Consider the following 115343-nt stretch of genomic DNA (forward strand, 5'->3'; position numbering starts at 1 on the left):
GACCTGTTGCTGATCAGCCAGCGCGTGCTGCCGCAGCGTGCGCTCGATGCCGGCTTCCACTTCCAGTACGCCCAGCTGGACGCTGCGCTGCGCGCCATTCTTCAGCGCTGAGCGGCGGCTAGACGTGGGAATCGAAGAAGCTCCATCTTGTGCACGAGTAACGCAGCGACGCACGAGAGAGGTTTTCAAACAGAGCTCATAGAACTCCGCCGAAACGGCCGAGCAGGCCGCGACGAACGAGTGCAGACGAACGATTGCATAAGACTGCGACAGGAAGGCCGAAAAAATCAGCCACAAAAAAGCCGACGCTGTTGCACAACGCCGGCTTTTCAACAGTACACGTGGTGCATGCGCTGCACGCAGCCTACGCCTCAGCGTAAGGACCTTAGCGCGTCACGCGCTTTACGGCCTTTTTTCCCACTGCTTTGCGGGCAGCAGTGGTCTTTGCCACCGCACGTGTTGACGGGGTCTTGGTGACCTTGGCAGCCTTCTTCAACGCGGTTTTGGTCACGGCCTTCTTGAGCGGAGCTTTCTTCACTGCGGCCTGTTTGGTTGCGGTCTGCTTGGCGGCCGGCGCCTTCTTGGCCGCGGGCTTGGCCAGCGTCTTGGTAGCCGACTTCTTCGCTGCCGCCGACTTGGCCGCTGCCTTCTTCGCTGCCGAGCGAGCGTTCACCGTTGCAACAGCGGTCTTGCGTGCTGCGCTCTTGGCGGCGGTCTTGGCGCTGAGTGCAGCTGCTTCGGCCTTGGCATTGGCCTTGGCGGTTTCGAGCTTGCGCTTGGTGTTGGCCTTGGTGTCGGTGATCTTCTTCTTGGCCGCAGCACTGGTGCTGCTCAGTTTCTGCTTGGCGGCATCGGTGGTCGAGGTCAGCTTTTGCTTGGCAGCGTCCTTGGTCGACACCAGCTTCTGCTTGGCAGCGTCTTTGGTGGCGACCAGCTTGTCCTTGGCAGCGTCCTTGGTCGCTACCAGCGAGCGCTTGGTCTTGGCCACGCTACGCTTCACTGCGGTGGCCGCTTTGCCAGCTTTCTTGGCCACATTCTTTTCGACCTTGACCACCGCCTTGCGCGCTTTGACCACACGCGTCTTGACCTCTTCCACCGCCGTGCCTGCAGCTTCCTGCACGCTGGCGACCGCCTCGCTGGTGGTGCTGGCGATGGTCTCGGTCAACTCGGTGGCGGTGCTTTTTACGCTATCGACGGCGTCGGACAGGGTTGCCGTTACACCATTGCCGTTGCTCATAGACCCTCCTTAAGGGCATCAGTGCGGGAAATCGGGCGATGCACGACCGCACGCAACATGCTGAACAGGCATCGGATGAAGCGGACGCTACGCCGGGCCTGACGGGCTGTCAACGCAATCGGGGCAACGGATGCGCGGTACTTTCACCGGCAGTTAAATTGCACGCAGGCACTCTCGTTCAGCTTGATTTACGCAGTCAGACGCCCTATTCCTCTTCCACCGCGTAACCCGGAATCCGTTCCATGCGACCGCTGCCCACACTGCTGACTCTTTCGCTGGCCGCTGCCTTCGGCGGATTTGCCGCCACCGGCATCAACGCCTGGCTCGACAACCGCGCCGAAGCCACGCCGCCGAGCAATGCCGCCTTTACCCTGCCCACTGCCGCCGCGTTGCCGGCCGCAGTCGCCGGCCAGCCGGTGCCGTCACTGGCGCCGATGCTGCAGCAGGCGATGCCGGCAGTGGTGAGCGTCAACACCAAACAAGTGGTGCGCGTGCGCAACCCGTTCTTCAACGACCCGATCCTGCGCCGGCTGTTTCCGCAGGTGCCACAGGACCGCATCAACGAATCGCTGGGGTCGGGCGTGATCATCGATGCGCAAAAGGGCTACGTGCTGACCAATCACCACGTCATCGAAAATGCCGACGACGTGCAGGTGACTCTCGGCGACGGGCGCACGGTCAAGGCCGACTTCATCGGCTCCGACGCCGATACCGATATCGCCTTGATCCGCATCAAGGCAGACAACCTCACCGACATTAAACTGGCCGACAGCAACGCGCTGCGCGTGGGCGACTTTGTGGTGGCGATCGGCAACCCGTTCGGCTTCACCCAGACCGTCACCTCCGGCATCGTTTCAGCGGTGGGGCGCAGCGGCATTCGTGGGTTGGGCTATCAGAACTTCATCCAGACCGATGCCTCGATCAACCCCGGCAACTCGGGCGGTGCGCTGGTCAATCTGCAAGGCCAGCTGGTGGGCATCAACACCGCTAGCTTCAATCCGCAGGGCAGTATGGCCGGCAATATCGGCCTGGGTCTGGCGATTCCGTCCAACCTGGCGCGCAACGTGGTCGAGCAACTGGTGACCAAGGGCGTGGTCGTGCGCGGCACGCTTGGCCTGGAAACGCAGAACCTTACCCAACAGATGCTGCAGGGGCTGGGCGTGGATTCGTTGCGCGGCGCCTTGGTGACGCGCGTGTTGCCAGGTTCCGCAGCGGCCGCCGCAGGCGTGCAACCCGGTGATGTGGTGGTAGCGGCCAACGACCAGCGCGTGGACAGTGCCGAGGCGCTGCACAACTATGAAGGCCTGCAAGCCGTAGGCAGCGCGGTGACCTTGGACATCCGTCGCGACGGCAAGCCGCTCAAGCTCAAGGCCACGCTAAAAGAGCAGGACCGCGCGGTGACCGGCGACATGCTCGATCCACGTCTGACCGGCGCCACCTTCGTAGACCTGCCCGAATCGCTGCGTCAGTCCGGCATCACCGGGGTGATGGTGAGCGAGGTCAAACGTGGTGGTCGCGCCGCAGCCAATGGGTTGGTGACCGGCGATGTGATCGTGGCCAGCAGCGTGGGCGAGTTTGCCGACCTTGCCAGCTGGCGCGCCAATTTCCAGCGCAAACCGCAGCAGCTGGTGGTGCGCATCTTGCGTGGCAACGCGCAGTACGACGCGCTGATGCGTTGACACCCTGTGTACCCGCAATTGCTTCCACTAACGCCTCCTACACCCCCCCGATGCTATTGCTACTGCTCGACCGCACGTGAGTGGCGGCTGCCATCAATGACCGAAGGAGATATCGCATGAGCCCCACCAATACCGATCAGCTGAAGGAAAACCTGAGCGAAGCCGGCACCCACCTGAAGTCGGCAGCCAGCGCCGCCGGCGAAGCCGTCAAGGGCGCCACCAGCGCTGCTGGCGATGAGCTCAAGCTCGGTCGCGCCAACGTCAAGGCCGAACTGTCGGACACCGCGCTGGCCGGCATGGCCGCAGCTGAGTTCGGCGGTGCCGCTGCCAAGGAACAGATGGACGTGCTGGTCGCCAAGGGCAACGATCTGCTGGAAAGCGCCACCGACCTGATCCGCGAGCGTCCACTGGCTGCCTTCGGCGTGGCCTTCGCCGCCGGCTGGGTCATTGCCAAGCTGGCACGTAGCAACGACAACTAAGTCGTGAGCGATCAGGCCTCTACAGCTGCCGGAACCGACGCGCCCAATGCGCGTGCGGAAACGCCAGGACTGGACGAAAGCGTACGTGCGGTCGGCGCTGCCGGGCGTGCAACGCTGGGCTCGGCCAAGGACACCAGCCGCGCATTGCGCCGGCTGGTGTCGGCCGATCTGCAACTGGCACGCAGCGCGTTCGGGCGCGGTTTGGCGTGGGCCTGCGTGGCCGTGGTGTTTGGTGCCTCGTCGTGGTTGTTGCTGGCCGGTGCGATCATCGCCCTGCTGCAACGTGTCGGGCTGTCGTGGTTCCAGGCGATGTTCTTTACTGCGCTGGCAAGTTTGTTGGTGACCGGCATCGCCGCGTGGCGGGTGTTCTTCTACTTCGACCACACCGGCCTCAACGCAACGCGCCGTCAGCTCATCAAGTTGGGCATTTTCGATGACCCCAGCGAAGATGAAGATGCCGCGACGCCTGCCAGTGGAGCACGCACATGAAGTTTGGAACCTTGCGTCAGCGCGTCGAGCGCGCCGAGTTTCTGGTGGAAGGACGTGCGCAAGAGACGCGTCTGCATTGGAGTGAATTACGCCAGACCTGGCGTGCCGGCTGGTCCCCGCTGCGGATCGTGACAGTGGGCTTCGGGCTGGGGTTTGTCACCGGTCGCAACGAGCCGCAGGCCGCACTGGGCAGCATCGCCGGCAAGCTGGGCGGTATTCCGAAGATTCTGCAGATGATCAGCACGATCTCTGCAATGTTCACTGCGCACCGCGCGCAGGAAGCGTCCGACCAGGCCGAACGTGCGGCGGACAATGCCGAAGAAGTTGCATCTGATCCACCGGTTGCAGTGGTGCAGGTTCCGGTCGATCGCGCGGCCTGACTCAGGCCAGCTGATCGCGGCGGCCGACGGTCTGGTGGGCTGCCGCATTGAGTGGCAGCAGGTTTGAAGTCGCATCAACCAGCCGCTGAACCAGCGCAGCCGAAAAAGCACGCAATGGAAAGATGGGCGTGTTTAATTCTTGAGATGCCCGCAGCACTCGTGCAGTTGGTTCTGTGCTAGTTGGAGAGAATTAGTGCTAGACCACACCGGCTGATGATGTTTGCGCCATCGATATCCGTCAGACGACTGCTGGCTGTGTTTTGCTAACCCCCTCTGAGCTTCAAAATGGATCGAGCGCCATCACCGGCAGCTCGATTTCGCAGCACTCGTGCGCCTGACCGCCACTCGCACGCAGTAGGCTGCTGGCACAGTCGAAGCTGTGTTTGCGCTGCGATCCCAGGGCTGCTGACAACGCCACCTTGACCACCGACCCGGCCTCTGGAAACGGCATCAGTGCGCACGCGGCCGAGTTCGCCAGGCGACCACCCGCTCACTGACACCGCGCCCACAGATTCTGTGCGCACCGTTGACGCATTGGCCCGATAATGGCGCACCGCTGGCAGCACGCCAGTCTGCTGCCAGGGCGCGCATGTCTCTTTCCGTCGACTCATCGGATGCCGCCGTAGCGGCAGATTCTCTTCCGCCCGCACCGGCGCCCCGCCCACGCGCACCTGCTTCGATGGTGGTGCTGGCCACGCTTGCCGTTGGCTACACGCTGTGGGCGGCGCAGACCATCATCCTGCCGGTCATGCTGGCCGCGTTTTTTGCATTGATCGGCAACCCAATCCTGCGTGGCCTGCGCAAGCTGTATATCCCGCGGTTTCTCGGCGCCTTACTCATCCTGTGCCTCGGCCTGGCCGGCACCGTAACCCTGGCCGTGCAATTGGCCGGCCCTGCCGCCGAGTGGGCGCAGCAAGCACCGCAGCAGATGCGCCAGATTGCGCGCGATGTACGCGATCTCACCAAGCCGGTGATGCAGGCCAATCAGGCGGCGGAAAATTTTGCACGCGCAGCCGGTGGCGAAGGCCAGCGCGGCGTGCAGATCGTGCGCACGCAGATGGACGACCCCTACAAGGCACTGGTGCGCACGCCCAAGCTGGCCGCCTCGGTGCTGGCAGTGGTGCTGCTGACGTTCTTTTTCATGGTGTACGGCGAAAGCCTGCAGCGGCATGCGATCGCCTTGCTGCCGAATCGACAGCAGCAACGCTTCACCACTGAAATCATGCTGGACATCGAACGCGAGGTTTCGCGCTACGTGCTCACCATCAGCGTGATCAATACGCTGGTCGGGCTGGTGTTTGCCGGCATTTTGTATGCGCTGAAGATTCCGCTGCCCGAAGCGATCTTGTGGGGCACGGTGGTAGCGCTGCTGAATTTTGCGCCGTATGTAGGTCCCTTGATCGGCGTGATGCTGATGCTACTGATGGGGTTTGTGGAATTCCGCGGCACCTTGTCTTCGCTGTTGCCGGCAATCCTGTACCTGGCGCTGCACACCATCGAAGGCCAGGTGGTCACCCCCATCGTGCTGGGCCGGCGCATGGCGATCTCACCGCTGATGCTGATCTTGGCGCTCATGCTGTTTGGCTGGGCGTGGGGCATGGTGGGCCTGCTGCTGGCGGTGCCGCTGCTGGTCTGCATCAAGATGGTACTGAGCCGAGTGGAAGGCATGCAGCGCTGGGCGCGGTTGCTTGAGTAACCGGGAATCCGGATTGGGGATTGGGGATTCGCAAAGGCTCCTACGCAGCAGCCCTGCAGCCGCGCTGCTTTACCCATTCTCCATTCCCGACTCCCTATTCCCGGCATTACAATCGAGCGATGAGCTTCCACATCCGCGCCATCACTCTCGACCTCGACGATACGTTGTGGCCCTTTGCGCCGATCGGGGCGCGGATCGATCAGGTGCTGTACGACTGGATGCGCGAGCACAGTCCGGTCACCGCCGAGCGCTTTCCGGTAGAGGCAATGCGCGAGCTGCGTGAGCGTAGCTTTGCCGACAACCCGCACCTGCATCACGACCTCAGCGCGCTGCGTCGGTTGACGCTGGAAATGGCGTTGCGCGACAGCGGTGGCGATCTGGCGTTGCTGGAGCCGGCCTATGAAGTCTTCTATGCCGCGCGCAACCAGGTGGAATGCTATCCGGACGCGCTCGATGCACTGGCGCGCATCGCCGCGCATGTGCCGGTGGCCGCACTCAGTAACGGCAATGCCGATCTGCAGCGCATCGGGCTGATGCACCACTTCGCGTTTCAGCTGGGCTCGCGCGAACACGGCAGCGCAAAACCCGACCCGAGCATCTTCCTGGCCGCCTGCGCCAGGCTTGAGGTGCCGCCTTCGGAAGTGCTGCATGTAGGCGACCATGTGCGTATGGACGTGCTAGGTGCGCTGGATGCCGGCCTGCGCGCTTGCTGGATCAACCGCGAAGGGGCGGTGTGGTCGCACCCCACCCAGCAACCGGATCTGGAATTCGACAGCATGACCGGGCTGGCCGATTGGCTGGACGCGCAGCAGCCGCACCCCGGCCCCGCGCACGCCGGCATCACCCTTCCCGCCTGAGCCCATTGCTCGGCGCACGGCGCCGCATTCGAGGATTCCTATGTCGCACCTCACCGGTTTCATCGATTCCAACGCCGCGGCCTTGCCGCTGTATGTGCTCGACCGCGAGAGCTTTACGCGCTGGTGCGCGGAGCAGCCCACCCGTGTGCTTTCGTGGGCGCAGGCGCAGCGTTTCGATGCCGCGCCGGGCAGCGCGCTGTTGTTGCCAGGCGACAACGGGCTGGCCGGGGCGATCCTCGGTATCGGCGACCGTGCAGATGCCTACGCTTACGCGCACGCGCCGATGGCATTGCCGCCGGCCAGCCGCTGGACGCTGGCCAACTCGCTGAGCGATGCCGAGCAGGCGTTGCTGCATCTGGGCTGGGGATTGGGCGCTTATCGCTTCGCGCGTTATCGCAAGGTGCCGCGTGCGCCGGCCGAACTGGCAGCCACGCCGTCGGCACAGACGCGCGCCTTGATCGAGGCCTGCCTGCAGGTGCGCGACTGGGTTAATACGCCTACCGAAGACATGGGCCCGCAGCATCTGGAAGACGCCACGCGCGCAGTGGGCCAAGCGCATGGCGCGCAGGTCAATGCGATCGTCGGCGAGGCATTGCTGGCGCAGAACTTCCCTACCATCCATGCCGTGGGGCGTGCGTCGCATCGCGCGCCGCGCTTGATCCAGTTGCAGTGGGGCGACACGGCACATCCGCATCTGGTGCTGGTCGGCAAGGGCGTGTGCTTCGATACCGGCGGGCTGGATCTGAAGCCGGCCGATGGCATGCGCAACATGAAAAAAGACATGGGCGGCGCAGCGCATGCGTTGGCGCTGGCCGGGCTGGTGATGGCGCAGCAGCTGCCGGTGCGGCTGACGCTGTTGATTGCGGCAGTGGAAAATGCGGTGGGCCCGGATGCGTTCCGCCCCGGCGAGGTGATCACCACCCGCGCCGGCGTGACGGTGGAAGTGGACAACACCGATGCCGAAGGCCGCTTGGTCTTATGCGATGCGCTGAGCTATGCCACCGAGCAGCGCCCGGACCTGATCCTGGATTTCGCCACGCTCACCGGTGCGGCACGCATCGCACTGGGCCCGGACTTGCCCGCGTTGTTCGCCAACGACGATGCGCTGGCCCAGGCCTGGATCAGCGCCGGCGAACAGACCCGCGACCCGGTATGGCGCATGCCGCTGTGGCGCCCATACCTGCGCTATCTCAACAGCCATGTTGCCGATATGGCCAACGCCGGCTCGCGCATGGCAGGCGCCGTCACCGCCGCGCTGTATCTGGAACGCTTCGTGGCCCCGGGCCAACACTGGGCGCATCTGGACGTCTACGCCTGGAACGACAGTGACCGCCCCGGCCGCCCAGCCGGCGGCGAAGCGCTGGCCCTGCGCTCGGCGTTCGCGATGCTGCAGCAGCGCTACGGCGGCTGAGCGCGGCAGCGGAAAGCAATCACTCCACGCCTTCCGCTGTGCTGATCATCCCTGGCTACGCAATAACGGCGCAATCATGCGCATGCGTGTTTGCGTCGCCGGGCCGACCAGTGCGAACGCGGTATCGCCTTCGGCCCAGTACTGCGCCAACAGACGGCCATCGCGACGTTCGCCGCTCGGCATCGGACCGCTGCGTGGGCGCAGATTCAGGCCAATGCGCGCGCCGTCGGCATCGCTGTAGACCAGCATCGCGGCTGCGCCCTCCGGTGTAGACAGTAACTGCCCACCGCGCAGCGTATAGCCTTGCGCACGCAGATCCGGCACGACGCCTTCGTTGCCGAAATGCGTGCGCAACCACGGTTCCAACTCCGCGCGGTGCTGCACGTCCAACGCAACGCCCTGATGCGTGGCGGCGTCGGCGAACAGGCGGTACGCAGCGACTGCATCGGCCATCGGTAAGCGTTGGCTGGCGACCCGGCTCGCATGCAGCTGCCAGCCCAGCCCGGTACCCAGGCCTCGTGCCAGCACGCAACTGGCGGCCACAGCAAATACGGCACGCCGGCGTTGTTGCAGGCCACGGCGAATGGCCGCAGGTGTGAATGCAACCGCGCTCAGCTCCGGCGCCAGGCCTGCATGCGCGGCACGTAGCGCTTCGGCATCGCGCTTCCAGCCAGCCACGCGCGCGGCCTGCGCGCGATGCGCCTGCAACCAGGCTGCCACTGTTGCTCCGCCGCCAGGCGGCCATCGACGTAGGCGTGCAGCGCGTATTCGTCGGGCGATGTGGTGGTCATTTCAGGATCCTCAATGCAGGTGCGTGGTTCACGTGACCGTCGTTCACTGCGCGCAAGCGTTCGCGCGCACGCGACAGGCGCGACATCACCGTGCCGATCGGGATGCCGAGGGTGTCGGCCACCTCGCGATAACTGAAACCCTCCACGCTGACCAAGAGCAGCAGGGCGCGCTGCTCTGGTGGCAACAACGCCAGACTGGCCAGCATGGCGCGCCCGTCATGCACCTGTTCGGCAGACGCCGACTGACTGGGCTGTTGTGGCGCGAACAGGCCCACCACCCGCTGCCAGCGCGCGGCACGGCGCTGCCCATCCAGGAACTGCCGGTACAGAATGGCGAACAGCCATGGCTGCAGGGCCTCGGCGGTATGCCGGGTACGCCAACGCCGCAGCGCGCGCTCCAGCGTGGCTTGCACCAGGTCGTCGGCGCTGGCGGGCTCAGCGAGCGCGCGAAGCGGCGCAGGGCCGGCAGCACGGCGCGCAGTTGGTCATCGTCCAGAGCATCCATTGGCAGGTTTGGTAATGAGATCACACAGTAGACGCACTGGAGCGTGGACTATTCCACCATCGTGCGCGTGCGGCAATTTTGCTGGTGATCAACTCGGCGCGCACGTCGTCTCACGGCATTGACCACTCACCGCATCGACCACCGGAGCCAGCCATGACGTTGCCACCTCCCTCGCCCCCGCGCCCGCGCAGCCCCGTGCTGCCGTTGCTGGGGATTGCTGCCATTGCCGGCGGCGTTGCGCTTGCGTTTGCCTGGACTGCCGGCTGGATTGGCAGCGACCGGCTCACTGCCGCGCGCATGACCGACACCATCGAATCCAGCGGGCCGCCGCATCCAGGCTTCCGCCGCGCACATACCAAGGGCGTGTGCGTGAGCGGGCAATTTCAGTCCAGCGGCAAGGCCACCTGGCTGTCGTCGGCGCGCATCTTCAGCCAGCCCAGCACGCCGGTGCTGGGGCGCATGTCGATCGGCGGCGGTGACCCGCATGGGCCCGACGGGCAGGCGCGCGTGCGCAGCATGGCGCTGCTGTTGCGCAGTGACGATGGGCAGGAATGGCGTACGGCGATGAACAGCTTTCCGTTCTTCGTGGTTGCCACGCCGGCCGGCTTTCAGGCGCTCAACGTGGCCTCCAAACCGGACCCGGCCACTGGCAAACCGGACCCGGAAAAACTGGCAGCGTTCGGCAAGCAGTATCCGGAAGCAGCGAAATTCCAGCAGTGGGCCAAGACTGCGCCGTGGTCGGATAGCTGGGCCAATACGCAGTACAACGGTGTCAACGCGTTCCGCGCAATTGCCGCCGACGGGCGCGAGCGCTACATCCGCTGGTCGATGCGCCCGCATACGCCGTTCAAGGAATTGAGCGCCGAGCAACGCAAGCAGGCCGATGGCGATTTTCTCGCCACCGATCTGGATGCGCGGCTCGCACAGGGGCCGTTGCGTTGGGACATGGTGCTGACCGTCGCCGAGCCCGGCGATGCGGTAGACGACCCATCGCAGCCGTGGCCGGACAGCCGCAAGCAGATCGTGGCCGGCACGCTCTCGATCGAGCGCGCGCAGCCACAAGCCACCGGCCCGTGTCGCGATCTCAATTACGACCCGTTGATTTTACCCAAGGGCATTGCCGCATCGAATGATCCGATTCTGGCGGCACGCTCGTCGGTGTACTCGCAATCGTTCAATCGCCGAGAGCGCGAGATCGCCAACGGCACGGGCAGCGCCGCCACCGGCCAGGGAGCACGCCAATGAGCCGCCGTACCCATTTCAATCTGCCAGCGCGCGTGCTGCATTGGCTGATGGCCGCGATGATCCTGACCATGCTGTTTGTCGGTGTGGGCATGGTGGCGTCGGTGACGCAACGGCCGTGGTTGATCGATCTGCATCGCCCGCTGGGCATCGCGATTTTGATCCTGGCGGTGCTACGCTTGATCAACCGCTTGCGCCATCGTCCGCCGCCGCTGCCGGCCGATCTGCCGGTGTGGCAAAAGGCCGCAGCGATCGCCTCGCACTGGTTGCTGTATGCGTTGATGCTGGGCATGCCGCTGATCGGCTGGGCGATGTTGTCGGCCGGCGGCTACCCGATCGTGTTGTGGCCGGGCGCAAACCTGCCGGCGATCGCACCACACGATCCGGCGCTGTATGCGTGGCTGCGTAGCGCGCACGGCTGGCTGGCGTATCTGTTGTTCGCCACCGTGCTGGGGCATCTCAGTGCAGCGCTGTTTCATGCCTGGGTGCGCCGCGATGGCGTGTTTTCCAGCATGGCGCGTGGGGAGCGGTCTACGCGTTGATCGGGGTTGAGGTTGATGGTGAGTTGCTAGAGCTCGGCAGATGACGCCTGCACTCGGCAGTACCGCCAAGCTCACTTCTCCCTCCGGCACGTTCTCCCCCTTTCATGAGGGAGAACGTGCCCCTTAGGGCGGATGAGGGTGCGCCTCAGGCATCTGACAGTGCCTGGAGTGACAAACGCGTCGCTGCGCGCTTGGGAAGTGACGCGACAACTGGCTTCGCCCCTTACCACACCCCAACCCCCGCTCTGCGCCCCCGCCCACGCTTGCGGCGCGGGCGCTCCAAGACACGCGCGCCAGTGGCGCGCAAGCCGTGCCTTTTTTGCCCCGCCGGGCGAGGGGCTCTCACGTTGCGCACGTCGGCTGGCAGAGAGCTACACAGCCCTGCTTTGCGCGTTGAATCAACGCAGCCTAATTCGGCTGCGTCGCTAGACGTGTGCGCTCTGGCAGCGGCTCAGCGGGCGTGTTTACCTTTGTCGCAGATTCCAGCGCTTCGATGCCCTTGCCAGTCGCTGCCCAATAGATCCCACCGTACACGTGCTCAAGGTAGCGCGGGTCGTTGTAGGCCTCGGCCAGATGACCAAGAGCCGTGGCAAATACGCGGCCGCCTTCGAAGTGGTGATACCACGCCACCGGGTGCTGTTTACCCATGCCCTTGGCGACCTGGCCTGGCCAGATCAGGGTGGCGTCGTAACTGCTTTCGTCGACGGTGAGCAGCGTCACCAGGTCATCGCTGTACGGCGGATCGTATTCGTACCATTCGTCGCTCCATACCCAGCGCTTGGGCAGGCCTGCAGTTGCCGGGAAATTGGCGTCCACCACATCCACCATCGCGGTCTGCATGTAGGGATGCGTGCGGAACGAACGGCCGATCAGGTGGTCGTACCATTCCCAGTCGCCGCGCTTGATCGCAAAGGCCTTGTGCACGAGGACCACGCCGCCGCCGTTACGCACATATTTTTGGAAGTTGGCCCGCTGCGCCGGGTCCAGATCGGTGGCCGGCGTATTGAGCAACACGATAGCCGCGTATTGCGATAGATCGCCGTCGAACACCTTGGCATTCCATGCCCACACCATCTCGACATAATGCTTGCGTGCCATCGCTTCGAATTGCGGCTTGGCCACGGGGATATAGTCGTGGTGATACTGATTGGGAATGGCTGCCACCAAGATCTTGAATTGTTCGGCAGATGCGTTGAAAGCACACATCAATAGCAGGCCCGACAGCCACAGAGATTTCATGTATCGCTCGCCGTATTTTCCAATGCTGCGCAGTGTACCTGCGTGCAAATCGCATGCCTTCGCACGCGTTTGGAATAGCTACGAATGGGGGATGATGATGTGTCGCAGCAACCGAGCGCCGCTCACCGGCATGCAATCCCGCACACCGAAAACTTCAACTGCCCGCGCATGCAATCACTCGACTGACTGCGCTACAACCAGCCCTTCTGCCGCGCCAGCCGATACGCTTCGATGCGATTGGCCACACCCAATTTGCCGATGCATTCGGACAAGTAATTGCGCACCGTGCCGTGCGAGAGCTGCAACTGCTGGGCAATCTCGCTGGTGGAGCGGCCTTCGCCGGCCAGCCGCAAAATGGTCCGTTCGCGTTCGCTCAGGGGGTCCGCTTCCACCCATGCGTCGATGGCCAGTTGCGGGTCGATCACCCGCCCGCCGCGTTGCACCTGACGTAAGGCATCGACCAGTTGTTCGGCCGGCGCATCCTTGAGCAGATACCCGGCCACGCCGGCATCCAGTGCACGGCGCAAAAATCCCGGGCGCGCGAACGTGGTGACGATCATGACGCGCACCGGTAGCGCCTGGCGCTGGATGCGCTGCGCCAGTTCCAGCCCGGTCAGGCCGGGCATCTCGATATCGGTGACCAGCACGTCCGGCTGCAGGCGCTGCAGTTCGCGCCATGCGCTTTCGCCATCGCCGGCGCTGCCGACCACTTCGATGTCGTCCTCCAGCCCAAGCAAGGCGACCAGTGCGCCGCGCAACAAGGCTTGGTCTTCCGCCAACAACACCCGGATCATCGGTCGCGCTCGCATGCATGCAACGGTTGCGCACCATAACAGCGCCGGTGCACCTCGTGCACAAGCAGCAACGCGTCTTAGTGCGACTGCGGCATCACTGGCGACAGTGGAGGGGCCGGAACAGCTGCCGGACGCGGCAACGGCAAGCTGGCGCGCAACCGCATGCCACGCGGCAACGCTTCGACATCCAGTGCACCGCCTAGACCCTGCAAGCGTGCGCGCATGCCATCCAGACCGTTCCCGGGCACGATCACGCCGCCGCGTCCGTCGTCGGTGATCTCCAGCACCGCCTGCTCGCCGTGCGCACGCAGCTGCACGCGCACCCGCTTTGCCTGAGCATGGCGCTGCACATTGGTGGCCGCCTCACGCACCACCAGCGCAAGCGCGGTTTCGTGTTCGGGCGGCAAGGCCAGCGTTTCCAATTGCTGTTCCAGCGCAATGCCATCCAGGTCCAGCAGCACACGCGCCGATGCCAATTCGGCTGCCAAGCCGGCCGCGCGAATGCCGGTCACTGCGCGTCGCACCTGCGCCAATGCATCGCGCGAGATCTGTGCCACCGCATCGATCTCGTTGCGTGCCGCCCGCGGGTCGCGCTCGATCAGGCGCGCGGCAAGATCGGATTTGAGCGCTACCAGCGACAAGGTGTGGCCAAGCAGGTCGTGCAGATCGCGACCGATGCGCTCGCGTTCGGCGGTGGCTGCCAGCCGACGGACTTCGTCCTGCGACAAGCGCAGCAACGTGTCCTTGCGTTCGTTGATGCTGTACACCGCACCCACGGCTGCCATGCCCAGCACCGTCACCGGCATCCACACCAGCGCCTGCAAGCTCAACCCAAGCCAGCGCGCCCAGCTCAGGTACAACGCGTTCATCAGCAACAACATCGCGAAGTGCCGCCACAACGCGTGCCGCGTGGAGGGGCGCAAGGTCAGGCAAGCGAATACGAAGTAGCTGAGCCCCGCCGAATACACCGGCAGCAAGGCAGCACTCAGCACGCCCATCGCCCAGGCGTAGCGATACAAGGTGCCGCGGGGCGCCAGCAACATGCGTGCGTACAACAGCAGAAACACCGGATAAGACGCCAGCGTGCACAACAGCCAGGTCTTATCGTAGCCACGCGTCGTAAACGCCGGCACCACGAACACCCAGGCCGACCAGAACAGGTGGACGCTATCCATCCACGGCGATTGGCCCTGCGCCATCCGCGCGGCAGCCTGCGAACTGGCAGCGGGGCGAAGCCATGCGGGAAACCGAAGGCGCATCAGCAAAGGTCCGTGTGGGTGAGCGGATTCTGCCACTGCCGGGCCCGCCTGCGCGCGGGCGCGTGCAAGACGGTGTGGGCAAGCGGCCTCATGCATCTATGCCGCCGGTAATTACCGGGCTGCGATTGCGTGCCGACGCGGCTACTCGCCCGCGCAGGCATAAGCGATACAGGTGCAGGTGCAAAGAACGCATGCCGGTATCGCCTTGCCGAGGAGCCGCCAGCATTGCCGCCCGCGCCGATGACGCACAGTCGCCAGTGTCATGGTCTGCAGGTGACAGCTGTCACTGGTGGACGTGGTGTGCTGGCCGCATGCTCCGCAGCATCTGGCCATGGCGTCCGCGCAGTAACCGTTCGTCGCCACACCGCGGTTGGTGACTTCCGGCAGCTTGCCGCGCTGCCCGCAGACCGTCACATTTCGCACAGCCTTCCGTCCCGGCCATCAATGAACACTTCCGCCGATCTGCTCAAGCAACTCCGTATCGACCGGCAGCGCCCTGCCACGCCGCCGCCCGCACGCCGTGGCGGCTGGATCGCCGCCGCGGTGATCATCGTCATCGTGCTGGCTGCCGCCGCGTGGTGGTTTACGCGCCGCCCGGTGCTAAAGGTGCAGACAGCGCCGGTGGTGGCGATCAGCGCCGGCAGCAGCAGCGCATCGGTGCTGGACGCCTCCGGCTATGTGGTGGCGCGACGGATGGCCACGGTGTCGGCACAGGTCACCGGCAAGGTGCGTGAGGTGATGATCGAAGAAGGCATGCGCGTCGAACAAGGCCAGGTGATGGCCACGCTCGACCCGCTGGATGCCGATGCACAGCGCACCCTATCGGCCTCGCAGTTGTCGGCCGCGCGTAGCCAGGTCGACAACATGCAGGCGCAACTGGCCGTGGCCAATGCCGACGCTACGCGCCTGCAATCGTTGGTCGGTGCGCAGCTGGTCTCACGCTCGCAGTACGAACAAGCCACTGCGCAGCGCGATGCCTTGCGCGCGCAGCTGCAGAATGCGCAGCGCAACGTGCAGGTCGCGTCGGACCAATTGGCCATCGCCGGCATCCGCTCGGACTTCAATGTGGTGCGCGCGCCGTTTGCCGGCGTGGTGACGGCCAAGGCCGCGCAGCCGGGCGAAATCGTCTCGCCACTGTCGGCCGGCGGCGGTTTCACCCGCACCGGGATCGGCACCATCGTGGACATGGAATCGCTGGAAATCGAAGTGGAAGTGGGCGAGTCCTACATCGGCCGCGTGCAACCCAAGATGCCGGTGGAAGCAGTGCTCAATGCGTATCCGGAATGGAAGATTCCGTGCGAAGTGATCGCCATCATTCCGACCGCCGACCGTGGCAAGGCAACCGTAAAAGTGCGCGTGGCGCTCAAGGTGAAGGACGCGCGCATCGTGCCGGAAATGGGCGTGCGGGTGAGTTTCCTTGAGCAGGCCAAACCGCAGGAAACGGCCAAGCCGCAAGGGGTGCGTGTACCGACGGCTGCACTGGTGGAACGCGACACGCGCACAGTCGCGTTCGTGGTCGGCGAGCACAACACCGTCAGCGCGCATGCCGTCACCACCGGCATGGTGACGGGCGAGGACAAGCAGGTGCTGTCGGGCCTGACCGCGGGCGACAGCGTGGTGCTGAATCCGCCGCAAGAGTTGAAGGATGGCGACAAGGTAACCGAAGCCGAATAACGAAGAACCACAGACAGCGCAGGCAGCCCTGCTGCTCGGGGAGCACGGCAAGCGCGGCGATGGGAAAACACTGATGCGCTGGCGCCTGCGCCGCGCTGCGGCAAACGCTTTGAAATTTCCGTAAAGCGGTACCGACTGTGTCAACCCATGCGCAGTTGCGCTGCGCTTCAACATCCTCAAGCGTTCTGGCAGTCACGCATTTTTAGACATCGGCAGCGTGTGCGGTAACGCGCGTTGCTGCTGTAGCAGTCGATGAGGTGTCGCCACACGCAGGCTTCTCCACTGCACATCAGCTCGTCGTGTCACCGCAGCGCCGCATCAGACAGTCGCAGTCGCTTTGCTCTCACCTCTTCCTATTGCACCGCAAGGAGTCGCCATGTCCGCTCTCGTCAGTTTGCGCAACATCACCAAGACCTACCAACGCGGCCCCGAGCAGGTGCAGGTGCTGCACGGCATCGATCTGGAGATCGCCAGCGGCGACTTCGTGGCGTTGATGGGGCCCTCCGGGTCGGGCAAGACCACCTTGCTCAACCTGATCGGCGGGCTGGACAGCCCCAGTGGTGGCGAGATCGAGATTGAAGGCGAGCGCATCGACCGCATGAGCGGCGGCCAGCTGGCGACCTGGCGCAGCCACCACGTCGGCTTCGTGTTTCAGTTCTACAACCTGATGCCGATGCTCACCGCCCAAAAGAACGTGGAGTTGCCGCTGTTGCTGACCTCGCTCAACGCCGCGCAACGCAAGCGCAATGCAGAGATCGCATTGACTCTGGTCGGCCTGCAGGAGCGTCGCAACCACAAGCCCAGCGAATTGTCCGGCGGCCAGCAACAACGCGTGGCGATTGCGCGCGCGATTGTCTCCGACCCCACCTTCCTGATCTGCGACGAGCCCACCGGCGATCTGGACCGCCACAACGCCGAAGAAATCCTGCGCCTGCTGCAGGAGCTCAATCGCGAACATGGCAAGACCATCGTGATGGTCACCCACGACCCCAAGGCCGCCGAATACGCCACCCACACCATCCATCTGGACAAGGGCGAGCTGGCCGATGCGCCGCTTGCACTGTAAGGGAGCGCTGCCATGAAGTATCTCTCGTTGGTGTGGGCCCAGCTGTTCCGCAGCAAGACCCGCACCTTGCTGACCTTGCTTTCGGTGGTGGCGGCGTTCTTATTGTTCGGCATGCTCGATTCGGTGCGCGTAGCCTTCACCTCCGGCGGCAGCGTCAGCGGCGTGGACCGGCTGGTGGTGGCCTCGCGTTTGTCGATCACACAATCGTTGCCGATCAATCTGGAAAACCAGATCCGCAGCGTGCCGGGCGTGCGCGATGTGACCTCGGCGATGTGGTTCGGCGGCATCTATCGCGACCCGAAGAACTTCTTCCCCAACTTCTCGGTGGCGCCGAATTTCTTCGACGTCTACAGCGAATACGAATTGCCCAAGGATCAGCTCAAGGCATTTCAGACCACCCGCACCGGCGCGATCGTTGGCGAAAGCCTGGCCAAGCAAAATGGCTGGAAGATCGGCGACACCATCCCGCTGCAGGCCACCATCTTTCCGCGCGGCGGCAGCAACGACTGGCCGCTGAAACTGGTCGGCATCTTCCGCATGAAGGACCGCACGGTGGCCGCGAATCAGGAACGCCAGTTGATGATGAACTGGAAATACTTCGACGAGTCCAACGACTACATCAAGAGCCGGGTAAGCTGGTACACGGTGACGCTGCGCAATGCCGACCAGGCATCGCGCGTGGCGCAGGCGATCGATGCGTTGTCGGCCAACTCCGACCATGAAACCAAATCGCAGACAGAATCGGCGTTTCAGCAGGCCTTCGTCAAGCAGTTCGCCGATATCGGCTTGATCGTTACCTCGATCATGGCCGCGGTGTTTTTTACCTTGTTGCTGCTGACCGGCAACACCATGGCGCAGGCCGTGCGCGAGCGCATTCCAGAACTGGCAACGCTGAAAACGCTGGGCTTTCAGGACCGCACCGTGCTGAGTCTGGTGATGGTGGAATCGATGTTGCTGATCGGCCTGGGTGGTTTGATCGGCATGGGGCTGGCGGCGCTGGTGATCCCGGCAGTCGCCGCGCGCAGCGGCGGCCTGATGCCAACCCAGACCGTGCCGCTGCAGACCTGGCTGGTCGCATTCGGGTTGATGGCCGGTATCGGCATTGTGGTGGGTGTGCTGCCGGCGTTACGCGCGCAGCGCTTGAAGATCGTCGATGCACTCGCCGGCCGCTGACAGGAGCATGCACATGCAACGCAAATGGAAAGATCGTGGGGTCAACCTGATGTCGACCGTGCTGCTGGCGCTCGGCTTGGCTGCCTGGATCGCACTGCCGTGGATGGTGTTGCTGCCGATCGGCGGATTGCTGGCGGTGTGGCTGCTGGTCACACGCAGCGGGCGGCTTTCGTTGGCTGCCGCGCGCATCGGCATCGCTACGTTGCCGCAACGCTGGGGCTCCAGCTCGGTGATCGTGGTCGGCATTGCCGGCGTGGTCGGCGTGCTGGTGGCGATGCTGGCGATGGGCCAGGGCTTTCAGGCCACCCTCAACAGCACTGGCGACGACACCACCGCGATTGTCTTGCGCGGCGGTTCGCAGGCGGAGACCAACTCGGTGATCACCCGCGACCTGGTGCCGCTGATCAGCAGCCTGCCCGGCATCGCCGCCGACGCCAACGGCCACTCGCTGCTGTCGCCGGAACTCTCGCAAGTGGTGAACATCGCGTCCCGCTCAGACGGCACGGACGTCAACGCGCAACTGCGTGGCGTGGGCGAACAGGCCTGGGCCGTACATGACAAGATCAAGATTGTGCAAGGCCGCCGCTTCAACACCGGCCTGCGCGAAATGGTGGTGGGCAAAGGCGCGTTGAACCAGTTTCGCGGATTGGAGTTGGGCAAGACACTCACGCTCGGCAGCCAGCAATGGACCGTGGTGGGCGTGTTCGCCTCCGGCGATGCGCACGATTCGGAGATGTGGACCGACGCGCAGACCCTGGCCACCACGTACAACCGCAGCGCCTATCAATCGATCAGCGTGCGCACCACCGGCAAGCAGGGTTTTAGCGCGTTCAAGACCGCCATGGCCGCCGACCCGCGGCTCAAACTGGATGTGGAAACCACCCGCGCCTATTACGGCAAACAAGGCGGCGGCTTGAACAAATTGATCAGCATCTTGGGCACGGTGATCGGCACAATCATGGCGGTGGGCGCGGTGTTCGGCGCACTCAACACCATGTATGCGGCGGTGGCCACACGTGCGCGCGAGATCGCCACCATGCGTGCGATTGGTTTTCGCGGCACGCCGGTGATCATGGCGCTGATGCTCGAAACCATGTTGCTGGCCCTGTTGGGCGGGCTGTTGGGCGGGGTGATCGCGTGGGCGGTGTTCAACGGCTACACCGTCTCCACGCTGGGCAACAACTTCAGCCAGGTGGTGTTCCAGTTCAAGGTCTCGCCGGAGTTGTTGTGGAGCGGGCTGAAATGGGCGCTGGGTATTGGCTTGGTGGGCGGTCTGTTTCCGGCGCTGCGTGCGGCGCGTTTGCCGATCACCACCGCCTTGCGCGAGGTGTAGGCGGGCGTTCGCCCGCCCGGGATCGGGGAGTTGGGATGGGGATTGGTGACAGCCAAAGCAGCGCATCCGGCTGCCGCGGCTGAACACAGTCCGGACTGTCATCGTTTTGTCACTGCAGTGCGGTAGATGCGCCAGCCGGGCAGCCCGTAGCCTGCTTGGCCGTTGCATCCATCGATCTTTTCCATGACGCGCCTGATTCTGCTGGCCTGCGCCTGCCTGTGGCTGGCCGGCTGCTCCTCTTCTTCGACCTCGCTCAGCGAGCGCCTGGTTGCGCCCGGTGGCACCTCGCCATTGCTGGACGAAGAACGCATCGCCGCCACCATCGCCACGGTGCCCAACCGCAGCGGGCATGTGGTGACGCGCGATGGCGTGCCGATCTTCTGGCGCGCGATCGATCCCGGTCAGTACGCCATGCAGTACCGCTACAGGGGTCAGCGCAACGACCCGGCGCATGCGCTGGATGTGGATTTCAGTTTCAAGGTCCCGACCGCTGCGCCGCCGACACCGCGTGGCACCGTGGTACTGCTGCACGGCTGGATGATGGATGGCGATTCGCTGCTGCCCTGGTCGCTGGAATTGGCACAGGCCGGCTACCGCGTGGTCACCATCGACCTGCGTAACCATGGTCATTCCGGCGGTGGGCCGTCCGGCTACGGCACGCGCGAATCCGACGATGTCATCGACGTGCTCGATGCGCTGCAACCGCGCGGCGAAATCCGCGGGCCGCTGTATCTGTTCGGTATTTCCTACGGCGCGGCCACCGCGCTGTTTACTGCCGACAAACTCGGTCCACGCGTCACCGGCGTGGTGGCGATGGAATCCTTCGCCAATGCCGGGCGCGGTATTCGCGACATGGTGCCGCACCTGCTTTCCAGCCAGCCGCACGGGTGGCGCGGGCGGGCGGTGGCCGCGTATGCGCGCTGGCGCTATGCCGACCAGAATATCGACGCGGTGATTGCAGCGGCCGACACCCAGCTCAAGCTGGACCTGGACCGTGTCGAAGTCGCACACGCCCTGGCCGACACGCGCAGCTGCGTGCTGCTGTTGCATGGCGATGCCGATCAGCACATTCCAGTGGCGCATGGCCGCGCACTCGCCTTGGCCAGCGCGCGTGCACATTACGTCGAGCTACCGGGCGAAAATCATTTGAGTCTGCCGCTACGGCTGGATTTGCTCGGCGGGCCGATCGATCAATGGCTGGCGCAGGTGCAACAAGACCCCAGCCATTGTCCCGCGCCGCAGACGCTGCCCGCTTCCACGCTGGCGGTGGCCAGCCCCCTGGTGGTGCCGCAGAGTTGAGCGCGACAATCGCGGCGCGCTGACGCGCACCATTCGCGCCGATGAAAGCCACACGTATTGCGTGCAGCGCTGCGCTGACTCAGCGCGTCACGACCCACTGCCGCGAACGCATCACGCTGTCGCCGACGAACAACAGCAAGCCCACCCAGATCGCGGCGAAGCCAATCGCGCGCCCCTGGTCGAACGGCTCGTGGAAGAACCACACGCCCAGCAGCAACTGCAGGCTTGGCGCGATGTATTGCAGGATGCCCACCAACGACAGCGGAATGCGCCGCACGCCGTAAGCGAAGCCGATCAACGGCAGCGCCGTCACCACGCCACCGAAGATCAGCATCGCATCGGTGCACAGGTTCCAGCCGCTCAGGAATGCGCCACCATGGCCCTGCTCGCCCCAGGCTGCCAGCAGCGACGCTGGCACGAACAGATACACGCTTTCCACGCCCAGCCCGGCCACCGGATCCACCGCCACCACTTTGCGCAGCAGCCCATAAATACCGAACGACACCGCCAACCCCAACGCGATCCACGGCGGCGCACCGGCATCGATGGTCAGCCACAGCACACCTGCTGCCGCGCACACTACCGCCACCCACTGGGTGCGCCGCAGGCGCTCTTTCAACACCAGCACGCCCAGCAAGACGCTCAGCAGTGGATTGATGAAGTACCCCAGGCTGGCCTCGATGACATGCCCGGCGTTGATCGACCAGATGTACAAGCCCCAGTTGAACGCGATCGCCACGCTGCTGCCGGCCAGCATCCACAGTGCGCGCGGCTGCGCGGCGATGCTGCGCCACCAGCGCAGGCCCGATGTTGCCAGCAGCCATGCCACCACCAGCACCGTGCTCCACACGATGCGATGGGCAATGATCTGCAGCGACGGCACCGCCTTGAGCAGATGCCAATACACCGGCACCAGCCCCCACAGCACGAACGTGGACGCGGTGATCAACAGCCCGCGCCGCGCCTCCTGCGGCGAGACCGTACTCATCGCCGCGCCTTGGCGAAGGTGACCACCAACACGCCCGCCAGGATCACCGCCATCGCACCGATGTCCTGCGCGCTGAAGCGCTCATGGCCCAGCCAGGCGCCCAGGCTCACCGCGATCACCGGGTTGACGTAGGCGTAGCTGCCGGCCAGCGCCGGGCGCACGTGATGCAGCAACCACACGTAGGCGGTAAACGCCACGATCGAGCCGAACACGCAGAGGTACGCCACCGCCAACACTCCTTGCGCGCTCGGCCATGCCTGCGGGCGCTCGCCAATCAGCAAGCCGGTGCTGACCAGCAGCACGCCGCCGCACAGCATCTGTCCGGCGGCGGTCATGAACGGCGAAGGCAGATCGCGGCCACGCGACCACACCGAGCCGAATGCCCAACCAATGGGCGCGATCAGCAGCAACACCAACCCACCCGGCGTCGCGGTCAAACTGCTACCGGCGTTGAGCCACACCACACCCAGAAAGCCGATCACGATGCCCAACCATTCGCCGCGGCTGGCATGCTGCCCGCGCAATGCACCGAACAAGGCCATCCATAACGGCACCGAAGCCACCGCAGTGGCAGCAAGACCGGAGGACACGCTGCGCTCGGCCAACACCACCATGCCGTTGCCCAACAGCACCAACGCCGCGCCCATCAGCGCCACGTTCTTCCATTGCGCGCGCGTGGGCGCAGCCACACCGCGCCAGCGCAACACGCTGTAGAGCACGCTACCGGCGACGATGAAACGCGTGCCGGACACCATCGTCAGCGGCTGCGCGCCACCTTCCAGCGCAAAGCGGATCGCCAGATAGGTCGAGCCCCACACCACGTAGACCAGCAACAAGGCGAGAACAACTAACCCGCTGCGCGCAGGCGCGGCAGCATCGTGAGAGGAAGACATCGGAACAGTGCCAGGCAGTGCAGCGGAAACTTCAATTCTAAAGCACATGCGAAAGCCCACGCCGCACGCCGGTCGCGGTATCGTGCAATTCACACCGCATCCGAGCGTGCATATGCAGCACCGTCTTCTTTGCCTAGCTCTGGCCACATTGAGCGCAGTGGCCAACACAGCAATGGCACGCGCGCCCGAGCCGTGGGAACTCAGCGGACGCAAGCTGATCGAAGCCGGACTGGACGGATCACTCGCGCCAGAAATCACCGCGCCGGAGCGAGCCGAACTCAAGGTCATGCTGTCGGCCAACCGCGCTGGCGCTTATCTGCTTGGCGTCGCCAGCGCCAGCTATCGCACCCAGTGGTGCATGCCGGCGGGGAAAACTGCCGCACCGGATCTGCAGGCGATCATCGCCGATATCGGCGCGCTGCCCGACGCACGCCAGGACGAAGCCGCACCCGGCTTGATCGTCCAGGCGCTGGCAAAGCGCTATCCGTGCAGCGGGGGCGACAAGGGCAAGCGTGCCGGCCTCGGCAAGTAACGCAACATCGGCACGTCGTAGAGCACTCCTATACCTAGGCGTTCAATGCGATAGCGTTGACGACAACGCCAGCATTCGCACCGGAAGCGACGACCAAAGCGTCGCGAGCGGCCGTCCGATGCGCGTGGACAGAACGCAGGATCGCAGCGTACGAGTGGCACGTGCCGCATAGAACAGCTGCGCCCATTTAGCGATCAGCGCAGCCGTTTCGTTAGCTGCTCTTAGACCCTTGATCGAGGGCACGATGCCCTCTCACTCTTGCGCGCTCACTTGCGCGCTGCGTCGCTCTTGGCGCGGATTGCCTTGAACTCCGAGCCGTCCTGCCAGCTCGGCCACTGCCGGCCATTGGCCAGCGCTACGCCCACGTCATAAACCAGCGTTGTATCGTCGGCATGGCCGCTGGCATCCCATTGCGGGGTCCAACGGTCACACGGCTGGTGGTAGCAATCGGCGAAATATTTATCGCGCAATGCCTTGCCGGCAGGGACGCCGCCGTTGAGCATGTCCAAGCCGGGGCCTGCAGTGATTGCCGGCACGCCCATGCGCGCGAACGCAAAATGATCGGCGCGGTAGAAGAAGCCCGCTTCCAGATTCGGGTCCGTCAAATAGCTGCGGCCACGCGCCTTGGCAGCGGTTTCCAGATCGCCTTCCAGCGACACGCGGCCACGTCCCCATGAAGCAATGTCGCGGGTCGGGCCATCGGGGCTGAACATTTCCATGTTGAGCACGGCCACGGTCTTGTCCAACGGCGCCAGCGGATGCGCCGCGTAGTAATTGGCGCCAAGCAGACCCTTTTCTTCGGCCGTCAACGCGATGAAGTACAGCGTGCGCTGCGGCTTGGGACCAGCCGCAAACACGCGCGCCAGCTCCAGCACGCTGGCCACGCCGGTGGCGTTGTCCACTGCACCTCGCCGAATCGTGTCGCCGCTGGCATCGGCCTTGCCGATACCGAACGCATCCCAGTGCGCGGAAAAGATCACCGTCTCATCCGGATGCTGGCTGCCGGTAACTTTAGCCACCACGTTGTGCGTGACCACACGCTCGCGCTTGAGCTTGAAATCCACTGACAACGTCGCATCACCCAGTGCCACCGGCGCGAAATCGCGCTGCTGCGCACGTACTTTGGCTTGTTCGAAATCCAGGCCCGCCTGCTGGAACAACGACACCGCCAGCGCACGCTGCATCCAGCCACGCACCGGCACATGCTGCGCCCTGGCATCGGCATCGCTGCGTTCGATGTCGAACAGTGGCGACATGCCCGAGCTCTGCACCGTGGCCCAGCCATATGCCGCTGGCGCAGTCTCGTGCACGATCAACACACCGGCCGCGCCGCGCCGCGCCGCCTCTTCGTACTTGTAGGTCCAACGCCCGTAATAGGTCACGGCCTTGCCGTCGAATGCGCCCGGCTGCGGCGATTCGAAATCGGCATCGTTGATCAGCACCACGGCGATCTTGCCGCGCAGGTCTACGCCCTTGTAATCGTCCCACTGCCGCTCGGGCGCGCTGATGCCGTACCCGACGAACACCACAGGCGCATTCTTCAGCGCGACCGCCTTCTGCGGGCGTAGGCTCTGCAAGGTCACATCGCTGCCATTGACCAGCGTCTGCGTCTTACCACCGACATGCAGGCTCGCGCGCACCGGCCCATCCACCTGCGCGCGCACCAGCGGCACTGCCTGCGTCCAGCCGCCCTGCTCGCCACCTGGCTCCAGCCCGGCCGCCTTGAACTGTTCCACCAGGTAATCGACCGTGCGTTGCTCACCAGCACTGGCCGGCACGCGCCCCTCGAATTCGTCCGAGGCCAGCAGACGCACATGCCGCGACAACGCCTCGCCATCGATGCCGCCGCCCGGCAGATCGTTGGCGGCCTGCGCCACACCTCCCACAAACAGGCAGGCGGACAACAGCAGGATGCGCATCGGATTCACGGTGAGGCCTTGCAACAAGTAGATGACACATAGTTTACAAGCGCGCAGCCAACGCAGGAGCGCTATGACGCGAGAATGCGTCGATCGCAGGGACGGCGTGCATGGTTGAGGGGCCACAGGGGGGCGGAGAGCGACCTTCGAAACGCACGACGTGCATGTTTGCAATCGTGTCACCACGGACATTGTTGTTGCAGCTGCGTGCCCCATGCGCCTTCCAATTCAAGCCAGGCAACCGCACAGCTTTGAAGAAGATCATCGACGCACTGCCTGGTGCGGTGTCCTCACCGCTTGCGGGACCGTTGGCGGCATGAATGCCGCCATCGAGCCTACAAGGACGTACTTGCGGCGTGTCCCGCAAGCGGCGATGGCACCGCGCACTCGACTGACCGGCTTTGAACAACGTGACAATTCGCTACAGCGTTCAAGAAGAGCTATCAGCCGATCCACGAGCGCTAACGCGTACGCACCGCACGATCCAACCAACAGCCCAGCCCTTGCGCATTGAGCTCGATATCCGTTGCCAGCAACCGCTCCACAGCGGCATCGTCCAACCGGCATCCATGTTGGCGTGCGCGTTCCAAATACAATTCGGTCAACGCCGCCACCATGCAGCGATGCCGGTCCGGACGTTGCGCGCAGCCCAGCGCAATCTCGGTCATCGCATGAATCTGTTCGCCCATCGCCTGCGCCAACGGTGCCGGCGATGCGACACGGCCGTAATGGGTGAGATACATCGCCTCCGGTGCGGCGTCCATCAGGCGCGTAATCGACTGCAGCATCGCCTCGGGCTCGAATTGCACCGGCGAAGAGGTCGGCAGGATGAAGGCACCTCGCGCACTGTCCAGTTGCCGATACGACAGACCGAAAGTATCCCCGGTAAACCAGCTGCGGCTGCGCGCATCCCACACGCACAGATGATGGCGTGCATGCCCTGGGGTATCAATGGTGCGCAGCGCGCGCTCACCCAACATCACGGTGTGACCATCGGCCGCCTCGACCACACGCTCGGCCGGCACCGGCTCGATGACGCCGTAACTGCGCGCCATTTCCGCCTCGCCCTACACTGCGGCGGCACCGGCAATCAGCCGCGTGGGGTCAATCAGATGCGGCGCACCGCGCGGATGCGCGAGCACCTGCGCATTGGGCAGGTGCTGCAACAAGGCTCCTGCACCGCCGGCATGATCCAGATGCACATGGGTCAGGATCAACCACTCTATCTGTGCAGGCACCAGCCCCGCCGCCTGCACTGCGGCCAACATCTGCGGCACCGACAGCGAAGTGCCGCAGTCGATCAAGGCACCCCGTCGCGCTTCGACAATCAAATACGCTGCATCAAATTGCACGCCACCAAAGCCGGTGTCGATGGTGTGGATGTTAAACTCGGCTGTCGCTGTCATTGGCACCCCGCGGCGGCTGTATAGACTGCAGTGTAGGCCCAAGCTTGGCGCCGCTGTCGTGCACCTCGCCACAGGCACAACAGAACGCAGCTGGCCATGGCGACGGCTACGCATGCAGCGTCGTGTTGATCATGCGTCGCGCAATGCGTGCATCGCGGCAAGAATCACGTCCGCATCCACGTGCGCATGCACGCCCGGCAGTTGCACATCGCTCGCCTGCGCGGCCTGTTTCAACCGCGCGATCAATTGCCCAGCATCGCGTGGCGAGGCGAAGCCATCGCTCTGCAACAGCAGTGCACCCGCGCCATCGTTCAACTTGAAGTAGAACTGGCCATCGCTTTCACGATATTGCTTGAACACCGGCAGCGCGATCTTTTCGCCGACCTCGCTCACTGCTGCACCGGCCTGACTGGACAGATCGCGCAGGCCCACTGCATCGCGCAGCTCGGCCAGCAGCGGGGTGGCATAGCGCGCGCGCAGACGTGCACCGCCGGCGCGCAGAATCGCTTCGATCTTGGCCGGCTCTGCCATCAACGCTTGGTAACGTGTGCGCAGCGGTGCAATGTCCTGATCGATCCGTTCGAACAACTGCTGCTTGGCATCGCCCCAGCTAATACCGTCGGCAAATGCCTGCGCAAATGCCGCAGACTCCTGCGGCGAGGCGAACGCCTGATACAGCTGAAACAACGCCGATCCCTGCGTGTCTTTCGCCTCGCCCGGCGCACGTGAATCGGTGAGGATGGAAAACACCAGCTTGCGCAACTCCTCGCGCGGTGCAAACAGCGGAATCGTATTGCTGTAGCTCTTGCTCATCTTGCGGCCGTCCAGGCCCGGCAAGGTGGAGACCTGCTCATCGATCACGCCTTCGGGCAAGGTAAAAAACTCGCGCCCGTACACATGATTGAAGCGCTGCGCAAAATCGCGGGCCATTTCGATGTGCTGAATTTGGTCGCGTCCCACCGGCACCTTCTGCGCATTGAAGATCAAGATGTCGGCCGCCATCAGCACCGGGTACATGAACAAGCCTGCGGTCACACCGGCATCCTCGTCCTCACCGTCGGCGCGGTTCTTGTCCACCGCGGCCTTGTAGGCGTGTGCGCGATTGAGGATGCCCTTGCCGGCCACGCAGGTCAGCAGCCACATCAACTCGGTCGTCTCGGGCACGTCGGATTGCCGGTAAAACCACACCTTGTCCGGGTCCAGGCCGCAGGCCAGCCAGGTGGCGGCGATTTCCAGCGTCGAACGCTGCGTGCGCGCCGGGTCCTGTGCCTTGATCAGACTGTGCAGATCGGCCAGGAAATAGAAGCTCTCGGTATCGGCGTCCGCGCTGGCCTGGATAGCCGGGCGGATCGCACCGACGTAATTGCCCAGATGCGGGGTGCCGGAGGTGGTGATGCCGGTAAGGACACGAGTGGTCATCTGCGTAATGCCAGGGAATCAGCCCTCAAGTTTAGCGGTTCCGCACGCCCGCCATCGCCGCCGCCCCCTGGTCGAAGGCCAGCTTGCGACGCATAAACGCAAAACGGGCCGCACTGGGCGGCCCGTCGTCTGCAATCTGCTCGCCTCTATCGGCAGCAGGATGGCGCATTATCAGGTCTGGTCGCGCAACGACTTTTCGAACGCGCGCACTTCGGTCTGGGCGCGATCGCGATCCCAGCCATACCGCTCCTGCAGCTTGCCTTGCAGATATTCGGCATTGCCTTCGGCAACCTTGAAATCGTCGTCGGTGAGGTCGCCCCACTTTGCCTGGGCCTTGCCCTTCAACTGGGTCCACTTGCCGGAAATGATGTCAGTGTTCATGCGATGACTCCGCTGATGCGGCCTCAATTGACCGTGGCTCCAGATTGACAACGGCGATGTTTGCGACTGATCAACAGGTGTCAAACGATCGATCACGGTACTGAATCGTTGCCGCCTAACATCGGTCAGCATTGCATCACGCGCGGTATTCGGTGGCCACTTTTAATGTGCGATCGCGCACAAAAAAAACGGGCCCTGCGGCCCGTTTTTTTGTTTACATGCGGCGTCAGATTACTTACGCGCTGCGTCTTCCACCTTCTCGCCGGCGCCCTTCACGTCCTTGCCGGCACCTGCGACGGTGTTGCAGCCCGACAGCATACCGACCGACAACATCGACAGCACCAGCAGCACAATTGCACGCTTCATAACAAACTCCTCATAGATAAAGCGGCGCGTCGCCGCAGATCGAACAATTCAACAGGCCACGCAGTGGTGACAGATCAGCACTTACCGTCGCTGCATTTTTCGGCCGTTTTCTCGACCTTCCCACCTGCACCCTGCATGTCCTTACCAGCGCCAGCCACGGTGTTGCAGCCCGTCATCACGCCGGCCGAAAACAGGCCCAGCACCATCAGTGTCAGCAGTCGCTTCATCGCTCGTCCTCGTTGTGTATCGGTGCCAGCGCACCTCGCTTGGCGTCAAATCTGACTGCGCGGCCGTGGATTTGATGTGAACGCGGCGCGCCGCGTTCAGCACTGGATCAATCCCGCATCAGCGTCGACTTGCCGAACAGGCTTTCGACCAGATCCACCGCCAATTCGGCGGTCGCGTTGCGGTTGTCCAGCACCGGGTTGAGTTCGACGATATCCAGTGACCCCATGCGCCCGGTGTCGGCGATCATCTCCATCACCAGCTGCGCCTCGCGGTAGTTGGGGCCACCGGGCACGGTGGTGCCCACGCCCGGCGCGATGCTGGGGTCGAGGAAGTCCACATCGAAGCTCACGTGCAGGTGCGTGTCGGCGCTCATGTCCTGCAGCGCGGCCTCCATGCTGCGCTTCATGCCGGCTTCGTCGATGTAGCGCATGTCGTACACATCGATGCGGTGCTGCTTGATCAGCCGCTTCTCCTCCGGATCCACCGAGCGGATGCCGATCTGCCGCACCTGCTCGGGCAACAACGCCGGCGCACTGCCGCCCAGATGGGTCAGCGCCTCCGGGCCCAGCCCGCACAGGCAGGCCACCGGCATGCCATGCACATTGCCTGACGGCGTCACCTCGCTAGTGTTGAAATCCGAGTGCGCATCCAGCCATAGCACCCGCAACGGCCGACCCTGCTCGCGGCAGTACTTGGCCACCGCCGTGATCGAGCCGATGCCCAGGCAATGGTCGCCACCGAGCATGATCGGCATGCGTCCGGCACGCAGTTCGGCGTAGCTGGCATCCATCAGCGCCTGGTTCCAGGCCACCACTTCGTCCAGATGCCGGTAGCCGGCTTGCGGTGCCTGCCAGGGATTGCGCGGGCCATCCAGATTGCCCAGGTCGCGCACCTCCACGCCGCGGCCGACCAGCGCCTCCTGCAGGCCGGCGATGCGTAGCGCCTCCGGTCCCATACGCGCGCCACGGTGGCCCGCTCCGATGTCGGTGGGAACGCCGATCAAGGAAACCGGCACGTACTGCGTTGCCATGCATTGCTCCAGCGTCGATAAAGCCGCTCAGTCTAGTGGCCCGTCAGCACCGTGACGCGCGGCAGCGCAGCACGGTATGGGCCATGTCCTGAACAGTGCGACCAAGCGCGAGGTTTAGATCTGTCTCTTCGCGCCGCTACCGTGACGTGCCACGACAGTTTGTGGCGCGCCGGACTTTGCCGATCCTGCCTGTGTGACCGCCCAGCTAAGCAACACGGGCGGGCAGCACAGCCTGCTCGGATCCGGGTGGTATGGTGCGCGCCGGCTAGCGCAGCACGCCACGCATGCACGCGTTCAGGCCATCAAGCAATAGGGGGATTTCATGCCGAATAACGCTGTCAACCAGGTCGTCAAGGCTGCCGTGGGCGATGTCCCGCGGGCGTTGCGTTTTTACGATCTGCAGCGTATCGGGCACGAGTTCGCGCAGACCATTGAGCGTGAGCCGGGCATCCGTCTGTTGATGCTTTCCACCGCCGACGGGCGCGCCATTACCGAGCAATCCAGCCTGGATGTGGACGGTCGCCGGCTTGCCGCGATGGCCAATTCGTTCCTGACCCTGGGCGAGACCCTGGCGCGCGAATCCAGTCTGAAAGAGGCCGATTACGCCACCATCAGCACGCGTGCGGGGCAGCTGGTGTTGATCCGCATCCGCGCCGACAAACCGCTCACCCTCACCGCCGTGGGCGGTAGCGACATCAATGCCGCTGCGCTGCTATTCAACGCGCGCGATTGCGCCGGCCGCCTCGCCACCGTGTTGACGCCGCCGCAAGGCTGAGCGCTTGGCATCGTTTGTGCATGCCGCAAGGCACTCATTACTCACCGTTTGTAAGGACAACTCGTGTCAAAACTCAATCTGGAACACCTGCATTCGCTGGCCGGCTTCGTCGGTGCGGCGCTGGTCGATAGCGACAGCGGTATGGCACTGGGCATGACCGGCGGTGCCGAGCTCAACCTGGAATTGGCAGCGGCCGGCAATACCGAAGTGCTGCGTGCAAAGCGCCGCATCGCCGAACAACTCGGGTTGAACGACACCATCGAAGACATCCTGATCACGCTGGCGCGCCAGTACCACCTGCTGCGCCCGCTGGAAAGCAACGGCGCGCTGTTCCTGTACGTGGTGCTGGACCGTGCCAAGGCCAATCTTGCCATGGCCCGTCACGAGCTCAAGGCATTCGAAAAGACCCTCGATTTCGGTTGATGCCAACAATGCGGTGCACGTGCATCGCCTGCTCCAGCCTGCCGGTGCATACCGGCAGGCGTCTTGCTCTTCCAATGCGCCGCCAAGGCGCCGGCTCATGACCACACCCATCAATGCCATGCGGGTCGCTACGGCCGGCCTGGACCTGCTGCACACCACACGCCTGAAACTGGCGTGCTCGCTGCTGCTCGTCGAACGCATCGACGTGCAGTTGGGCGAATGGCCGCAGTACGCAGCCGATGTCGTGGTGCTGGGCCTGGACAGCGCCGATGGCTTGGCCGCCTGGCAGGCACTGCAGGGGCAACCGGTGCGTGTGCTGGTGGTGTCGCGCATGCCGGTTGCAGGTGCGTGGATCAAGCACGGCGCCACCGTGCGCGAACTCAACGAACAGGTGCGCATGCTGTTGTCCTCGCCACACGCCACCCCGGTGGCGGAGCCGGCGTTGTTGCTGCGGCATTGCCGCGGCGAATTCGGCTCCGGCGTGGTGACCCTGCAGCATGCGCAGTTGCAGGTGCGAGTGGACCCGATCCATGGCTGCGTGCAGTTACCGGCTGGCGTGGCGCTGGCCGAGGTGATCGCTGCGCTCGACCGCTCGGGCTGGCACGCCGTGCCCGACCTTGCTGGCACCGCGTTACCGCAACGTCTTTCATTCGAAGCGCTGTTTTTCGCCCTGCCCGAGCATCTGCGCACGGCGCTGCCGGCCGTGGAACCCAGCCGTGCGCTGCAACTGCGCCAGTGGCCGGAGTTGAGCGCAGAGACCAGTTCGCCAGCTCAATTGCTCGCCATCGCCCACCTGCATGCGCGCCCATGGCGCCCGCAGGCGCTGGCCAATGCTTGCAAGCTGCCGCTGCAAACGGTGGAATGCCTGTTCGCCGCTGCACTCGCCAGCGGCCTTGCCCAGACTGCGGAGATTCCCGTGCCTGCAACGCAGCGTCGTCCAGACAGCGGCAACACGCGGTTCTTTTCCTGGGTCGCACGTCGGTTCGGCCTTTCCCTCTTCCAGGCGCAGTCATGAGTCTTCCAGCCAACAAGCTGGTGTTCGTCGGCGGCATGGGCGCGGGCAAGACCACCGCAGTGCGCGCCATCTCCGATGTGGAGCCGGTCAGCACTGAAATGCCGCTCAGCCAGGACGCCTACGGCGACAAGACCTACACCACCGTCGCGCTGGACTACAGCTCGATCGAGCTGGAAGACGGCGAGCTGCTGCACGTCTACGGCGTGCCCGGCCAGAAATACCTGGATTTCATGTGGCCGCTGGTGTGCGACGGCGCGCTCGGCGTGATCGTACTGACCAACGCACGCGACCCGCAGAGGCTCAATGCCACGCTGGAGTTGTTGCGCGAGTTTACGCAGATCGCACCCGACGCCAGCCTGGCGGTGGGCATCACCATGACCGATGAAGTCGAAGATTTCCTAGTGCCGCCATTTCGCGATGCCCTGGTGGCCGAAGGCTTCCGCATCCCGGTCATGCGCGTGGATGCGCGCTCGGCCACCCAGATCACCTTCCTGGTGAAGTCGCTGCTGTCCTATCGCTACACCTCGGCAACCAGCTGATCGCCAGCGCGCCTGGCGCGTGCATGTGCGGTCGACTTGGTGAGTGAAGACAAGGAATCTGGTCACGACGGTGCCTGAAAGGGCGTCACGCGGGGGATGCCGCCTCTAGGGTGGCGGCGACGCGTCCGTTTTCCTTGAAGCCAAAAACACGACTCAATCGCGATACGAATGTGCGGTGCGTCTGACTTATTCAGTATGGCGTGCGGTCAGAAGCCAAGACATCGGGACATTCCCGACATCGCGCAGGACATACCGGCGATAAGTCATCGGCATATGCCGCATGGCGTGCCGGCCCTTGCGTGCCTGTGTTCGCCGCATGCTGGTGATCAGCTTGCGGCAGCGTTGGTGGCGCGTGCCTGCGTCTGTCACTGACTCTGTCGCTGCGTCTTCGTCATCGCGCGGATCCGCTGCGGCTGCACGCTCGCCAACGCAATGGTGCCGGCTAGGGGCCATCGCCACGATCAGATAAAGTAGCGCGATGACAATTGAACTGAAGCCCGGCGGCTTGCTGATCGCCATCGAAGGCATCGACGGCGCCGGCAAGACCACCCTCGCCCGCTGCCTGGCCACCACGCTGGAAACCGCTGGCGCGCGCGTCGTGCTGAGCAAGGAGCCGACCAACGGCCCCTGGGGCACCCAACTGCGCCAGTCTGCCGCCACCGGCCGCCTGAGTGCGGACGAAGAAGCCGAGCTGCTGATCCGCGACCGCCACGAACACGTGGACACCTTGATCGCGCCCGCGCTGGCACGCGGCGACATCGTGATCCTGGACCGCTACTTCCCCTCGATGGTCGCCTACCAAGGCGCCGCCGGCCTGCCGCTGGACGAGCTACTGGAGCGCAACGCCTTCGCGCCGCGCCCGGACGTGCTGCTGCTGCTCGACCTGCCCCCACCCACCGGCCTGGCGCGCATCCGCGCCCGCGGCGATGCGCCCAACCACTTCGAAACCCAGGACAACCTGGAACGCTGCCGCACCATCTTTGCTGGGTTGGAATTGCCAGGCAAACACGTGGTGGACGCCAGCGCCGATGCCGACAGCGTGCTACGCCAGGCCCACGCCATCATCGTAGCCGCATTAGCCGACCGCCTGAGCGGCGATGCAGCGCATGCAGACTCCGGCAAGGCCGCGCTGGAACTGCTATCGGCCGGCCGCCCGGCCTGATCTGCTACACGTGCTGTCGCGCGAAAACATCGCGCGATGCGAGTGGTGAAGCGTTTGCAAGCAACTTAGCGGAACACGCTTAGGGCACGTTGCTCAACGCTTCTCGCGTTGGAGAAAGAGCCATGGCTTGCACGCCTTGAAGCGCGTGCGCTGAGATGCTCGCGTCACAAACACAGGCCGCGCAACAGAACAGGTTTGAGGTGAGGGGGGGTAAGGCAGGCCACCGTCCCGACGCACGCGCCCGCTTTTCAAACGCTGCGCACGATAAGGTCCGTTGGAGGAGATGGCGGCAGGCAACACGCTCACCGTGCTTGGCGCCGCTGACCGAACAATCCGGCACACTGCAACGCGTGCTCGAACCGCAGCACACTCAACCGTGATTGCCACGTGCGCGTGGATGAAGATGGTGCCGGCACCCGGATTCGAACTGGGGACCTACCGCTTACAAGGCGGTTGCTCTACCAACTGAGCTATGCCGGCGAAGGCAGGCGCATTGCGCGCCGGTGCGCATTCTAGCGCAGCGCGGCGCAATCTAGCGAACGCTGACGCGCGGCCCCGGCAGCACCTTGCAAGGCGCTGGTGGCCGCGCTGCTGCGCACATCGATCCACCACCGCGATTGCCCGCTGCCGCTGGGCACCAATTGCGCTGGAAACCCTGCGCCAACCAGGCTGGCCTGGCGCCGCTCGGCGCGCTCGCGGCTCTGGTACTGGCCAAGCGCCACGGTGTTGTCCTCGCCCTGTGCGATCACGTAGTAATCGCCCATACCAGCGGCGGCAATGCGCTTGACCAGGGCCTGCGCAGCCGCGCGGTCACCCACGTTGGGCAACATCACCCGAAACGTGCTGACGCCAGCGTCCTTGTCCTCGCGCACAGTGGCGCGACTGGCCTGCCCACGCACGCGCGCCAGCGCCGCATCGGCATCGGCGCGTGCCGCGAATGGTCCCAGGCTGGCGCAGCGCTCCGGTGCAGGCACAGGCGGTGGTGACGTGGTTGGCGATGGTTTTGCAGCCGCAGCGGCGACGCTTTCGGCGGGCTTTGCAGCAGCTTTTGTCGTCGGCGACGTCTCGGCTGCGGCACGCGGCGCCTCCACCGCGATGGCGGAGGCAGCAGTCGTCGATGCAGAGGTGGCAGTGGATGTATTAGCGACTGGCGACGCGTTTGGCGTTGCTACCGATGCGGACATAGGTGTCGATGCTGATGCTGTCGAAGCCGCGGCGGCCGACGCAGTCGTTCCACCCTCTGATGGTGATGGTGATGGTGATGGTGATGGTGATGCCAATCCCGCACTCGCCGCAGCGGGCACCGCAGCACCGGTCACCGTCGGCAGCAACTCCAGCCGCGCGACACCGGTCGGTTGCGGCGGCGCCGGCGGTGGTGCTGGCGGCGGCTGCAAGGCCCACCACAACGCCACCCCGGCATTAAGGACGATCAAGACGACGATGAGCGCGCGGACATACATGCGCCGATTCTACGTGGACGCCGCAGCGGTCGCCCACGTCGCCAGACCGTCCAGCACCAACGCAGCGCGGAACGTGGCAGCGGGCAACAGCGGTAGCAGCGGCGGCGCGCCACCCCCATGGACGAGCAGCCGCACCGGCATGCCCAGGCTGCGTTGCGCGTGCTGCAGGCTGCGCTCGATCAGCGCGACCGCCGCGCCGTCGCAGCCGGAGGTCAACGCATCGTCGGTGTCGGTGGCCAGCTCGACGTAATCGCCGCCGCTGACCGGCAGCTGCACCGCGCGCGCATGCAGCGCTTCGCGCATGGTGGTCGGCGAGGCGGCGATGCGGCCGCCGTGATGCAGGCCATCGGCGCCAAGCACGTCGATGGTCAATGCGGTGCCCACGCCGGCCACCAGCACCGGCGCATTGCCCCGCGCACCCAGCAGCGCCAGAAAACGGTCCACGCCGAAACGGCTCGGATCAGCGTAGGCGATGCGGATGCCGGCGCATTCGGCGGCGGTCCGCACGATGCGCACCTGCGCAAAGCGCTCCTGCAGGCAGGCGATCATGCGTTGCGTCAGTGCCGGTGCGGCCACGCTAGCAACGTGCGCGATACGCCCGGACGGCAGCGCTGCCAGCGCGGCCGCATCCATGGCTTCGGCGCCATGCGCCCATGCCTGCACCTCGCCGGCACGGTTGCCGTGCAGCGGCGCGTACTTGAACCGCGAATTTCCCAGGTCGAACAACCACTCGCTCATGCAGGTCTCACGCTCACTTCTCCGGAGTGGAACAGGCGCACCGTGTCGCCCAGTTGCACACGCAAGGCGCCGTCAGCCGCCAGGCCAAGCGCGACGCCACCATGCCGGGTGCCGGCCTCTTCAACCTGCACCGCACGCCCACTCAGGACATCCAGGTCTGCATAGCGCTCCAGGAACGGCGCCAGCCCCTGCGCCTCGAACAGGTCCAGTGCCGGCAGCAAGCCGGACAACACCGCCGCCGTGACGCGGCCGCGCGACACCGGGCTGTCAGCCAAGGTATCCAGATCGATCCACGGCTGGTCGATGCTGGCCGCTGCTGCCGCCGGCATGTGCACGTTCAAGCCCAGCCCGATCACCGCACGCGCGTTGCCGGCCATTTCGCCGCCACCCTCGATCAACAGGCCGCCCAGCTTGCGCTCGCGTGCCAGCAAATCGTTGGGCCATTTCAGGCCGACATCGGCGAACCCGCAACCACGCAATGCTTCAGCCACTGCCACCCCGATAGCCAGGCTAAGGCCGGCCAGCTGGCCCAGCCCGCCACTGAAACGGCGCGACGCAGACAAGTAGATGTGCGCGCCCAGCGGCGAGGTCCACTGACGGCCGCGCCGGCCACGGCCGCCGGTCTGGCGCTCGGCCAGCAGCACCGCCACGCCGTGTTCGGGCGCCGGCTGCGCCAGCAAGGTGGTATTGGTGGATTCCAGCGTCCAGGCCACGTCCAGCGCAGCGAGGCCGGCTGCCGCATCCGGTGCCATGCCGGCGCGAATGCGCGCCGCGTCCAGCAGATCCAACGGCGTGGCCAGCCGATAACCATCCCCGGCCCGTCCTTCGATGTCGACACCCGCCGCGCGCAGATTCTGGATGCGCTTCCACACCGCCGCGCGGGTCAAGCCGGCATCGCGTGCAAGCGCATCGCCGGACCGCCGGCCACCGGCGAGTTTGGCCAGCAGGGCACGATCATCCACGGCTGGGACACGCAATAAGGGGTGAGATGGCAGGAGCTGCGGCATGCGTAGAAGAACGCCCTACATGCTTGACGGGCCGTCCGGGGGACGCGCGTGACGCAGCATCGGCGTGCCAGACGAAGCGTGCCGTCGGGTTGATGGCCGGCAGCAAACAGGGGGCATGCTGCGGCTGGCCATCACGCGCGTCGGACCAGTAGTGCCCCGCGGCACCTGCGCCGCAACGCTGGCCGCCGGCGCCTCTCATTTCAAAGTGCATCACACGCCCAAAGTCCCCGAATCCATCCGCCAAAGTATGCGCCAAGCCCTCCCGGGCGCCCAGCGCGGCTTGCGTGAGGGAGTGAAAAGCGCGTTATGATCGGCGACTCACGCCGCTTGCCCTGGATGTGGACGATGCGCCGAATCACGGTTTGCCTGCTCATGCTGTTGGCTCCGCTTGCCGCACTGGCATCGGACAAGTTCGTCGACGGCGATAATGAGAGCTGCGTCAGCACCAACTCGGCCGCACGCGGCAGAACACCGGCCCCCGAGGCGGCACCGGCACGCACCACCCCGCACAAAGCCGCGCCCTCCACCAATGGCGGTGGCGGTGGCAGCGATGGCGATTCGTTATTCCCACGCATGCGCACCATGCCGCGTTGGCACAGTTTCCTGCCGGGCATGTTCCGCTGATCCAGTGGTTAACGCGCTGGCTGCGCCGGACGCCTCCCGACATTGCTGATGCGCTCTGGCAACCGCTGTGCAGCAATTGCGCATGGGTCGCAGCGCTCGATCCGCCTCGCCAACAACGCCTGCGCGCAGTGACCGCGCAATTCCTGCATCAAAAAACCATTTCGCCCGTCGACGGGCTGCAGCTGCAACCGCACGATCAGCTCGTGCTGGCTGCGACCTGCTGCCTGCCACTGCTGGAAATAGGCGCCTCTGGTTGGCGTGGCTGGTCGCAATTGATCGTGTATCCGGATGCGTTCCGCGTGCAGCGCTCGCACATGGATGCTGCCGGAGTGATGCACGCGTGGGACGACGCCCTGATCGGTGAAGCATGGGAGCAAGGTCCGTTGATCGTCAGCTGGGCTGATGTGCAAGCCGATCTGGATGACCCGCAGGCGGGCTTCAACGTGATCGTGCACGAAATGGCGCACAAGCTCGATGCACTGGATGGCGCGCTCGACGGCACACCGCCATTACCACGCGATGCGCAGCGGGCCTGGGCCCGGGATTTCCAGCGTGCCTACGATTTTTTTTGCCAGCGCGTCGATGCCGGCGAAGACACCGAGATCGACCCGTATACCGCCGAGGCGCCGGAAGAATTCTTCGCGGTGGTCAGCGAATATCACTTCTCCGCACCGCATCTGCTTGCACACGCGATGCCGCAGGTCGCTGCGCACTTGGAACGTTTTTACGGGCCCTCACCGTTTGCAGCTTCAGTGCAGCGTTGAGTGTGCTGCTGCACTAGCCGGCGTCGCTGTCGCTTTGGCAAACGACACGTACAGCCGTCGCTTGAAACACTGCCGCCGCATTGAAACAAAACCACCGTCATGTTCTGCACATGTTCTTTCGTGCGCTTGGTCGCTCTGCGAATTCACACCAATCCAAGATCGCGTGGTTTGGCGCCGGGGAACACCCGCTCCAATTGCGCTGGCGACAGGCCCCACATGCGAGTCAGCAGCCCGCCAAACAGACTGCGGTAATTGTTGAGCACCGGGTAATCGCGGTTCTGCAGCAGCTGCGCCTGTTCGACCGCCACTTGTTCGCCAGCGATGCGGCCGCCGTGCACGCCTCCGCCCAACACCCAGTACGTGGTGCCATGGCCGTGATCAGTGCCCTTGCTGCCGTTTTCGCGGAAGGTGCGTCCGAACTCGGAGATCACCACCACCACGGTGTCGTTCCATGCCGGCCCCAGCGCATCGGCATAGGCGGCCAGCCCTTCGCCGAGATTGCGCAGGTTGTTGGCCAAACCACCTTCCACACTGCCTTGGTTGGCATGCGTGTCCCAACCACCGACATCGACAAAGCCCAGGCGATAACGCTCGCGCATCAAGGTCGCCATGCGCCGGGTTTCGTCGGCAAAGGTGCGTGCGCTAGCGGCGCCGCGGCCGGCCTGCTCCATCTCTTCGCGCAGCTGCGCGGTGACCTGCTGACGCAATGCAAGACCATCGCGCGCAGCGGCGGCCAGCGGCGTGCTGTCGTACATCTGCGACAGGATCTGCGCCTGCCGCGCATCCAGCCCACCTTTGCCGATGCTCCGCAACGACACGTTGGGTAAATCGCCGCCGCCTTGAAACGTCAGCGGCAACGAATCGGTAAACGCGATCGCCGACACTCCACTCAGCACACCCGACAGGCGCGCCATGAACCCGGAGCGGTAATCGCGATGCTTGCCCGCCTGGCCGGATTCGATATCGTCCTGGGTTTCGAAGTGACTGCGCGACAGATCGTCGGTGCCGGCGAACGGCACGAAGGCCACTTGCTTGCGTTCCCACAGCGGCAGCAGCGTATCGCGCACCACCGGGTTGAGACCCCACTGCGCGTTCAGTGCCATAGCGCTGTTTGGATTGGCGGCATCTGGCCGCGCAATCGCCAGGCTCGGCCGCGACTGGTAATAAAAATCGCTGCTATGCGGTACCAGCAGGTTATTGCTGTCGTAGCCACCACGCAGAAACACCACCAGCATGCGCGCGCTATCGCGTGGCGCAGCGAACAGACGACCGGCCCACGGCATGCTTGCAGCGGCTGCAGAGGCAAGCAGAAATTGACGTCGTTGCATGGTGTACTCCCGCGGCGATGACCGCTTGGCATTCGTTAGATCGTTGGATTGGTGGTTTGAATCTGCGCGCATTGAACCGTTGGCGCTGCATCAGCGCAGCTGAATCGATGTCGTGATGTCGTTGCGTCAGCGATAGTTGAAGTCAGGCGACGACAGCAAAAATCCATTCCATTCGGCAGGCGAGCGCGCTTGCGTCAGTGCCTGCTGGGTGGCGGCAGACAGCGAGGGCGCCAGCCACCGATACGAAGGGCGCGTGTCGATTTGCGTCACTGCCGGAATCGGCGTGTCGTTGTCGCCGTCCAGACGAAACAATTGCTTCGGTCCGCCACCGATCGAACGCGCCACTTCAAAGCGCCGCGCCAATTGCCCGGAACTGGTCCACGCCTGCGACTGCAGCGACCAGCCGTCAGGCGTGATGCGTCCGAACAACGGCTCGCCGAGCTGCTGCACCCAACTGGCCATCGGCGCAGCATTGATCACCGCTTGATCCTCATACGCCACCCGCATCGCCGACACCACAAACCGGTTCGGGTCTTTGAATTTGCGCGGTTGCGCCTGCGCAAACTCAGGCGACGCCAGCATGGTTTGCATTACCTTGGTGATATCGCCATCGCTGCGCTGGAACGTGTTGGCCATGCGCGTCACCAGCGCGGCGGGCGGCGTGTCGCTGACGAAATACTCGGCCAGGCGTTGCGAAATGAAATGTGCGCAGGCCGGTTGCCGCAACAACAGCTGCACGGCGCGCTCGATCTCATCCAGACCACCTCCGGCGATGTGCTGACCAAGCAGCATCTTGTCGCCGGGTTGATGGCGCGCCGGATTGAATTCGAACAAACCCTTGCGCACGACCTGCGCCTGTCCTGGCGCTGCGGGTGGCAACGGCGGTGCGCCGTTGGCCTTGATCGCCACCAGGCCTGCGCCGGTAAGGATCAGCGCCAGCTGCTGCACATCCTGCTGGCTGTAGCCACCATGCACACCCAGCGTGTGCAGTTCCATCAACTCGCGTGCGTAGTTTTCGTTGACCTTGCCCTTGGCGTTCTTGGCGTTGTCCAGGTATTCCAGCATCGCCGGGCTTTCCAGCGTCGCCATCACCAAGTCGGCAAACTTGCCGGTGGCATTCGGGAGAATCGCGTTTTCCATGTAGTCGGCGGCCATCCATTTCACACGCGCCTTGTCGGCATACACGCTGAAATGATTAAGCCAGAACCACACCAGTTGCTCACGCAGCTGATCCGTCGCGTACACCGCGCGCAGCAATTGCGCCTGGCGCGCCTGCACCAACATCTGCCCGCCGCGCGCCTGCCAGTCCTTCTTCAGGGCAACCTTTTCATCGCCATCGGGCATGGCCTGCAGGCGGAGCTTGTCGGCCTCGTATTGGGTCAGCAAATCCACCAGCGGGGTGTGCAACCCATCGAAGCGCTGCAGCTGTGCCCGCACCGGCGCGGGCAACGCCCCGTCATCGCTGGGCTGCAGTAACAGCGCACCGAAGCGTTTGGGGCCAAGCCGCGTCAGTTGCGTCGCGCTGTTGCCATCCACGCCGTAGGTGGCGCGTTGCAGCCAGCGTGTCTGTGCTGGTGTAAGCGGTGATTCGGCAGCCGTGCAATTGAGCGCGCAGACGCTGCCAATCAATAGCGGCAGCGCGCGCCATCCACGCCAGTGCCGCGCGTGCGCCGCACGCGTTTCCATGCGCCCTGCCTGGCTAACTTGCTCGAACATGCGGCCCTCCATCGCAACGGCTTACCGACCCAGTATGGGTAAGCCAACGCATGAGCGGTTAAACGGTTGTCGGAAGGTCTGCGGGCATTGACCAGGTGTTCATCGGGCCACTCCCGATGGTCACAGTCCCGGCGGCAGGGTCACGTCGAAGCGGGCGCCGCCCAATTCCTGCGAGCGCACCACCTGCAGTTCGCCACGGTAGGCCTTGATCAGATCCTGCACGATCGACATGCCGATGCCATGCCCTTGCACGCGCTCATCGCCACGCACACCGCGCTGCAGGATTTTGGCCACGTCTTCGGGCGCGATGCCGGGACCATCGTCTTCCACCGACAGGATCAACCCGGCACGACGGCTACCGGTGGTGGGGCCTGGTTGTGCGGTCAGCAGCACGCGGCTACGCGCCCACTTGAAGCCGTTTTCCAGCAGATTGCCGAGTAGTTCCTGCAAATCGCCCGGCTCGCCGTGAAAACGTGCTTCGGGCGAAATATCGAATTCGCACAACACGCCCTTGACCGAGTACACCTTCTCCAGACCACGCACGATTTCTTCGGCGGTCGGCTCGATCGGAAGCGGTGCGGCGAACAACTTGTGTCCGCTGGAAGCCGCGCGTGCTAGCTGATAAGACACCAGATCGTTCATGCGGCGCAGCTGCACATCCATTTCTTCGTGCAGATCGCGCTCGGATGCACCGCTGTCCAATTGCGTGCGCAACACGGCGATGGGTGTCTTGAGGCTGTGCGCCAGATCGGCCAGCGTATTGCGCTGACGCTCCAGGTTGTCGCGTTCGCTCTCGATGAAGGCATTGATGCTGTCGGTCAGCGGCTCCAACTCGCGCGGATGCTGCTCGCTCATGCGCTGGATCTCGCCGCGCTGCACCTTGGTCAGTTCATTGATGACACGCCGCAGCGGGCGCAGGCTCCATTGCAGGATGAAAGCCTGCAACACCAGCAACACCACACCGGCGCTACCGAGATAGAACCACACCGCACCACGGAACACGCGCAGCTGCGCGCCCATCGAGCGCGCATCTTCCATCACATAAATGGTGTAGGGAATCTCGCCGCCGTGTTCGCGTTCGACGTAGCTCACGCCCAGGCCGTAGCGATAGAGCTGGCCCAGGCTGCCGTCGATCTGGGTCATTTCCAACGGGCCGATGAACTCTTCCTGGCGCGGCTCCAGCATGCGGCCGTGCGGAATATTCGGGCCTTCGGCAGACATCGAGGTCCAGCTTTCGTCCGGGCGCACCACTTCGACGTACAGCCCGCCGCCGGGAACGTCAAAGCGCGGGTCGGGCGGTTGTCCTCCGATGTACAGCGAGCCATCGCGTACGAAATCGATATTGGCCGCATACGCGGAGGCGTAATTCTTCAGCCGCTCGCGCAGATTCTTTTCAGCGGTGTCGGCAAACGCCACATCCAGCGCGTACCCCGCAAGCGCAAGGAAGGCCACCAGACTGAGGCTGGCGGCCAACAGCTGGCGGGCCTGCAACGAGCGCGGCCGCCAGCGTCTATACCACTTGGAGCGGCCCGACACCCTGTCTTCCTGTTTGCCGACGCGCGGACTCAGCCTTCGGTACGCGGAATGGCGAAGCGGTAGCCGCGACCACGGACGGTTTCGATCGGCTTGAGCTCACCATCGGGATCGAGCTTCTTGCGCAGGCGACCGATAAACACTTCCAGCACGTTCGAATCGCGGTCGAAGTCCTGCTGATAGATGTGCTCGGTGAGGTCGGCCTTGGAGACCAATTCGCCGGCATGCATCATCAAGTACTCGAGCACCTTGTACTCGTAGCTGGTCAGGTCGACGTTGGCGCCGTTGACGCTCACCGTCTGTGCTGCCAGATCCAGCGCGACCGGGCCGCATTCAAGCGTAGGCTTGCTCCAGCCAGCCGCACGCCGCAGCAGCGCGTTGACGCGCGCCAACAACTCTTCGACGTGGAACGGCTTGACCAGATAATCGTCGGCGCCCTGCTTCAGGCCTTCGACCTTGTCCTGCCAGCTCGAACGCGCGGTCAGGATCAGCACCGGAAACTTCTTGCCTTCATCGCGCAGGGCTTTGATCAGCTCCATGCCCGACATTTTAGGCAAGCCAAGATCAATGATGCCAACATCGAACGGCACTTCACGGCCCATGTAGAGACCTTCTTCGCCGTCCTGTGCAGCGTCGACCGCAAAGCCTTCGCGCTTCAGACGCGCCGCAAGGGTTTCGCGCAGCGGAGCTTCGTCTTCGACCAAAAGGATACGCATGCACTCTCCCTAGTTACGTTGTCGGCCAGCGGCCGGGGAATTTATAAGACTTAACGCAGAACTATCTACGTTTAGTGGTTATCGTCGCGTGGTGGCGCGTCCGGTGGTGGCAAGTTACGCGGCGGCGCGGCCTGCGTTTGCTCCGGCTCGTACACGGTGTGCACGCGTCCGTCTTTCATGTACTTGACCCGATTGAGGTTGCCGCCATCGAACGGCACGCGCTCAGCGCCCAGGATCTGTCCACCGGTAGACCGTTGTACGTGTCGAATGGTGTCCGACAACGTGCGGCTATTGCCGCGTGCCGAAGGCGGCAACGCTTCGCGCCCGCTCTGCACCATCGGGTAGCCCTGGCCCCAGGCCGACGGCGCGGCCACGGCAACCCAGAGGGTAACCAGAGCAACTTGGCGAGCGCGGCAGAGCAATTGGGTCACAAACGAATCCTAGCGAGTTGTTCAGGAACATTCAAAATTCGTGAAATCGACCAGGTGTTAGTGGTGGTCGAGCGTCGGAATCGAGCCAAATTCTTGATTTTGTGGGGTGAATCCGATCTGAACTTTTTTAGCTCCGAGTTAACGGCGTTCAGTGAAATGAATATTGCCGGGCCTCGAAGCCACGATGGGCGGGGGTTTGTGGCAAATGCACCCGCTCCAAGGAACCCCGAAACCATCGATAACCCGGCAGCCCGTTCAGGAATGCAAACAGTGGGCCAACGTTAGGCGACCACCCGCCAGGGACGCGTATCGGTACGCTGCAGCGCCTGCTCGACCAACTGCCAACCGACCCCCGGACGATGTGCGCCTTCGCTCAACACCTGCCGGAACGCCCGACCGCCGGGCTGGCCATGGAACAGGCCCAGCACGTGCCGCGTCATGTGCTTCAAGGCCAGACCTTGCGCTAGCTGCGATTCCACATACGGCCGAAATGCGCGTAGCAAGGACTCGCGCGGTTGCTCGGGCTGCTGGTTCAAGGCAGCGTCCAGACAATGCAGAACGTACGGGTCGTGGTAGGCCGCGCGGCCGAGCATGACGCCGTCGGTGTGCTGCAGATGCGCCAGTGCGGTGTCCACGGCCGTAATGCCGCCGTTGAGCACCACCGGCAGGCCGGGCCGCTCCTGCTTGAGCCGGTAGGCCCAGTCGTACCTCAGCGGCGGCACTTCGCGGTTTTCCCTTGGCGACAGGCCCTTGAGCCAGGCGTTGCGGGCGTGCACCACCACCATCGCCGCGCCGGCCGCGACCACCTGGTCGACAAAGCCGGCGAACACCGCGTGGTCGTCATCGTCGTCGACGCCGAGGCGGCATTTGACCGTGATAGGCAGGTGGGTGGCGGCGCACATGGCAGCGACGCACTCAGCCACCAGCGCCGGCTCGCGCATCAGGCAGGCGCCAAACCGCCCGGCCTGCACGCGGTCGGACGGGCACCCGCAATTGAGATTGATCTCATCAAAGCCCCACTCCTGCGCGATCGCCGCCGCCTGCGCAAGCAAGGCCGGATCGCTGCCGCCCAGTTGCAGCGCCAGCGGATGTTCGACCACATCGAAGCCGATCAAGCGCGCGCGATCGCCGTGGATCACCGCGTTGGCGTGCACCATCTCGGTATATAGGCGCGCCGATGGCGCCAACAGGCGGTGGAAGACGCGGCAATGGCGGTCGGTCCAATCCATCATCGGAGCGACGGACAGGCGCAGGGAGGCGGCGTAGCGATCGGCGGAAGCGGTCATCGACGAAGTGGCCGCAGCGAGCAGCCATTAGAATGCGAAGCAGGATCAACAGCTTACACGGCGTCGATGAATCTGCGGCGGTGCGGAGTGGCAGGCTGGGGCGGCTGCCTTTCGGAGTTAGCTGCGGGATCGCCTACTCGCTGCGCCAGGTGATCGACCCTATCAGTCGGCCGAATGCGAGCATTGCGCGCGATTGTGGATGGTGCTGGTGACGCGCTTCAGCCGCCAGCATCGCGGTTGCGTCCTACTGTCGGAAGAGGCGAACAGCATCGCGTTGACGCTGTTTTCGTTTCACTCACTCGCCAAGCGCGAGTGGTAACGGGAGGCATCGCTGCAGGATGCGCGGTGCCTGTCTGCGTTCGCCTCTGCGGCGAACGCGGTGCATCGTCAATGACACGTGGAGCTTTCCAAGTCCAGCGCCGCAGTCACCGCTGCGCCTGGACGAACCCGGAACTTATGGGTTACGGACACCAACACGCTCTTCGGCGCTCAGCGGCTTGCCGAGGGCGTGGTACGAGGCGACCAGCGTGATCAGGGCAGTGCCCATGACCGTGTAGAAGCTCCACGACTTGGCCAGTACGTGCACCTGGCCGAAGACCAGTGCGACCACGGCAGTAGCGGTGCACAGCACCATGGCCAGCAGAGACATCAAAAAAGGGATGGAAGGATCGAGCTTCATGGTCCGGGGGTTCCAGGGTGCGATGCGATAGCTGCAGCATCGGCGTTCCCGGCGCTTTCTTGAACTGTTTTCTGCGCTTTTTTTCAGGCAATTTCGAGCAGGTCAGCAAGCACTCAGTTTTCTGTCAAAGCCTTGGCGCGCAAGGGGTTGCGTGTCGGAAAACTCCCGACGCAATGGTAGAAAAATCGCCACCCGCGCCAGAGTTACAACGCGGCTGTGGCGGAAAACCGGCGGGGCTGCACGAGGCGATTTGTGGCCTGCCGCAGGTGCGGCCTCTGACGTTGTGTCGGTTGCGGTTCTTCTGGGCGATGCAGTGGGGTGCGTTAGCGAAAGAGAGCGGTAAAGCTCGGAAGTCGTCGCCAGGCTCAGGCAAGAAACGTGCAGGTCACCGGCTTGGCGCCGCGCTTCCAGGCGCTTGCCGGGACTAGGCTGTCCTTGGGCTGTCTTGACGATGGCTGAGGCCGCCGATGTGGAGAGAAGCCGGGGATGCGCTGCCAGGCAATGACTCAACCTGCAGAAGGCCTGGAAGGTGCACCTGGGTCTGCCAACGCTGAGCTAAGTCCGACAAGAGCTCATGAGCGACAGCCTATGCCGCGCAGCGGGCAGCAGCGGCCAGACGGGTCTGGCGCCGGCATGGACCAACGCGAAGCGGAACACCGGGGCGCTTGTAGGCCGATGACCAGCGCACGAAGCACGCGGGCCTAGCCAGCAAGCGAGATCAGCACGCTCAGCGCGCCGGAGCGGTGGCGAATTCGCCGCGTTGCAGCTTGGTCACGTCGTTGCCCTGCCCGTCCTTGAGGCTGAGGTCTGCGCCCTTGGCAGCCAGGTCCTTGAGCACGTCGGTACGTTGGAACAGCGCCGCATACATCGCGGCGGTCTGGCCGGCGTTGTTGCGCTGGTCGGGCGCACAGTCGGCCTGCATCAGGCGCTTGGCGATGCCCAGCTCGCCCTTGAAGATGGCGCCCATCAGCGCGGTATTGACACGCTTGTCCTGCGCACAGGGGTCGGCACCGGCGCTGAGCAGTTGCTCCACTGCCGGGCGCTGGCCGTGGTACGCGGCGAGGATCAAGGCGGTATAGCCCTTCTCGTCGCGGGTATTGAGGTCGTAATGCGAGCGAATGAATTCCGCCAGCATGTCCTGGCGACCTTCGCGCGCGGCGTCGAAGAAATACTCACGCAGTTGCAGCTTGATCTGCTCAGGTGTGGCGGTAGCCGTTGCGTTGACGGCGGGTGTGGATGCCGGCGAAGCAGCATTGGCAACTGCAGACAGGCTGCCAAGCATCAAAAACAATACGGTGCGCATGGGGATCTCCCGAAACTAACGACGACATCGCGGCGCAGACTGCGATGTCGTCGGGCGGATCAGTCCTGCAGGCTGGAGGCCAGCTGCTTGACGCGCGACAGGTCGCCCCTGGCCACGCGGGTAACGCCGGTGCCGTACTCGGGGTCGGCCTTGTACAGGAACGACAGCATCAGGTGCTTGCTTTCGGTATCGGTGGTGGCCAGAGACTCGCCGAAACTCTGCACCAGATCAGCACGATCCTTCTTGCTGTAGGAGCGGTACAACTCGCCGGCCTGCTTGAAGTTCTGCTCGCGGGTGATCTTGGCCTGCTGGGTGGTGCCCGACAGCGGCAGTTCGCTATAGCGCGCAGCGGTGTCCTGCGGACGCGGCTGCAGACGGCTCGGCTCGTAGTTCACTCCGCTGGTGGTCTGGCCGATATTGCCCTGCCCATCCTGATTGCCGTTGTTGACCGCCACACGTGGACGGTTAACCGGCAGGCTCAGGCCATTGGCACCGATGCGATACAGCTGCGTATCGGCATAGGAGAAAATACGGCCCTGCAACAAACGATCTTCAGACGGCTCGATACCCGGCACCAGATTGGCCGGGGCCATCGCGACCTGCTCGGTCTCCTGGAAGAAGTTGTCGACGTTCTTGTTCAACACCATCTGGCCGACCTTCTGCTCCGGCACGTCCGGCCAGATCTTGGTGGCGTCGAGCGGGTCGAAATCGAACTTGGACAGGTCTTCCGGCTTGAGCACCTGTACGTACAGGTCCCACTTCGGGTAATTGCCCTTCTTGATCGCATCAACCAGATCGTTGGTCAGGTGGCTGTAGTCCTTGGCCTGCACGGCGGCGACCTGCTTGGGATCGAGATTCTTGATGCCTTGCAGCGTCTTCCAATGGAACTTGACGTAATGCACTTCGCCCTGCGCATTGACCAGCTTGTAGGCATGCACGCCATTGCCGTCCATGAAGCGATAGCCAGCCGGCGTGCCCTCGTTGGAGTACAGCAGCGTCAGCGTGCGGGTTGCTTCGGGCACGTGCGAGAAGAAATCGAAGCGACGCGAATCGTCGTCCAGGTTGGTGCGCGGGTCTGGCTTGAACGCATGCACCATGTCAGGAAACTTGATTGCATCGCGAATGAAGAACGTGGGGAAGTTGTTGCCGACCAGATCCCAATTGCCTTCGCTGGTATAGAACTTGGTGGCGAAACCATGCGGGTCGCGCAGCGTTTCCGGCGAATGATTGCCGTGCACCACCGAGGAAAAGCGCACGAAGACCGGAGTTTTTTCGCCAGCGCTGAAGACCTTGGCTTTGGTCAGGTTGGACAGATCGGCGGTGGCAGTGAACTCGCCTTTGACGCCGGTGCCGCGCGCATGCACCACCCGCTCCGGGATGCGCTCGCGATCGAAGCGCTGCAGCTTCTGAATCAGCTGGACGTCTTGCAGCAGGGTCGGGCCGTTGGGGCCTGCCGTCTGCGAATTCTGGTTATCACCGACCTTGGCGCCATTGTCGCGGGTCAGAACGGATTGGGCGAAGACCGGCGGGGCGATCAACGTCGGGGCTAGCAGGGCTAGCACCATGAGGTGTCCAGGGCGCATGGCGTCAGCTCGTTTGGGGGAGCCTGAATCATGGCGAGCAGGCAGAAGCGTGAGAAGTCGTTAGTTATGATCGCTGCGATAGGGGAACGTAATGATGACTGCGTTGCGTGATATGCATCGCCAAATTTGCGGGCAGTGGGTTGCAGATAGCTCCAGCAATGGGCGTCTGCATGCAGCATCCGCATTTGGTTTTGCATGATCTGAGTTCCGATCGCTCTCAGCGAATGCGGCGCTGCAAGGACGATGCCCAGCATGAATGATGCACGTCACCTCTACACGCATGCGCGATGCAGTCCTGGTCAATGCATGAAGCAATCGGCTGCGGGGCATGCAATCCGTGGGATCATCGAATGGTGCAGCTGCGCCATCGCGTGGTGCAGATGTGGAGCGACCAGCCACGCTCTTTGTGTTGCTGCACAACGCGGCGCTGGATTGCACCGCGCAGCAATCGCACCGGGCGCGCTACACGCGTATCGGCTGCGCCAGCGCACACCGCCGCACGCGCCATCGTCCGGCGCGATAGTGGTGGTACCGCAGATCGTCAGGCAATACTCAACGCCCAATCACCCGCTTGAACGGCGGCAGTGCATCGATGATGCGTTTGCCGTAGCGGCGGGTGAGCAGGCGCGAGTCGAGAATGATCACGCGGCCATGGTCGTTGGAGCTGCGAATCAAGCGGCCGGCGAACTGCGTGAGCGTGCGCAGCGCATGCGGGATGGCGATCAGGTTGAAGGCGTTATGACCGCGACTTTCCAACCATTCGCTCAGGGTAGATGTTTGCGGATCGGTGGGCACGGCGAACGGCACCTGGGTGATGACCACGGTGGTGCAGGCTTCGCCCGGCAGATCCAACCCTTCGCCGAAAGAATTCAAACCGAACAACACCGAGCCTTCGCCAGCAGCGATGCGGCGCAAATGTTCGGTGATCAATTGCGACTTGTTGCCTTCGCCTTGCACCAATACGCGATTGCGCTGCGCCAACGGCATCAGGTCGGCCACCTTTTCCATCTTCCAGCGCGAGGTGAACAACACGATGCTGCCCTTGGCGCTCCAATCCAGTTCGCGCACCAGATATTTGGCCACTTCCTTGGGATGGCCTTCGCGGTCGTCGGGTGTCACCGGGAAATTGGGCACGATCAATTCGGCTTGATTGGGCAGGTCGAACGGCGAGGCCAGCGAGGCCATTTCTGCGTGATCGGGCAAGCCATTGTCGATGGCGAAGGATTGGAAATCGCCGCCGCCGGTGAGCGTGGCCGAGGTCATCACCACCGAATCCACTTCGTTCCAGATCATCGTGCGCAACACCTGCGCAGCCGACACCGGCGAACAATGGCAAATCAAATCGCCATCGCGTGAGAGGGTGATCCAGCGCGCCATCGGCGGCTGGCCTTCCTTGTCTTCGCGGCGCCAACCACTCCACAGATTGTGCTGCTGCTCGGCCATTTCCAGCGCCAGGCCAAGGCTGCGCTGCAAACGTTCGCGCGCGGAGTCGTCTTGTTTTCCCTTCGCAATCGCGCTATGTGCGGCATGCACCCAATTGAACAGCGCGCGAGTTTCTTCGCCGAGTTCTTCGATGGCCGGGCCCCATTGCGGCGGCAACTTGCCATTGGCCGCACGCCACAACGGATCGCGCTCGCCGGGCTCCGGCTTCCACACGCGTTCGACCTCGGCGTGGAAGGCCTTGAGCAGCTTGGACACGCGCGCAGCCACCTCAATGGCTTCGTTGGGCAGCAAATTGCCCAGCTTGTCCTTGTCCACTGCGCGATAAGCGGCCGCGATAAGGATCTGCATGCGCCCGGTACGCCTGGCCATGTCGTCCAGCGGCAGATTGGCTGCGCCCTGATCGATCGCTACGCCGGCGATGTGATGACCTTCGTCGAGCACCAGCAGCATGTCCGATGGCGGGGCGATGAGTGGCTGGCCGTTTTCGGCATCGCCCAGTGACAACGACGACAGCAGCAAGGCGTGGTTGGTGACCACGATCTGCGCCTCGCGCACATCGGTGCGTGCCTTGAGCACCGGGCATTGCGCGGCGTAGCTGCAGCGGCGCCCCGCACAGCCGGAGGCCGGCGTGGTGATGCGCATGCGCAGCGGCACCGAAACCTGCTCGGGTGCGTCGTCCAGGTCGCCGTTCCAGGTGCGTGCGGCGTAGGCCTTGGCCAGGCGCTTGGCCAGATCCGCATCGACCGGGCTGAGCGGGCGGTCGTAGAGCGCCTGCTCGTCTTCGAACATGGCGTTCTGGCTGGTGTCGCCTTCCAGCTCGGCGGCGTTGCGGGTGCACAGGTAGCGGGTGCGGCCCTTGGCCAGCGCCACGCTGGCGTCCAGCCCGGTGGCCTTGAGGAAGGCCGGGATGTCGCGTTCCACCAGCTGCGATTGCAATGCCACGGTGCCGGTGCTGATGACCAGTTTTTTCTTGGTGGCCAGGGCGATCGGCACGCCGGCGGTGAGATAGCCCAGGCTCTTGCCTACGCCGGTGGGTGCCTCGGCAATGCCGATGCCGCCGGAGGTGGCCAGCGCACGCGACACCAGGCCGATCATCTGGCTCTGCGCACGGCGCGTGGCAAAGCCCGGCGTATTGGCCTGCAATTTGGCGTAGGCGTCGCGGATGCTGGCCTTGATCGGGTCGGTCAGGGTGCGCTGGGTGGGAACGGGCGCCGACGGCGCGGCCGGTGGGGCAACTTCACTCATCGCACTATTTTCGCACGGACCGGCGCAGCGCCTGCGACCGGCGTGGTGCGCGGCTGAACGTGTTTGCTTGCGCGGGGACGTAGTGCGGCCAACCTAATGCCGGGAGCGAAGGCTGCACAGCCAGCCACATGGTTCGGATGCTCGATTAGCGCCTGCAAGCACTGGCTGCCTGCTTGGACCCGGAAGCTCGCGCGATGGATGCCGACCGAGGCCCCCGCTGCCTGCAATGCGCAGGCAGCGTCTATTTGTTCGTCAGCCGTGCTGCGTACGCGACGGCCACGCATAGCGCGCCCACACCAAGCCGATGACTGCCATTGCGATGCCCATCAACACCATGCCGACGCCCACGCCATTCGGCCCGAAACGTTCGTACAGCAGGCCTCCGCGATTCACTGTGGCCAGTGCCTGCGGATGCAGCAGCGTCCACACGCCCTGGCCGGTGCAGACCAGCCCAACGATCACCAGCAAGATGGCTTTGAGCGGGATCATGAGCGCGGACCAGTGGCGGGCGCCAAGCGTTGCAGGCTGGCCGCCAGCGTCCACACCAGCACGCCGATGCCGACGGCCTGCACGGCCATCAGCACGAAGTGGGCGATGCTGACAACCATGCTGATCTGACGCACATTGCCTTGCTGCAGCAACAGCATCGGAATCGCCTGGAACGCGACCTCGGCGAACAGGCAGCCCAGCAGCAACCAGAGCGCGGCCAGGCCGGCACGCCGCAGCGGGCTCTGCGGGGCGCGCCATAGCAAGACCAACCCAAGCAGCACCGCAATCAGCATCGGCACGCGCGACAGCAGGCTGGTGACCAGGGTCAGCAGGATAGCGGTGACATCGGGGCTGCCCATGTCAGTCGGCACTGACCAGCACGGCTTCGCGCGCGCGCAGCGCGGCGTAGACCGGGTCGGTGTCCGGGCGCACGCCGTGCCATAGCGCGAAGCTTTCTGCAGCCTGCTCTACCAGCATGCCCAGGCCGTCGATGGCATATCGGCATTGCGCCGCACGCGCCCAGGCCAGGAACGCGATGGCGGTGTCGCCGTAATTCAGATCGACCGCAGCGGTGAGGCTGTTGACCAGGCCCAGTGGCAGCGCGAACGCGCCGGCATCGCGATCGCGGCCGGCGGCAGTGGCATTGACGATCAGTTCGAAGTCGCCCAGCTCGCGCAGGTCTTCGATGTAACGCGAGGTCACCCGCGCCGGCTCGCCCAGTGCATCACACAAGGCATCGGCGCGCTCAGGCGAGCGGTTCACCACCACCATTGCGGTGATACCCGCCTCCAGCAGTGCCGGCGCCACACCGCGCGCAGCACCACCGGCGCCCAGCAGCAGCACGCGGCGGCCACGCAGATCCAGGCCCTGGCGCTCGGTGAGATCACGCACCAGGCCGGCGCCATCGGTGTTGTCGCCTTGCCACTGGTCGTCGTCACGCACCAAGGTGTTCACTGCCCCGGCCAGCCGCGCGCGATCGCTCAGGCTACTGGCCAGCGCATAGGCGGCTTCCTTCAACGGCAGGGTGACGTTGGCGCCCTTGCCGCCCTCATCGGCGAAACGTTGCAGCGCGGCAGTGAAGTCCTCCGGCGGCGCGTCGATGGCGGTGTAGTCCAGCGCAATGCCGGTCTGCTTCCCGAAGTCGGCATGGATGGCCGGCGACAGCGAATGGGCGACGGGGTGACCGAACACGGCATAACGGGATACGGGCATGAAACGCTCTCTGGTTGACTAGACTGTGCGCGACTTTAGAGCCGCTCTTGAGGCAGGAACACCGCATGCAATATCGATGGACCCTGCTCACGCTGGCGGCAAGTTTACTCTGCGTCCCGTCTGCTTCGGGGCTTGCCGAATTCGGCATCGAGGGGATGGGTGTGGTCTCCACGCCAGCCAACGAGGCACGCGCCACACTCAGCCCGGACGGACAGCGCATCGTTTGGGCCAGCGACCGCGCCGGTGGCGCTGGCGGCTGGGATCTGTGGCAGGCGCAGCTACGCGGCGGGCGCTGGCAAGACGCGCGGCCATTACCGATCAACACCGCACAGGACGAGACCACCCCATTGTTCAGTGCCGACGGCCGCTGGCTGCTGTTCGCCTCCACCCGACCCGCCGGCGCGGGCGGCAGCGACCTGTACCGTGCGCCGGTGGATGCGCAAGGCGCCGTGGGTGCGGCGCAATCGTTGGGTACGGCGATCAACAGCGCGGGCAACGAGCGCGCGCCAACGCTGTCGCTGGACGGGACGCGCTTGCTGTTCGCCAGCGACGGGCATGGCGGCGCCGGCGGCATGGATCTGTTCGTGGCGCGCTGGGATGGGAAAGCCTTTAGTGCGCCGGCGGCCTTGGTCGACATCAACAGTGCAGCCGACGAACTGGACGCGGCCTGGCTCGGCGACGGACGCGCGCTGGTGTGGGCCCGCGGGAAGACCGATGGCCCCAGCCAATTGCTACTGGCGGTCTGCAAGGACGGCCATTTCGCCCAGGGCGTGCCGCTGCCGCTGTCGTTCAACGGGCCGCAGGAGCGCACCTTCGGTGCGGTCGTGGATACGGCAAAGCCCGGCGAATTGTTGGTGACCGGCAGTGCCCGTGCGCCACGTGCAGGGCAGCTGGACATCTACCGAATGAAGGCACCGGCAGCCGATGGCGATGCGAATTGCCGTTGAGGGGGATGGAGGCACCAGGTCAGAGCCAGATCGGCTGGCTTCCATTTATGGCACGCTGGTTTGTTGAAGGGCGAATGGTCTGACCTTTGCTGCAGGCTGACTTACTCTGGGTTCTGGCCGCAGGCAGCTGATCTGCGACTTGGCTGCAGGGTCCTTGCCCGCCCACCATCGCACGACACGCTGCAAGTACGGCCTTGTAAGCTCCTTGGCTGCATCCATGCCGCCAAGGGTCCCGCGATGGTGAGCGGGCAAGGACCAGTGACGTCGGTCGGTGTGCATGGCGTACGAACTGCATTGCGCGATTCGTTAAACGAATAACGCGTTGGCTCAGTTGATGTCCGGTCGCAGCCGCTGGCTGCTGTCATGACCATGCGATTCGCAGCAGCAACCAAATCGACACATGCAGCAATCGGTTCGTAGCATTGAGTTGCTTTAGTTAGATGGCAGCCAACTCTCTGTCGCGGTGCCCTCGCCGCTTGCGGGTTTACGGCGTGTCCAGCAAGCGGTAAGGACACCGCGCACTCGACGGAGCAGACCTTCGACTGCATCAACAAGATGCCGCCAACAAACCGACGCGCAGATGCTAAGCAAGCGGCGCGCAGGTAATGCTCGAACTAGGAGTCGGCATATATCAGCCGCGTGTTGCGATTCTCCAGCCTACGGCTCTGCGCTTGCAGCTGCCTAACGCTCACCAGCTACGTTCTGTTAGCCGAGGTAAGGCCGCAATCCCGCAGCCATCACCGCACTCAATACACATCGCGCCGATAACGGCCCGCCGCGGTCAATGATTCCAACCGCGTGTCACCGAGCAGTTCTCGCAAGGTTGTATCGACTTCGCGCGCCATGCTGTCCAGACTGCCGCAGACGTAAATCACGGCGCCGCGGTCGATCCAGTGCCGCAGCGTGTCGCCGGCTTCGCGCAAGTGATGTTGCACGTAGCGCTTGTGCGATTGGTCGCGCGAGAACACCCACTCCAGTTGTTGTAGATGCCCACTTGACTGCCAGGCCTGCAACTCGCCGGCGAATAAGCGGTCGTGCGCGGCATGCCGTTCGCCGAACAACAACCAGTGCCCATGCACGCCGGTCAGCTCGGCTTCGCGTAGCAGCGCGCGCAGGCCGGCAATGCCGGTGCCATTGCCGATCAAGACCATCGGCATTTTTTCCACCCGATGAAACCCGGGATTGGTGCGCAACCGTGCGCGCACCGGCGTGCCGGTCGCCGCATGGCAGATCAGCCAACCCGAACCCAGACCGGGGCTGCCATCGGCACGCGCGGTCAGCCGCACCACGACCGTCGCCGTCCCGTCGGCCGGCACGCTGGCGAGTGAGTAATCGCGCGTGGGCAGCCAGGCGCAGGCATCCAGCCAGCCTTGCGGATCCACAGCATGGGCAAGCGGCGTTGCAGGCGGTTCCGGCAGCACGCGCTCGGCGGCGGCCTGCTGCAGCTGCAGTAATTGTGCGTCCACATGCACCAGCGCGTCTGGCGACAGACCCCAGGCAGCCAGACAAGCACGCACCTGTGCTTCGGCATGCGCGGGTTGCACTTCGAGGATGTCGCCGGCCTGCCACTGTGCTTCGGCCGGTGGCTGCAGATCGATGCGCCAGATCGGTGCCCCTTCGCTGCCCGGATTCACATGGGTGCGCGAGGACAGCATCCATTCGGTCAAGGTGGGCCGTGCCAGGGGCACAGCAACCATCGGTGCACCGGCGATCTGGCCCAGCTGCGCATGCCACTGCGCCAGCGCTTGCGGATCGACGTTATCCATTTCCACCGCAGGAAACAGCGCGCGCGCGCCCTGCGCATCCAGCCACTGTTCGACACGCCGCGAGAACCCGCAGAACTGTGCGTATTGGCGGTCGCCCAGTGCCAGCACCGCATAAGTCAGTTGCGGTAATTCCAAGCGTTGCCGCAGCAGTCCACGCTCGAAACCGCGCGCCGCATCCGGTGGCTCGCCATCGCCAAACGTACTGATCACGAACAGCGCGTGCCGGGTACGTTGCAGTTCCTGCGCATCCAGTTGCGCCAGCGAGCGCACCTGCACCGGCAAGCCGACCGCCTGCAGATGCCCGGCGGCCTGCCACGCCAGGCGCTCGGCAAAACCGCTCTGGCTGGCAAACGCAATCAACCATGGCGCCGCTTGCGAGGCCGGTGCTGCGCCTTGCAATACCTTGCGCGCAGCGCGCAGTTCGCGTTTTTTGCCGCGCCGATCCAGATACAGCATCCAACCGGTGACGAAGAATACCGACATGCCCAGGCTGGCCAGCATCACCACGATGCGCCCGGGCAACCCGAAGAAGCTGCCCGAATGCAGCGCGAACATGCTCACCGCTATCTGTTGCCCGCGCGGCAACAGCGCGTAGTCCTGGCGCTGCAGCAGTGCTCCGCTGTCCGGCGCGATATCAAGACTGTCGTAGGCGCGATCGTGCGCGGGATTGTCAGGCAAGAACCGCACGTTCAACGGCTGCCCGGCGCGCGTGGGAATGCGCAGATCCAAGGCAGCGCTGCGGGTGGCGGGAATGCCATCGAGCGTACGTTGCACGCCTGCGAAATCGATGGTGGCCGGGCGGTTATCGCCTCGGTCACCGCGTATCGCAGGCGTGGCGCCGAGCAAGGCCACCATGCCATCGCGATACCAGGGGTAGGACCAGGTCAGCCCGGTTAGTGCAACCAGCAGATACACCAGCAAGCACCAGGTACCGAACACCGCGTGCAGGCTCCACAAGAAACTGCGCCCCTGCCGTCGCCATTCCACCACCCACCAGGTGCGCGGGCTCCACCACCGTCGCGGCCAGCGCAGATACAGCCCCGATGCGCAGAAGAACAGCAAGATGAAGGCGCTCGCACCGGTCACCGCCTGCCCGCGCTTGCCGGCGGACAGATTGCGGTGCAGGTCTTCGATGAAGGCAAACGCAGCGCTCAGCCGCGGCGGCGCAACCTGCTCCCCCGTGTAGGGATCGAAGTACACCCGGCCACCGCCCTTGCCGGAGAGGCGAGCGGCCGAGGGACGCGCGCCGGTGGGGTCGATCAACAGGCGCGTGACCGTGTGTTTTTGCCCTGCATTGGTCGGCGCCAGATCGAGCCGTTGCAGTAACACATCCACCGGCAAGGGCTGCTCGCCCGCCGCATGCCGTTGCGCCAGTTGCGCAATGGCCGGGTTGGCCATGCGCACGATCTCGTTTTCAAACGACATCGCCGCACCGGTCAACCCCATGACCGACAGCACCAGCCCGGCAGTGATGCCGAGCAGCCAATGCAGCTGGAACAAGAGCGTCTTGATCAAGACATGGGCACGAAACAGGACGGCCGGCCATTGTAGATGAGAATGAGTCTCGCATCCGATCGGCATCGGCTGATGGCGTTCTGCCGCAGCCTGTCATGCAGTCCCTCGGAAACGGCCAGCCTTGCTTCATGCGCGCTGCGGCACGCCGTCATCTGCCAAACATAACGCGGTCATCGTTTGGACATCGCGCGTTGCCACCTTTCTCACTCCTCCTGGCAAGCGAGCTCTGCAATGCCTTTCTTCTTGCGCAGTTGTGTGGTGCTGGCAGCGTTGTGCACGACCTCGGCGGCGGTTGCCGCCACCAGTTGCCCCACGCTTTACGCAAACGGCACCCCGCCTGCCGTGAGCAGTTCCACCACCCGCACCACCGAGGTGTGCCACACCGAATACGTGCTGCTGGCCTCGGGCGTGACCAAGGACCCGGTGTACTCGGCCGAGCACCTGACCGACCAGCAGGTTGCCGGCGCCGAGGCGACCGGCCGGGTCGGCTCCTTCCACGACGAAACCGGTCTCCCGGCCGCTGATCGCTCGAAAAGTTCCGACTACACCAACACCGGCTACGACCGCGGGCACATGACGCCGGCCGGCGATGCATCGACCGAAAGCTCGGAAAAAGAGACCTTTTCCATGGCCAACGTCGTCCCGCAGGACCACAAGCTCAACACCGGCGAGTGGGCGCACATCGAACAACAGGTGCGTCAGCTGGCCAAGCAACACGGCGAGTTGTACGTGGTGACCGGCCCGGCGTTCGACAGCGGCACCGCAGCGACCATCGGCACCGACAAGGTTGCCGTCCCGGCGTATGTGTGGAAGGCGATCTACGAACCGGGCGTGGGCGCGGGCGCGTATCTGTGCGTCAACGACAGCAGCATCAACTGCGACGTGGTGTCGATCAACGATCTGGTCATGATGACCAACGTGGACCCGTTTCCCTCGCTCAGCGCGAGCGTCAAGTCGCAGGCGATCGCGCTGGTACTGCCGTAACGTCCAGGTTTGCGCGCGGAATTCAGCTGCATGTGCGTGACGCGTGCGGACGTCGCGCGTAAACGGCAAGCGGGATCGGTCATCGCAGCGGCTGTTGCCATGCAGGTGCATACACACCGCCGCTGTCAGTTGCTGCCGGCGCCCGCCTCCGGCGCGGCGCAGTGCGCGGCCAATCCCGCTGCCAAAGCCGCGAACACCGCACTGCAGGCCGCACTGGCGCGCAGGTCTTGATGCATCGTGACCCAGACGTCCAGGGCAACGCCGACCTGCTGCGGCAACACCGGCAGCAGGCGTGGGGTCCGCCGCGCCAGCGCCGCCTGGCAGAAGCCGATGCCGCATCCGGCACGGATCAGCGCCAGCTGGGCCAAATCGCTATCGGCACGTAGCGCAAAGGCCGCATGTTCCCAAAACGGGAAGCCCTTGCGCGCGCTGCGCAGGAACGGCGTGTCGGTGTCGAAGCCCACCAGCGCGTGCTGCGCCAGATCGTCCGGGCGCTGCGGCACGCCATGCCGGTCTACATAATCCGGATGGGCGTGTAGCCCGATTGCGATCTCACCAACGCGGCGCGCCACCAGCAGGTCCTGCTGCGGCCGGATCATGCGCACCGCCACATCGGCTTCGCGATGCAGCAGATCCTGCACCCGATTGCTCAACACCAGTTCCATGCGCAGCTGCGCATGCGCGTTCCGTAACGCCGCCAGGATCGGCGGCAGGATTTCAGCGCCCACCACTTCGCTCGCGGAGATTCTGACCGTGCCTTGCAACGCGTCGCCATGCCGGCCAGCTGCGCGCTGCAATGCCGCGGCCATATCGGCCATGGCGCGCGCATGAAGACGCAACGCCTGCGCAGCATCGGTGGGCAGCAGTCCGGTTTGCGAACGTACAAACAGCGGCACTGCCAGCAGTTCCTCCAACGCCGCCACATGCCGCCCGACCGTCGGCTGGGTCAGACCCAGCGCGCGTGCCGCCGCAGACAGCGAACCCTCTTCCAGCACCGCGAGGAAGGATCGGTAGAGCTCCCAACTGATCGTATCGGCCATACATAAATGTATAGCTGCGCGCGCATCTTCGCCAATTTATTCGTAGCGACGACCTCTCCACACTGGCCGCATCTCGACAGCGGAGCAGACTCATGAGACAGACAGAGAGCGCCCTGGTACTGGGTGCCAGTGGCGGTATCGGCGGCGAAGTGGCGCGGCAACTGCGCGATGCAGGCTGGCAGGTGCGCGCGCTGCAGCGCGGATTTGCGGCTAATGCGGAGCACCGCGACGGCATCGACTGGCGTCGCGGCGACGCCATGCAGCAACAGGATGTCTTGCAGGCAGCGCGCGGTTGCGCGGTGATCGTGCACGCGGTCAACCCGCCCGGCTACCGGCGCTGGTCCGAGCTGGTGCTGCCGATGCTCGACAACAGCATCGCGGCGGCCCGCGCCGAGGGCGCCACCATCGTGTTGCCCGGCACCGTCTACAACTACGGCCCCGACGCCTATCCGTCGCCGGACGAGGATGCGCCGCAAACGCCGACCAGCCGCAAAGGCGCGATCCGGGTCGAGATGGAGCGCCGCCTGCAGGCCGCCACCGCAGATGGCGCGCGGGCGATGATCGTGCGCGCCGGCGACTACTTTGGCCCGCGTGCGCGCAATAGCTGGTTCGCGCAAGGGCTGGTCACCCCAGGGCGCCCGGTCACCACGGTGACCCTGCCTGGCGCGCAAGGCGTTGGCCATCAATGGGCCTACCTGCCCGACGTTGCGCAGTGTGTGCTGCGGCTACTGCAGCGCCGCGACACGCTACCGGCGTTCGCCCGCCTGCACATGGCCGGACACTGGGATGCCGACGGCACGCAGATGGCAGCGGCGATCGGCCGGGTGGTGGTACGCCATGGCGGCGCGCAGCCGAAGCTGCGCCGCTTTCCGTGGTGGGCGATCCCGCTGGCCAGTCCGTTCGTGCCACTGGCACGCGAACTGCGCGAGATCCGGCCGCTGTGGAGCAACCCGCTGCGCCTGCGCAACACGCGCCTGCTCGAGGTGCTGGGCGAAGAACCGCACACGCCCCTGGACGCGGCCGTCGAGGCAACGCTCAGCGGATTGGGTTGCCTGCCGACACCGTTGCTGGCACCAGCGCACTGACATAAGAGCAGCTAGCAATACGACTGCGCAGCCGCCAGGCGGGCGCGGCCGGTGCTCGGTGCGGCATGTACCACTCGTACACTCCGGTTCCTGTGCGCCGTCCGCACCCACCTGAAAACTGCTCGCTACGTCTTGTTAGCCGCTCTAAGATGCGCCTGCGGCGACATGGCCGCAGGCGCTCGCGCTCAGCGTGTTTCCTCGCGCAACCAGCGCGCCACTTGCGGGGCGAAATAGGTCAACACGCCGTCGGCGCCGGCACGCTTGAAGGCCATCAGCGCCTCGAGCACGCACTTGCGCTCATCCAGCCAGCCATTGGCCGCTGCCGCCTTGAGCATCGCGTACTCGCCACTGACCTGATACGCAAAGGTCGGCACGCGGAATTCTTCCTTCACCCGGCGCACCACATCCAGATACGGCATGCCCGGCTTGACCATCACCATGTCCGCGCCTTCTTCCAGATCCAGGGCGATCTCGCGCAAGGCTTCATCGCCGTTGGCCGGGTCCATCTGATACGTGGTCTTGTCGGCCTTGCCCAGATTGCCGGCGCTGCCCACCGCATCGCGGAACGGGCCGTAAAACGCCGAGGCGTACTTGGCCGAATACGCCATGATGCGCACGTTGAGATGATCGTCGGCATCGAGCGCGCGGCGGATCGCGCCGATGCGGCCATCCATCATGTCCGAAGGCGAAATGATGTCCACGCCCGCCTGCGCATGCGACAACGATTGCCTGACCAGCGCTTCGACCGTGATCTCGTTGAGCACATAACCCTTGGCGTCGATGATGCCGTCCTGGCCGTGGGTGGTGTACGGGTCCAGCGCCACGTCGGTCATGACGCCCAGCTCCGGAAAGCGCGACTTCAATGCACGCACCGCGCGCTGCGCCAGGCCGTCCGGGTTCCAAGCCTCGGCAGCGTCCAGGCTCTTGCCGGCCGGGTCGATCACCGGGAACAGGTCGATCACCGGGATGCCCAGTTCCAGCGCGTTTTCCGCTTCGCGCAGCAACTCGTCCAGCGACAGGCGTTCCACGCCCGGCATCGACGCAATCGGCGCGCGGCCGGGCAACGCGTGCACGAACACCGGCCAGATCAGGTCATCGGTGGTCAGCGTGTTTTCGCGCATCAACCGACGCGAAAACGCATCGTGGCGCATGCGGCGGGGGCGGTAGTGCGGGTGGGCCATGACAAGGCTCCTGTAGACAGCGCATCAGTTTACGCTTGCCATCCCGCGCAGGACGCGCTGCGACGCAGTGTCGCAGCGCTGCAACGGCACGCAGGCTCTTGCTTGCATGCTGCTGGCGGCAGGTCGGGCAAGGCACCGAAGTCTAGCGATGCAGACCCTGCCCGACGCGCGCACCCAACATCTGCACACGCAGGTGCGCATCGCCGCCTTATCGAAGGCGCTCTAGATAATCCCGCCGCCCAATGTCAGGCGCATCGCCCCGACCACGATCACCAGGCCGTTGAGCACCAGGCCGGTCTTGGCACGGCCGCGGTTGCCTGCCGAGGTGAACAACAGCGCGATGGCGGCGATCAGTGCGCCCATCGCCGCAAACGGAATCAGGAACCAGTTGCCCCAGCCCAGCAGCGGGATGAAAGCCAGGACCATCCAGAGCAGCGCCACGATGCCCCACAACAGACTGATCAATCCCACGGGCCACCTCATCTTGAAGAAAGCACGAGCTTACCGGCGCGACCGTCCGCGCGCCGTGGGCGGGTGGTCATCATGACCAATGGCGGTTTGGCAGCAGCCTCACACCGGCATGGCTAGGGTGCGCCGAAGTGCGGCGCGATTCAGTCCAAGCGCCGGATCATCGCTGCCGCTACCCGGCTTTCATTACCCAAGGGGGGTCCACCATGCACAAGCAATCGCTGATCAGAAACGTTGCCATCGCCGCGGCCACCGCCGCCTTGCTGGCCGGCTGCGCCAGCAGCTCCAAGGTGATGCTGGGCCAGGCGCGCGCGCCGATCGACCCGGCACAAGTGCGGGTGTATTCCAATGCCCCGGTCGGCTCGGTAGAGATCGCCCAGTTCGAATCGACCAGCGCGGCCGGATTCGGCACCCAGGGCCAGACCGACGCTGCTGTGCAACGCCTCAAGCGCGAAGCCGCCAAGCTCGGCGCCAACGGCGTGGTCATCGTCGGCGTGGGCTCAGAACGCTCCGGCGGCGGCCTCTCGGTGGGCGGTGGCAGCTACGGCGGCCGCGTCGGTGGGGGTTTAGGAATTGGCATCCCAACCACCCAGAAGCGTGCGGCGGGCGTGGCGATCTGGGTGCCGGCGGGGGCAAGCGATGCGGCACGCCCGCCACTTGGTCAATAAGCCATTTGACTCGGATTCGTATGTCTTCGACCAGTAAGACGCCAGTCTCGAGAGATACTGGGCGTCTTGTCGACGCTTCTGGCAACGAACGGCCTAAGCCGGCTTGTAATGAAACCCCAAATCGGATGCAGTATCCTTTGGCGGCGACAAGATTGGGACCGCCTTAGCCGTATATACCAGGTTTCCTGTCTACTGCGCTTTAGCCACTTGATCCTGGCAACGCGTAGCTGTTGGCCTCAGTCATCTAAGGAATAGTCATGAAAAGCTGGATATGGATGTTGATGTTGGCGATGTGTTTCGTTGGACAAGCTGCGGCTCAAACTAAGGGGGTAAAGCTTGTCTGCCGCTCCGATGATCCATTTGTCTTCTGTACGCAGGGTTGCAAAGATCAAGACAAGAATTGGATACCGGTGGATCCAATTAGCGCGACCTGGGTCGCCGTGCCCGGATATTGTCTGTTCCCTAGCCCGACACCTTGCTGTGCCGGCCCAGTGTGCCTCCAGGCGTGGACACCGATTGCCATTACTGCGCTTGCGCAGTATCAGAGCGTTTGTCCGCAAGCAAAGAAACAGGGAAAGTGGACAGGTCAGCAGCGACCTGAGAATGTTCCATTCGCTCATTGAGCGCACCCGCTCGATGAAGCTTCATACAACAGGCCACCGTCCAGATCATTAATCGCGCGGCGGCTTATCAGTGTGGCCTGCTCGCCAGCACGCAGGTCACGCTCTTTTGTATTTCCAATGAAGCTGTATCGCCTTAATCAGCTGCAACTTCAGCTTCGAATAGTGTTCATTAAATCGACGCGGCCTGCAGGGCCGCGCCTTAGTTTCAGCATTTGAATTGCCGAGAAGAACCAGCTAGGCCAACCCCGGCTGAATTTACTTCTGTTGCGCCGGAATGAACTGCGTCTCCACCGCCTTGGCCAGCTGATCCGGTGGGAGCAGGCCTTGGTCGAGCAAGAAGTTATTGAAAGCCAGGCGATCGAACTTCTTGCCCAGGGCCAATTCGGTGCGCATGCGCAGTTCGAGGATGCGGGTGTAGCCGTAGAAGTAGCTGCCGGCCTGGCCGGGGGCGCGGACGGTGTAGCGGTCCAGTTCCTGGCGGGTCATGGCCGGCGAAAGGCCGACGTCGTCTTCCAGCACCTGGCGTGCGCGGTCGCGATCGATCAGGCCCAGGTTGAGCATGGGGTCGAGCATGGCGCGGGCGGCGCGTAAGAGGCGGAACTGCAGGGCGATGAGCTGGCCGTCGAGCGGTTCGTACGGCACCATTTCCGCTTCCGCATACAACGCCCAGCCTTCGACGTTGACCGAATTGAAGGCGAACATGCTGCGCGCCAGCGAGACGCCGCGTTCGACCATGGCGGTGAACTGCAGTTCGTGGCCGGGGCGGCCTTCGTGGGCGCTGAGCGTCCAGGCGGCCGAGCCGAAGTTGAAGTCGTCGTAATGCTCTTTCTTGGCGCCATCGGCGGTCGGGTTGCCCAGCGGCAGCACGAACTGGCCCTGCTGGCCGGTATTGCCGATCAACGGCGCTGGCAGAAAGTGCGGGGCCGGTTGCGCAGCGCTTTCAGCGGCGCTGCCCAGGCGCATCTGCATGGGGCGGTTGGGCACATCGACGATGCGCTGCTTGCGGATGATCGGGTCGATCTGATCGATCACGCCGCGGTAGTGGGTTTCCAGCTGGTCGTCGGCAATCTTGTTGCCCTTGAGCGCGCGGATCACCTGCACATAATCGCCGCCCTGTACGCCCTTGGCCTTGGCCACCAGCGGCGCCAGCTGGCGCATGGCCGAGCGGGTTTCCATGAACTCCAGTTGCGCGCGCTGAATCAGCTGCTGCGGGGCGATGTCGATACCGACCTGCTTGAGTTGAAAGGCGTACAGCGGCTCGGGCAGGCGGGTGTCCTTGCGCGCCTTGGGCAGCACGGTGGTGCGGGTCCAGGCGGCGTAGTCCTTCAGTTGCGTGGACATCGCCTTGAGCGCTTCGTCGGCGCCCGCGATCTTGTACTTGGCGAAGAGCTCGCCGATGCCGGCCACGTACGTGTCCACATTGGCCAGGGCCTGCTCCACCTCGCGCTGGGTGGGCTGCAGCAGCGCCTTGTCGCCCAGCTTTTCCTCGTAGCGCTGGCGCGCCAGCGTGGTGGTGGGCGTGCTTCCCGGCACGAGGCCAACATAACGCTTGAGGCGGTCCAGCGCCTTGGCGCGGCGCTCGGGCACGGTCTGGTCGGAGAGCAAACCGTTGAGGCCACTGAAGACCAGTTCCGGGGCGTCGTTCCACGGCAGCAGGTAGCGCTCGTTGAGCTCGCTGCCTTCGATGTTCTGCTCGGCCGCGCCGATCATGATCTGCAGGTCCTGGCGCACGTTGGCATCGCGCTCGGTGGCCAGCTTGGTCTGCAGCGTGGCGCGCGCCTTACGCATGGCATCGCGATAGCGCGCGGTGTTGTCCGGGCCCAGGTCGACGACCTGATCGTCATAGCCGGACACACCGAAAAAGCTGGCGTATTCGGGCTGGAACGGCGCCTGCGCGTTGAGCAGGATCTGCGCGTAGCCATTGCTGGTCTGCACCCAGGCCGGACTGGCAGGCTGCGTCGGCGCAGCCTTACCGGTCTGTGCCTGCAACGGCAACGAGGAACCGAGCGCCAGCGCAACGGCGAGAACAAGTGGCTTCATGAGGCATATCCGCAGATTGAGTAGCGCGACCCTACCCATCTGCAACGGCCGCGGCAATCTGCCTTAGGTCATGGCAGGCAGGCTGCGGTGGCGATGCTGTGGCCGTAGCACCATGATCTGGTCGCCATCGATGCCGGCGAAGGTCAGTGTCTGGTAGGTCCAACGTCCATGCCTGCGTGTGCATCCACCTGCACGCTGCCTTCGCCACGCGGGCCCTGCAGCCCAACGCTGATAAGAATGGCGGGCGAGTGGTGCGACGCATGCGCGTGTGACTTGAAGCAGATTACAAAACAACTGCAGCGCGGCCGGTGCTCGGACGGCATGTACCTCGCGTAAACCGCGGTTCCTGTGCGCTGTCCACGCCCACCTGACGACTGCTCGCCAGGTTTTGGCTAGCCACGCTTAGTCGTGCACCGGCATCAGGCAACGCTGCAAAAACGCTTCGGCGGTCTTGTAACGATGCAGTGCTGTGGCACCCGACAACCCGTGCTTCGCACCGGGATACGTCATCAATTCGAATGCGGTGCCGCGTTGCTGCAGCTCGCTCATCAGCGCAGTGGAGTTGGTGAACAGCACGTTGTCGTCGGCCATGCCGTGGATCAGCAGCAGCTTGGCTCGCAGGCCGTCCAAATGCGTGGCGATGCGTGCGTTTCGATAGCCTGCGGCGTTGCGAGCCGGCAGGTCCATGTAGCGCTCGGTGTAATGCGTGTCGTACAGGCCCCAATCGGTGACCGGTGCGCCGGCCACGCCGCACGCATAAGCGTCGCTGTGTTTGGCCAGCAGCATCAAGGTCATGTAACCGCCGTTGGACCAGCCCTGCACGCCAATGCGCTTGGCATCCACCCAGGGTTGTTGCTTGAGCCAAGCCACACCTTGCAGCTGGTCGTCCACTTCCACCGTGCCCTGCTTGCCGTAAAGCGCGCCACCGAAGTCACGCCCGCGCCGCGGGGTACCGCGATTGTCCAGCGAAAAAACCACGTAGCCACGCTGGGCCAGGTATTGATCGAACAAGGCATCGCCGCGGCTGGGCCAGGCATCGAGCACGGTCTGCGCCGCCGGGCCGCCATACACATACACAATCACCGGGTAGCGCTTGGCCGGGTCGAAGTTGTCTGGCTTGGTCAGGCGGTAATGCAGTGGTGTCTTGCCGTCGGCAGCGCTGAGCGTGCCGAATTCGATCGGACGCTGCGCGTCGCGGTAGTGGGCGTACGGATGCTGCGGGTCGCTCAAGTCGTTCTTCAGCAGCGTGGCGATTTTTTCGCCATTGGCGTGAAACAACTCGATCTGCGGCGGCGTGGTGGTGTTGGACCAGGTATCGACGTACACGCTGGCGTTGTTCGCAAAACTCGCCGCATGCGTCCCGTTGGTGCTGGAGCGCTTTTCGATCGCGCCGCCGGCCAGCGGCACGGCGTAAATGTGAGTTTGCGTGGGCGCGTCTTTGCTTGCGGCGAAATACACCATGCCGGCCTGCTCGTCGACGGCGAGCACGCCATCGACCACCCAGTTGCCAGAGGTCAGCGGCGTCAACGTGCGGCCGTCTTCGGACGCCAGATACAAATGCTCGTAGCCGCTGCGTTCGGAGTTCCAGAGAAAGCGGCCGTCCTTGAGAAATCGCAGGTCGTTACTGAGCGGTACCCAGGTGGGCGAGGTTTCGGTGATGAGCGTGCGCTGCGCGCCGCTGGCCAGCGTGGTTTCGATCAGCTCAAGGGTTTTCTGGTCGCGCGACTGGCGCTGGAAGGTCAGGCGCTGCGCATCGCGCCAATCCACACGCGCCAGATAGATGTCCGGATGCTTGCCCAGATCGATCCAGCGTGGGGTCGCCTTGGCGCGCGGTGCAATGACGCCCAGCTGCACCGCCACATTCGGCTGGCCGGCTTGCGGATAGCGTTGGCTGATCACCTCGGTGTGGTCGGCATACACTTCTGGGCGCTTTTGCACGGGCACTTGCGATTCGTCGATGCGCGCGAAGGCAATGGCCGAATCATCCGGCGCCCACCAATAGCCGGTGTGGCGATCTATTTCTTCGTCGGCAACGAATTCGGCCACACCATTGCCGATGGTCTCACCGCCATCGTGGGTGAGCTGCAGCGCGTTGCCACTGGCCAACTCGATTACCCACACATTGCGTTCGCGCACGAAGCTGACGAACCCGCCCTTGGGCGAGAGTTTGGCGTCGGTGGCAAATCCTTCGCCGTGCGTGAGCCTGCGCACCGCTGCCGCGCCGGTCTTGCGCAGGTCGTACAAATACAACTCCCCGCCGAGCGGGAACAGCAGCGCGTGCGCATCCGGCGCCCACTGATAATCGACGATGCCGGTGAGCGCGGCGATGCGTTGGCGTTCGCGACGGGCTTTTTCGACATCGCTCAGGACTTCGGTGCCGGGCAGCACGATTTTTGAATCGACCAGCAGGCGGGTCTGGCCGCTGGCGATATCGTATCCCCACAGGTCCAGCTGATTACGATCGCTGTCCTTGCCGCGCAGGAAGGTCACGCGCGAGCCGTCCGGGGCCACCTTGGGTTTCATCAGCGTGGGGCCGGCAAGCGGCAATGGGCCGGTGATGGCCTCCAGGGTGAGTTTTTCGGCGTGGGCCATGGGAGCGGTGCTGAGCATGAGGGCAAGGGTTACGAACAGGGCGCGCATCAATGATCCTGTTTGACGACTGCGCACAGGATGCGGCGGTGGTGTGGATTTGAGAAGCGCAGCGATGCCGATGTTGGACGCTTGGGCGCGCGTGCGTGGGGATGCATGGCGCTGGAGTTGCGCGTGCATCGGGATATGTCGGTGCGTGGTCGATAACAACCGCCCGTCGCGTGCGTGAGTAGCTATGTGTTCGCTGTCAGTGTCCGCCACACCGTACCCTCACCCCCGTTTCGCGCCCCAGCCCGCGTTTGCGACGCGGGCGCTCCAGGGCACGCGCGCGAGTGGCGCGCAAGACGTGCCTTCTTGCCCCGCGGGAGAGGGGCTTTAGGCGCCATGTTGAGCTGTTCTCCCCGGTGTAAAGGGATTTCAGCGCCGGTGTTGAGCGGCCATGCCCGCTCTGCTGTTACGACTACGCTTCAGCGCTTGCCGAACAGGTGTTTGCGCTCCTCCTCGCTGAGCGGCTTGCCGGCATTGGGATTGACCTTGTCCTTGAGTGCGTAGGCGCGCTGGGTGGCCGGGCGGGCGGCGATGGCGTCGTGCCAGCGCTTCAGATGGGGGAATTCGGCGTAGTCCGGCTTGAGATCGCCATACACTTCGATCCACGGATAGCTGGCCATATCGGCGATGCCGTAATCGTTGCCGGCCAGGAAGGCGCGGTCGGCCAGGCGCTTGTCGAGCACGCCATGCAGGCGGCGCACCTCGTTGTTGTAGCGCTCGATCGCGTAGGGAATCTTTTCCGGTGCATAGACGTTGAAGTGGCCCATCTGGCCGCTCATCGGGCCCAGCCCGCCCATCTGCCAGAACAGCCATTCCAGTGCAGCGATCCGGCCGCGGGCATCGCGCGGCAGGAAGCGGCCGGTCTTCTCGGCCAGATACAGCAGGATCGCGCCGGACTCGAACACGCTCTGCGCACCACCGCCATCGGCCGGTGCATGGTCGACAATGGCCGGCATCTTGTTGTTGGGCGAAATCTGCAGGAATGCCGGTTCGAATTGCTCGCCCTTGCCGATGTTGACCGGCTTGAGGGTGTACTGCAGCCCCGCCTCTTCCAGAAACAGCGTGACTTTGTGCCCGTTGGGCGTGGGCCAGTAGTACAGATCGATCATCGTGCGCTCCAGTCAAAGGTGGTCGTTGCGGCAGGCCTGACTCAAGGGCGGCTGCCTTGCGTGCAGGCGTCGGGCCGGCAACGCACTCGCACCTGACGAATCCGCTTGCCAGTGCACATCCAAGGCGTGTGCCCGCTACCTCAGTGCCATCGCATCTTGAGAGAGGTTGCCATCCAAGCGCGATGGTAAGGCCAAGCGTTTGCCTATGGCGGCATGACACACCTGGCTCGGTGGAACGATGTGTGACGCGACAGGGTCGCGGCCGATGCTGCAGTGCAAATTGACTTTGTTAAGGCTGCACTAACAAATGCTCGATTGTTCCGTCGACCTTTGCCTGCCCCCGTGGGGCCGGCCTTATCTTCTGTTTGGGGAAGCAATCACCGTGAGAGAGACTCGCACCCTGCCGCGCACGCGGCGCTTGACGTCTGCCCTGCTGTTCGCCTTGTCGACTCCGCTGGCCGCGCAGACCGCGCCGGCGCCGCAATCGGCATCCACTGTCCCGGGTTCCAGTCAGGCCGACCCCGCCACCCTCGATACCGTCCAGGTCAGCGGTATTCGCGGCAGCCTTACCTCGTCGATGAACGTCAAACGCGATGCGCAAGGCATCGTCGACGGCATCGTGGCCGAAGACATCGGCAAATTCCCCGATACCAACCTGGCCGAGTCGTTGCAGCGCATCAGCGGTGTGTCGATCGACCGCTCGCTGGGCGAAGGCTCGCGCGTCACCGTGCGCGGCGTCGGCCCGGACTTCAACCTGGTGCTGTTGAACGGCCGCCAGATGCCGGGCGCCAGCATCGAAGAATCCAATGCCTCCAACTCGCGTGCGTTCGACTTCGCCAACCTGGCGTCCGAGTCGATCTCCGGTATCGAGGTGTTCAAGACCAGCCGTGCCAGCACGCCCACCGGCGGTATCGGCGCGACCATCAACATCAAGACTGCCCGGCCGCTGGATAATCCCGGCATGCATGCCAACGTGGGCCTCAAGGGTGTGCACGACTCGTCCAACGAGAACCTGCCCGGCCGCTTGCAGGGCGATTCGCTGACGCCGGAAATCTCCGGCATCTTCAGCAACACCTCGGCCGACGGACGCTTCGGCGTGTCGCTGAGCGGCAGCTACCAGGAACGCGACTTCGGCTACAGCCAGGTCGGCGTCCCCAATGGCTGGCGCGCATTCCGCGGCGATTCCACCGCCTACGGCACCATTCCGCAGCCGGGCGCACCGGGTTCGGAAAACATCGTCAACCGCCCCGGTCCGAACGATATCTATTCGGTGCCGCAGAACCTCAACTACCGCGTGGTCGGCGTCGAACGCCAGCGCACCAACGGCCAGCTGGTGCTGCAGTACAAGCCGCTGGACAACATCACCACCACGCTGGATTACACCTACTCGGAAAACAAGATCCAGCAGCAGCGCAACGAGATGTCGGTGTGGTTCAACTACGGACCGTCCGCCAGCGCCTGGACCAAGGGACCGGTTGCCGGTCCGATCACCTATTCGGAAATCGTCAATCCGCCCACCAGCGATCTGGCCACCGCCGGGTCCAATGCGGCCACGCGCAACCAGAACAAGTCGCTGGGTTTCAACGTGGATTGGGCGGTGAACGACCAGTTCAAGCTCAACTTCGACATCCACCGCTCCACCGCCGAGGCCGGCGCGGACAGCCCGTACGGGTCGAGCAACTCGCTGGGCGTGTCCGGCTTCTACCGCGGCACCTCGGTGGTGGATTTCAGCAAGGATTTCCCGGTGTTGCAGCAGCAGCTGGGCTTCGGACTGAACGGTCTGGACCCGTCGCGCACGCTGGTCACCGGCTCGGCATTCCGCAACAGCTACATGAAGTCGGAAATCGATCAAGCCCAGGTCAATGGCGACTTCACCTTCGAAAACTATTCGCAGTTGAAGTTCGGCATTGGCAGCACCGAGGTCAAGAACCGCTCGGCGTTCTCCAACGTGCAGCGCGACACCTGGGGCGGCAACGGCACCGCGGCCGATTATCCGGACGACTTGTGGATTCCCAGCTCGTTTGCGCAGTACTTCGATGCGATCGACGGCAGCGGCAATCCTCAGCAGTTCAACCAGCTGTACCTGTTCGACTTCGAGCGCGTGCGCCAGGCTGCTGCGCAAGCGGCTGGCGATGAGTCGCTGTACCGCATCTCGCCGGTGTTCACCACCGACCGCCGCGTGACCGAAAAGTCCAAGAACGCCTACCTGCAGTGGAACAACAGCTGGGACGATCTGCGCGTGCCGATCAGCCTGGCGGCAGGCGTGCGTTACGAAGAAACCAAGGTGGACGCGCAGGCGCTGGTGCCGGTGGCAGTGGGCATCGACTGGGTTGCCAACAACGAATTGCCGATCCGTCTGGCCAACTCGGCGTTTGCCGGCGGCAGCGGCAAGTACGAATACTGGTTGCCCAGCCTGGATCTGAGCTTCAAGCTCACCGAAGATCTGGTGCTGCGCGGCAGCTACGGCGAAACCATCGGCCGCCCGGGCTGGGGCGATATCCAGGGCGGGCAGACGCTCAACCAGATCGGCCGCATCGAAGGCGGCACCGGCCAGGAAGGCAACCCGGGCCTGAAGCCGCTGCTCTCGCACAACATCGACTTCTCGCTGGAGTGGTACTACAGCGAGGCCAGCTACGCCTCGGTGGGTTTCTTCCGCAAGAACATCGACAACTACATCGGCGTCACCACGCGTAACGATACGTCGCTGGGCTTGAACACCCCGATCGGTGGCACGTACTGGAATGAAGCGCTGGGCAACGGCTGCGCCTCGGCCGACCTGACCTGTATCCGCAACTACATCTTCCGCAACCGCGGCGGTGCGCCGGGCGTGGTGCGCGGCGCTGACGATGCCAACGGCAACGCCACCGGTGTGATCAGTGGTCAGCCGGGCGACCCGGTGGCCAACTTCGCCATCACCGCGCCGGCCAACCAGCGCTCGGCATCGTTGGACGGCTGGGAATTCAACGTGCAGCACATGTTCGGCGCCAGCGGCTTCGGCGTATCGGCCAACTACACCAAGGTCGACTCCGGGCTGACCTACAACAACTACGTGATCGGCGAGCAGTTCGCGCTGGAAGGCTTGAGCGATTCGGCCAACTTCGTCGGCTTCTACGACAAGGACCAGTGGCAGGTGCGTGCGGCCTACAACTGGCGCGACCAATTCCTGGCTGCGCGTTTCGATGGCAGCGGCCAGCCCAATCCGGTCTACACCGAAGCCTATGGTCAGCTGGACCTGAGCATCGGTTACCAGTGGACCGAGAACCTGTCGCTGAGCCTGGAGGCGATCAACCTCACCAACGAAATCCAGCGTCAGCATGGTCGGCAGAAGAACGAGATTATCTATGCCACCCAGACCGGTCCACGCTACATGCTGGGCCTGCGTTACAAGTTCTGGTGATCCACGCTTAGGCGATGCAGGAATCGGGAATGACGGCATCGCTGCAGTCACCAATACGTCCCCGGCAGCCTGGCTGCCGGGGACGTACACGGCCGTTGCACCCGGCCCGACGACGTGAATGCGTCCAGGGCTTGCCGTGCAGTGGCGATTCGTTGAAGCATAGGCCACGCGCCCCGCGTGCAGTGCCAATCCCCCATGACCAATGCTGTGTTGTTGAATAATCTCGATCACCGCACTCTGCGCGTGATCACCGCGCACGGCGCCGCCTACGGCGATGACGTGATGTCGGCTGCGACCTTTCCACAAGAATTCCGCCAGTTGCAGGCGCAATACCCCATCGTGTTCCATCGCAGCGGCGAGCGCAGTTTTCGGCCGCTGGTGTTACTGGGATTACGCCTGGGCGAAAACCTGTTTCTGCATGGCGCGCGTTGGAATGCGCCCTATATTCCGCTGTCGATTCAGCGACAGCCGTTCCTGATCGGCGAACAACCCGACGGGCCGATGGTGCACGTGGACCTGGACAGCCCGCGCGTCAGCAGCACCGAGGGCGAATTGCTGTTTCGCGAACACGGCGGCACCACCGAATTTCTCGACCACATCAGCCAGGTGCTGCGCACGCTGCACGATGGCCTGGTGGCCAGCACGGCATTCGTCGAACGTGCGCTGCGTTACGACCTGCTCGAACCACTCGTGTTCGAAGCCACCTTGAACAACGGCCTGGAATGCCGCCTTGCCGGGCTGTATGTCGTGCACGAAGAACGCCTGCGCGCACTCGATGACGCGGCGCTGCTCGATCTGCACCGGCATGGCGATCTGGAACCGCTGTACATGGCGATGGCCTCGATCGCGCAATTTCGCCATCTGCTTGAACGCATGAATCGCCGCCATGCTGGCTGAGCCGCGCGCCATCGAAGAGCGCCATGGCCTGGACCCGCAACAGCTGGACCCGGCCATCCTTCGCTCCACCACGCCGCTGGTGCTGCGCGGGCTGGTGCGCGACTGGCCGCTGGCGCAGGCCGGTGCGACTTCTGCGCAGGCTGCTGCAAACTATCTGCGTGGTTTCGACCGTGGCGAGGCGGTGGTCGCGCAGGTTGGGCCACCGGAGATTGGCGGGCGTTTCTTCTACAACGCGGACATGAGCGGCTTCAACTTCCGCCCTGAGCGCGTGCCCTTGGGTGTGGTGTTGGACACCTTGTTGCGCGACCTCGATAACGCGCAGCCACCGGCCATCTATGTCGGCTCCACCACGCTGGACACCTACCTGCCCGACCTGCGCGCGCACAACCCGATCGCGCTGCCGCAGAGCGAGCCGCTGGCCAGCATATGGATCGGCAACCGCACCCGCATCGCCGCGCATCAGGATCTGCCCGACAACCTGGCCTGCGTGGTCGCCGGACGGCGCCGCTTTACGTTGTTTCCACCCGAGCAGTTGGCCAATCTCTATATCGGCCCGCTGGATCTGACCCCGGCCGGGCAACCGGTCAGCCTGGTGGATGTCACGGCGCCGGATCTGCAGCGCTTTCCGCGCTATGCGCAGGCGCTGGAACATGCGCTGGTCGCCGAACTGCAACCGGGCGATGCGTTGTTCATTCCCAGCATGTGGTGGCATCACATCGAAGCACTGGAAAGCTTCAACGTGCTGGTCAATTTCTGGTGGCGGCAGAGCCCGGCCTACATGGATTCGCCGATGAACGCGCTGATGCTGGCGCTGCTGACCATCCGCGACTTACCGGCAGAACAACGCGCCACCTGGCAAGAAGTGTTTCGTCACTATGTCTTCGAGGCCGACGACAGCACCGCCGCGCATCTGCCCGATGCCGCACGCGGTGTGTTGGCCACGATGGACGACGCCAACGCGCGCAGCCTGCGCGCGCGGCTGCTGCAACGCTTGAATCGCTGAGGACCTCGCCATGCCCCACACCATGCCTTCCGATCCGCAACAGCGCCCGGTGCGCCGCATCGTCATCGCCGGTGGCGGCACGGCCGGCTGGATGGCCGCTGCGGCCATGTCGAAGTTGCTGGGCCGGCACCTGCAGATCACCTTGGTGGAGTCGGACGAGATCGGCACGGTGGGCGTGGGCGAAGCCACCATTCCCAGCCTGGTCACCTTCCACCGTTTGCTGGAGATCGACGAGGCCGCCTTCATGGCCGCCACCCAGGCCACCATCAAGCTCGGTATCGCCTTCGAACACTGGCGCGATGTGGACCGGCATTACATTCACTCCTTCGGTCATGCCGGCACCGATCACTGGAGCGCCGGGTTTCAGCATTTCTGGTTGAAGGGGCAGCAGCGCGGTGTGGCGCGCGACTTCGGCGACTATTGCCTGGAACTGCGTGCGGCGCAGGAAGGCCGCTTTGCGCACCTGCCCAATGGCGGCATGAATTACGCCTATCACCTGGACGCCGGGCTGTACGCGCGCTTCCTGCGCCGCTTCAGCGAAGGCTTCGGCGTCACGCGCATCGAAGGCCGCATCGGCCAGGTGGAAACCAATGCGGAAAGCGGCTTCCTGACCGCGCTGACGCTACAGGACGGCACGCGGGTGGAAGGCGACCTGTTCCTGGATTGCACCGGCTTTGCCGGCCTGCTGATCGGCAAGACGCTGGGCGTGGGCAGCGACGATTGGTCGCGCTGGTTGTTCGCCGACAGCGCGCTGGCAGTGCAGACCGAATCGGTGGGCCCGCCCGTGACCTACACCCGCTCGCGCGCCGATCAGGCCGGCTGGATGTGGCGCATTCCGCTGCAGCACCGGGTGGGCAACGGCATCGTGTATTCCAGCCGCCACATGGACCAGGACAGCGCCCGCGTAGTGCTGGAACGCAACCTCACCGGGCGCGCGCTCACCGCGCCGCGGCCGCTGCGCTTCACGCCCAACCAGCGCCACCGCGTGTGGGAGAAGAACTGCGTGGCGCTGGGCCTGGCCAGCGGCTTTCTGGAGCCGCTGGAATCGACCAACATCCATCTGATCCAGCGCGGCATCATCCGCCTGCTGCAGACCTTTCCACAGGTCATCAATGCTGTCGACATCGCCGAGTACAACCGTCAGGCGGCCGACGAAATCACCCACATCCGCGATTTCGTGATCCTGCATTACCACGCCACCGATCGCCGCGACACGTCCTTCTGGCGCGACTGCGCGGCAATGGATATCCCCGATTCGCTGCGCCATCGGGTGGAGTTGTTCCGCCAGAGCGGTCGTGTATTTCATCAGGCCAATGAACTGTTTGCCGAGAATTCGTGGGTGCAGGTGATGCTGGGCCAGGGCATCGTCCCGCAACAGCATCACCCGGTGGCCGACCTGATGGGCGATGCGGAGCTGAGCCGTTTCCTGGAAACCATCCGCACCCGGGTGGAGGGAGCGCTGGTGCGGTTGCCCGCGCACGCGGACTTCCTGCAACGCTACTGCCCTGCCCCGCCGCCGCCCGAACCGGCCGCACGCGTGCCGGCCCCGACGGTCATGGCGACCCTTGCGGGATAAATTTCGATGATCTGCTGCGCAACCTTGGCTTAGACCGGCCCGGCAATGCTAGATTGCGGCATTGCCGTCCATTGCGGGAACAATGGCCGGCGCTCGCCGCAGCAACGTTATCTTTCGCATTCGGGGTAAGGGAGACGCATGTTGGATCTGACACAGGGCCGTATGGCACGCCGGATCGCGCCGGTCATTTTGTTGGTTGGCCTGGCCGCCTGCTCCAAGCAGGAAGACAAGGCCGCCACCACCGCGCCAGCCACTGGCAGCACGCCGGCAGCACCGGCGGCCGCACCGACACCTGCCACAGCGGTCTCGCCGCAAGTGCAGTCGATGGGCGCCGACCAGCTGCGCGCATCGGCCACCAAGGCGCTGCAGGACAACCGCATGTACGCCCCGGCCGGCGACAACGCGCTGGAGTACTACCTGGCCTTGCGTGAGAAGCAGCCGCAGGACGCCACCGTCAACAGCGCGCTGACCGACCTGCTGCCCTATACGCTGATCGCCGCCGAACAGAGTATCAGCCGCGAAGAATTCCCCGAAGCGCAGCGTTTGATTGCGTTGATCGAAAAGGTCGACCCCAAGGCACCGGCATTGCCGCGCCTGAAGAGCGGCCTGGAAACCGGCATGAAGACCGCCGCCAACCGCTCCGAGCAGGATGCCGAGCAGGCCAAGAAGCAGGTCGAGGACAAGGCCAAGCAAGCCGCCGACCAGAAGCGTCTGGCCGAGCAGCAGACCCGCGAAGCCGCTGCTGCCCAGCAGATTGCCGCGCAACAGGAAGCGGCCCGCCAGCAGACCGCCGAGGCCGAACGCCAGGCCGCTGCACGCCGTCAGGCCGAAACGCCCGCGCCGGCACCAACGCGTCCGGCTCCGGCGCCTGCGGCCGCCGCGGCACCGGCCGCGCAGTCGCTGCGCCCGATCAGCACCCCGGCACCGCGCTACCCAGCCGAAGCATTGCGTGCCGGCACCTCCGGCGAAGTGCTGGTGGAACTCACGGTCGGCACCGACGGCTCGATCACTGCCTCGCGCGTGCTGCGCGCCAACCCACCGCGCGTGTTCGATCGCGAAGCGCTCAACGCAGTCAAGCGCTGGCGTTTTGAGCCGGTCGCCGCACCGGTGACCACGCGGCGCACGCTGTCGTTCAATCCGGGCGGTTGAGTAAGTGGCTGGGTGGCTGGGTGGTTTGCTGACGGCTGACTGAGTGAGTCTGTTAGTCGCTGGTCGCTGGTCGTTGATTGACGATCGTTATTGATGCACTGCACTCCCGGCAAATGCCGGGCGCCAAATAAAAAGCCCGCAGCGATGCGGGCTTTTTGTTGGTTAGTCATCCATACCCTCATCTGCCCTTCGGGCACCTTCTCCCCATGAAGGAGGACAATGTCCCGAGGGGAAAAGGGATGCTAAATGCCAGGAAAGGCACTGCAAACCCCTTTCCCTTGGGAGAGGGTTGGCGTGCGGGTACGGTTTCGCCGGGCACTTACAGCGAACAGCCAATTGCTAAAGAACATCAGCCCGAAATCGCCAGACGCTCCTGATGATAACGGCGCACTGCCGCATACCACAGCAATGCCGCCACACCGAAACCGGCCAGCAGATACACCGCCCAGGTCTGCACGTTGATGGTCTCGTGGCGGATCACCTTCAACAGCATCTGGTTCTGTGCCAGAAACGGCACCGCAAAATGCCATAGCTGCGTCTTCAGCGGATACGCCATCAACGCATAGCCCGGCAGCATCGGCAGCAGCAGCAACCAGGTCATATGCGCCTGCGCTTCCTTCATGCTTTTGGCGGCGGCGGCCAGATAGGTCAGCAGCGAGGTGCCGACGAACAGCATCGGCACCAGGATGAAGAGCATCTGCAGCATCGGCAAGAAACCGACATTGAGCTGGCGCCCAAGGTTGGACGTGGACAGCTGCGCACTCAGCTTGAACGCCAGCAAGGTGAGCAACAACGACACCATGCCGATCACGCAGGCCGCAGCAATCTTGCCGCTGACAATGGCGCTGCGTGGTGCGGGCGTGGCCAGCAACGGCTCCAGCGATTGGCGTTCGCGCTCGCCGGCGGTGGCATCCAGAATCAACGACGCGCCACCCAGAAACGAGGTGATCACCAGCAACACCGGCAGCAGCATCGCCATCATCTGGCCGCGTTTGGCTTCGGCAGTGGCCAGGTCTTGCGCGGCAACTTCCAGGGGCCTGGAAACCTGCGCATCGATGCCGCGTGCCAGCAAACGCAAGGCGCCGACCTGCTGGCTGTAGCCGGTGAGCGCGGCCTGCAAGCGCATGCCCGGCACATCGGCCTCGCGGCGCGTGCTGTCCTTGATGATCTCCACCAGCGCCGGCCGACCTTCGCGCCAGTCATCGGCGTAGGTGTCGCTGATGCGCAGTGCCACATCCACATCCTGGTTGCGAATCGCCGCCGTCAGATCGGCTGGCGCATCTACTGCATTGAGCCCTTGCGCGGCGAGAAAACGCACCAGATTCGGCGCGTTGCTGCGACCGAGGGTGGGAATGTCGAGCGGCTTGTCGATCTGCGTACGCACGCGGCTTTCGCTTAAGGCACCCATGCCCAGAATCAGAATCGGGTAGAGCAACGGCGATAACAGCAATGCCAATGCCAGGGTGCGGCGGTCGCGCGAGATGTCACGCAATTCCTTGCGCAGCACGGTCCATAGCGTGGAGAACAACGATGTGCTCATGCGTGCAATCCCTCGTCCGAGCCGATCGCCTTGACGAAGGCGTCTTCCAGATTGTTTTCACCAGTGGCAGCGCGCAGTTCGTCAGCGCTCCCGGATGCCACCACCGTGCCCTTTGCGATGATGACGATGCGATCGCACAGCGCTGCCACCTCCTGCATGATGTGGCTGGAGAAAATCACGCAGCGCCCTTCCGCACGCAGCTGCTGCAAGAAGCCACGCATGGCACGGGTGGTCATTACATCCAAGCCGTTGGTGGGCTCGTCCAGAATCACATTGCGTGGGTCGTGTACCAATGCGCGCGCAATCGCGGTCTTGGTGCGCTGACCCTGGCTGAAACCTTCGGTCTGGCGGTCCAGAATGTCGTCCATGTCCAAGGCCTTCGACAGCAGCGTTGTGCGCTGCGCGATCTGTGCGCGCGACATGCCATGCAACTCACCGAAGTAGGCGATGTTCTCGCGTGCGGTCAAACGCTTGTAGACGCCGCGTGCTTCCGGCAACACGCCGAGTGCGCGGCGCACAGTCACCGGGTCGCGGGCGACATCCACACCATCGATGGTGACCCTGCCCTGGTCGGGTGACATCAGCGTGTAGAGCATGCGCAAGGTGGTGGTTTTGCCGGCACCGTTGGGGCCGAGCAGGCCGGTGATCTGGCCATCGGCAGCGCTGAAACTGACCCCGTCGACGGCTTTCACCAGCCCGGCCTTGGTCTTGAACGACTTATGCAAAGTATCGACGACGATCATGCGAGCGCCTCCGTGGCGTGGTCGATGCGGCTCATGGTTCCCATCCGTTGAACGAGGTGAACGCGGGCACGGTGTTGAGGTTGGCAACGCAGGTGGTATCCAGCGCCTTGGCATCGGCGGTCTGCATGAACTGGCTCAGCACCTTGGGCATGCAGCCCAGCCGGAACACCCCATGCCCCTGCCCGGGCGCAATCACGTGCCGGCCGTTGGGCAGTCCCTGCAGTACCCGCTCGGCGTAGCGTGGCGGCGTGACCGGATCGAGCTGGCCGGAGAGCAGCAACACCGGCAGCGTCGATCGGAAAGGCGCGCTCGCAGCGGCCGGTGCCGGTTTGGAGGGCCACACCTTGCACGGTGCAAAGAACATCTCGGCCACCTCGTTGCCCAGCAGCGTGGTCTCCTGGTCGGGTGCGTGATAACGCCCGGCGTCTTCGCTGCACAACACCGACCATTGCATCAAACGATTCATCTGATCGGACATGCCCGAAGCGCTCATCTGCGCCAAGGCCATCAACGAGGCATACCGACCTGCGGCCGCTTCATCGAGCACCAGAGGCAACAGCGATGCGGTTTCTGGCGCATACGAGAAACCGAACGCCAGGCCCGCCACGGTGTCGGCAGTGACCTGCTCGTGGCGCAAGGCACCCGTGCGCGGATCGCGGTAGTCCACCGCCACCGGTGCCTGCCGCAGCCGCTCGACCACCTGGCGCAACTGCGTGGCGGTATCGACCGGAAAGCGCTTGGAGCAGGCAGGCTGCTGGCGGCATTGCGCAGACTGCAGCGCAATCGCATCTTCGAAGGTACGCGCGAACTCGCCGCCGATCACCAGATCGTTCGGCGCCACGCCATCGATCACCACGGTGCGCGTGTGCTGCGGATAACGTGCGGCATAGTGCTGCGCCACACGCGTGCCGTACGAGGCACCGATCAGATTCAGCGACTGCACGCCCAGTGCCGCGCGTACCGCATCCAGATCGCCAATGGCTTCGCTGGTGGTGTAGTAGGGTCGGCGTCGTTGCGCAAACCGTCGGCGCATCGGGCTGCATACGCAGTCAATTGCTCGGCGGTGGCTTCGCTGCTGTTGTCCAACGCCAGCGGCTTGCCGGCCGCGTCACGACACTCCAGCGGATGCGAGCCACCGGTGCCGCGCTGATCGACCAGAAAGATGTCGCGCTGCTTGCGGACTTCATGCAGGCCCATGTCCACGATCGCCGCGACTTCGGTGGCCGATTGCCCCGGCCCACCAGCAATGAAGAACACCGGGTCGGGCGCGCTGCCGCCACCGGCTTCGCTTTCCAGCCAGGCAATCTTCAACGCGATGCTGCGCCCGCTCGGCGCGGCCGGATTTTCCGGCACGCGCAGCGTTGCGCATTGCGCTTCGATGTTGCCTGCAGCACCACCAGCACTCAGCGTGCACGGCGTGAACAGCAGCGTGCCGTAACGATTGCCTGCTGCGCTGCCGGGTGGGTTGCTTGCAGCAGGCTGCTGCGCAGTCGTACCCGGCGCTGTGGCGGTGGATTTTCCTGCAACGTCGTTTGCTGCGGCGGGCGCTGCGGCGCGCTGGCATCCTGCAGCCAACATCGCGATCAGCACGGCCGCCACTACTGTGGATTGCTTGACCATCGTCATCCTATCTCCTGGTATTCCCTGTCCCCTGACGTTGCAAACGGCCACACGTGACCGCGGCAACGAGAGCGTGTTATGTACTTTGAGGTGAGTGCGAAGCGTCCTGTGGCGCGTCGAGACAAGGCGTGCGCTTTGCCGAGGCTGGCCGCCTGGGCAAAGCGCGCAACGCAGTATCGGCGCGCCACAGGGCACTTCCCGAAGGGTTGGCCGCCAGCGGCACGGAGCGCCGCGCAGCACCCGCTCCGCGCCGCTGGCGATCAACGCATCTCATCTCAAAATACATAACACGCTCTAATGCCCGTCTTCGTAAAGAAAAACGTGCTCGATCGATTCCCCAAACAAACGTGCGATACGAAACGCCAACGGCAGGCTGGGATCGTATTTGCCGGTTTCCAGCGCATTGATCGTCTGCCGCGACACGCCCAGCCGTTCGCCTAACTCGCCTTGCGACCAGCCACTGGCCTCGCGCAATTCGCGCACGCGGCTATTCATTCAAAACGACGCGCGTGGATGCTTTTGGTAATGCCGTAGATGGCGCACAACAACGGAAATACCCATAGCATCGCCGCGCTCGCCGGAACATCGATCAGCTCGGCTGCCTGCAAGAATCTGGCGGTCATATACGCACCGCTGACCAGGCCGGCGGCAATGGCGATGGCTTCCAGTTCGATACGTCGGTCCATCTCGTCCGAATCGCGCACGTAACGCGCCACCGCACGAATCACCGGCACGACCAGCACCGCCGGCAGCAAGGCGATCAGCACACGCGCCCAGTTCGGGCCGACATGCCCAAGCAGATAGCGCCAGAACAGCATCACCACCACGTACAACAGCATCGGTACGCCGAATTCGCGGTGATACCGCTGCGCCAACGCTGGGCGGGTGCTGTCGCGCAGATTGCCGCGCGCCAGCCACATCGGCACCGAAAACAGCATGCACGACCCACCAATGCCGGCGCTGAGCCAGGCGATGTAATCGTCCATCGGCAGCACCTGCCGCAGACCCAGCAGCCCGATGCCGAGGAAGAACATTCCCACGCAGAACACCAACAGCGCCTTGCGCTTGCAATTCGTCATTTGCACGGCCTCGGAGAAGCGACTGCCTGCGCTGCACGAGCCCTGCGCATACACCTGGCGGCTGTTCGCACAGTGCGTTGCGGTGTGCGGGCATGCCTGCATTCCATTTGCCTATGCTGCTGCCGCATCACATTCGCCTGTCAAGTACGCTTGACAGGCAAGATGCGCTTACTCGAACCTGCTGTCAAGCACCCTTTACACATTCGAACAGGCGCATGGGCGTCGTCTGCGTTGCTGGCGGATGTTGTGCGATGCATGCAGTCAGACACGCGCGGTTTTTGCGTCGTCGGCGCGCCACTACATGCATGCGGTCCAAGGCGGCGTTCCCAACGGTATCGCGCAACTTCTGCAGTGGTGACGCATGCGAAGTGGCTTGTGATGCACATTGCCGCACGCCGTTGCCTGCGTGAGATGACATCTGCATGCCGCACCAGCGCAGACCACGCCCGCTTTGCGCTACGCGCAGTCGCTTCGTTGACCGCTCTATTTCAGATAAGTCTTGAGGATGGCGGTGATGTCGTCCACTGCCAGCTCGCGCTCGCCCAGTGCGTCCGGCGCGGCAACGTGGTGCTTCAGATGCTCGCTTAGCAGCTCGACCATCAAGCCCTGCGCCGCGCCGCGAAAGGCGGCTACCTGGGTCAGTAACGCGGTGCATTCCACGTCCTGCGCCAGGGCTTTTTCCAGCCCTTCCACCTGCCCGCGCATCCTGCGCACGCGCGCAAGCAACTTGGATTTGTCCTGAGTGAGATGCGCCACCTAATACCCCCCTGGGGTATTTAAGATACCCTGTGGGGTACCTTAGCCAGAGCCACAGCCGATGTCGACCAAGCACGCCGCGCCGCATTGCGCGCAGTCGCACACCTTTGCCAGCGCCAATCCGCTTGCCGAGCGCAGTACCCGCAAGGCGGTCATCCTGACCGTGCTCATGATGATGGTGGAGATCGTGGGCGGCTGGATGCTCAATTTCATGGCCCTGCTCGCCGACGGCTGGCATATGAGCTCGCACGCGTTGGCGCTGGGGCTGGCGTTGTTCGCTTATCGCTTTGCGCGGCAGCATGCCGGGGATGTGCGCTTCACCTTCGGCACCTGGAAGGTCGAAGTGCTGGGCGGCTACACCAGCGCGATCCTGTTGTTGGGCGTGGCCGGGCTGATGGCCTTCCAATCGGTGGAACGCTTGTTCACGCCCGAGCCCATCCAATATCAGGAAGCCACCGTCATTGCGGTGATCGGCCTGCTGGTCAATCTGATCTGCGCGTGGTGGCTGCGCGACTCGCATGGGCATGCTCACTCCCACGGGCACGACAGTCACGGCCATGCGCACCCACACGATGGTCATGGTCATCACGATGCGCACAGCGATCTCAATCTGCGCGCGGCGTATCTGCACGTGGTGGCCGATGCCGCGACCTCGGTGCTCGCCATCGTGGCGCTGGTTGCCGGCATGCACTGGGGCGTGACCTGGCTGGACCCCATCATGGGCATCGTCGGCGCGGTGCTGGTCACCGTCTGGGCCTGGGGGCTGCTGCGCCGCACCGGCAGCGTGCTGCTGGATGCGGAGATGGACGCGCCGGTGGTGGCAGAGGTGAAGCAGGTCATCGCCGAGCTTGGGCATGCGATCGACATTGCCGACCTGCATGTCTGGCGCGTCGGCAGCGAGCGGTATGCCTGCGTCGTCAGCCTGGTCACTGCAGCCGACATCGATGCGGAGCTGGTGCGCCGCGCACTGCAGATTCACGAAGAACTGGTGCATGTCACGGTGGAGCTGCAGCGGCCTGCGCTACTGAGCGCTGCGGCCTGAGTACCGCAGCAACGCCGGGCCGCGCTGCAGGCCACAGCGTACCTGCGGGCGCAGGCGGCTTGCACGCGCAGGCTGCAGGCCGCCTCAGACCTTAGGCGGCGTGGAGCTGACGTACTTCTCGCGGCGGATCTGCGCACTCGGCAGCCCGGCCGCTTTCAGCGCTTCCAGGCAGGTGTCCACCATGTCGGGGTTGCCGCACAGATAGGCGATATCGTGCGCAGCATCGGGCGCGAACTCGGCCAGGTGCTGCTGCACGTAGCCGTGCCGTACATCGGCGTGCGGCTGCTTGGGCAGTTCGCGCGAGAAGCACGGCACGTAGCGGAACTGCGGATGCGCATCGGCAAACGCGCGGAAATCGTCGCCGTACAGCAGCTCGGCCGGGGTGCGTGCGCCCTGCAGCAACACCACCTGCACGCCGCGGGTGGCGATCGCCTCGGCCAGCAGCGGCAGCATCGAGCGATACGGGGTCACCCCGGTGCCGGTGGCGATCAGCACATAGCGCTGGTTGTGGTCGCCTGGCTGCAGGCAGAAGCGCCCGTAGGGCCCGCTGGCCTGCAACTGGTCGCCAATCTCCAGGCCTTCGAACAAGGCCGTGGCCGAGCCGCCGGGTACGAAACTCACCGCAATATCCACCGCCTCACCCGGTCCAAGCGCGTGGTCGTGGATGGTCGCCAGCGAATAGCTGCGCTTGGTCGGCGTGCCATCGGCGTAGTCGAAATGGATCTGGATGAACTGGCCGGGCTGGAAATCCAGCGGCTGCCCGTCGTCACGGACGAACTGACAGTGGGCCACGGTGGGCGCAAGCATGCGCCGGTCAACAAGCTTGAGGGGGAATTGAACGGGCACGAACGTATATAGGACAGTCTGTGATGGGGGCAACCCCCAACGGGCTTCTATAATAACGGCTGCAACTTGCTGCGCCGTCACCCTGGCGCAAAGGACCCGGCTTGAACTCCCCATCTCCCAGTGCGCCCGCCCTGCGCGTGTGCGATCTGCGCAAGACCTACGACAACGGCACCCAGGCGCTCAAGGGCGTGTCGCTGGACGTGGCGCCCGGCGATTTCTTCGCCCTGCTCGGCCCTAACGGGGCCGGCAAATCCACCCTGATCGGCATCATCAGCTCGCTGGTGAACCTGTCCGGCGGGCAGGTGGAAGTGTTCGGTACCGACCTGGTCCGGCACCGCAGCGATGCGATGCGCCTGATCGGCCTGGTGCCGCAAGAAATCAACTTCAACCTGTTCGAAAAACCGTTCGACATCCTGGTCAATTACGCCGGCTTCTACGGCATGCCGCGCAGCCAGGCGCAAGCGCTGGCCGAGGTGGAACTGCGCCGCGCGCACCTGTGGGAAAAGGCGCAGGTGATGAGCCGCACGCTGTCCGGCGGCATGAAGCGCCGGCTGATGATCGCCCGCGCCATGATGACCCAGCCGTGCCTGCTGATCCTGGACGAGCCCACCGCGGGTGTGGATATCGAGATCCGCCGCGACATGTGGCGCGTACTCAAGGACATCAACGCCGCCAGCACCACGATCATCCTGACCACGCATTACCTGGAAGAAGCCGAGCACCTGTGCCGCAACCTGGCCATCATCAATCATGGCCAGATCGTCACCCAGGGTCCGATGCGCGAACTGCTGGCCAAGCTCGACGTGGAAGGTTTCCTGTTCGATATCGACGGTGAGCTGCCGGCGCAGCTGCCGGTGATCGAAGGCACCACGCTCACCGCCATCGACGGCCACACGCTGGATCTGGACATGCCGCGCGCGATGGACCTCAACCGCGTGTTCGCCAGCCTGGACGATGCCGGCATCCGCGTGCGCTCGATGCGTACCAAGAGCAACCGGCTGGAAGAATTGTTCGTTCGTCTGACCGGGCCTGGCGAGACCGTCGCCGCCCCGGCTCCTGCCACAGCGGCGCCCGTGCGCCCGGCAGGCCACCCATGAGTTCTTCGGAGTCGTCGATGTCCGCCACGCCCCCAACACCCCGCCAACGCAACTGGATTGCGCTGTGCACCATCGTGCGCCGCGAAGTGCAGCGCATCCTGCGCATCTGGGGCCAGACCCTGGTGCCGCCGGCCATCACCATGACGCTCTACTTTTTGATCTTCGGCGGGCTGATCGGCTCGCGCGTCGGCGACATGGGCGGCTATAGCTACATGCAGTTCATCGTGCCGGGCCTGGTGATGATGAGCGTGATCCAGAACAGCTACGGCAACATTTCCTCCAGCTTCTTCGGCGCCAAGTTCGGCCGCCATGTGGAAGAGCTGCTGGTCAGCCCGATGCCCAATTGGGTGATCTTGTGGGGCTATGTGTCCGGCGCGGTGTTGCGCGGAGTGATGGTCGGCGCAATCGTGTTGATCATCGCGATGTTCTTCACCCCGGTGCGTATCCCGCACCCAATCGTGACACTGACCACGGTGCTGCTGGGCGCGATCATCTTTTCGCTGGCCGGCTTCGTCAACGCGGTCTACGCCAAGAAGTTCGACGACGTGGCGATCGTGCCCACCTTCATCCTGACCCCGCTGTCCTACCTGGGCGGCGTGTTCTATTCGGTGAAACTGCTGCCCGGCTGGGCCGAAGCCGCCACCCAGGCCAACCCGATCTTCTACATGGTTAATGCGTTCCGCTACGGCCTGCTCGGCAGCTCGGACGTGCCGATCTGGGTGGCCTACGCATTGATGCTGGGCTTTGTCGCCGTGCTCAGCGCGGTCGCGCTGTGGCTGCTGCGGCGGGGTGTGGGGCTGCGGAGTTGATATGGATCGCAAGTATGTGACGCAGAGCGTGGAGGGCTACTCGCATGCGCTTCTCGCGAGCGCGGCACACTCTTTCGCTGAAAGAAGCCAAGATGCTTCAGAGGAACAACCTAACCAGTTCGCGCTAGGCGCCATGATGATGTGCTGCTTCGCCTTGGAGGCTTATTTCAACCAACTCGGGCATGCACTACACGAACGCCGAATGCTTCCGGAGGTGAATAATATCGGGGATTTTGAGCGGAACGCGCCAGATCAGAAATTTCTAGCCTTAGCTGATGCGCTCGATATGGTCCTCAACGCAATGCCGCATGCGTGGATAGGTGAAGCATTCCGCTTCCGCAATAAGGTTGCTCATGCAAAACCTTACTCGCGCAACGATGAGGAAGCTACGTGGAAGGGGGCGAGGCCGCGCACTCCCAGCACCGATCCGCCCTGGGCTAAGCAAGCAAGACCGCAAGAAGCCAGCCGGTTCGTGGGAAACATGAAAGAAGTTATCGATAGAATGAATGAGGCCAGCCGGGAAAAGCTAGACAAAGACTTTCCAATAGAAATCTTTGGCAGTGGTAGCTCGACCTACTGAGCCAAACAAAAGGCTCCGGCGGGTCCGCCAGAGCCTGATGCCGACCGAGAATCCCCGATCCGGCACAAAGGCTATCACTACACCCGGCATGTACCCAACATCACATCGAACGGAGAACCTATGCGTATTTTGATCCTCGGCGCCGGCGGCACCGGTGGCTATTTCGGCGGACGTCTGGTGCAGGCCGGCGTCGACGTCACCTTCCTGGTGCGCGAAGCGCGTGCGGCGCAGTTGCAGGCCGACGGCTTGCGCATTCGCAGCCCGCTGGGCGATGCGCAGTTGCAGGTGGCGCATGTCACCGCGCAAGACTTGCCGGCGCAGGTGGCGCAGCAGCCGTTCGATCTGGTGATCCTCAGCTGCAAGGCCTACGACCTGGACAGCGCGATCGAAGCGATTGCGCCGGCGGTGGGCGAGCACACCACGGTGTTGCCCATCCTCAACGGGCTGCGCCATTACGCGGCCCTGGACGAGCGCTTCGGTGCGGCGCGGGTGCTGGGCGGGCTGTGCTTTATCAGCGCCACCAAGGGCGAGCACGGCGAGATTTTGCACCTGGGCAATCCGGCGGCGATCACCTTCGGCGAGCGCAGCGGTGACGCGCATTCGGCGCGGGTGCAGGCATTTGCAGCCGCCTGCGCGCAGGCCGGCATCACCCATGTGGCGAGCGAGCAGATCGCGCAGGAACAATGGATCAAGTACAGCTTTCTCACCGCGCTGGCCGCGGCCACCTGCTTGATGCGTGCGCCGGTGGGCGCGATCGTGGCCACCGACGACGGCCGTGCCTTGATCAACGGCCTGTACAACGAATGCCTATGGGCTGCGGATGCGGCCGGGCACTCGATTCCCGAGCCTGCACGCGCCAAAGCGTTGCAAACGCTGCTACAGGTGGATTCGCCGCTCAAGGCCTCGATGCTGCGCGACCTGGAAGCCGGCCAGGACGTGGAAGCGGCGCAGATCGTCGGCGACATGCTCAGGCGCGTACGCGAGACCGGCCGCAATGCACCGCTGCTGATGGCGGCCAACGTGCACCTGCAGGCGTATCAGGTGTTGCGGCATCTTTAAGGAAACTCTGAACAACTCCCCTTGATCCTGCGACAATCACACAGACGCAACGGGACAACGACGATGCAACTGACCTTCGGCGATGCGGAGTACAACGGCAAGCGCAAGCGGACGCGGCGTGAGGTGTTCTTGGCCGAGATGGACCAGGTCGTGCCGTGGAAGGATCTGCTGGCACTGATCGAACCGCACTACCCGAAGTCGGGGCAGCCGGGGCGACAGCCGTATCGGCTGGAGACGATGCTGCGCATCCACTTTTTGCAGCAGTGGTACGCACTGAGCGATCCATCGGCGGAAGAAGCACTGTACGACACGGTGTCGATGCGCCGTTTTGCGAAGATCGGCGGGCTGGATGAGGTGCCGGATGAAACGACGATTCTCAACTTCCGGCATTTGCTGGAGCGGCATGATTTGGCGCGCAAGCTGTTCAACCGGGTCAACGCGCACCTGTCGCGTAAAGGGCAGAGTCTGCGGGGCGGGACGATCGTGGATGCCACGATCATTGCGGCGCCAAGTTCGACCAAGAACAAGGATGGCGAGCGCGATCCGGACATGCACCAGACCAAGAAGGGCAACCAGTACTTCTTCGGGATGAAGGCGCACATCGGGGTGGACGATGAGTCGGGCCTGGTGCACCACGTGGAATGCACGGCGGCCAACGCAGCGGACATCACGCAGGCGCACAAGCTGCTGCACGGCAAGGAAGACACTGTGAGCGGCGACAGCGGCTACACCGGGCTGGACAAGCGCGATGAGATGAAGGGCAAGCGCACGCTGCGCTACCTGATCGCGGAGAAGCCCTCGAAGCTGAAGCAGATCAAGAATAAGCGCGAACTGAAGTTGGCCAAGCGCTGGGAGCACACCAAAGCCAGCCTGCGTGCGAAGGTGGAACACCCGTTTCGGGTGATCAAGCGTCAGTTTGGTTACGTCAAGGTGCGCTATCGCGGTTTGGCGAAGAACACCGCACAGGTGCTGACGCTGTTTGCACTATCGAATCTGTGGCTGACGCGCAAAGCGTTAATGCCTGCTGCGGGGAAGCTGTGCCTGTAATCCAGGCAACACCCCGCAAACGTGCCGAAACCGGCAAAAAATCGGCGATTTGAGCGCCCTCAGCGCGGCGGATGCGGTTGCTTCGTTTTCCGGTCGCGTTGATCAGACCATCCTTAATGCTGTTGGAGAGTCGCCGTGTTCGGCGTGCACCAGCCGGCGCGCCGCCTACGTCCCCAGTGCGCCGCTGGCACACATGCCAAAAGCGAGCAGATGCATCAGGCCTCATACCATCCGATGCTGAGGGGCAATCGACTGCTCCCGCTGCTGATCGTGCTGCTGAGACTGCTGTAGCCGCTGGGTCTCACTGAGGGACTGCAGCTGTGCCAGTGATTGCTCGACCGGCTGTGCGATCGCATCGTTCGTCTTCATATGCGCCATCCTATGCGCAGGATCGTTCAATGCCCCTTCGACAACGAACATATTCTCGCCCTGCCGCGCAGACTTGGTTTCCTCGCTCAGCACAACGTGATCGATTCGCGACAGCCCGTTCTCCTTCGCAAGATACGCACTACTTGCTGCAAGGCGGGCGCTGTTGTCATCGTAATCACGACCCAGGCCTTGTTCGAGACGACGAACGGCTTCTTCTGCTTGGCGATGCAGTGGATCCTGCGATGACGTACTTGCTGCGATTGTGGTGACTTCGGCTGGGTACGTGTGATTCCCAGGCTGGGCCTCACCGATCACCTTATGCCACCACTGCTGATCGGGCTTGGGATTGATGTGTTCCTTGTTCAACTCACTTTTTGGCATGGGTGCAGGAATACTTCTGACATCGTCTACATTTTCCGCCGGCCTGAGCGCGCCCTCAAATACTTTGTCGACCCCTTTCTTAGTCATGCGATGCAGGCCCGCGTGATTGAGTGCATCCCACGTAAAGTCGATACAGCTATTATCCGCCCCGTTGTAGTGCATATTGAATCCGTTTTTTGCAGGATTCGCACCAAAATCTGCCAGCTTTTCGTACTGCTCCTTGCTGACCTCCATCGTACGTGAGTAGTAGGGATCCTTGTAGGTGTCAACGTCATTAAAAGAAACTCTCCCTGGCCCGCTGGCTGCGCCATGCTTGACCGGCGAGAACCCATAACTTTTAACGGTCGCCCCATCGTCAATCGAATAGTACATATGACCACCGAAAGACGTTCCTCCAGCCATCAATGGCGTACCTGCGGCAGCAACGTAGACGGTGACTGCATAGCGCTTTTCATGATCATCCACGCTTATTCCCCTTACTTTCCCTTGTAGGTGTAGGCGACAATAAGTTGCGCATTCGCCGCAATCAACGCCTCGGAATTGCGGTCAAAGCGTAGCGTGAGCCGATATCGGCCTGGCCGAACAGCATTATTGTATCCAAACGCCAACTCTCTAGACGCAGCATGTCCCACGGATAGACCGGCGTCGCGCAGCGTCGTCCCGTCCGCATCAAAGGCGAACAGACCAGGCGCAATGCCATCAACAGATAAGGGAATGGACGCCTGCTGCCCTACCCCCACACGTTGACTACGCTGCAATCCCACGAGAATTGCACCAGATGGTTCAATCCGTTCTAGGTGAAGCTCGGCCGAAACACCAGCGCTAATTAGCCTGTCGGCAGTTTCGGAAACTGCAGTTGGATCGACGCCGGTCACCCGCACACCGATGAATATGGGCGGAGTAGGGTCATCCGGAAGTGCAGGCACATCGAATTCCAGGTCAACGGGCACACGGTGATGTGGAGTCAAGCTCCGCACCAGTGGGATGGCGGTTCTCATCTCTATCTGCTCCTTTGCAGTGGGCATAGTGGCAGGCGGCAATGGCGCGCTGCATCCGGCGATCAGGCAGGCGATCAATGCCGTGGATGCAAAGCGCTTTCGTTGGTTTGCACGGGGCACGGTACTTATCCAGTGAGTGGTTATACAGCAGCCGGGATTTTGCTAGTTTATAAGCGACACCGTGTCATGATAGTAGTCTGTCGCAGTCAAATTTAAATAGACATACCAAGCAGCAGATTTTTAGTGGCGCCTTTGGCCGTGAGCTCAGCCTTCCGGCCGTCGGGTGTTGTAAAAGCCACGCAGATATAGGGGGCATTCGACTGACTCCGCTAGCCACAGCGCTTTACCGCCGCCTTCGCACCGCCACGACGCCACGCACACGATGCTCTGCATCCCTCTATCGCCGTCATCATCATGAAACTGCTCAGCCACCTGTTCCGTGCCGGTCATTTCGTGATTCTGGCGTTTTTCGTGCTGTGCGCGGCGGGCCTGGTGACGATGGCCGGGCTGGAGTTGTGGCACGGCTTCACACCAGGCGGCGACATGGTGGTGCGCGACCGTTTCAACGTCGTGCTCGAAGCCGTCGGCCTGCTCACGGTGGCGCTGGTGACGCTGGAACTGGGCCAGACCATTTTCGAAGAAGAGATCCTGCGCGACGTCAAAGTCAGCGGGCCCACCCGCGTGCGGCGTTACCTGTCGCGCTTTTTCGTGGTGATCGTAATTGCGCTGGCGATCGAGACGCTGGTGTCGATCTTCGAACTGATGCATGCCGACCCGGCCAAGCTACCGTATGCCGCAGCCGTTGGCTCCTGCGCGGCGCTGTTGCTGATCGCCTGGGGCGTGTTCGTCAAACTCAATCGCAGCGCCGAAGAGCTGGAACCCGAGGCAATGGAAGAAACCAAGCGCGAAGACCGTGAGGTGCAGGAGTAAGCGCGGTCATAGCGGCTAAGTCCACGTAGTAAGCGGTCGTCAGGCCGGAGTGGACGGCGCGCAGGAACCGCGTGCACGTGATACATGCTGCACCGAGCGCCGGCCGCGCCCACATGGCGGCTGCGCAGTCGTTTTGTTCGCTGCTCTCAGTGGGCTGTCGATAACGGCGGTACTGCGGTCGGCTTGCCATCGGCGCCGAGCGCAATCATCACGAAATGCCAGCGCGTACACAGCTCTCGCGCGCCGCTGAGCAGGTCTTCGGCGATCAGTTCCACTTCCACCTTGATCGAGCTGCGCCCCACCGACACCACGCGGGCGATGGTTTCCACCATCTGGCCCTGGCGGATCGGCAATTTGAAATCCACCTGGTCCGAACGCGCGGTCACCACGGTGCGGCGCGCATAGCGCGAGGCGGCCAGGAACGCGGCCTTGTCCATCCACGCCAGCGCCTGGCCGCCGAACAGCGTGCCCATGTGATTGGTATGGTTGGGAACACGATCTCGGCCATGCGGGCTTCGGTCGGTGGATTTGCGCGACTGTCGGGCATCAAAGTGTCTCCAATGAACCTGAGCGCAGGCCTTGCATGTTGCCGGTGCGTGCTTGCCTGCGTTTGCGAATGACGCGCCGTGCAACCGCAGAAGCAGCTGCAACCAGTTAGAGGCTAGTCTTTACCGCTGCTTCCACCTGCGCCGGTGACTGGAATCCAGGCAAACGTGCCACTTCGGCGCCGTCCTTGAACAAGGCCAGGGTCGGTGTCTGCCGCAAGCCCAGGCCACGGAAGAACTCCTCGCCCACCACTTCCAGCTTGACCTTGAGCAGTGCGACGCCTGCGGCGTCCTCGCTCGCGGCGAACTTGGTCAGCGACATGTCGAGCATCTTGCAGCCCGGGCAATTGTCTTTGTAGTAGTCGACGAGCAAGCGCGGATGCGCAGCCAAGGCGGCAGCGTAGTCGTCAGGGGTAGTGGCGTGGAGCGTCTGCATGGGGCGTGTTCTCGAACGGTACGTCGGTAAGGGCAAGAATTGTGTCAGTCCAGTGTTGGATCTTGGAGGCGTCGCGTTCACCGTGGGGCATTTGTTCGATCTCCAGCCGCGGGTAGCGCGTACCGAAGAATGCTGCGATGCGCCGGGCAGCACCGCAGTAGTTCTCCTCGCCCCACTGCGTCTCGCCGGTGCCGAACACCGCCAGGCGTTCCGGCTTACCGACCGCGGCAACGAGCTGTTCGATAAAACGTTTCATCTCCGGTGGCGTACGCCCGGCGTTGATGCTCCAGCTGCCGAGGATATAGAGATCGTGCTCTGCGCCATCCGGGCACGCCTGCGCCAGCGTCTGGATATCGGCATCGATCCAGGTGACTGCATGCCCCAGTTCCTCGCACCGTGCGCAGATCGCGCGCGCAACATCGCGCGTGTTGCCGCTGAGCGAGGTGTGGGCGAGGAGGATGCGCATGAGCTGCGTAGCGAAACTCAATCAACAGGTACTGTCGGAATAGACTTGGACTCACTCAATGGGGAGTCTGATCTATAAGGAACCTTGCCAGCAGGAATGAACCTGGAAGCCGGCTCTAAATGAAGATCTTGGTCATCGAAAAAAATGTGCGGATTTAAGGCACGAAGAATTTTAGTTTTTTCTACTCCGCCAAGAAAAAAGACACCGTTAACAGCAACGCCCCAGTTCCTTAGAGTTTTTATAACGCGAAGTTCAGCTGGTGAGTTTCGGGCTGTAACGATAGATATCCGGACGGGGGACCTTTCCAACCCGAAGGGAAGACGATCCTGCAGACGAGAGAGCTTTCTAAGCAGGGTGGCGTATGGACCTTCGCCCATCGGCTCATCTTGCCTCTCATCTTCCTTCGTGTGAAACGCGGCCATCCCCTCGGTCTTGTAGACAATTTCACTACTGTCATCGAAGAGAACTGCATCGCCATCAAATGCAATACGGACTTGCGTATCAGAGAACGGCGCCTGATCGCTCGGCGGTTCCTTCACCACGGCAGTAGCACAGACTGCATCGTCGATAACTTTCTGCGCATCCCCAACGTTCGTCGTCAAAAATAAGTCGACGTCGTATGCATCCAAATAATCCGTTACGGCCTCACCTCCAGTGAATGCATATCTACTGATCGACAGGCAGCGCGAACGAATGTTGTTTAGAACCCGAACGCCGGTCTCTGGGCTATTGCGGGACATGACAACCACTTCCACTAAGGGTCTAGGGTCAGTATCTGTCTTCAACTTGTTCAAGCCAAGAAGAGCCTTTACAAGAGGCATTCCTGTGCCATCGGCCAACTCCTCATCTTCTCGGGCGAGCATGTATTTGCGATACTCGCCGATAGCAGTATCTTCATTTGCTGCCAACTTTTCCCTGAAGACGTTGTCGGCCTCTTTGAGATCAAAAAGAGCTGTCGCAGAAATACCTACGACAAGGGTGTCTGAAAGATCGAGTGCCATTTTTTGATTCCTTCAGCAAATCCATTGATCGAGGCAAATTTATCGTTACAAATCGTCGAACCCGTTATCCGAGTTAGTCTTCTTGTACGAGGCATTGCGCATCTCGAAAAAGTCGGTCTTGGTCTCGGTGAAGTTGTCGGCGTAGGCCTTGATCCACGGCATCACGTTGTCGTTGGCGCCTTCGTACAGCTTCTCGATGCCGAGCATGCCGGCCATCTTGTTGGCGCGGTACTTCACGTAGCGGATCATCTCGTCCACGTCGATGCCGTCGATGCCGTCCAGCACTTCGGCGGTCCACTGGGTTTCCAGGTCGATCGCGTGTTCGAAGGCCTTGTGCACGTAGTCGGTGAGCTGATCGCCCTGCAGCGCCTGGTTCTCGCCGATGATGGCGCGGATCAGCTCGCTGATGAACTTCGAATGCGCCAGTTCGTCGCGGTTGATGAAGCTGATGATCTTGCCGGTGCCGGTCATGCGGTTCTGGCGGACCAGATTGTAGAAATACGCAAAGCCGGAATAGAAGTTGATGCCTTCCAGGATCGAGGACTGGATCAGCGAACGGATCAGCGTCTCGGCCGTCTTCTCGCGCATGAAGTCTTCGTAGGCGCCCATGATCGGCGCGTTGCGCTTGATGATGGTCGGGTGTGTGCGCGCGATTTCGAACACGCGGTTCTGGTCGGCCAGACCGGTGATCGAGGCCAGCACGTAGCTGTAGCTCTCGTTATGAATTACTTCCTGCTGGCCGATGATGGCGGCATTGGCATGCGCGGCCGGGTCGGTGATGTATTCGGCGACGTTGTAGATGAAACGCGTCTGCGGCGAATCCAGCGTGGCCAGCAAGCCGATGATCGAATCGTAGGCATTTTTTTCGCGCGCCGACAGCTCGTTGTACTGGCGCGCGTCGCCCTTCATGTCCACCTCGTCGGGGATCCAGAAGTTGGTCGACAGTTCCTTGTAGGCCCGATAGAAAGACGGGTACGGAATGTCGTTCCAATTAAGGATGCCCGAGGTCTGACCATTGATGATGCTGGTCGAACGGTTCGGGTGACGCGGCTCAAGAATTTTGATGCGTTCAAGCGGTGTTGCAGACAGGGCCATGTTCTTTCTCGAAATGTCACTGCGCCAATAACGACGCTACACGTGCTGGAGCAAAGCCCCCTGAGTCAGGGGGCGCGCCAAAGGCGCGGGGTGTGGAGACTGGTGAAGCAGGGTCCACAGTTCGCGACGCGAACTGTGGAAGCGAAAGCGCGAATGCGCTTTAGCTGCTACACCACTCACACTCACTGATGTCGATGTCGTTGGAACGCACGTAGTACGTGGTCTTCAACCCTTCGCGCCAGGCCGTCATGTGCAGGTCCAGCAGCGTGCTCGCACGGATGGTGCTGGGCACGTAGAAGTTGAAGCTGATCGACTGGTCCACGTGACGCTGACGACGGGCGTTCTGGCGCACGCTGGCGAACTGGTCGACCTTGTAGGCGCCCTTTTCGTAGTACGGCCAGGTTTCCAGCGACAGGCCAGGCGCGGCAACCGGACGCCGGAAGTCCTTCTTTTCTTCGTAGTAGAACGCGCTGTAGATCGGGTCGATTGAGGCGGTGGAACCGGCAATCTGCGCGGTGCTCATGTTCGGTGCAACCGCCAGCATCCACGCATTGCGCACGCCATTGACCGCCACCTGGGCCGACAGTTCCAGCCATTGCGGGCTGTTGTAGTCGCGTGCACGGAAGTACTCCCCGTTGTGCCAGTCGCTGCCGCGGAACACGCTATAGGTGCCCTTTTCCTTGGCCAGCTCCATGCTCGCCTGGATGGTCAGGTAGTTGATGCGCTCATACAGCTCATCGCTGTAATCCTCGGCTTCCTTGGCATTCCAGTGGATGGCCTTCTGCGCGAGCAGATGATGCCAACCGAAGGTGCCAAGACCAATCGCGCGGTATTTCTGGTTGGTGATGGTGGCCTGCGGTACCGGCAACTGGTTCAGATCGATCACGTTGTCGAGCATGCGCACCTGGATCGGGATCAACCGTTCCAGCACGTCGGCGCCCAGGAGATCGGCCTGGTCGGCCTGCACTGTAATCGCGCGGCCCAGGTTGATCGAAGACAGGTTGCACACGACGAAGTCGCCCGCCTTCTTGGTGGTGACGATCTGATTGCCGCTGATGATCTCCTGCATCATCCGCGTCGGGCTCATGTTCTGCAGGATCTCGGTGCACAGGTTGGACGAATAGACCATGCCCTCGTGCTTGTTCGGGTTCTTGCGATTGACTTCATCGCGATAGAACATGAACGGATTGCCGGTTTCCAGCTGGCTGACCATGATGCGCTTGAAGATCTCGATCGCCTTGACCGTCTTGCGCGTGATGCGCTCGTCGGCGACGACTTCTTCGTACTTGCGACGGAAGCTGCTGTTGGCGTCGCCCTTCTTCTCGTCGTAGAAATCCTGCAGATACCAGCCCTTGATCCGCTTCACTTCGTGCGGGTCGAACAGGTACCAGTCGCCGCGACGCTCGACCGCTTCCATGAACAGGTCGGGGATGCACACCGAGGTGAACACGTCGTGCGCGCGCAGACGCTGGTCGCCGTTATTCAGGCGCAGGTCCAGGAACGCTTCGATGTCGCGGTGGAAGATGTCCAGATAGACCGCGATGGCGCCCTTGCGCTGGCCCAGCTGATCCACCGACACGGCGGTGTTGTTGAGCTGCTTGATCCACGGCACCACGCCGCCGGACGAATTGGACACACCACGGATCGCCGAGCCCGACGAACGCACATAGCCCAGGTAGGCGCCCACACCGCCGCCGTGCTTGGACACGCGCGCCACGTCGGTGTTGGAGTCGTAGATACCCTGCAGGCTGTCGTCGACGGTGTCGATGAAGCAGCTGGACAGCTGGCCGCCGACCTTGCCGGCATTGGCCAGCGTCGGCGTTGCCACCGTCATGTAGAGGTTGGACAGCGCCCAATAAGCCTCGCCGACCAGCTGCATGCGGCGCTCGCGGCTGCCCTTGCCGGTGCCGATCTCGTCCTGCATCAGGTACAGCGCAATCGTCAGCCAGCGCTCCTGCGGCAGTTCGAACACGCCACGCGAGCTATCGGTGGCCAGGTAACGCGTGGCCAGCAGGTACAGGCCGTTATAGGCGAACAGCTTGTCGCGCTCGGGCTCGATCATCTTGCCGGCTTCGATCAGTTCGTCCTTGGAATAGCGGCGCAGGATGTCGTTGGAATAGACATTGCGGTCGGCCAGGCTTTCCTGCAGGCCGACGAACGAGCCGTACTTCTGGCTGGCGTCGTAGAAACGGTTGCGGCTGGCGCGCTTGTACAGGCGGCGCAGGTACAGACGCGCAGCGAAGTGTTCCCACTCCGGGGTGGTCAGATCGACGCGGGCTTCGGCCTCGCGGATCAGGTGGTCGACCAGGTCGTCGGCGTTGACGCTGTCCTTGCGCTCGACAAAGCCGAACACCGAGCGCTTGTAGTCAGCCACGTCCAGCTGCGGGAACTCGGCATGGATCTGGTCGATGGCGCGATTCAGGCGCTCCGGCTCGAACGGAATCTTGCGATTGCCCGCTTCTTTCGTAATCCAGGTGGAGACGTTTTGTTCTTCGATGGTCTGTGCGTGCATTGCAATGGCTTGGCGGGGCGGCGGCACGATGTCCGATGGGTCGATCAATTCCGGCGCGCAGGCGGGCGCGGCAACGCTGGTGGGTGTTGCGGTACCGGCGGCGATCGCGGCAAGGGTGTCGTTGGTGGTCATGCGTCCTCCATGCGTAGGCACACGAACCTGCCGGAGAGCAGGCGACAGCCGAGCGGCGTCCAGACGGCATTGGCGACACGCCACGCACAGCGCGCAGGCCATCGCCCGCGGCGGCATCACCCACCAATGTCCCTGAACTCCCACGGCCGCCATCACGCGGTGTGCTGTCGCATGATGGTGTTTTGGTGGCAACGCGCTGCCGTCATCGGGCCGGAAGCGACCGCGGCAATGCCGGGGCGCGTACAGGTCGCTGAGATGGGAGCCGCAGGCGACATTGCGCTTGCGCGTCGCCTTCGTCTAAACGGTGCCACTTGGTGGCGGTCACCACCGAACCCCAAGATAGTGGGGTACCCCCGAGGGGTCAACACCAAATATGCCGAAATTGCGGTGAGCCTTGCAGGACAACGGGCTGCGCTGACGAGCGGTCGCTTCGCGCAGCGGAAGGACGCATACGACTGCGCAGGTCAAGTCAGGAGGGTCCTGATCCGCGAACCGCATTCACCCGCCGTCGACACCAAGCATGCTAGCGATCGCGCTTTTTAAGCTGCCGCCCGCCTTATCCGGTGTCGCCGGCCTTGCAGCAGACGCACCACCTTGCCGGTGACCTCTCAGATCTCGGTCGGCCCGAGATGGTGGCGCTTGCGGTAGCGGATCGACGACCACACCGAGGCGGCGATGAAGGCCACGCCGATCAGGCCGGTCAGCACTTCCGGCACGTGGTAGACGGTGCCCACCAGCATGATGATCGCCAGCACGCCGATGGCGTAGTGGGCGCCATGCTCCAGGAACACGAACTCGTCCAGGGTGCCCTTGTGCACCAGGTAGACCGTCATCGAGCGCACGAACATTGCGCCGATCGCCAGGCCCAGCATGATGATCACCACGTCGCGGGTGATGGCGAATGCGCCGATCACACCGTCGAACGAGAACGAGGCGTCCAGCACTTCCAGATACAAAAAGGCCGCAATGCCCGAACGCTTGGCCGGGCCCATGCCACCGTCTTCGCTCTCTTCGGCTTCGAACAGCGCATCCACGCTGCCGACCAGCAGATACAGCAGGATGCCGCCCAAACCAGCGAACAGCACGCTCTGGAAGATGCCATCGGGCAGGAACAGTTTGGTACCCAGCAGCACCGAAACCGCCACGATCACCGACATCGCATCGGCCTTGCCGAGCTTGCCGACCAGCCGCTCCACCGGGCCGAGCCAATGCAGCTTGCGCTCCTGGTCGAACAGGAAATTTAGGAACACCAGCAGCAGAAACATGCCACCGAAGGCGGCGATGGACGGATAGTTGTCGGTCAGCACCTGGCTGTAGCGTTCCGGCTCCTTCAGCGCCATCTGCATCACCGGCGCCAGGCCCATGCCGGTGGCCACCGACACGATCACGATCGGGAACACCAGGCGCATGCCGAATACGGCAATCAGGATGCCCACCGTCAGGAACAATTTTTGCCAGAACGCGTTCATGTGCTTGAGCACGCCGGCGTTGACCACCGCGTTGTCGAACGACAACGACACTTCCAGGACGCTCAGCACCAGGCACAGCCACAGCGCCTGCCACAGCCCCATTGAGGTGGTGTGTCCCCACCAGGCGGCCACGCTCAGGCAGACGGCGGCAACCAACAACGACATTCTGAACTCGCGAAACATTGACACTCCCAGGCGGGCCGAGACGACAGCCGGAGCAACGGGCAAGGCGAAGCCTGGCAGATCCGGCGTGCGGTGGAGGATGGGGGACCGCGGCGTGACACAACGTCAGGCCGGGCGCGGCTCGCCCATTATAGGGAGTGTCACTGCCATCAGGGTCGCATCGTCCGGATCCGGGCGCACGCCGAAGCCCAGGCTCTGGCACATCGCCAGCATGGTGCGGTTCTCGCGCAGCACCTGGCCTTCGATCTGCTTCAGGCCCAGCCAGCGCGCGTACTCGATCATGATGCGCATCAGCTGCCAGCCGATGCCGTGGCCCTTGAGGTCGGAGCGGATCAGGATGCCGTACTCGCCGCGCTCGTAATCGGCGTCGGCGTGCAGGCGCACCGCGCCGAGCATGTCGCCGGTCTTGGGGTCGATGGCTACCAGCGCGATGGAGCGGGCGTAGTCGAGCTGGGTCAGCCGGGCGATGAATTCGTGGCTGAAATGCTTCACCGACTGGAAGAAGCGCAGCCGCAGGTCTTCATCGGTGACGCGGGCGAAGAACGCGCGGAACAGGGCGTCGTCTTCCGGGCGCACCGGGCGCACCAGCGCGTGGGCGCCATCGCCCAGGCCGATCTGGCGCTCCCATTCTTTGGGGTACGGGAAGATCGCAAAGCGCGGATGGCCGCGGCCCTTGTGCAGCTTGCGCGCCGGCGCCACAGCCACGCGCGCATCGAGCGCGATCACGCCATCGCGGTCGGCCAGCAGCGGGTTGATGTCCAGCTCGGTGATTTCCGGGATGTCGGCGGCCAGCTGCGCCAGCTTGACCAACACCAGCGCCACTGCACGCTCGTCGGCGGCCGGCACGTCCCGGTAGGCCTTGAGGATGCGCGACACGCGGGTGCGGCCGATCAGCTCATGGGCCAGACGCAGGTCCAGCGGCGGCAGCGCCAGCTCGCGGTCGTTGATGACTTCCACCGCGGTACCGCCGCGCCCAAACACGATCGCCGGGCCGAACACCGGGTCGTCGGCAATGCCGGTGATCAGTTCGCGTGCCTTCGGCCGCAGCACGGTGGGCTGCACGATCACCCCTTCGATCACTGCATTGGGATGCGCAGCGCGCGCACGCGCCAGGATGCCGGTGGCCGCTTCACGCACCGCCGCCACGCTGGAGAGGTTCAACCGCACGCCATCCACATCGGACTTGTGCGCAATCTCGCTGGACAACACTTTCAAGGTCACCGTGCGGCCGACCGCCAGTAGCGGGTCGGCCAGCAATGCGGCCTCGTTGGCGGTGGCGGCCACCTGCAGCGGCACGATCGGGATGCCGTAGGCGGCCAGCAGGCGATTGGTCGCGACCGGGTCCAGCCAGCGCCGGCCGGCCGCCAGGGCCTCTTCCACCAGCGCCCGCGCGATGCCAGCATCTACCACAAAGTCTTCCGGCAGGCTGGGCGGGGTCTCAATCAGCGCTGCCTGCGCCTCGCGGTAGCGCACCAGGTGGGTGAAGCCGCGGACCGCGTCCGATTCGGTGGCATAGGTGGGCACGCGCGCGGCGTTGAGCGCGGCAATCGCCGCATCGTCCTGGCCCAGCCACACTGCAAACACCGGCTTGTCGCGCTGGTAGCGGTTGCGCTGGTCCAGTGCGCGGGTCAACGCCTTGGCCGCATCGGCCGAGGAGGTGAACGCGGTGGGCACGTTGACCACCAGCAGCGCGTCGTTTTCCGGGTCGTCCAACAAGGCTTCGATCGCCGCGGCATAGCGCGCGCCGTCGGCGTCGACAATGATGTCGACCGGATTGCTGCGCGACCAGCCTTCGGGCAGCGACTGATCGAGTTTTTCCAGCGTCTTGGCCGACAACTCGGCCAGGGTGCCGCCGCGCAGCACCAACTGATCTACCGCCAACTGCCCCACCCCGCCGCCGTTGCTCAGGATGGCTAAGCGCCGGCCGGGGAAACTGCCGAGCCGGCCCAGGGTTTCGGCGGCGGCGAACAGTTCGTCCAGCGCGCCGACGCGCAAGAGGCCGGCACGCGCGAACGCGGCGCCATACACCGCATCCGAGCCGGCCAAGGCCTGCGCGTGGGTGCCGGCATTGGGATTGATGCGGTACTGCCGGCCGGATTTGACCACCACCACCGGTTTGGCACGCGCGGCGGCACGTGCGGCCGACATGAACTTGCGCGCATCGCCGATGCGTTCGACGTACAGCAGAATTGCGCGGGTGCGGTAGTCGGTGGCGAAGTAATCGAGCAGATCGCCGAAATCCACATCCAGCGTATCGCCCAGCGACACCACCGCCGAAAACCCGACCGAGCGTGCCACGCCCCACTCCACCAGCGCGGCAGCAATGGCGCTGGACTCGGAAATCAACGCCAGGTCGCCGGCCTGCGGGCAATGCGCGGCGATGCTGGCATTGAGCCGCGCATGCGGGGCGATCACGCCCAGGCAGTGCGGGCCGAGGATGCGCATGCCTTTGGCACGCGCGGAGGCCTCCATGCGTGCGGCCGGCGAGCCGGGGCCACTGCCCAAACCGGCGGTCAGAATGATCGCTGCGGCCACACCGCGCCGCGCGGCGATCGATACGATGCGCGGCACGATGCGCGCCGGCGCGGTGATGACGACCAGGTCGGGCACCCACGGCAGATCGGTCAGCCGCGCCACCGTGCGCACGCCATCGATCTCGTTATAGCGCGGGCTCACCCAGCCGATCTGCCCCGGAAACCCGGCCCCGCGCAGGTTGCGCACCACCGCCCGCCCGGCCGAGCGATCACGCGGGCTGCCGCCCACCACCGCCACGGTGCTAGGACGAAAGACCTGCTGCAGGTGGTACGTACTCATCGGACCGGGGACGCGAATGCCATCGCGCTACGGTACACGCACTGGCATGCGAAGGTGCGTACAAGCATCCGCGCTGGGCCATGCTCTTGCCGGCAACGGCATGCCGTCATCCCGCTACGGCCAGGCAAGCGCTTCCGCTGCACCATGTCACGCAATCGCATCGCTGCCTGCCGGCCCTGGTCTCCCCCGAATCAACCGACCTGGCTTCGATCCGGACATGCAGCCCCGTCGCGAGAGAGTCGGCTGAACTGCCTGCAAGGGCCATTGCCACGGTGCCTTGGGCTGCGGGATAGGCCCAGAACTGCCAGAGCAAGCCGCTTACGTGACCCCCGTTGCCCAACACCCCCAGGGCTACTAGCGCTCTACGTAGTTGCCGCTTTTGTCAGTTTCAGGCGTATCTCGACGCTGCTTCGTGATTCCGTAAAGGCCACATACCCCTGTAATAACCCTCTCATTGCCTTGGCCATGTGCTTCCCAGGCGGCCTTTACAGAGCGAGGGGCATCTGACCAGGAGACGAAGTAGCCATTCCGGTCGATTGTCAAGAACGGAATTTGAGTCCATTGCTGGCAATCGATCAGGTTCTTCACGTAAGCCCAGTTGCCGTATGTGTTGGCTATGGAAATTCGTTCCCAAACGTCGATATGGGGCGGCTTTCCTTGCACAGATGGCTGATGAATTTGGATCTGATCAGACACGCCATGCCAGGCCAAATCGTTCATCAGCTGGATTCCAATGGGATTCTGCTCGCTTAGGGGCGCAGCCAGAGTGGTGCTGAAGAGCGGGACCACCCATATGGCAAGGCTCGTCAGAATCTGGGCTTTGGTGGCCATCGTTCTTCCTTGGTCTGTTACTCATTTTGCCCCCTATATGACTGGCTACTGCAACCAAGTGCAGGACATGGAGCCGCAGTCCGCCGTTTGGGGCGGTTCGGCCCGGCCGAACTGCGGCGCTGCGATGACCCACCATCCGATGCACCCCCAAGCGACACAGCGCATTGCCTCGCATGGCCAGTACCTTGCCCGGAAGGAAAACGGACTCTACAACAACGTGCCGCTCAAGATCAGCGCAGCGATGCTGAAATAGATCACCAGGCCGGTGACGTCCACCAAGGTCGCAACAAATGGCGCCGAGGCACTGGCGGGGTCGAAGCCGAAGCGTTGCAGCACAAATGGCAGCATCGAGCCGGAGAGCGAACCGAAGGTGACGATGCCGATCAGCGCGGCGCCGATGGTCAACGCCACCATCTGCCAATGCGGGCCGTAGTTGTACAGGCCGGCGGTCTGCCAGATGGTGATGCGCACGATCGCCAACACGCCCAGGATCGCGCCCAGGGTCAGGCCGGTAGGCAGTTCGCGCAGCGCCACTTTCCACCAGTCGCCCAGGCGGATTTCGCGCAGCGCCAGCGAGCGGATCAGCAGAGAGGTGGCCTGCGAACCGGAGTTGCCGCCCGAGCTCATGATCAGCGGGATGAACAAGGTCAACACCACCGCCTTGGATAGCTCGTCCTCGAAGTGCTGCATCGCGCTGGCGGTGAGCATTTCGCCCAGAAACAGCACGCTCAACCAGCCGGCGCGCTTCTTGATCATCTGGCCGAAGCCAATCTGCATGTACGGCTTGTCCAGCGCTTCCATGCCGCCGAACTTGTGCACGTCTTCGGTGGATTCGGCGATCAATGCATCCAGCACGTCGTCCACGGTGACGATGCCGAGCACGTGGCCGCGCGCATCCACCACCGGAATGGCGAGCAGGTCGTGGCGACGGATCAGCCGCGCCACTTCTTCCTGATCCAGTGCCGGGTCCACGGTGACCGGCGGATTGACCTGCGCCACGTCCAGGATTGGTGCTTCTGGCGCGCCGGTGATCAGCCGGCGCATGGTCACCACCTGCTGCAGCACACGCGTATGCGGGTCGAGCAGATAGATCGCGTAAACCGTCTCGCGGCTGCGCTCCACTTCGCGGATGTGCTGCAGCGTGCGGCCTACCGTCCAGTCGGACGGCACGGCGACAAACTCGGTGGTCATCAGCGCGCCAGCCGTATTGGGCGGGTAGCGCATCAATGCCTGGATCGACAGCCGCGCCTCGGCGCTGAGCAGCCACAGCAGCGGCTGGCGCTGCTCGGCATCCAGACCGTGGAAGATGTCGGTGGCGCGGTCGTCGGCCATCTGCCCCAGCAGCGACGCAGCCTGCTCGGCCGGAAGCAAGGCCACCAGCGTGCTGGCATCGCGCAATTCTGGCTGCTCAAGCACCTTCACCGCACGTGGCGGCGGCAACGCGGCCAGCACCTGTGCCGCTTCGTCGCGGTCGAGGGTGTTGAGATATTCCACCGCATCGGCCGTGTTGAGCTCGGCCAGGGGTGCGGTCAGTGCTTCGACGCCTTCGGCGAGGCGCAGGGTTTCGTCGTACATGGTGGTTCGCCTGGTGACGACCGTCGTCGATGACAGCCAGCGAACCTCAAGCCTCAGGCGCGCGCCAGCTGGGTCATCGACCCGGGTCTAGGGTGACTGTCGCTGGACATGGGTAAGGACTCCAAAGGTGCGTCCCGGCCGGTGATCCGGGCGGTGGCGCGGCGCAGTCTGCGCGCATGAGTCGGCTTGGTCAATGCCCTGTGCGCAGGTCGCTTAAGTGGGCTTCCCGAAGCCGGGCGTCGCAGGTATGCATCGAGCGTGCACGCCAGCGGGATTTGGGTCAACAAGCCAGCGGCGCGGCGGGGATCGTGCCTGCGCACGGGTTGTCGCGCGCCAACAGAGGCAGGCCGACGAAGAACCCAGGGCGCCGCGGCACCGCCATGCCAGGCCAGCGTGTTAGGAGAGGCGGATGCACCGTTACCGCGACGCCCATGCCGCGGCTGACGCGCCGAGACGGAGCCGAGCCACCGGCCGTCACTGCGCTACGCTGGAAGTCAGGGTCATTCCTACAGCCCGCTTCGCGCAACATCCCGTGCGTTACATCTGTGCATCGCCATCCACACACGCAAACGCGTTGTCGCATCGCATGCCATCGCAACCGGCATTCACCGTCGCATAGATGGCACGTGCGTGCGCGCAGGCCAGTGAGCCTGCGCGGCATAATGCGCACCTAAACGGAGAGTACGCATGCATAGCGGTGGTCTGGAACTGGCGTTGGTGCTGATGCTGGCCGCCATCGTGGCGGTGCCGGTGTTCAAGCGCTTTGGCCTGGGTGCGGTGCTGGCCTATCTGGTCGCCGGCGTGGTGCTTGGCCCGGACGGCGTGGGCGTGGTGCAGGATGCCGAACGCATCAGCGGTGCGGCCGAGATCGGTGTGGTGATGCTGCTGTTCGTGATCGGGCTGGAACTGTCGCCGGCACGCCTGAAGGTGATGCGCCATTCGGTGTTCGGCGCCGGTGCCACCCAGGTGCTGGTGACCGCAGTGATCCTGGGCGGCTTGCTGATGGCAGCTCAACTGGGCTGGAAGAGCGCGTTGATCGTCGGCGTGGCGCTGGCGCTCTCCTCCACGGCGGTGGGCCTGCAATTGCTGGCCGAGCGCAAGGCGCTCAACAGCGACTACGGGCGGCTGGCATTCGCCATCTTGCTGTTCCAGGATTTGATTGCAATCCCATTACTGGCAGCCATCCCGCTACTTGGTGGCAGCAAGAATGACGCGCTCGAATGGCAGGACGTGGCCAAGGCCATCGCAGCACTTGCGTTGGTGATCGTGTGCGGGCGTTTTGTGTTGCGTCATCTGTTCAACGTGGTGGCGCGCACGCGCATGCCAGAAGTGTTCACGGCCAGCGCATTGCTGGTGGTGCTGGGCACCGCCTGGATCATGCAGGAAGCCGGATTGAGCGCCAGCCTGGGCGCCTTCATCGCCGGCGTGTTGTTGGCCGATTCGGAATTTCGCCACGAACTGGAATCGCAGATCGAACCGTTCGAAGGCTTGCTGCTGGGGCTGTTCTTCATCTCGGTGGGCATGGGCATCGACCTTAACCGCGTGGTCGCCGAGCCCTGGTTGATCGCGGCGGGCGTGGCGATTTTGCTGGTGGTGAAGTTCTCGCTGCTGGTCGGCATCGGCAGCGTGGCCAAACTGCCGCTGCGCAGCAGCCTGATGCTGGGCAGCGTGCTGTGGCTGGGCGGCGAATTCGCGTTCGTGGTGTTCAACGAGGCCGACCGCGTCGGCTTGCTGGAGCCGGCCAATCACGACCGGCTGGTCGCCATCGTCGGCGTGTCGATGGCGCTGACGCCGCTATTGCTGCTCGGCATGCAACGCATCCTCAACGGGCCGCTGCGCGTGCGCGCACCCAAAACCGATCGGCCGTTCGACACCATCGATGCGCAGACGCCCAAGGTGCTGGTGGCCGGCATGGGCCGCTTCGGCCAGGTGGTCGCGCGCCTGCTCACCGCGCGGCATGTGCCGTTCGTCGCGCTGGAACACAATCCCGACACGGTGGAAGACTTGCGCCGCTTCGGCAGCCAGCTGTATTACGGCGACCCTACCCGCCCCGAGCTACTGCGCGCCGCCGGTGCCGACCGCATCAAGGTGTTCGTGATCGCGGTGGACGACCCGGAAACCAACATCAAGACGGTGCGGCTGATCCGTCGCCTCTATCCGCAAGCCACCGTACTGGCGCGCGCACGCAATCGCCAACACGCCTGGAAACTGATGGATCTGGGCGCCGAACCGTTCCGCGAAGTGTTCGCCTCCAGCCTAGAGCTGAGCGAACGCGTACTGACCTCACTCGGCCTGGGTGAAGCACTCGCACACGAGCACGTCAAACGCTTCCGCCAGCATGACGAAGACCTGCTGCGCCGCCAGCATCTGGTCTACGATGACGAAGCCAAAGTGATCCAGACCTCACGCGACGCACGCGCCGACCTGATGAACCTATTCGAAGCCGACGTCAAGGCGGATGTGGATGGCGAGGCTGCACCCGCCACGCTCGATCAATGAGCTTTGGGTAGGAGCGCGCTTGCGCGCGACGAGGCGTTACCGATAACCCCTCGTCGCGCGCAAGCGCACTCCTACAGGGATTTTCTGCACATACAGCCGCCGCACGATCGCAGCGGCTGCACGTTGATCGCATCACTCAGCTGCGCGGTGTGCGCACTGCGGTCTTGCTGGCCGACTTCTTCGCTGCGCTCTTGCCAGCCGCAGCTTTGCTCACGGTCCTTGCAGCTGCTTTTGCGACCTTCTTCGTCGCGCGCCTGGTGACGGATGTCTTTGCCACCTTGCCGGGCGAACCGGCTGCACCTTGAGTAGATTTGGCAGCAGGTGCGGCGGCACGTTTGGGTGTTGCCTTACTCGCTTTCTTCGGGATCTTCTTGGCGGCTTTCTTCACCGGCGTAGCAGCACCAGCGCGCGCTTCTGGCGGGCGGCGCGGTGGTGGCTTGCGCCCGGGAGTGAGTGCGCGCCAGGCGTGGCCGCCGTTCATTGCCAGCAAGGCATCGGCAGCCGAGGGACCGGCGCTGCCGGCGGCGTAATTGGGGAAGTCGCTCGGCGGTTGTTTCCACGCATCCAGGATCGGTTGCACGATGCGCCATGCGCCTTCCACCATGGCCGCATCCTGGAACAGGCCGGCTTCGCCGTTCATACAGTCCTGCAGCAGGCGCTCGTAGCCCACGGTGTATTCCTTGGGGAACCAGTCGCGGTAACGGAAGTCCATCCGCACCGGTGCCAGTGCCACCTGCGCGCCGGGGCGTTTGACGTCGAACTGCAGCGAAATGCCTTCGTCCGGTTGAATATGCAGCACCAGCCAGTCGGGGCCGTAGCCGCCCACTTCGGTGCTGCGGAACGGCGCCAGCGGTGCCGGTTTGAAGCGGATCGCGATCTCGGTGGTGCGCTCGCGCAGGCGTTTGCCAGTGCGCAGGTAGAACGGCACGCCGGCCCAGCGCCAGGTGTCCACCTGCAGTTTCATCGCTACATAGGTTTCGGTTTCCGAATCTTCCGGCACGGTGTCTTCTTCGCGATAGCCAGGTACCGCGCTGCGACTGACTGCACCAGAGGCGTACTGCCCACGCACCACGTCCTCGGGTTTGATCGGGCGTACCGCTTCGATGACTTCGGCGCGACGGCGATGCATCGCTTCAGTCGTAAACGCCGCTGGTGGTTCCATCGCAATCATCGCCAGCAACTGGAATAGATGGTTTGGCACCATGTCGCGCAAGCAGCCGGTGGGATCGTAGAAACGTCCGCGCCCTTCCACGCCGATGGTTTCGGCCGCGGTGATCTGCACATGGTCGATGCGGTCGCGATTCCACACCGGCTCGAACAAGCCGTTGGCGAAGCGGAACGCAAGAATGTTCTGCACGGTTTCCTTGCCCAGGAAATGATCGATGCGGAACACCTGATCTTCGTGCAGCACTTTGCCCACAGTGGCATTGAGATGCTTTGCGCTGGGCAGATCGTGACCGAAAGGTTTTTCCACGATCACCCGACGCCAGCCTTCGCCCTCGCGCTGCCTGACCAGGCCGGCTTCGCCCAGATTGAGCAACACCGGCTCGAAGAAACGTGCAGCGGTGGCCAGATAGAACAACACATTGCCCTGGGTGCCATAGCGCTTGTGCAACTTGTCCAGCACACCGTCCAGCGCCTGGTAGGCGCCCAGGTCGGTGAAGTCGCCGCGCAGATAATGCATGCGCTCGCGCAGCCAGTCCCAGGTGTCGGTATCGAATTGGTCGGTCTGGAATTCGGCATCGCGGCTGCTGAGCAGCTGCGTCATCGACTGCCCCATAGTGGTCCGCCACGCGCGCTCGCTGATGTCGCCATGGTCCATGCCGACGATGGCGAATTGCTCGCCCAACGCGCCGGCGCGGCGCAGGTTGTACAGCGCCGGCATCACCAGGCGCTTGGTCAAATCGCCGCGTGCGCCCAACACCACGATGATGCACGGCGGGGTGGTTGCTTGCTCACTCATGGATGCGTTTCCTTTTCGCCCATGCGTCCATGCAGGCGCAGTGCTGCATTGACCAGGGCCACGTGGGAATACCCTTGCGGGAAGTTGCCGAGCATGCGTTTGCTGCGCGGGTCGTATTCTTCAGCGAGCAGGCCGACGTCGTTGCAGAGCCCGAGCAAACGTTCGAGCAGCGCACGCGCCTGGTCGGTGCGGCCGATCAATGCATAGTTTTCCACCAGCCAGAAACTGCAGGCCAGAAAGGTGCCTTCACCGGCCGGCAAGCCGTCGGCGCTGTCGTCGGCGCGATAGCGCTCGACCAGTCCATCAATAGTCAGATCACGTGCGATCGCATCGGCGGTAGCGGCAATACGCGGATCGTCCGGCGGCAGGAAGCCCACGATGGGAATCAGCAGCAGCGAGGCATCCAGCCGATCCGAGCCATAGCTCTGTACGAAGTGGCCGTCCGGGTGCACGCCTTTTTCCAGCACTTCGGCGCGGATTTCTTCGGCAAGCCGGCCCCAGTGCGCGCGTTTTTCAGCATCTGCATTGGTGATGCCATCACGTGCGCCGCAGTCGAATGCCAGCCATGCCATCACTTTGGAATGCACGAAGTGACGGCGCTCGTCGCGGATTTCCCAAATGCCTTCATCGGGCTCGCGCCATAGCGATTCCAACGTATCCAGTATTTTTTCCAGCAGCGACGCAGACGAACCATCGTCGTCCGATGGCGGGCCCACGCCTTTTTCGCGCGCGTAATGAAAGGCGCCGATCAACTCACCGTAGACATCGAGTTGAAACTGATCCACCGCGCCGTTACCGATGCGCACCGGGCCGGAGTTTTCATAGCCGGGCAACCAGGACGCTTCCCATTCCTGCAAGCGGCGTTCGCCGGCGATGCCGTACAGCGCCTGCAATTGATCCGGCGAACCGGCAATGGTGCGTTGGACCCAATCGCGAAAGGCCGCCGCTTCGTCGCGATACCCAGCCTGCAACAAGGCAATCAGGGTAAACACCGAATCGCGCAGCCAGCAGTAGCGATAATCCCAATTACGCGTGCCACCCAGATGCTCCGGCAACGAGGCAGTGGGCGCAGCGACAATGCCGCCGGTGGGCAGATAACTCAGCCCCTTCAGCACCACCAGCGAGCGGCGCACCTGCTCGGTCCATGGCCCCACATCGGTGCAGCGGCGCGCCCAGCCATGCCAGAACGCGGCGGTGCGTTGCAGCGCCTGTTCGGCATCGATCAGGGGCGGTGTCTCCAGATGCGAAGCGCCATGACTCAGCAGAAACCAGGTGCTTTCGCCTTCGCGCAAGGTGAAGTCGGTTTCGGTGCCCATGTCTTGGCCGCGCAGTGTCTGCGGCGAACGCAATATCAGTTGATCGGGGCCGGCGATGGCGCGGATGCCATCGACGATGCGCGTGACCCACGGCACCGTGCGGCCGTAGTTGAAGCGGAAGGTCAGGCGCATGTGCATCGGCACGCTGCCCTGCAGGCAGCGCACGATACGCACCAGATGTTGATGGATTTCGCCGTTTTCGCTCGCCACCATAAAGTCGACCAGCTCCACCGTGCCGGTGTCGGTGATCATGCGCGTGCACAGCACCAGGCTGTCGTCTTCGTAGGCGCGCTCGCTGCGGAAGTCGGCAGCCGGCGACAATGCCCATTGCCCGTGTTGTTCCTCGCCCAGCAACGAGGCGAAGACCGCATCGGAATCGAAGCGTGGCAGACACAGCCAGCCGATGGTGCCGCGGTGATCGACCAGGGCCGCGCTGTGGCAGTTGCCCAGCATGGCGTGATCCTCGATACGCACGCTCATTGGTTGGGCGTTTCCTTCCGGCGAAAGAACGCGCAGTTTTGCATGCGCCGTGTCGGGATCAGGTTACGGCTGCGCGGGCAAACGCAGCAGTGGTGGCACCGTGTGTTCCAGGCGGCGTATCAGTGCCGGGTCCATGTACGCGTAGTCGTCGGGAATCTGCAGACAGATCACCCGGCAATGGCGCAGCTGCGCAGCGAAGCGTTTGCGCAGCAGTTGCAGGTGGCGACGTTCCATCACCAGCACCACCTGCGCTTCCTGCAGCAACTCCGGGGTGACCTGCACTTCGGCATCTGCGGCCAACCCGGCCGATTGCGCCTGCACGCCGGGCCAGTCGGCGAACACGCGCTCGGCGGTGGGGCTGCGCAGGCGGTTGCGGCTGCACACGAACAACAGCCGCAGCAGTTGCCCGCCGCGCTGGCTCAGCGGCCTTCGCGCAGGAAGCGCGCCATCGAGGAGACGCCTGGCAGCGCGGGTTCGAACTGGCCAGCCACATCAATGAAACCGCGCATGATGGCGATCTCACGCGGGGTGCGGTTGAGCGCGTCGCGGCGGTCGGCATCGGCGCCGGCCCGCAACAGACGCTGCACCAGCAGCGGCAGGCCATGCAATGCGGCCAGATGCAGCGGGCCGAAACCGCGTTGGTCGGCCACGTCCAGCGACACCTCTTCGTCAAGCAGGCGTTCGACCCCGGCCAGCACCACCTGCTCGTCGCAGGCGGTGCCTGGTTCGGCACGTGCGCCCAGCAACAGCAGCAAGGGGCTGACCCGGCCACCGGCCAGGTGTTCCGGGTCGGCGCCGGCCAGCAGCAAGGTGTCCAGCAAGGCGAGCAGACGGTTCTTGTCGCGCGCGGTGAAGCCGTACAACGCAGCGCAATGCAACGGCGCCAGCTCCTGATTGTCGGTGGCGTGCACGTCGGCCGCGGCGGTGAGCAGGCGCGCCACGATGTCCGGCAGGCCCAGCGCGCAGGCCAGCATCAGCACGGTCACGCCACCCGGCAGGCGGTGTTCGATCTGCGCGCCGGCCTGCAGCAAGGCGGCCACGATCTCGGTCTGGCGCATGCTCACCGCCGCCGACAACGGCGTGGCGCCGCTGTTGGCGGCACGCTGCGGATCGGCGCCGCGGTTGAGCAGATGCGCGACCACGCCAAGGTGCCCGCCACCGGCCGCACGCAGCAGCGCGGTGCAGCCTTGCGCGTCGACGGCGTCAACCGGCAGGCCGAGGTCGATCAGGCGGCGCACCGCATCGGTGTCGCCGGTCATTGCGGCGGCCGGCACATCTGCTTCGCGCAGCGTGCGGCGCGGCAGCGACCAGATGCGCCAATCCAGCCAGTCGGCCAGATCGCGGCGGCCGATCGACAGCGCCACGCCCAACGGGGTTTGCCCATCGGCAGCGCGCGCTTCCGGCGAGGCGCCCTGCTTGACCAGCAGTTTCAGCGAGGCGTCGCGGCCGAGTGCGGTCGCCAGATGCAGCGCGGTCATGCCGTGGCTGTCGCGCGCTTCGCGGTCCACGCCATGTTCCAGCAACCATTGCTGCAGGCGCAGCCAACCCAGCCGCACCGCCAGCGACAACGGCGGATCGCCGGCGGCCGAGGGCGCGAACGGGTCGGCGCCGCGTTCGAGCAGTTCCAGCGCTAACTGTTCCAGCCCGCGCGATGCGGCGTCATGCTGCACGCAGGCACTCAGCAAGCGGGTCAGACCACCGGCACCGGCCGGCGAGACGCCATGCCGCAGCAACGCCTGCAGGGCCGGCACCGCCTCCACGCCGCGCGAGAGCAGCGCGAACATCGGTACATCGCCGCAGGCGTCGCGCACGTCGGCATCGGCGCCGTGACGCAGCAGCCAGTCGACCGCCTCGGCATTCAAGGCCAGATGCGCATCGTGCAACAGGCCGCCAAGTTCTTCCGGCGCGCACAGCCGCGCCAGCGCAACCAGGCCGTCGCGCTGCCCGAACTGCAGGCCTTCGCGCAGCAGCACCAGCGGCGGACGATCGGGCAGCACGGCAACGCCGGGCGTGTCGCCATGCCCGTCGCTGACCGCAGCCGGCAACGGGTAAGCGGGATCAAGCAACTGCACGATCGCCCAACGTCCGGCTTCGGCAGCTACATCCACCGCGCGACGGCCGTGCGCATCGACGCTATCGGCAGGCACCTGCAGATCCAGCAAGCGGCGGATCAGCGCTGGCGACACGTTGTCGGCGGCGCAGGCCAGCATCACCGCGTTGCGGCCCTCGCCATCGATGGCCAGTACGTCGGCCTTGCGCGCGACCAGGCGCTCGAGCACCGCGCTGCGCGCCTGCCGCGCCGCATCCAGCCACGGCGTGCGGCCAAGCAGATCACGGGCTTCCAGATTGGCTCCCGCCGACAACAGCGCCTCGACGATGTCGCCGTGGCCGGCCAGTGCGGCTTCGTGCAAGGCGCTGCGGCGCTGCCGGTCGCGCGCATCCACGCGCGCCTTGTGCTTGAGCAGCAGCTGCACGCCGGCCGGGTCGTCTTCTTCGGTGCCGGCCGCGGCCAGCAGCACCGGGGCGCCGCCCTCCGGTTCGGAATGCGCGCCGCGCTCCAGCAAGAACTTGGCCAGCCGCCAGTTGCCAACCTGGCACGCCATCGCCAGCGGCGAGTGGCCTTCATTGTTGAGCGCGTCCAGCTCGGCAGCGGCATCGCGCAACAGCGCGGCCACGCCCGGGTCGGAACTGCGCACGGCGTGATGCAGTGGGGTGTTGCCGTCGTTGTCGGTAGAGCGCGGGTCGGCGCCGTTGGCCAGCAAGGTCATCACCGCGTCCGGGCGGCCGTGCCAGCTGTCGCGGGTCGCGGCCAGCAACGGGGTCATGCCGCGATGCGGTTGGTTGACGTCGACGCGGCGCACGATCAACTCGCGCAGCAGGCGCAGGTCCGGCAACACCGCTGCCAGCGCCGGCAGGCTGCGTTGATCGCGCCATTCCGGTAACGGCAACGCCTGCGGGTCGGCACCGGCCTCAAGCAATTGCAGCGCGCGGTCCACCCGCCCACTGCGCGCGGCTTCGAACAGTTCGGGCACCAGCTGATGCTGGGCCACCGGCTCCAGCGGGCGCGGCGCGGCTGCCGCTTCGGAGAAGAAATCGGCCGCCTGGCGTGCCGGCGGCGCATCGCAGCGCACCGGCGCAGCAGTGCGTTGCAGCAGCAGGTGGGCCGCCGGCAGCAGCACAGCGGCGGCAACCGCCAACCCCCAACGCAGGCCGCCGGACAACCAGCCCGGCCAGGTCAGCACCACGGCCAGCGTGCACATCGCCAAC

The 115343-nt window shown here is 64.0% G+C and carries 98 protein-coding genes, 1 tRNA gene, 3 other RNA genes and 5 pseudogenes (2 of these 107 only partly in view); 43 read left to right on the forward strand and 64 right to left on the reverse strand.

Going from position 1 to position 115343, the window contains the following annotated elements; all coding sequences use genetic code 11:
- Positions 1-111: the final stretch of a TIGR01777 family oxidoreductase gene (locus KWO_RS17355; RefSeq protein ID WP_017112300.1), read on the forward strand. 777 nt of this gene lie to the left of the window's left edge; the window shows 111 of its 888 coding nt (coding positions 778-888); its start codon lies off the left edge, out of view; the stop codon is at positions 109-111.
- A gap of 274 nt (positions 112-385) precedes the next feature.
- Here KWO_RS17355 and KWO_RS17360 read toward each other — a convergent pair whose 3' ends face one another.
- A complete protein-coding gene (locus tag KWO_RS17360; RefSeq protein WP_010379286.1) occupies positions 386-1237 on the reverse strand; it encodes a hypothetical protein in 852 nt (283 codons plus the stop codon).
- Positions 1238-1479: 242 nt separating this feature from the next.
- Here KWO_RS17360 and KWO_RS17365 point away from each other — a divergent pair, with 242 nt between their 5' ends.
- The 4 genes from KWO_RS17365 (at position 1480) to KWO_RS17380 (ending at position 4264) form a co-directional block, all read left to right on the forward strand.
- Complete coding sequence (locus KWO_RS17365; protein WP_010379283.1) at positions 1480-2916, forward strand: Do family serine endopeptidase; 1437 nt, start codon at positions 1480-1482, stop codon at positions 2914-2916.
- Positions 2917-3032: 116 nt separating this feature from the next.
- Positions 3033-3395, forward strand: a complete 363-nt coding sequence (locus tag KWO_RS17370) for a hypothetical protein (RefSeq protein ID WP_010374821.1) — start codon at positions 3033-3035, stop codon at positions 3393-3395.
- Between the two features lie 3 nt (positions 3396-3398).
- A complete protein-coding gene (locus KWO_RS17375; RefSeq protein ID WP_010379281.1) occupies positions 3399-3884 on the forward strand; it encodes a hypothetical protein in 486 nt (161 codons plus the stop codon).
- On the forward strand, positions 3881-4264 hold the full coding sequence (locus KWO_RS17380) for a hypothetical protein (RefSeq protein WP_010379278.1): 384 nt from the start codon (positions 3881-3883) through the stop codon (positions 4262-4264). Before KWO_RS17375 ends, KWO_RS17380 begins: the two co-directional genes overlap by 4 nt.
- A gap of 280 nt (positions 4265-4544) precedes the next feature.
- Here KWO_RS17380 and KWO_RS22650 read toward each other — a convergent pair whose 3' ends face one another.
- A complete protein-coding gene (locus KWO_RS22650; protein WP_017112299.1) occupies positions 4545-4691 on the reverse strand; it encodes a hypothetical protein in 147 nt (48 codons plus the stop codon).
- 162 nt (positions 4692-4853) lie between these two features.
- Here KWO_RS22650 and KWO_RS17385 point away from each other — a divergent pair, with 162 nt between their 5' ends.
- From KWO_RS17385 to KWO_RS17395, 3 genes are all read left to right on the forward strand, one after another.
- Complete coding sequence (locus KWO_RS17385; RefSeq protein WP_010379270.1) at positions 4854-5960, forward strand: AI-2E family transporter; 1107 nt, start codon at positions 4854-4856, stop codon at positions 5958-5960.
- Positions 5961-6079: 119 nt separating this feature from the next.
- Positions 6080-6817: an HAD family hydrolase gene (locus KWO_RS17390; protein ID WP_010379269.1), complete on the forward strand. Its 738-nt coding sequence runs from the start codon at positions 6080-6082 to the stop codon at positions 6815-6817.
- 40 nt (positions 6818-6857) lie between these two features.
- Positions 6858-8228 carry a leucyl aminopeptidase family protein gene (locus KWO_RS17395; protein WP_010379268.1) on the forward strand — a complete coding sequence of 457 codons (1371 nt, stop codon included), beginning with the start codon at positions 6858-6860 and terminating at the stop codon, positions 8226-8228.
- A 45-nt stretch (positions 8229-8273) separates the two neighbouring features.
- Here the strand turns inward: KWO_RS17395 and KWO_RS17400 are convergent.
- Positions 8274-9019, reverse strand: a pseudogene (locus KWO_RS17400) (anti-sigma factor family protein).
- Positions 9016-9524, reverse strand: a pseudogene (locus KWO_RS17405) (RNA polymerase sigma factor). The pseudogenes KWO_RS17400 and KWO_RS17405 overlap by 4 nt, the downstream one beginning before the upstream one ends.
- A 153-nt stretch (positions 9525-9677) precedes the next feature.
- On the opposite strand from KWO_RS17405, the gene KWO_RS17410 reads away from it, so the two are divergent.
- Positions 9678-10769 (forward strand): catalase family peroxidase, encoded by a 1092-nt coding sequence (locus KWO_RS17410; protein ID WP_010374836.1) that lies wholly within the window; start codon positions 9678-9680, stop codon positions 10767-10769.
- Entirely contained in the window at positions 10766-11308 is a 543-nt protein-coding gene (locus KWO_RS17415; protein ID WP_010374840.1) for a cytochrome b, read from the forward strand. The genes KWO_RS17410 and KWO_RS17415 overlap by 4 nt, the downstream gene beginning before the upstream one ends.
- Positions 11309-11716: 408 nt before the next feature.
- Here KWO_RS17415 and KWO_RS17420 read toward each other — a convergent pair whose 3' ends face one another.
- From KWO_RS17420 to KWO_RS17430, 3 genes are all read right to left on the reverse strand, one after another.
- Complete coding sequence (locus KWO_RS17420) at positions 11717-12547, reverse strand: ThuA domain-containing protein (RefSeq protein WP_010379263.1); 831 nt, start codon at positions 12545-12547, stop codon at positions 11717-11719.
- A 191-nt stretch (positions 12548-12738) separates the two neighbouring features.
- Entirely contained in the window at positions 12739-13341 is a 603-nt protein-coding gene (locus KWO_RS17425) for a response regulator transcription factor (RefSeq protein WP_010379262.1), read from the reverse strand.
- 77 nt (positions 13342-13418) lie between these two features.
- Positions 13419-14600 carry a sensor histidine kinase gene (locus tag KWO_RS17430; protein ID WP_017112297.1) on the reverse strand — a complete coding sequence of 394 codons (1182 nt, stop codon included), beginning with the start codon at positions 14598-14600 and terminating at the stop codon, positions 13419-13421.
- Between the two features lie 444 nt (positions 14601-15044).
- Here KWO_RS17430 and KWO_RS17435 point away from each other — a divergent pair, with 444 nt between their 5' ends.
- The 5 genes from KWO_RS17435 to KWO_RS17455 all read left to right on the forward strand — a co-directional run bounded on the left by KWO_RS17435 (position 15045) and on the right by KWO_RS17455 (position 21145).
- Positions 15045-16274 carry an efflux RND transporter periplasmic adaptor subunit gene (locus KWO_RS17435; protein WP_010379258.1) on the forward strand — a complete coding sequence of 410 codons (1230 nt, stop codon included), beginning with the start codon at positions 15045-15047 and terminating at the stop codon, positions 16272-16274.
- Between the two features lie 376 nt (positions 16275-16650).
- Entirely contained in the window at positions 16651-17340 is a 690-nt protein-coding gene (locus KWO_RS17440) for an ABC transporter ATP-binding protein (protein ID WP_010374850.1), read from the forward strand.
- Positions 17341-17352: 12 nt separating this feature from the next.
- Positions 17353-18513: an ABC transporter permease gene (locus tag KWO_RS17445; protein WP_010374852.1), complete on the forward strand. Its 1161-nt coding sequence runs from the start codon at positions 17353-17355 to the stop codon at positions 18511-18513.
- A gap of 13 nt (positions 18514-18526) precedes the next feature.
- Entirely contained in the window at positions 18527-19846 is a 1320-nt protein-coding gene (locus KWO_RS17450) for an ABC transporter permease (protein WP_017114246.1), read from the forward strand.
- A gap of 183 nt (positions 19847-20029) precedes the next feature.
- Positions 20030-21145 (forward strand): alpha/beta hydrolase family protein, encoded by a 1116-nt coding sequence (locus tag KWO_RS17455; protein WP_010379254.1) that lies wholly within the window; start codon positions 20030-20032, stop codon positions 21143-21145.
- A gap of 79 nt (positions 21146-21224) precedes the next feature.
- Here KWO_RS17455 and rarD read toward each other — a convergent pair whose 3' ends face one another.
- Both rarD and yedA read right to left on the reverse strand, forming a co-directional pair.
- The gene (rarD, locus tag KWO_RS17460; RefSeq protein WP_010374858.1) at positions 21225-22133 is read right to left on the reverse strand and encodes an EamA family transporter RarD; all 909 of its coding nucleotides are present in this window, start codon (positions 22131-22133) and stop codon (positions 21225-21227) included.
- A complete protein-coding gene (gene yedA, locus KWO_RS17465) occupies positions 22130-23074 on the reverse strand; it encodes a drug/metabolite exporter YedA (protein ID WP_026113203.1) in 945 nt (314 codons plus the stop codon). Before yedA ends, rarD begins: the two co-directional genes overlap by 4 nt.
- Positions 23075-23105: 31 nt before the next feature.
- On the opposite strand from yedA, the gene KWO_RS17470 reads away from it, so the two are divergent.
- Complete coding sequence (locus KWO_RS17470) at positions 23106-23558, forward strand: Rap1a/Tai family immunity protein (protein WP_026112171.1); 453 nt, start codon at positions 23106-23108, stop codon at positions 23556-23558.
- Between the two features lie 88 nt (positions 23559-23646).
- Here KWO_RS17470 and KWO_RS17475 read toward each other — a convergent pair.
- From KWO_RS17475 to rocF, 8 genes and pseudogenes are all read right to left on the reverse strand, one after another.
- A non-coding RNA gene (locus KWO_RS17475) (sX9 sRNA) lies at positions 23647-23721 on the reverse strand.
- 103 nt (positions 23722-23824) lie between these two features.
- The gene (locus KWO_RS17480; protein ID WP_010379246.1) at positions 23825-25477 is read right to left on the reverse strand and encodes a M28 family metallopeptidase; all 1653 of its coding nucleotides are present in this window, start codon (positions 25475-25477) and stop codon (positions 23825-23827) included.
- A 461-nt stretch (positions 25478-25938) separates the two neighbouring features.
- Positions 25939-26883: pseudogene (locus KWO_RS17485) on the reverse strand (MBL fold metallo-hydrolase).
- Between the two features lie 129 nt (positions 26884-27012).
- Positions 27013-28302: a tryptophan--tRNA ligase gene (locus KWO_RS17490; RefSeq protein WP_010379241.1), complete on the reverse strand. Its 1290-nt coding sequence runs from the start codon at positions 28300-28302 to the stop codon at positions 27013-27015.
- Positions 28303-28473: 171 nt separating this feature from the next.
- The gene (locus KWO_RS17495) at positions 28474-28683 is read right to left on the reverse strand and encodes a CsbD family protein (RefSeq protein ID WP_010374870.1); all 210 of its coding nucleotides are present in this window, start codon (positions 28681-28683) and stop codon (positions 28474-28476) included.
- Positions 28684-28914: 231 nt separating this feature from the next.
- A complete protein-coding gene (locus KWO_RS17500; protein WP_010374872.1) occupies positions 28915-29049 on the reverse strand; it encodes an entericidin A/B family lipoprotein in 135 nt (44 codons plus the stop codon).
- Positions 29050-29123: 74 nt separating this feature from the next.
- Positions 29124-29276, reverse strand: a complete 153-nt coding sequence (locus KWO_RS17505) for an entericidin A/B family lipoprotein (RefSeq protein WP_010374875.1) — start codon at positions 29274-29276, stop codon at positions 29124-29126.
- 107 nt (positions 29277-29383) lie between these two features.
- The gene (gene rocF / locus KWO_RS17510) at positions 29384-30307 is read right to left on the reverse strand and encodes an arginase (RefSeq protein ID WP_010379236.1); all 924 of its coding nucleotides are present in this window, start codon (positions 30305-30307) and stop codon (positions 29384-29386) included.
- A gap of 322 nt (positions 30308-30629) precedes the next feature.
- On the opposite strand from rocF, the gene KWO_RS17515 reads away from it, so the two are divergent.
- The 5 genes from KWO_RS17515 (at position 30630) to tmk (ending at position 34221) form a co-directional block, all read left to right on the forward strand.
- Positions 30630-31082 (forward strand): roadblock/LC7 domain-containing protein, encoded by a 453-nt coding sequence (locus KWO_RS17515; protein ID WP_010374879.1) that lies wholly within the window; start codon positions 30630-30632, stop codon positions 31080-31082.
- 63 nt (positions 31083-31145) lie between these two features.
- Positions 31146-31505 carry a roadblock/LC7 domain-containing protein gene (locus tag KWO_RS17520; RefSeq protein WP_010374881.1) on the forward strand — a complete coding sequence of 120 codons (360 nt, stop codon included), beginning with the start codon at positions 31146-31148 and terminating at the stop codon, positions 31503-31505.
- A 97-nt stretch (positions 31506-31602) separates the two neighbouring features.
- Entirely contained in the window at positions 31603-32520 is a 918-nt protein-coding gene (locus tag KWO_RS17525) for a hypothetical protein (RefSeq protein WP_017112292.1), read from the forward strand.
- The gene (locus KWO_RS17530) at positions 32517-33059 is read left to right on the forward strand and encodes a GTP-binding protein (RefSeq protein WP_010374885.1); all 543 of its coding nucleotides are present in this window, start codon (positions 32517-32519) and stop codon (positions 33057-33059) included. Before KWO_RS17525 ends, KWO_RS17530 begins: the two co-directional genes overlap by 4 nt.
- 478 nt (positions 33060-33537) lie before the next feature.
- Positions 33538-34221 carry a dTMP kinase gene (gene tmk, locus KWO_RS17540; RefSeq protein WP_010374890.1) on the forward strand — a complete coding sequence of 228 codons (684 nt, stop codon included), beginning with the start codon at positions 33538-33540 and terminating at the stop codon, positions 34219-34221.
- A gap of 404 nt (positions 34222-34625) precedes the next feature.
- Here tmk and KWO_RS17545 read toward each other — a convergent pair.
- The 4 genes from KWO_RS17545 to birA all read right to left on the reverse strand — a co-directional run bounded on the left by KWO_RS17545 (position 34626) and on the right by birA (position 37426).
- A tRNA-Thr gene (locus KWO_RS17545) sits at positions 34626-34701 on the reverse strand.
- A 32-nt stretch (positions 34702-34733) separates the two neighbouring features.
- Positions 34734-35681: an SPOR domain-containing protein gene (locus tag KWO_RS17550; protein WP_017112291.1), complete on the reverse strand. Its 948-nt coding sequence runs from the start codon at positions 35679-35681 to the stop codon at positions 34734-34736.
- Positions 35682-35690: 9 nt separating this feature from the next.
- A complete protein-coding gene (locus KWO_RS17555; RefSeq protein WP_010374897.1) occupies positions 35691-36419 on the reverse strand; it encodes a type III pantothenate kinase in 729 nt (242 codons plus the stop codon).
- Positions 36416-37426 carry a bifunctional biotin--[acetyl-CoA-carboxylase] ligase/biotin operon repressor BirA gene (gene birA, locus KWO_RS17560; protein ID WP_170962555.1) on the reverse strand — a complete coding sequence of 337 codons (1011 nt, stop codon included), beginning with the start codon at positions 37424-37426 and terminating at the stop codon, positions 36416-36418. Before birA ends, KWO_RS17555 begins: the two co-directional genes overlap by 4 nt.
- Positions 37427-37732: 306 nt before the next feature.
- Between birA and KWO_RS17570 the strand changes: the two genes are divergently transcribed.
- A complete protein-coding gene (locus KWO_RS17570; protein WP_010374903.1) occupies positions 37733-38050 on the forward strand; it encodes a hypothetical protein in 318 nt (105 codons plus the stop codon).
- Positions 38050-38814 carry a M90 family metallopeptidase gene (locus tag KWO_RS17575; protein ID WP_033006664.1) on the forward strand — a complete coding sequence of 255 codons (765 nt, stop codon included), beginning with the start codon at positions 38050-38052 and terminating at the stop codon, positions 38812-38814. Before KWO_RS17570 ends, KWO_RS17575 begins: the two co-directional genes overlap by 1 nt.
- Positions 38815-38957: 143 nt before the next feature.
- Here the strand turns inward: KWO_RS17575 and KWO_RS17580 are convergent, their stop codons facing one another.
- From KWO_RS17580 to aroE, 13 genes are all read right to left on the reverse strand, one after another.
- The gene (locus KWO_RS17580) at positions 38958-40142 is read right to left on the reverse strand and encodes a DUF1501 domain-containing protein (protein WP_010379221.1); all 1185 of its coding nucleotides are present in this window, start codon (positions 40140-40142) and stop codon (positions 38958-38960) included.
- 126 nt (positions 40143-40268) lie between these two features.
- Positions 40269-41858 (reverse strand): DUF1800 domain-containing protein, encoded by a 1590-nt coding sequence (locus KWO_RS17585; protein WP_026113199.1) that lies wholly within the window; start codon positions 41856-41858, stop codon positions 40269-40271.
- Between the two features lie 120 nt (positions 41859-41978).
- Positions 41979-43349: an ATP-binding protein gene (locus tag KWO_RS17590; protein WP_017115381.1), complete on the reverse strand. Its 1371-nt coding sequence runs from the start codon at positions 43347-43349 to the stop codon at positions 41979-41981.
- 74 nt (positions 43350-43423) lie between these two features.
- Complete coding sequence (locus KWO_RS17595; RefSeq protein WP_002808458.1) at positions 43424-44107, reverse strand: response regulator transcription factor; 684 nt, start codon at positions 44105-44107, stop codon at positions 43424-43426.
- A gap of 71 nt (positions 44108-44178) precedes the next feature.
- Positions 44179-44481 carry a hypothetical protein gene (locus tag KWO_RS17600; RefSeq protein WP_010379215.1) on the reverse strand — a complete coding sequence of 101 codons (303 nt, stop codon included), beginning with the start codon at positions 44479-44481 and terminating at the stop codon, positions 44179-44181.
- A gap of 338 nt (positions 44482-44819) precedes the next feature.
- Complete coding sequence (gene dusA, locus KWO_RS17605) at positions 44820-45824, reverse strand: tRNA dihydrouridine(20/20a) synthase DusA (protein WP_010374916.1); 1005 nt, start codon at positions 45822-45824, stop codon at positions 44820-44822.
- Positions 45825-46278: 454 nt separating this feature from the next.
- Positions 46279-46503 (reverse strand): hypothetical protein, encoded by a 225-nt coding sequence (locus tag KWO_RS17610; RefSeq protein WP_010374918.1) that lies wholly within the window; start codon positions 46501-46503, stop codon positions 46279-46281.
- A 727-nt stretch (positions 46504-47230) separates the two neighbouring features.
- Positions 47231-47806 (reverse strand): ankyrin repeat domain-containing protein, encoded by a 576-nt coding sequence (locus KWO_RS17620; protein WP_017113559.1) that lies wholly within the window; start codon positions 47804-47806, stop codon positions 47231-47233.
- A gap of 59 nt (positions 47807-47865) precedes the next feature.
- Positions 47866-49371, reverse strand: a complete 1506-nt coding sequence (gene katB, locus KWO_RS17625) for a catalase KatB (protein ID WP_010379213.1) — start codon at positions 49369-49371, stop codon at positions 47866-47868.
- Between the two features lie 570 nt (positions 49372-49941).
- A complete protein-coding gene (dinG, locus tag KWO_RS17640) occupies positions 49942-52077 on the reverse strand; it encodes an ATP-dependent DNA helicase DinG (protein ID WP_010374929.1) in 2136 nt (711 codons plus the stop codon).
- A gap of 252 nt (positions 52078-52329) precedes the next feature.
- Positions 52330-52566: a hypothetical protein gene (locus KWO_RS17645; RefSeq protein WP_010379212.1), complete on the reverse strand. Its 237-nt coding sequence runs from the start codon at positions 52564-52566 to the stop codon at positions 52330-52332.
- Entirely contained in the window at positions 52563-52937 is a 375-nt protein-coding gene (locus tag KWO_RS17650; protein WP_026112177.1) for a hypothetical protein, read from the reverse strand. The genes KWO_RS17645 and KWO_RS17650 overlap by 4 nt, the downstream gene beginning before the upstream one ends.
- Positions 52927-53778: a shikimate dehydrogenase gene (gene aroE / locus KWO_RS17655; RefSeq protein ID WP_010374937.1), complete on the reverse strand. Its 852-nt coding sequence runs from the start codon at positions 53776-53778 to the stop codon at positions 52927-52929. Before aroE ends, KWO_RS17650 begins: the two co-directional genes overlap by 11 nt.
- A gap of 65 nt (positions 53779-53843) precedes the next feature.
- On the opposite strand from aroE, the gene KWO_RS17660 reads away from it, so the two are divergent.
- A complete protein-coding gene (locus KWO_RS17660; protein WP_010379211.1) occupies positions 53844-54725 on the forward strand; it encodes a TolB family protein in 882 nt (293 codons plus the stop codon).
- 746 nt (positions 54726-55471) lie between these two features.
- On the opposite strand, the gene KWO_RS17670 is transcribed toward KWO_RS17660, so the two are convergent.
- Complete coding sequence (locus KWO_RS17670) at positions 55472-58006, reverse strand: PepSY domain-containing protein (RefSeq protein WP_017113558.1); 2535 nt, start codon at positions 58004-58006, stop codon at positions 55472-55474.
- A 231-nt stretch (positions 58007-58237) separates the two neighbouring features.
- Between KWO_RS17670 and KWO_RS17675 the strand changes: the two genes are divergently transcribed.
- A complete protein-coding gene (locus KWO_RS17675) occupies positions 58238-58990 on the forward strand; it encodes a DNA/RNA non-specific endonuclease (RefSeq protein WP_010379207.1) in 753 nt (250 codons plus the stop codon).
- Positions 58991-59115: 125 nt separating this feature from the next.
- Here KWO_RS17675 and KWO_RS17680 read toward each other — a convergent pair whose 3' ends face one another.
- Positions 59116-60030, reverse strand: coding sequence for a LysR family transcriptional regulator (locus KWO_RS17680; RefSeq protein ID WP_010369930.1), 915 nt, complete (start codon positions 60028-60030; stop codon positions 59116-59118).
- A gap of 92 nt (positions 60031-60122) precedes the next feature.
- Between KWO_RS17680 and KWO_RS17685 the strand changes: the two genes are divergently transcribed.
- Together KWO_RS17685 and KWO_RS17690 are read left to right on the forward strand one after the other, a co-directional pair.
- A complete protein-coding gene (locus KWO_RS17685; RefSeq protein ID WP_010379205.1) occupies positions 60123-61115 on the forward strand; it encodes an SDR family oxidoreductase in 993 nt (330 codons plus the stop codon).
- Positions 61116-61180: 65 nt separating this feature from the next.
- Positions 61181-61256: non-coding RNA, sX9 sRNA (locus KWO_RS17690), on the forward strand.
- A 44-nt stretch (positions 61257-61300) separates the two neighbouring features.
- On the opposite strand, the gene hemB is transcribed toward KWO_RS17690, so the two are convergent.
- Together hemB and KWO_RS17700 are read right to left on the reverse strand one after the other, a co-directional pair.
- Positions 61301-62296: a porphobilinogen synthase gene (gene hemB, locus KWO_RS17695; RefSeq protein ID WP_010369920.1), complete on the reverse strand. Its 996-nt coding sequence runs from the start codon at positions 62294-62296 to the stop codon at positions 61301-61303.
- A gap of 222 nt (positions 62297-62518) precedes the next feature.
- On the reverse strand, positions 62519-62761 hold the full coding sequence (locus KWO_RS17700) for a hypothetical protein (RefSeq protein WP_017117814.1): 243 nt from the start codon (positions 62759-62761) through the stop codon (positions 62519-62521).
- 209 nt (positions 62762-62970) lie between these two features.
- Between KWO_RS17700 and KWO_RS17705 the strand changes: the two genes are divergently transcribed.
- The gene (locus tag KWO_RS17705) at positions 62971-63432 is read left to right on the forward strand and encodes a hypothetical protein (protein WP_010379201.1); all 462 of its coding nucleotides are present in this window, start codon (positions 62971-62973) and stop codon (positions 63430-63432) included.
- Between the two features lie 878 nt (positions 63433-64310).
- Here the strand turns inward: KWO_RS17705 and KWO_RS17715 are convergent.
- Positions 64311-66095 carry a DUF885 domain-containing protein gene (locus KWO_RS17715; protein ID WP_010379200.1) on the reverse strand — a complete coding sequence of 595 codons (1785 nt, stop codon included), beginning with the start codon at positions 66093-66095 and terminating at the stop codon, positions 64311-64313.
- 321 nt (positions 66096-66416) lie between these two features.
- On the opposite strand from KWO_RS17715, the gene KWO_RS17725 reads away from it, so the two are divergent.
- Positions 66417-66493: non-coding RNA, sX9 sRNA (locus KWO_RS17725), on the forward strand.
- Positions 66494-66497: 4 nt separating this feature from the next.
- Here the strand turns inward: KWO_RS17725 and KWO_RS17730 are convergent.
- Positions 66498-68735, reverse strand: coding sequence for a S9 family peptidase (locus tag KWO_RS17730; protein ID WP_017112285.1), 2238 nt, complete (start codon positions 68733-68735; stop codon positions 66498-66500).
- A gap of 416 nt (positions 68736-69151) precedes the next feature.
- A complete protein-coding gene (locus KWO_RS17735) occupies positions 69152-69841 on the reverse strand; it encodes a glutathione binding-like protein (protein WP_010379196.1) in 690 nt (229 codons plus the stop codon).
- Between the two features lie 382 nt (positions 69842-70223).
- On the opposite strand from KWO_RS17735, the gene KWO_RS17740 reads away from it, so the two are divergent.
- The 5 genes from KWO_RS17740 to KWO_RS17760 all read left to right on the forward strand — a co-directional run bounded on the left by KWO_RS17740 (position 70224) and on the right by KWO_RS17760 (position 77863).
- Positions 70224-73238, forward strand: coding sequence for a TonB-dependent receptor (locus tag KWO_RS17740; protein WP_010379195.1), 3015 nt, complete (start codon positions 70224-70226; stop codon positions 73236-73238).
- A 195-nt stretch (positions 73239-73433) separates the two neighbouring features.
- Positions 73434-74135 carry a SapC family protein gene (locus tag KWO_RS17745; RefSeq protein ID WP_010379193.1) on the forward strand — a complete coding sequence of 234 codons (702 nt, stop codon included), beginning with the start codon at positions 73434-73436 and terminating at the stop codon, positions 74133-74135.
- On the forward strand, positions 74125-75138 hold the full coding sequence (locus tag KWO_RS17750; RefSeq protein ID WP_010369891.1) for a cupin-like domain-containing protein: 1014 nt from the start codon (positions 74125-74127) through the stop codon (positions 75136-75138). Before KWO_RS17745 ends, KWO_RS17750 begins: the two co-directional genes overlap by 11 nt.
- Before the next feature lie 10 nt (positions 75139-75148).
- On the forward strand, positions 75149-76714 hold the full coding sequence (locus KWO_RS17755) for a tryptophan halogenase family protein (RefSeq protein WP_017113930.1): 1566 nt from the start codon (positions 75149-75151) through the stop codon (positions 76712-76714).
- 138 nt (positions 76715-76852) lie between these two features.
- On the forward strand, positions 76853-77863 hold the full coding sequence (locus KWO_RS17760; RefSeq protein WP_017112282.1) for an energy transducer TonB: 1011 nt from the start codon (positions 76853-76855) through the stop codon (positions 77861-77863).
- Between the two features lie 349 nt (positions 77864-78212).
- Here the strand turns inward: KWO_RS17760 and KWO_RS17765 are convergent, their stop codons facing one another.
- The 6 genes and pseudogenes from KWO_RS17765 to KWO_RS17795 all read right to left on the reverse strand — a co-directional run bounded on the left by KWO_RS17765 (position 78213) and on the right by KWO_RS17795 (position 83601).
- Positions 78213-79403 carry an ABC transporter permease gene (locus KWO_RS17765; RefSeq protein WP_010379180.1) on the reverse strand — a complete coding sequence of 397 codons (1191 nt, stop codon included), beginning with the start codon at positions 79401-79403 and terminating at the stop codon, positions 78213-78215.
- Entirely contained in the window at positions 79400-80146 is a 747-nt protein-coding gene (locus KWO_RS17770) for an ABC transporter ATP-binding protein (protein ID WP_010379176.1), read from the reverse strand. The genes KWO_RS17765 and KWO_RS17770 overlap by 4 nt, the downstream gene beginning before the upstream one ends.
- Before the next feature lie 31 nt (positions 80147-80177).
- Positions 80178-81772, reverse strand: a pseudogene (locus tag KWO_RS17775) (alpha/beta hydrolase).
- A 288-nt stretch (positions 81773-82060) separates the two neighbouring features.
- Positions 82061-82261, reverse strand: a complete 201-nt coding sequence (locus tag KWO_RS17785; protein ID WP_010369869.1) for a helix-turn-helix transcriptional regulator — start codon at positions 82259-82261, stop codon at positions 82061-82063.
- Positions 82258-82845, reverse strand: a complete 588-nt coding sequence (locus tag KWO_RS17790; RefSeq protein WP_026113198.1) for a hypothetical protein — start codon at positions 82843-82845, stop codon at positions 82258-82260. The genes KWO_RS17785 and KWO_RS17790 overlap by 4 nt, the downstream gene beginning before the upstream one ends.
- Positions 82846-83328: 483 nt before the next feature.
- On the reverse strand, positions 83329-83601 hold the full coding sequence (locus KWO_RS17795; protein WP_010379171.1) for a metal/formaldehyde-sensitive transcriptional repressor: 273 nt from the start codon (positions 83599-83601) through the stop codon (positions 83329-83331).
- Positions 83602-83662: 61 nt separating this feature from the next.
- Between KWO_RS17795 and dmeF the strand changes: the two genes are divergently transcribed.
- On the forward strand, positions 83663-84643 hold the full coding sequence (dmeF, locus tag KWO_RS17800; RefSeq protein WP_010379168.1) for a CDF family Co(II)/Ni(II) efflux transporter DmeF: 981 nt from the start codon (positions 83663-83665) through the stop codon (positions 84641-84643).
- Between the two features lie 84 nt (positions 84644-84727).
- On the opposite strand, the gene KWO_RS17805 is transcribed toward dmeF, so the two are convergent.
- The gene (locus tag KWO_RS17805; RefSeq protein WP_010369863.1) at positions 84728-85450 is read right to left on the reverse strand and encodes a ferredoxin--NADP reductase; all 723 of its coding nucleotides are present in this window, start codon (positions 85448-85450) and stop codon (positions 84728-84730) included.
- A 140-nt stretch (positions 85451-85590) separates the two neighbouring features.
- Here KWO_RS17805 and KWO_RS17810 point away from each other — a divergent pair, with 140 nt between their 5' ends.
- The 5 genes from KWO_RS17810 to KWO_RS17830 all read left to right on the forward strand — a co-directional run bounded on the left by KWO_RS17810 (position 85591) and on the right by KWO_RS17830 (position 90081).
- Positions 85591-86586, forward strand: coding sequence for an ABC transporter ATP-binding protein (locus tag KWO_RS17810; protein WP_017112279.1), 996 nt, complete (start codon positions 85591-85593; stop codon positions 86584-86586).
- Positions 86583-87395: an ABC transporter permease gene (locus KWO_RS17815; protein ID WP_026112132.1), complete on the forward strand. Its 813-nt coding sequence runs from the start codon at positions 86583-86585 to the stop codon at positions 87393-87395. The genes KWO_RS17810 and KWO_RS17815 overlap by 4 nt, the downstream gene beginning before the upstream one ends.
- Position 87396: 1 nt before the next feature.
- On the forward strand, positions 87397-87975 hold the full coding sequence (locus KWO_RS17820) for a hypothetical protein (RefSeq protein WP_010379162.1): 579 nt from the start codon (positions 87397-87399) through the stop codon (positions 87973-87975).
- A 120-nt stretch (positions 87976-88095) separates the two neighbouring features.
- Positions 88096-89034: a 2-dehydropantoate 2-reductase gene (panE, locus tag KWO_RS17825; protein WP_010379160.1), complete on the forward strand. Its 939-nt coding sequence runs from the start codon at positions 88096-88098 to the stop codon at positions 89032-89034.
- A 63-nt stretch (positions 89035-89097) separates the two neighbouring features.
- On the forward strand, positions 89098-90081 hold the full coding sequence (locus KWO_RS17830) for an IS5 family transposase (protein WP_017113471.1): 984 nt from the start codon (positions 89098-89100) through the stop codon (positions 90079-90081).
- Between the two features lie 222 nt (positions 90082-90303).
- On the opposite strand, the gene KWO_RS17840 is transcribed toward KWO_RS17830, so the two are convergent.
- Together KWO_RS17840 and KWO_RS17845 are read right to left on the reverse strand one after the other, a co-directional pair.
- Positions 90304-91203 carry an XVIPCD domain-containing protein gene (locus KWO_RS17840; RefSeq protein WP_010381488.1) on the reverse strand — a complete coding sequence of 300 codons (900 nt, stop codon included), beginning with the start codon at positions 91201-91203 and terminating at the stop codon, positions 90304-90306.
- 104 nt (positions 91204-91307) lie between these two features.
- Positions 91308-91856, reverse strand: coding sequence for a hypothetical protein (locus KWO_RS17845; RefSeq protein ID WP_017114380.1), 549 nt, complete (start codon positions 91854-91856; stop codon positions 91308-91310).
- Between the two features lie 387 nt (positions 91857-92243).
- Here KWO_RS17845 and KWO_RS17850 point away from each other — a divergent pair, with 387 nt between their 5' ends.
- A complete protein-coding gene (locus KWO_RS17850; protein WP_010369841.1) occupies positions 92244-92759 on the forward strand; it encodes a hypothetical protein in 516 nt (171 codons plus the stop codon).
- Positions 92760-92905: 146 nt separating this feature from the next.
- Here the strand turns inward: KWO_RS17850 and KWO_RS17855 are convergent.
- The 9 genes and pseudogenes from KWO_RS17855 to KWO_RS17905 all read right to left on the reverse strand — a co-directional run bounded on the left by KWO_RS17855 (position 92906) and on the right by KWO_RS17905 (position 104243).
- A pseudogene (locus tag KWO_RS17855) lies at positions 92906-93306 on the reverse strand (acyl-CoA thioesterase).
- Between the two features lie 107 nt (positions 93307-93413).
- Positions 93414-93740, reverse strand: a complete 327-nt coding sequence (locus KWO_RS17860) for a thioredoxin family protein (protein ID WP_010381482.1) — start codon at positions 93738-93740, stop codon at positions 93414-93416.
- Positions 93712-94206: a flavodoxin gene (locus KWO_RS17865; RefSeq protein ID WP_010381480.1), complete on the reverse strand. Its 495-nt coding sequence runs from the start codon at positions 94204-94206 to the stop codon at positions 93712-93714. Before KWO_RS17865 ends, KWO_RS17860 begins: the two co-directional genes overlap by 29 nt.
- A gap of 17 nt (positions 94207-94223) precedes the next feature.
- Positions 94224-95207, reverse strand: coding sequence for a 5'-nucleotidase (locus KWO_RS17870; protein ID WP_010381478.1), 984 nt, complete (start codon positions 95205-95207; stop codon positions 94224-94226).
- 45 nt (positions 95208-95252) lie between these two features.
- Positions 95253-96296, reverse strand: coding sequence for a ribonucleotide-diphosphate reductase subunit beta (locus KWO_RS17875; protein WP_026113247.1), 1044 nt, complete (start codon positions 96294-96296; stop codon positions 95253-95255).
- A 166-nt stretch (positions 96297-96462) separates the two neighbouring features.
- Positions 96463-98946, reverse strand: coding sequence for a ribonucleoside-diphosphate reductase subunit alpha (locus KWO_RS17885; RefSeq protein WP_010369823.1), 2484 nt, complete (start codon positions 98944-98946; stop codon positions 96463-96465).
- 608 nt (positions 98947-99554) lie between these two features.
- Positions 99555-100598, reverse strand: a complete 1044-nt coding sequence (locus KWO_RS17895) for a DUF475 domain-containing protein (RefSeq protein WP_017112277.1) — start codon at positions 100596-100598, stop codon at positions 99555-99557.
- A 105-nt stretch (positions 100599-100703) separates the two neighbouring features.
- Positions 100704-103412 (reverse strand): bifunctional acetate--CoA ligase family protein/GNAT family N-acetyltransferase, encoded by a 2709-nt coding sequence (locus KWO_RS17900; RefSeq protein ID WP_017113695.1) that lies wholly within the window; start codon positions 103410-103412, stop codon positions 100704-100706.
- Positions 103413-103766: 354 nt separating this feature from the next.
- The gene (locus KWO_RS17905; protein WP_010381468.1) at positions 103767-104243 is read right to left on the reverse strand and encodes a hypothetical protein; all 477 of its coding nucleotides are present in this window, start codon (positions 104241-104243) and stop codon (positions 103767-103769) included.
- Here KWO_RS17905 and KWO_RS22370 point away from each other — a divergent pair.
- Positions 104236-104496, forward strand: coding sequence for a hypothetical protein (locus KWO_RS22370; protein WP_124943929.1), 261 nt, complete (start codon positions 104236-104238; stop codon positions 104494-104496). The two genes, KWO_RS17905 and KWO_RS22370, sit on opposite strands and share 8 nt — an antisense overlap.
- Here the strand turns inward: KWO_RS22370 and mgtE are convergent.
- Positions 104451-105818: a magnesium transporter gene (gene mgtE / locus KWO_RS17910; RefSeq protein ID WP_010369813.1), complete on the reverse strand. Its 1368-nt coding sequence runs from the start codon at positions 105816-105818 to the stop codon at positions 104451-104453. The genes KWO_RS22370 and mgtE overlap by 46 nt on opposite strands.
- A 687-nt stretch (positions 105819-106505) precedes the next feature.
- Between mgtE and KWO_RS17920 the strand changes: the two genes are divergently transcribed.
- Complete coding sequence (locus KWO_RS17920; RefSeq protein ID WP_010369808.1) at positions 106506-108317, forward strand: monovalent cation:proton antiporter-2 (CPA2) family protein; 1812 nt, start codon at positions 106506-106508, stop codon at positions 108315-108317.
- Positions 108318-108453: 136 nt separating this feature from the next.
- Here KWO_RS17920 and zwf read toward each other — a convergent pair whose 3' ends face one another.
- The 4 genes from zwf to KWO_RS17940 all read right to left on the reverse strand — a co-directional run.
- Positions 108454-110280 carry a glucose-6-phosphate dehydrogenase gene (gene zwf, locus KWO_RS17925; RefSeq protein WP_010381463.1) on the reverse strand — a complete coding sequence of 609 codons (1827 nt, stop codon included), beginning with the start codon at positions 110278-110280 and terminating at the stop codon, positions 108454-108456.
- Entirely contained in the window at positions 110277-112076 is a 1800-nt protein-coding gene (locus KWO_RS17930; RefSeq protein ID WP_010381462.1) for a glycoside hydrolase family 15 protein, read from the reverse strand. The genes zwf and KWO_RS17930 overlap by 4 nt, the downstream gene beginning before the upstream one ends.
- Positions 112077-112139: 63 nt before the next feature.
- Positions 112140-112469, reverse strand: coding sequence for a low molecular weight protein tyrosine phosphatase family protein (locus KWO_RS17935; protein ID WP_080762897.1), 330 nt, complete (start codon positions 112467-112469; stop codon positions 112140-112142).
- Positions 112470-112495: 26 nt separating this feature from the next.
- On the reverse strand, positions 112496-115343 hold the 3' portion of the coding sequence (locus KWO_RS17940) for an ankyrin repeat domain-containing protein (protein ID WP_017113694.1). 473 nt of this gene lie beyond the right edge of the window; only the last 2848 of its 3321 coding nucleotides appear in the window; the start codon falls outside the window, past its right edge; the stop codon is at positions 112496-112498.

The organism is Xanthomonas vasicola pv. musacearum NCPPB 4379, from assembly GCF_000277895.2.
GTDB lineage: Bacteria > Pseudomonadota > Gammaproteobacteria > Xanthomonadales > Xanthomonadaceae > Xanthomonas > Xanthomonas vasicola.

Bases quoted from the DNA above. Each gene is read 5' to 3' on its own strand.
- KWO_RS17360 (WP_010379286.1), bottom strand. From the start codon at position 1,237: ATGAGCAACGGCAATGGTGTAACGGCAACCCTGTCCGACGCCGTCGAT.
- KWO_RS17365 (WP_010379283.1), top strand. From the start codon at position 1,480: ATGCGACCGCTGCCCACACTGCTGACTCTTTCGCTGGCCGCTGCCTTC.
- KWO_RS17370 (WP_010374821.1), top strand. From the start codon at position 3,033: ATGAGCCCCACCAATACCGATCAGCTGAAGGAAAACCTGAGCGAAGCC.
- KWO_RS17380 (WP_010379278.1), top strand. From the start codon at position 3,881: ATGAAGTTTGGAACCTTGCGTCAGCGCGTCGAGCGCGCCGAGTTTCTG.
- KWO_RS17385 (WP_010379270.1), top strand. From the start codon at position 4,854: ATGTCTCTTTCCGTCGACTCATCGGATGCCGCCGTAGCGGCAGATTCT.
- KWO_RS17390 (WP_010379269.1), top strand. From the start codon at position 6,080: ATGAGCTTCCACATCCGCGCCATCACTCTCGACCTCGACGATACGTTG.
- KWO_RS17395 (WP_010379268.1), top strand. From the start codon at position 6,858: ATGTCGCACCTCACCGGTTTCATCGATTCCAACGCCGCGGCCTTGCCG.
- KWO_RS17410 (WP_010374836.1), top strand. From the start codon at position 9,678: ATGACGTTGCCACCTCCCTCGCCCCCGCGCCCGCGCAGCCCCGTGCTG.
- KWO_RS17415 (WP_010374840.1), top strand. From the start codon at position 10,766: ATGAGCCGCCGTACCCATTTCAATCTGCCAGCGCGCGTGCTGCATTGG.
- KWO_RS17420 (WP_010379263.1), bottom strand. From the start codon at position 12,547: ATGAAATCTCTGTGGCTGTCGGGCCTGCTATTGATGTGTGCTTTCAAC.
- KWO_RS17425 (WP_010379262.1), bottom strand. From the start codon at position 13,341: ATGATCCGGGTGTTGTTGGCGGAAGACCAAGCCTTGTTGCGCGGCGCA.
- KWO_RS17430 (WP_017112297.1), bottom strand. From the start codon at position 14,600: ATGCGCCTTCGGTTTCCCGCATGGCTTCGCCCCGCTGCCAGTTCGCAG.
- KWO_RS17435 (WP_010379258.1), top strand. From the start codon at position 15,045: ATGAACACTTCCGCCGATCTGCTCAAGCAACTCCGTATCGACCGGCAG.
- KWO_RS17440 (WP_010374850.1), top strand. From the start codon at position 16,651: ATGTCCGCTCTCGTCAGTTTGCGCAACATCACCAAGACCTACCAACGC.
- KWO_RS17445 (WP_010374852.1), top strand. From the start codon at position 17,353: ATGAAGTATCTCTCGTTGGTGTGGGCCCAGCTGTTCCGCAGCAAGACC.
- KWO_RS17450 (WP_017114246.1), top strand. From the start codon at position 18,527: ATGCAACGCAAATGGAAAGATCGTGGGGTCAACCTGATGTCGACCGTG.
- KWO_RS17455 (WP_010379254.1), top strand. From the start codon at position 20,030: ATGACGCGCCTGATTCTGCTGGCCTGCGCCTGCCTGTGGCTGGCCGGC.
- rarD (WP_010374858.1), bottom strand. From the start codon at position 22,133: ATGAGTACGGTCTCGCCGCAGGAGGCGCGGCGCGGGCTGTTGATCACC.
- yedA (WP_026113203.1), bottom strand. From the start codon at position 23,074: ATGTGCTTTAGAATTGAAGTTTCCGCTGCACTGCCTGGCACTGTTCCG.
- KWO_RS17480 (WP_010379246.1), bottom strand. From the start codon at position 25,477: ATGCGCATCCTGCTGTTGTCCGCCTGCCTGTTTGTGGGAGGTGTGGCG.
- KWO_RS17490 (WP_010379241.1), bottom strand. From the start codon at position 28,302: ATGACCACTCGTGTCCTTACCGGCATCACCACCTCCGGCACCCCGCAT.
- KWO_RS17495 (WP_010374870.1), bottom strand. From the start codon at position 28,683: ATGAACACTGACATCATTTCCGGCAAGTGGACCCAGTTGAAGGGCAAG.
- KWO_RS17500 (WP_010374872.1), bottom strand. From the start codon at position 29,049: ATGAAGCGTGCAATTGTGCTGCTGGTGCTGTCGATGTTGTCGGTCGGT.
- KWO_RS17505 (WP_010374875.1), bottom strand. From the start codon at position 29,276: ATGAAGCGACTGCTGACACTGATGGTGCTGGGCCTGTTTTCGGCCGGC.
- rocF (WP_010379236.1), bottom strand. From the start codon at position 30,307: ATGGCAACGCAGTACGTGCCGGTTTCCTTGATCGGCGTTCCCACCGAC.
- KWO_RS17515 (WP_010374879.1), top strand. From the start codon at position 30,630: ATGCCGAATAACGCTGTCAACCAGGTCGTCAAGGCTGCCGTGGGCGAT.
- KWO_RS17525 (WP_017112292.1), top strand. From the start codon at position 31,603: ATGACCACACCCATCAATGCCATGCGGGTCGCTACGGCCGGCCTGGAC.
- KWO_RS17530 (WP_010374885.1), top strand. From the start codon at position 32,517: ATGAGTCTTCCAGCCAACAAGCTGGTGTTCGTCGGCGGCATGGGCGCG.
- tmk (WP_010374890.1), top strand. From the start codon at position 33,538: ATGACAATTGAACTGAAGCCCGGCGGCTTGCTGATCGCCATCGAAGGC.
- KWO_RS17550 (WP_017112291.1), bottom strand. From the start codon at position 35,681: ATGTATGTCCGCGCGCTCATCGTCGTCTTGATCGTCCTTAATGCCGGG.
- KWO_RS17555 (WP_010374897.1), bottom strand. From the start codon at position 36,419: ATGAGCGAGTGGTTGTTCGACCTGGGAAATTCGCGGTTCAAGTACGCG.
- birA (WP_170962555.1), bottom strand. From the start codon at position 37,426: ATGCCGCAGCTCCTGCCATCTCACCCCTTATTGCGTGTCCCAGCCGTG.
- KWO_RS17570 (WP_010374903.1), top strand. From the start codon at position 37,733: ATGATCGGCGACTCACGCCGCTTGCCCTGGATGTGGACGATGCGCCGA.
- KWO_RS17580 (WP_010379221.1), bottom strand. From the start codon at position 40,142: ATGCAACGACGTCAATTTCTGCTTGCCTCTGCAGCCGCTGCAAGCATG.
- KWO_RS17585 (WP_026113199.1), bottom strand. From the start codon at position 41,858: ATGTTCGAGCAAGTTAGCCAGGCAGGGCGCATGGAAACGCGTGCGGCG.
- KWO_RS17595 (WP_002808458.1), bottom strand. From the start codon at position 44,107: ATGCGTATCCTTTTGGTCGAAGACGAAGCTCCGCTGCGCGAAACCCTT.
- dusA (WP_010374916.1), bottom strand. From the start codon at position 45,824: ATGACCGCTTCCGCCGATCGCTACGCCGCCTCCCTGCGCCTGTCCGTC.
- KWO_RS17610 (WP_010374918.1), bottom strand. From the start codon at position 46,503: ATGAAGCTCGATCCTTCCATCCCTTTTTTGATGTCTCTGCTGGCCATG.
- KWO_RS17620 (WP_017113559.1), bottom strand. From the start codon at position 47,806: ATGCGCACCGTATTGTTTTTGATGCTTGGCAGCCTGTCTGCAGTTGCC.
- katB (WP_010379213.1), bottom strand. From the start codon at position 49,371: ATGGTGCTAGCCCTGCTAGCCCCGACGTTGATCGCCCCGCCGGTCTTC.
- dinG (WP_010374929.1), bottom strand. From the start codon at position 52,077: ATGAGTGAAGTTGCCCCACCGGCCGCGCCGTCGGCGCCCGTTCCCACC.
- KWO_RS17645 (WP_010379212.1), bottom strand. From the start codon at position 52,566: ATGATCCCGCTCAAAGCCATCTTGCTGGTGATCGTTGGGCTGGTCTGC.
- aroE (WP_010374937.1), bottom strand. From the start codon at position 53,778: ATGCCCGTATCCCGTTATGCCGTGTTCGGTCACCCCGTCGCCCATTCG.
- KWO_RS17660 (WP_010379211.1), top strand. From the start codon at position 53,844: ATGCAATATCGATGGACCCTGCTCACGCTGGCGGCAAGTTTACTCTGC.
- KWO_RS17675 (WP_010379207.1), top strand. From the start codon at position 58,238: ATGCCTTTCTTCTTGCGCAGTTGTGTGGTGCTGGCAGCGTTGTGCACG.
- KWO_RS17680 (WP_010369930.1), bottom strand. From the start codon at position 60,030: ATGGCCGATACGATCAGTTGGGAGCTCTACCGATCCTTCCTCGCGGTG.
- KWO_RS17685 (WP_010379205.1), top strand. From the start codon at position 60,123: ATGAGACAGACAGAGAGCGCCCTGGTACTGGGTGCCAGTGGCGGTATC.
- hemB (WP_010369920.1), bottom strand. From the start codon at position 62,296: ATGGCCCACCCGCACTACCGCCCCCGCCGCATGCGCCACGATGCGTTT.
- KWO_RS17705 (WP_010379201.1), top strand. From the start codon at position 62,971: ATGCACAAGCAATCGCTGATCAGAAACGTTGCCATCGCCGCGGCCACC.
- KWO_RS17715 (WP_010379200.1), bottom strand. From the start codon at position 66,095: ATGAAGCCACTTGTTCTCGCCGTTGCGCTGGCGCTCGGTTCCTCGTTG.
- KWO_RS17730 (WP_017112285.1), bottom strand. From the start codon at position 68,735: ATGCGCGCCCTGTTCGTAACCCTTGCCCTCATGCTCAGCACCGCTCCC.
- KWO_RS17735 (WP_010379196.1), bottom strand. From the start codon at position 69,841: ATGATCGATCTGTACTACTGGCCCACGCCCAACGGGCACAAAGTCACG.
- KWO_RS17745 (WP_010379193.1), top strand. From the start codon at position 73,434: ATGACCAATGCTGTGTTGTTGAATAATCTCGATCACCGCACTCTGCGC.
- KWO_RS17750 (WP_010369891.1), top strand. From the start codon at position 74,125: ATGCTGGCTGAGCCGCGCGCCATCGAAGAGCGCCATGGCCTGGACCCG.
- KWO_RS17755 (WP_017113930.1), top strand. From the start codon at position 75,149: ATGCCCCACACCATGCCTTCCGATCCGCAACAGCGCCCGGTGCGCCGC.
- KWO_RS17760 (WP_017112282.1), top strand. From the start codon at position 76,853: ATGTTGGATCTGACACAGGGCCGTATGGCACGCCGGATCGCGCCGGTC.
- KWO_RS17765 (WP_010379180.1), bottom strand. From the start codon at position 79,403: ATGAGCACATCGTTGTTCTCCACGCTATGGACCGTGCTGCGCAAGGAA.
- KWO_RS17770 (WP_010379176.1), bottom strand. From the start codon at position 80,146: ATGATCGTCGTCGATACTTTGCATAAGTCGTTCAAGACCAAGGCCGGG.
- KWO_RS17785 (WP_010369869.1), bottom strand. From the start codon at position 82,261: ATGAATAGCCGCGTGCGCGAATTGCGCGAGGCCAGTGGCTGGTCGCAA.
- KWO_RS17790 (WP_026113198.1), bottom strand. From the start codon at position 82,845: ATGACGAATTGCAAGCGCAAGGCGCTGTTGGTGTTCTGCGTGGGAATG.
- dmeF (WP_010379168.1), top strand. From the start codon at position 83,663: ATGTCGACCAAGCACGCCGCGCCGCATTGCGCGCAGTCGCACACCTTT.
- KWO_RS17805 (WP_010369863.1), bottom strand. From the start codon at position 85,450: ATGCTTGCGCCCACCGTGGCCCACTGTCAGTTCGTCCGTGACGACGGG.
- KWO_RS17815 (WP_026112132.1), top strand. From the start codon at position 86,583: ATGAGTTCTTCGGAGTCGTCGATGTCCGCCACGCCCCCAACACCCCGC.
- KWO_RS17820 (WP_010379162.1), top strand. From the start codon at position 87,397: ATGGATCGCAAGTATGTGACGCAGAGCGTGGAGGGCTACTCGCATGCG.
- panE (WP_010379160.1), top strand. From the start codon at position 88,096: ATGCGTATTTTGATCCTCGGCGCCGGCGGCACCGGTGGCTATTTCGGC.
- KWO_RS17830 (WP_017113471.1), top strand. From the start codon at position 89,098: ATGCAACTGACCTTCGGCGATGCGGAGTACAACGGCAAGCGCAAGCGG.
- KWO_RS17840 (WP_010381488.1), bottom strand. From the start codon at position 91,203: ATGTACTATTCGATTGACGATGGGGCGACCGTTAAAAGTTATGGGTTC.
- KWO_RS17845 (WP_017114380.1), bottom strand. From the start codon at position 91,856: ATGCCCACTGCAAAGGAGCAGATAGAGATGAGAACCGCCATCCCACTG.
- KWO_RS17850 (WP_010369841.1), top strand. From the start codon at position 92,244: ATGAAACTGCTCAGCCACCTGTTCCGTGCCGGTCATTTCGTGATTCTG.
- KWO_RS17860 (WP_010381482.1), bottom strand. From the start codon at position 93,740: ATGCAGACGCTCCACGCCACTACCCCTGACGACTACGCTGCCGCCTTG.
- KWO_RS17865 (WP_010381480.1), bottom strand. From the start codon at position 94,206: ATGCGCATCCTCCTCGCCCACACCTCGCTCAGCGGCAACACGCGCGAT.
- KWO_RS17870 (WP_010381478.1), bottom strand. From the start codon at position 95,207: ATGGCACTCGATCTTTCAGACACCCTTGTCGTAGGTATTTCTGCGACA.
- KWO_RS17885 (WP_010369823.1), bottom strand. From the start codon at position 98,946: ATGACCACCAACGACACCCTTGCCGCGATCGCCGCCGGTACCGCAACA.
- KWO_RS17895 (WP_017112277.1), bottom strand. From the start codon at position 100,598: ATGTTTCGCGAGTTCAGAATGTCGTTGTTGGTTGCCGCCGTCTGCCTG.
- KWO_RS17900 (WP_017113695.1), bottom strand. From the start codon at position 103,412: ATGAGTACGTACCACCTGCAGCAGGTCTTTCGTCCTAGCACCGTGGCG.
- KWO_RS17905 (WP_010381468.1), bottom strand. From the start codon at position 104,243: ATGGCCACCAAAGCCCAGATTCTGACGAGCCTTGCCATATGGGTGGTC.
- mgtE (WP_010369813.1), bottom strand. From the start codon at position 105,818: ATGTACGACGAAACCCTGCGCCTCGCCGAAGGCGTCGAAGCACTGACC.
- KWO_RS17920 (WP_010369808.1), top strand. From the start codon at position 106,506: ATGCATAGCGGTGGTCTGGAACTGGCGTTGGTGCTGATGCTGGCCGCC.
- zwf (WP_010381463.1), bottom strand. From the start codon at position 110,280: ATGAGTGAGCAAGCAACCACCCCGCCGTGCATCATCGTGGTGTTGGGC.
- KWO_RS17930 (WP_010381462.1), bottom strand. From the start codon at position 112,076: ATGAGCGTGCGTATCGAGGATCACGCCATGCTGGGCAACTGCCACAGC.